Annotated in this window: 99 protein-coding genes and 3 pseudogenes (2 of these 102 running past the window's edge); 40 read left to right on the top strand and 62 right to left on the bottom strand. The window is 68.5% G+C overall.

The genetic code is table 11. The annotated features are described in order from the left end of the window. The 8 genes from I6H87_RS30200 to I6H87_RS30165 all read right to left on the bottom strand — a co-directional run. On the bottom strand, positions 1-196 hold the 5' portion of the coding sequence (locus I6H87_RS30200; RefSeq protein WP_010810866.1) for a carbonic anhydrase. The gene continues 512 nt to the left of window position 1, outside the view; the window shows 196 of its 708 coding nt (coding positions 1-196); the start codon lies at positions 194-196; its stop codon lies off the left edge, out of view. Between the two features lie 15 nt (positions 197-211). Next, a complete protein-coding gene (locus tag I6H87_RS30195; RefSeq protein ID WP_010810867.1) occupies positions 212-964 on the bottom strand; it encodes a peptidylprolyl isomerase in 753 nt (250 codons plus the stop codon). 28 nt (positions 965-992) lie between these two features. Beyond that, complete coding sequence (gene narI, locus I6H87_RS30190; protein ID WP_011617749.1) at positions 993-1676, bottom strand: respiratory nitrate reductase subunit gamma; 684 nt, start codon at positions 1674-1676, stop codon at positions 993-995. 112 nt (positions 1677-1788) lie between these two features. After that, the gene (gene narJ / locus I6H87_RS30185) at positions 1789-2463 is read right to left on the bottom strand and encodes a nitrate reductase molybdenum cofactor assembly chaperone (protein WP_041688550.1); all 675 of its coding nucleotides are present in this window, start codon (positions 2461-2463) and stop codon (positions 1789-1791) included. A 29-nt stretch (positions 2464-2492) separates the two neighbouring features. Further along, positions 2493-4043: a nitrate reductase subunit beta gene (gene narH, locus I6H87_RS30180; protein ID WP_010810870.1), complete on the bottom strand. Its 1551-nt coding sequence runs from the start codon at positions 4041-4043 to the stop codon at positions 2493-2495. Then, positions 4040-7777 (bottom strand): nitrate reductase subunit alpha, encoded by a 3738-nt coding sequence (locus I6H87_RS30175; protein ID WP_011617747.1) that lies wholly within the window; start codon positions 7775-7777, stop codon positions 4040-4042. The genes narH and I6H87_RS30175 overlap by 4 nt, the downstream gene beginning before the upstream one ends. Positions 7778-7974: 197 nt before the next feature. Beyond that, positions 7975-9360, bottom strand: a complete 1386-nt coding sequence (locus I6H87_RS30170) for a NarK family nitrate/nitrite MFS transporter (protein ID WP_011617746.1) — start codon at positions 9358-9360, stop codon at positions 7975-7977. A gap of 41 nt (positions 9361-9401) precedes the next feature. Further along, the gene (locus I6H87_RS30165; protein ID WP_010810873.1) at positions 9402-10682 is read right to left on the bottom strand and encodes an MFS transporter; all 1281 of its coding nucleotides are present in this window, start codon (positions 10680-10682) and stop codon (positions 9402-9404) included. A gap of 259 nt (positions 10683-10941) precedes the next feature. Between I6H87_RS30165 and I6H87_RS30160 the strand changes: the two genes are divergently transcribed. Then, positions 10942-12168, top strand: a complete 1227-nt coding sequence (locus I6H87_RS30160) for an NnrS family protein (RefSeq protein ID WP_011617745.1) — start codon at positions 10942-10944, stop codon at positions 12166-12168. A 70-nt stretch (positions 12169-12238) separates the two neighbouring features. Continuing rightward, the gene (locus tag I6H87_RS30155; protein WP_010810875.1) at positions 12239-12676 is read left to right on the top strand and encodes a DUF1016 N-terminal domain-containing protein; all 438 of its coding nucleotides are present in this window, start codon (positions 12239-12241) and stop codon (positions 12674-12676) included. 78 nt (positions 12677-12754) lie between these two features. Here I6H87_RS30155 and I6H87_RS30150 read toward each other — a convergent pair whose 3' ends face one another. Continuing rightward, positions 12755-13993, bottom strand: a complete 1239-nt coding sequence (locus I6H87_RS30150) for an MFS transporter (RefSeq protein WP_011617744.1) — start codon at positions 13991-13993, stop codon at positions 12755-12757. 108 nt (positions 13994-14101) lie between these two features. Here I6H87_RS30150 and I6H87_RS30145 point away from each other — a divergent pair, with 108 nt between their 5' ends. After that, positions 14102-15022, top strand: a complete 921-nt coding sequence (locus I6H87_RS30145) for a LysR family transcriptional regulator (protein WP_011617743.1) — start codon at positions 14102-14104, stop codon at positions 15020-15022. Positions 15023-15033: 11 nt separating this feature from the next. Here I6H87_RS30145 and I6H87_RS30140 read toward each other — a convergent pair whose 3' ends face one another. After that, positions 15034-16062, bottom strand: a complete 1029-nt coding sequence (locus tag I6H87_RS30140; protein ID WP_231881463.1) for an AraC family transcriptional regulator — start codon at positions 16060-16062, stop codon at positions 15034-15036. Positions 16063-16496: 434 nt separating this feature from the next. On the opposite strand from I6H87_RS30140, the gene I6H87_RS30135 reads away from it, so the two are divergent. After that, positions 16497-17111, top strand: a complete 615-nt coding sequence (locus tag I6H87_RS30135) for a hypothetical protein (RefSeq protein ID WP_231881462.1) — start codon at positions 16497-16499, stop codon at positions 17109-17111. A 75-nt stretch (positions 17112-17186) separates the two neighbouring features. On the opposite strand, the gene I6H87_RS30130 is transcribed toward I6H87_RS30135, so the two are convergent. Further along, positions 17187-17495 (bottom strand): H-NS histone family protein, encoded by a 309-nt coding sequence (locus I6H87_RS30130; RefSeq protein WP_010810880.1) that lies wholly within the window; start codon positions 17493-17495, stop codon positions 17187-17189. Between the two features lie 283 nt (positions 17496-17778). Between I6H87_RS30130 and I6H87_RS30125 the strand changes: the two genes are divergently transcribed. Next, entirely contained in the window at positions 17779-18189 is a 411-nt protein-coding gene (locus tag I6H87_RS30125; RefSeq protein ID WP_010810881.1) for a VOC family protein, read from the top strand. A gap of 180 nt (positions 18190-18369) precedes the next feature. Here the strand turns inward: I6H87_RS30125 and I6H87_RS30120 are convergent, their stop codons facing one another. Then, positions 18370-19764: an NCS2 family permease gene (locus tag I6H87_RS30120; protein WP_011617740.1), complete on the bottom strand. Its 1395-nt coding sequence runs from the start codon at positions 19762-19764 to the stop codon at positions 18370-18372. A gap of 466 nt (positions 19765-20230) precedes the next feature. On the opposite strand from I6H87_RS30120, the gene I6H87_RS30115 reads away from it, so the two are divergent. Continuing rightward, the gene (locus tag I6H87_RS30115) at positions 20231-20437 is read left to right on the top strand and encodes a hypothetical protein (RefSeq protein ID WP_010810883.1); all 207 of its coding nucleotides are present in this window, start codon (positions 20231-20233) and stop codon (positions 20435-20437) included. A 14-nt stretch (positions 20438-20451) separates the two neighbouring features. Here the strand turns inward: I6H87_RS30115 and I6H87_RS30110 are convergent, their stop codons facing one another. Together I6H87_RS30110 and I6H87_RS30105 are read right to left on the bottom strand one after the other, a co-directional pair. Continuing rightward, positions 20452-21075 carry a hypothetical protein gene (locus I6H87_RS30110; protein WP_011617739.1) on the bottom strand — a complete coding sequence of 208 codons (624 nt, stop codon included), beginning with the start codon at positions 21073-21075 and terminating at the stop codon, positions 20452-20454. A 167-nt stretch (positions 21076-21242) separates the two neighbouring features. After that, positions 21243-21428, bottom strand: a complete 186-nt coding sequence (locus I6H87_RS30105) for a glycosyl hydrolase (RefSeq protein ID WP_136227883.1) — start codon at positions 21426-21428, stop codon at positions 21243-21245. A 224-nt stretch (positions 21429-21652) separates the two neighbouring features. Between I6H87_RS30105 and I6H87_RS30100 the strand changes: the two genes are divergently transcribed. Next, on the top strand, positions 21653-22810 hold the full coding sequence (locus tag I6H87_RS30100) for a beta propeller repeat protein (protein ID WP_011617737.1): 1158 nt from the start codon (positions 21653-21655) through the stop codon (positions 22808-22810). Positions 22811-22837: 27 nt separating this feature from the next. Next, positions 22838-23098 (top strand): MoaD/ThiS family protein, encoded by a 261-nt coding sequence (locus I6H87_RS30095; protein ID WP_010810887.1) that lies wholly within the window; start codon positions 22838-22840, stop codon positions 23096-23098. A gap of 8 nt (positions 23099-23106) precedes the next feature. Here the strand turns inward: I6H87_RS30095 and I6H87_RS30090 are convergent, their stop codons facing one another. Genes I6H87_RS30090 through I6H87_RS30055 form a run of 8 tightly spaced genes read right to left on the bottom strand, consistent with a single transcriptional unit; the run spans position 23107 to position 30406 of the window. Then, complete coding sequence (locus I6H87_RS30090) at positions 23107-23382, bottom strand: gamma-butyrobetaine hydroxylase-like domain-containing protein (protein WP_010810888.1); 276 nt, start codon at positions 23380-23382, stop codon at positions 23107-23109. Continuing rightward, complete coding sequence (locus tag I6H87_RS30085; protein ID WP_010810889.1) at positions 23379-24377, bottom strand: HEAT repeat domain-containing protein; 999 nt, start codon at positions 24375-24377, stop codon at positions 23379-23381. The genes I6H87_RS30090 and I6H87_RS30085 overlap by 4 nt, the downstream gene beginning before the upstream one ends. A 24-nt stretch (positions 24378-24401) precedes the next feature. Next, positions 24402-25208, bottom strand: a complete 807-nt coding sequence (locus I6H87_RS30080; RefSeq protein WP_011617736.1) for an ABC transporter ATP-binding protein — start codon at positions 25206-25208, stop codon at positions 24402-24404. Further along, positions 25205-26050, bottom strand: coding sequence for an ABC transporter permease (locus I6H87_RS30075; protein ID WP_010810891.1), 846 nt, complete (start codon positions 26048-26050; stop codon positions 25205-25207). The genes I6H87_RS30080 and I6H87_RS30075 overlap by 4 nt, the downstream gene beginning before the upstream one ends. A 14-nt stretch (positions 26051-26064) precedes the next feature. After that, complete coding sequence (locus tag I6H87_RS30070) at positions 26065-27486, bottom strand: ABC transporter substrate-binding protein (RefSeq protein ID WP_010810892.1); 1422 nt, start codon at positions 27484-27486, stop codon at positions 26065-26067. Between the two features lie 40 nt (positions 27487-27526). Next, entirely contained in the window at positions 27527-27772 is a 246-nt protein-coding gene (locus I6H87_RS30065) for a 4Fe-4S dicluster domain-containing protein (RefSeq protein WP_010810893.1), read from the bottom strand. Positions 27773-27785: 13 nt separating this feature from the next. Next, positions 27786-29555 (bottom strand): fumarate reductase/succinate dehydrogenase flavoprotein subunit, encoded by a 1770-nt coding sequence (locus I6H87_RS30060; RefSeq protein WP_010810894.1) that lies wholly within the window; start codon positions 29553-29555, stop codon positions 27786-27788. Further along, positions 29552-30406 (bottom strand): GntR family transcriptional regulator, encoded by an 855-nt coding sequence (locus tag I6H87_RS30055; protein WP_371258364.1) that lies wholly within the window; start codon positions 30404-30406, stop codon positions 29552-29554. Before I6H87_RS30055 ends, I6H87_RS30060 begins: the two co-directional genes overlap by 4 nt. A gap of 241 nt (positions 30407-30647) precedes the next feature. Here I6H87_RS30055 and I6H87_RS30050 point away from each other — a divergent pair, with 241 nt between their 5' ends. Further along, positions 30648-31616, top strand: coding sequence for a chemotaxis protein (locus tag I6H87_RS30050; RefSeq protein WP_011617734.1), 969 nt, complete (start codon positions 30648-30650; stop codon positions 31614-31616). Between the two features lie 276 nt (positions 31617-31892). Here I6H87_RS30050 and I6H87_RS30045 read toward each other — a convergent pair whose 3' ends face one another. Beyond that, positions 31893-32549, bottom strand: coding sequence for a peroxiredoxin (locus I6H87_RS30045; protein WP_010810897.1), 657 nt, complete (start codon positions 32547-32549; stop codon positions 31893-31895). 92 nt (positions 32550-32641) lie between these two features. Beyond that, the gene (locus I6H87_RS30040) at positions 32642-33079 is read right to left on the bottom strand and encodes a universal stress protein (protein WP_011617733.1); all 438 of its coding nucleotides are present in this window, start codon (positions 33077-33079) and stop codon (positions 32642-32644) included. 211 nt (positions 33080-33290) lie between these two features. Between I6H87_RS30040 and I6H87_RS30035 the strand changes: the two genes are divergently transcribed. Continuing rightward, positions 33291-34976 (top strand): SulP family inorganic anion transporter, encoded by a 1686-nt coding sequence (locus I6H87_RS30035; protein ID WP_011617732.1) that lies wholly within the window; start codon positions 33291-33293, stop codon positions 34974-34976. A 1-nt stretch (position 34977) separates the two neighbouring features. Here I6H87_RS30035 and I6H87_RS30030 read toward each other — a convergent pair whose 3' ends face one another. The 5 genes from I6H87_RS30030 to I6H87_RS30010 all read right to left on the bottom strand — a co-directional run bounded on the left by I6H87_RS30030 (position 34978) and on the right by I6H87_RS30010 (position 39726). Then, the gene (locus tag I6H87_RS30030) at positions 34978-35172 is read right to left on the bottom strand and encodes a ribbon-helix-helix domain-containing protein (protein WP_010810900.1); all 195 of its coding nucleotides are present in this window, start codon (positions 35170-35172) and stop codon (positions 34978-34980) included. A 215-nt stretch (positions 35173-35387) separates the two neighbouring features. Then, entirely contained in the window at positions 35388-36506 is a 1119-nt protein-coding gene (locus I6H87_RS30025; RefSeq protein ID WP_011617731.1) for a dihydrolipoamide acetyltransferase family protein, read from the bottom strand. A 34-nt stretch (positions 36507-36540) separates the two neighbouring features. Next, complete coding sequence (locus tag I6H87_RS30020; protein WP_010810902.1) at positions 36541-37518, bottom strand: alpha-ketoacid dehydrogenase subunit beta; 978 nt, start codon at positions 37516-37518, stop codon at positions 36541-36543. Between the two features lie 45 nt (positions 37519-37563). After that, positions 37564-38649: a pyruvate dehydrogenase (acetyl-transferring) E1 component subunit alpha gene (pdhA, locus tag I6H87_RS30015; protein WP_010810903.1), complete on the bottom strand. Its 1086-nt coding sequence runs from the start codon at positions 38647-38649 to the stop codon at positions 37564-37566. Between the two features lie 255 nt (positions 38650-38904). Next, positions 38905-39726, bottom strand: coding sequence for a MetQ/NlpA family ABC transporter substrate-binding protein (locus I6H87_RS30010; protein ID WP_010810904.1), 822 nt, complete (start codon positions 39724-39726; stop codon positions 38905-38907). Between the two features lie 183 nt (positions 39727-39909). Here I6H87_RS30010 and I6H87_RS30005 point away from each other — a divergent pair, with 183 nt between their 5' ends. Continuing rightward, positions 39910-40266 (top strand): hypothetical protein, encoded by a 357-nt coding sequence (locus I6H87_RS30005; protein WP_041688546.1) that lies wholly within the window; start codon positions 39910-39912, stop codon positions 40264-40266. A gap of 282 nt (positions 40267-40548) precedes the next feature. Beyond that, positions 40549-41508, top strand: a complete 960-nt coding sequence (locus I6H87_RS30000; protein WP_010810906.1) for a lysylphosphatidylglycerol synthase domain-containing protein — start codon at positions 40549-40551, stop codon at positions 41506-41508. Positions 41509-41613: 105 nt separating this feature from the next. Here the strand turns inward: I6H87_RS30000 and I6H87_RS29995 are convergent, their stop codons facing one another. From I6H87_RS29995 to I6H87_RS29965, 7 genes and pseudogenes are all read right to left on the bottom strand, one after another. Further along, positions 41614-42888 carry an O-acetylhomoserine aminocarboxypropyltransferase/cysteine synthase family protein gene (locus I6H87_RS29995; RefSeq protein WP_010810907.1) on the bottom strand — a complete coding sequence of 425 codons (1275 nt, stop codon included), beginning with the start codon at positions 42886-42888 and terminating at the stop codon, positions 41614-41616. A gap of 230 nt (positions 42889-43118) precedes the next feature. Continuing rightward, complete coding sequence (locus I6H87_RS29990) at positions 43119-44492, bottom strand: LLM class flavin-dependent oxidoreductase (RefSeq protein WP_011617729.1); 1374 nt, start codon at positions 44490-44492, stop codon at positions 43119-43121. 31 nt (positions 44493-44523) lie between these two features. Continuing rightward, on the bottom strand, positions 44524-45486 hold the full coding sequence (locus tag I6H87_RS29985; protein ID WP_011617728.1) for a TauD/TfdA dioxygenase family protein: 963 nt from the start codon (positions 45484-45486) through the stop codon (positions 44524-44526). Positions 45487-45517: 31 nt separating this feature from the next. Next, a pseudogene (locus tag I6H87_RS29980) lies at positions 45518-46313 on the bottom strand (ABC transporter ATP-binding protein). Between the two features lie 33 nt (positions 46314-46346). Continuing rightward, positions 46347-47144, bottom strand: a complete 798-nt coding sequence (locus I6H87_RS29975; RefSeq protein WP_011617726.1) for an ABC transporter permease — start codon at positions 47142-47144, stop codon at positions 46347-46349. Positions 47145-47156: 12 nt separating this feature from the next. Continuing rightward, entirely contained in the window at positions 47157-47993 is an 837-nt protein-coding gene (locus I6H87_RS29970) for an ABC transporter permease (RefSeq protein WP_010810912.1), read from the bottom strand. Between the two features lie 4 nt (positions 47994-47997). Continuing rightward, positions 47998-49127: pseudogene (locus I6H87_RS29965) on the bottom strand (ABC transporter substrate-binding protein). 215 nt (positions 49128-49342) lie between these two features. On the opposite strand from I6H87_RS29965, the gene soxC reads away from it, so the two are divergent. The 7 genes from soxC (at position 49343) to I6H87_RS29930 (ending at position 55905) form a co-directional block, all read left to right on the top strand. Beyond that, positions 49343-50584, top strand: a complete 1242-nt coding sequence (soxC, locus tag I6H87_RS29960) for a sulfite dehydrogenase (RefSeq protein WP_011617724.1) — start codon at positions 49343-49345, stop codon at positions 50582-50584. Beyond that, on the top strand, positions 50571-51158 hold the full coding sequence (locus I6H87_RS29955) for a c-type cytochrome (protein WP_011617723.1): 588 nt from the start codon (positions 50571-50573) through the stop codon (positions 51156-51158). The genes soxC and I6H87_RS29955 overlap by 14 nt, the downstream gene beginning before the upstream one ends. Before the next feature lie 151 nt (positions 51159-51309). Next, a complete protein-coding gene (locus I6H87_RS29950; protein ID WP_010810916.1) occupies positions 51310-52239 on the top strand; it encodes a TauD/TfdA dioxygenase family protein in 930 nt (309 codons plus the stop codon). Positions 52240-52319: 80 nt separating this feature from the next. Beyond that, positions 52320-53330, top strand: coding sequence for an ABC transporter substrate-binding protein (locus I6H87_RS29945; protein ID WP_010810917.1), 1011 nt, complete (start codon positions 52320-52322; stop codon positions 53328-53330). A 2-nt stretch (positions 53331-53332) separates the two neighbouring features. Further along, the gene (locus I6H87_RS29940; RefSeq protein WP_010810918.1) at positions 53333-54169 is read left to right on the top strand and encodes an ABC transporter ATP-binding protein; all 837 of its coding nucleotides are present in this window, start codon (positions 53333-53335) and stop codon (positions 54167-54169) included. Positions 54170-54185: 16 nt separating this feature from the next. After that, positions 54186-55067 carry an ABC transporter permease gene (locus I6H87_RS29935; RefSeq protein ID WP_011617722.1) on the top strand — a complete coding sequence of 294 codons (882 nt, stop codon included), beginning with the start codon at positions 54186-54188 and terminating at the stop codon, positions 55065-55067. A gap of 67 nt (positions 55068-55134) precedes the next feature. Next, on the top strand, positions 55135-55905 hold the full coding sequence (locus I6H87_RS29930; RefSeq protein WP_011617721.1) for a class I SAM-dependent methyltransferase: 771 nt from the start codon (positions 55135-55137) through the stop codon (positions 55903-55905). Between the two features lie 2 nt (positions 55906-55907). Here I6H87_RS29930 and I6H87_RS29925 read toward each other — a convergent pair whose 3' ends face one another. Both I6H87_RS29925 and I6H87_RS29920 read right to left on the bottom strand, forming a co-directional pair. Further along, complete coding sequence (locus I6H87_RS29925; protein WP_010810921.1) at positions 55908-56276, bottom strand: helix-turn-helix domain-containing protein; 369 nt, start codon at positions 56274-56276, stop codon at positions 55908-55910. 160 nt (positions 56277-56436) lie between these two features. Next, positions 56437-56670 carry a hypothetical protein gene (locus I6H87_RS29920; protein WP_010810922.1) on the bottom strand — a complete coding sequence of 78 codons (234 nt, stop codon included), beginning with the start codon at positions 56668-56670 and terminating at the stop codon, positions 56437-56439. Positions 56671-57117: 447 nt separating this feature from the next. Here I6H87_RS29920 and I6H87_RS29915 point away from each other — a divergent pair, with 447 nt between their 5' ends. Both I6H87_RS29915 and I6H87_RS29910 read left to right on the top strand, forming a co-directional pair. Next, the gene (locus I6H87_RS29915; protein WP_011617719.1) at positions 57118-57867 is read left to right on the top strand and encodes an IclR family transcriptional regulator; all 750 of its coding nucleotides are present in this window, start codon (positions 57118-57120) and stop codon (positions 57865-57867) included. Between the two features lie 212 nt (positions 57868-58079). Beyond that, positions 58080-59333, top strand: a complete 1254-nt coding sequence (locus I6H87_RS29910; RefSeq protein WP_011617718.1) for a GGDEF domain-containing protein — start codon at positions 58080-58082, stop codon at positions 59331-59333. Between the two features lie 5 nt (positions 59334-59338). On the opposite strand, the gene I6H87_RS29905 is transcribed toward I6H87_RS29910, so the two are convergent. Both I6H87_RS29905 and I6H87_RS29900 read right to left on the bottom strand, forming a co-directional pair. Further along, positions 59339-60214, bottom strand: a complete 876-nt coding sequence (locus I6H87_RS29905) for a citryl-CoA lyase (protein WP_011617717.1) — start codon at positions 60212-60214, stop codon at positions 59339-59341. Beyond that, positions 60211-61410, bottom strand: coding sequence for a CaiB/BaiF CoA transferase family protein (locus tag I6H87_RS29900; protein ID WP_010810926.1), 1200 nt, complete (start codon positions 61408-61410; stop codon positions 60211-60213). Before I6H87_RS29900 ends, I6H87_RS29905 begins: the two co-directional genes overlap by 4 nt. Positions 61411-61582: 172 nt before the next feature. Between I6H87_RS29900 and I6H87_RS29895 the strand changes: the two genes are divergently transcribed. Beyond that, a complete protein-coding gene (locus I6H87_RS29895) occupies positions 61583-62839 on the top strand; it encodes an Hsp70 family protein (protein WP_011617715.1) in 1257 nt (418 codons plus the stop codon). A gap of 43 nt (positions 62840-62882) precedes the next feature. Here the strand turns inward: I6H87_RS29895 and I6H87_RS29890 are convergent, their stop codons facing one another. From I6H87_RS29890 to I6H87_RS29875, 4 genes are all read right to left on the bottom strand, one after another. Next, a complete protein-coding gene (locus tag I6H87_RS29890; protein ID WP_011617714.1) occupies positions 62883-63569 on the bottom strand; it encodes a phosphorylase in 687 nt (228 codons plus the stop codon). Then, positions 63566-65584, bottom strand: coding sequence for a squalene--hopene cyclase (shc, locus tag I6H87_RS29885; RefSeq protein WP_011617713.1), 2019 nt, complete (start codon positions 65582-65584; stop codon positions 63566-63568). The genes I6H87_RS29890 and shc overlap by 4 nt, the downstream gene beginning before the upstream one ends. Before the next feature lie 59 nt (positions 65585-65643). Continuing rightward, positions 65644-66513, bottom strand: a complete 870-nt coding sequence (hpnD, locus tag I6H87_RS29880; protein WP_041688204.1) for a presqualene diphosphate synthase HpnD — start codon at positions 66511-66513, stop codon at positions 65644-65646. A 228-nt stretch (positions 66514-66741) separates the two neighbouring features. After that, on the bottom strand, positions 66742-66945 hold the full coding sequence (locus I6H87_RS29875) for a cold-shock protein (protein WP_010810931.1): 204 nt from the start codon (positions 66943-66945) through the stop codon (positions 66742-66744). Positions 66946-67960: 1015 nt separating this feature from the next. Here I6H87_RS29875 and I6H87_RS29870 point away from each other — a divergent pair. The 10 genes from I6H87_RS29870 (at position 67961) to I6H87_RS29825 (ending at position 86124) form a co-directional block, all read left to right on the top strand. After that, the gene (locus tag I6H87_RS29870; RefSeq protein ID WP_011617711.1) at positions 67961-70867 is read left to right on the top strand and encodes a bifunctional glycoside hydrolase/polysaccharide deacetylase family protein; all 2907 of its coding nucleotides are present in this window, start codon (positions 67961-67963) and stop codon (positions 70865-70867) included. Then, positions 70830-74924: a tetratricopeptide repeat protein gene (locus I6H87_RS29865; RefSeq protein ID WP_011617710.1), complete on the top strand. Its 4095-nt coding sequence runs from the start codon at positions 70830-70832 to the stop codon at positions 74922-74924. The genes I6H87_RS29870 and I6H87_RS29865 overlap by 38 nt, the downstream gene beginning before the upstream one ends. 59 nt (positions 74925-74983) lie before the next feature. Next, positions 74984-75550, top strand: coding sequence for a transporter (locus I6H87_RS29860; RefSeq protein ID WP_041688544.1), 567 nt, complete (start codon positions 74984-74986; stop codon positions 75548-75550). A gap of 66 nt (positions 75551-75616) precedes the next feature. Continuing rightward, on the top strand, positions 75617-77056 hold the full coding sequence (locus I6H87_RS29855) for a PelD GGDEF domain-containing protein (protein WP_010810935.1): 1440 nt from the start codon (positions 75617-75619) through the stop codon (positions 77054-77056). Then, positions 77049-78035, top strand: a complete 987-nt coding sequence (locus tag I6H87_RS29850) for a tetratricopeptide repeat protein (RefSeq protein ID WP_010810936.1) — start codon at positions 77049-77051, stop codon at positions 78033-78035. The genes I6H87_RS29855 and I6H87_RS29850 overlap by 8 nt, the downstream gene beginning before the upstream one ends. Beyond that, a complete protein-coding gene (pelF, locus tag I6H87_RS29845) occupies positions 78032-79630 on the top strand; it encodes a GT4 family glycosyltransferase PelF (RefSeq protein WP_011617708.1) in 1599 nt (532 codons plus the stop codon). Before I6H87_RS29850 ends, pelF begins: the two co-directional genes overlap by 4 nt. Positions 79631-79632: 2 nt before the next feature. Further along, entirely contained in the window at positions 79633-81003 is a 1371-nt protein-coding gene (pelG, locus tag I6H87_RS29840; RefSeq protein ID WP_010810938.1) for an exopolysaccharide Pel transporter PelG, read from the top strand. A gap of 310 nt (positions 81004-81313) precedes the next feature. Next, a complete protein-coding gene (locus I6H87_RS29835; RefSeq protein WP_011617707.1) occupies positions 81314-82042 on the top strand; it encodes a response regulator transcription factor in 729 nt (242 codons plus the stop codon). Next, entirely contained in the window at positions 82035-83726 is a 1692-nt protein-coding gene (locus I6H87_RS29830) for a FecR family protein (protein ID WP_011617706.1), read from the top strand. Before I6H87_RS29835 ends, I6H87_RS29830 begins: the two co-directional genes overlap by 8 nt. Next, on the top strand, positions 83701-86124 hold the full coding sequence (locus I6H87_RS29825; protein ID WP_011617705.1) for a CHASE2 domain-containing protein: 2424 nt from the start codon (positions 83701-83703) through the stop codon (positions 86122-86124). Before I6H87_RS29830 ends, I6H87_RS29825 begins: the two co-directional genes overlap by 26 nt. Positions 86125-86305: 181 nt before the next feature. On the opposite strand, the gene I6H87_RS29820 is transcribed toward I6H87_RS29825, so the two are convergent. Genes I6H87_RS29820 through glnT form a run of 4 tightly spaced genes read right to left on the bottom strand, consistent with a single transcriptional unit; the run spans position 86306 to position 90661 of the window. Next, positions 86306-87661, bottom strand: coding sequence for an FMN-binding glutamate synthase family protein (locus I6H87_RS29820; protein ID WP_011617704.1), 1356 nt, complete (start codon positions 87659-87661; stop codon positions 86306-86308). 1 nt (position 87662) lies between these two features. Further along, positions 87663-88355 carry a GltB/FmdC/FwdC-like GXGXG domain-containing protein gene (locus I6H87_RS29815; RefSeq protein ID WP_011617703.1) on the bottom strand — a complete coding sequence of 231 codons (693 nt, stop codon included), beginning with the start codon at positions 88353-88355 and terminating at the stop codon, positions 87663-87665. Continuing rightward, positions 88343-89251 (bottom strand): class II glutamine amidotransferase domain-containing protein, encoded by a 909-nt coding sequence (locus I6H87_RS29810; protein WP_011617702.1) that lies wholly within the window; start codon positions 89249-89251, stop codon positions 88343-88345. Before I6H87_RS29810 ends, I6H87_RS29815 begins: the two co-directional genes overlap by 13 nt. Positions 89252-89266: 15 nt before the next feature. Then, entirely contained in the window at positions 89267-90661 is a 1395-nt protein-coding gene (gene glnT / locus I6H87_RS29805) for a type III glutamate--ammonia ligase (protein ID WP_010810945.1), read from the bottom strand. A gap of 150 nt (positions 90662-90811) precedes the next feature. Between glnT and I6H87_RS29800 the strand changes: the two genes are divergently transcribed. Then, entirely contained in the window at positions 90812-91426 is a 615-nt protein-coding gene (locus tag I6H87_RS29800; protein ID WP_011617701.1) for a helix-turn-helix domain-containing protein, read from the top strand. Between the two features lie 42 nt (positions 91427-91468). Here I6H87_RS29800 and I6H87_RS29795 read toward each other — a convergent pair whose 3' ends face one another. Further along, a complete protein-coding gene (locus I6H87_RS29795) occupies positions 91469-92653 on the bottom strand; it encodes an NAD(P)/FAD-dependent oxidoreductase (RefSeq protein ID WP_011617700.1) in 1185 nt (394 codons plus the stop codon). Positions 92654-92797: 144 nt separating this feature from the next. Here I6H87_RS29795 and I6H87_RS29790 point away from each other — a divergent pair, with 144 nt between their 5' ends. Beyond that, complete coding sequence (locus I6H87_RS29790; protein ID WP_011617699.1) at positions 92798-93844, top strand: LysR family transcriptional regulator; 1047 nt, start codon at positions 92798-92800, stop codon at positions 93842-93844. Here I6H87_RS29790 and I6H87_RS29785 read toward each other — a convergent pair. Both I6H87_RS29785 and I6H87_RS29780 read right to left on the bottom strand, forming a co-directional pair. Then, a complete protein-coding gene (locus tag I6H87_RS29785) occupies positions 93834-95213 on the bottom strand; it encodes a heavy metal sensor histidine kinase (protein ID WP_011617698.1) in 1380 nt (459 codons plus the stop codon). The two genes, I6H87_RS29790 and I6H87_RS29785, sit on opposite strands and share 11 nt — an antisense overlap. Continuing rightward, entirely contained in the window at positions 95210-95905 is a 696-nt protein-coding gene (locus I6H87_RS29780; protein ID WP_010810950.1) for a heavy metal response regulator transcription factor, read from the bottom strand. Before I6H87_RS29780 ends, I6H87_RS29785 begins: the two co-directional genes overlap by 4 nt. Positions 95906-96070: 165 nt before the next feature. On the opposite strand from I6H87_RS29780, the gene I6H87_RS29775 reads away from it, so the two are divergent. Genes I6H87_RS29775 through copD form a run of 4 tightly spaced genes read left to right on the top strand, consistent with a single transcriptional unit; the run spans position 96071 to position 100295 of the window. Beyond that, the gene (locus tag I6H87_RS29775) at positions 96071-97915 is read left to right on the top strand and encodes a copper resistance system multicopper oxidase (RefSeq protein ID WP_011617697.1); all 1845 of its coding nucleotides are present in this window, start codon (positions 96071-96073) and stop codon (positions 97913-97915) included. Between the two features lie 26 nt (positions 97916-97941). Then, positions 97942-98940 (top strand): copper resistance protein B, encoded by a 999-nt coding sequence (locus I6H87_RS29770; RefSeq protein ID WP_010810952.1) that lies wholly within the window; start codon positions 97942-97944, stop codon positions 98938-98940. A 35-nt stretch (positions 98941-98975) separates the two neighbouring features. After that, positions 98976-99362: a copper homeostasis periplasmic binding protein CopC gene (gene copC / locus I6H87_RS29765; RefSeq protein WP_010810953.1), complete on the top strand. Its 387-nt coding sequence runs from the start codon at positions 98976-98978 to the stop codon at positions 99360-99362. Continuing rightward, positions 99363-100295 carry a copper homeostasis membrane protein CopD gene (gene copD, locus I6H87_RS29760; protein ID WP_010810954.1) on the top strand — a complete coding sequence of 311 codons (933 nt, stop codon included), beginning with the start codon at positions 99363-99365 and terminating at the stop codon, positions 100293-100295. It begins immediately after the preceding gene. A 12-nt stretch (positions 100296-100307) separates the two neighbouring features. Here the strand turns inward: copD and I6H87_RS29755 are convergent, their stop codons facing one another. The 3 genes from I6H87_RS29755 to I6H87_RS29745 all read right to left on the bottom strand — a co-directional run bounded on the left by I6H87_RS29755 (position 100308) and on the right by I6H87_RS29745 (position 102597). Then, entirely contained in the window at positions 100308-100820 is a 513-nt protein-coding gene (locus tag I6H87_RS29755) for a DUF6644 family protein (protein WP_010810955.1), read from the bottom strand. 15 nt (positions 100821-100835) lie between these two features. After that, a complete protein-coding gene (locus I6H87_RS29750) occupies positions 100836-101207 on the bottom strand; it encodes a DUF6152 family protein (protein ID WP_011617694.1) in 372 nt (123 codons plus the stop codon). Positions 101208-101268: 61 nt separating this feature from the next. After that, on the bottom strand, positions 101269-102597 hold the full coding sequence (locus tag I6H87_RS29745; RefSeq protein WP_011617693.1) for a tetratricopeptide repeat protein: 1329 nt from the start codon (positions 102595-102597) through the stop codon (positions 101269-101271). Positions 102598-102814: 217 nt separating this feature from the next. On the opposite strand from I6H87_RS29745, the gene I6H87_RS29740 reads away from it, so the two are divergent. Further along, positions 102815-103249 (top strand): FKBP-type peptidyl-prolyl cis-trans isomerase, encoded by a 435-nt coding sequence (locus I6H87_RS29740; RefSeq protein WP_010810958.1) that lies wholly within the window; start codon positions 102815-102817, stop codon positions 103247-103249. 9 nt (positions 103250-103258) lie between these two features. Here I6H87_RS29740 and I6H87_RS29735 read toward each other — a convergent pair whose 3' ends face one another. After that, positions 103259-104053 carry an MlaA family lipoprotein gene (locus I6H87_RS29735; RefSeq protein WP_010810959.1) on the bottom strand — a complete coding sequence of 265 codons (795 nt, stop codon included), beginning with the start codon at positions 104051-104053 and terminating at the stop codon, positions 103259-103261. Between the two features lie 40 nt (positions 104054-104093). After that, positions 104094-106730, bottom strand: coding sequence for a hopanoid transporter HpnN (hpnN, locus tag I6H87_RS29730; protein WP_011617692.1), 2637 nt, complete (start codon positions 106728-106730; stop codon positions 104094-104096). 171 nt (positions 106731-106901) lie between these two features. Here hpnN and I6H87_RS29725 point away from each other — a divergent pair, with 171 nt between their 5' ends. Then, positions 106902-107546, top strand: coding sequence for an MlaC/ttg2D family ABC transporter substrate-binding protein (locus tag I6H87_RS29725; RefSeq protein ID WP_011617691.1), 645 nt, complete (start codon positions 106902-106904; stop codon positions 107544-107546). Positions 107547-107559: 13 nt separating this feature from the next. On the opposite strand, the gene I6H87_RS29720 is transcribed toward I6H87_RS29725, so the two are convergent. From I6H87_RS29720 to ispH, 6 genes and pseudogenes are all read right to left on the bottom strand, one after another. Beyond that, positions 107560-108564 carry a lysylphosphatidylglycerol synthase domain-containing protein gene (locus I6H87_RS29720; RefSeq protein ID WP_037024770.1) on the bottom strand — a complete coding sequence of 335 codons (1005 nt, stop codon included), beginning with the start codon at positions 108562-108564 and terminating at the stop codon, positions 107560-107562. A gap of 9 nt (positions 108565-108573) precedes the next feature. Beyond that, positions 108574-109377 carry a hopanoid biosynthesis-associated protein HpnK gene (gene hpnK, locus I6H87_RS29715; RefSeq protein WP_081225814.1) on the bottom strand — a complete coding sequence of 268 codons (804 nt, stop codon included), beginning with the start codon at positions 109375-109377 and terminating at the stop codon, positions 108574-108576. A gap of 38 nt (positions 109378-109415) precedes the next feature. Then, positions 109416-110840, bottom strand: coding sequence for a hopanoid biosynthesis associated radical SAM protein HpnJ (hpnJ, locus tag I6H87_RS29710; RefSeq protein WP_010810964.1), 1425 nt, complete (start codon positions 110838-110840; stop codon positions 109416-109418). 266 nt (positions 110841-111106) lie between these two features. Beyond that, positions 111107-112189, bottom strand: a pseudogene (gene hpnI / locus I6H87_RS29705) (bacteriohopanetetrol glucosamine biosynthesis glycosyltransferase HpnI); the annotation flags it as partial. An 11-nt stretch (positions 112190-112200) separates the two neighbouring features. Beyond that, entirely contained in the window at positions 112201-113370 is a 1170-nt protein-coding gene (hpnH, locus tag I6H87_RS29700) for an adenosyl-hopene transferase HpnH (protein ID WP_010810966.1), read from the bottom strand. A 21-nt stretch (positions 113371-113391) separates the two neighbouring features. Further along, positions 113392-113396, bottom strand: the end of a protein-coding gene (gene ispH / locus I6H87_RS29695; protein ID WP_010810967.1) for a 4-hydroxy-3-methylbut-2-enyl diphosphate reductase. It continues 1009 nt past the right edge of the window; 5 of the gene's 1014 nt are visible here — the last part of the coding sequence; the start codon falls outside the window, past its right edge; the stop codon is at positions 113392-113394.

Raw genomic sequence — 113396 nt, 5'->3', positions numbered from 1 at the left:
TATTGCGCACGGTAAAGAGCTCGCCCGGATCGCAGCCCAGCAGCAGGCCAGGATCGACGCGTGAATCGCTGCAGCCGATCAGCAGCGTGGGCGGGCGCTGGCCGGTGCGCAGCGTGTCGAACAGCCCGGGCTCGTCGTCGAAATAGCGTTGCTGGAAGCGTTCGAAACCTTTGAGCAGTTGTTCGATGTGATGCATGGCGGCATCCAGGCGCTACTGCACCAGCGGGCTGTCGGCGCCCTCCAGCTCGATGCCTTCGATGCGCGCGCGCCCGATCAGCAGGCTGGCGTACTGCTTCCAGGCTCGGTCGCGCGCGGCACTGGCCAGGGCGCGGGCAATGTCGCCGCGCACCGCATCGAAGGGCAGGCGCGTGCCGGGGCAGCGTTCCAGCACGCGCACGATATGCAGGCCATAACGGGTTTCAAGCAAATGCGGCAGCACGCCGTCCTGCTGCGCCGCGAACAGCGCGCGCTCGAATTCCGGCGCGGTCTCGCCGCGGAACACGCGGCCAAGGCGGCCGCCGTTGGCGCCGCTCGGGCAGTTGGACAGCGCGCGGGCGTGCTCGGGAAAGGTGGAAGGATCGCCGCGCACCAGTGCCAGCGTCTGCGCGGCGATCTCGCGCAGCGCGTCCAGCGGCACGCGCGGCGTGACCTGGAACAGGATATGGTCGGCCTCGACCCATTCGCCGTCGCGAAAGCGCTCGGGGCGGCTGTCGTAGTGGCGGCGGCAGCTGGCTTCGTCGGGCTCGGGGATGCCGGCCTCGCGTTCCAGCAGGGCCAGCGCCAGGGCGTCGTCGTCCAGTCCTTCGGCGGCAAGGCCGATGCGGTCGGCTTCGGTGCGCACCAGTTGGCGCAGGATGGCCGAGATGGTGGCCAGCCGCGCCGGGTTGGCGGCATCGTGATGGTGGTCCAGCTCGCGTTCGATATCGGCGTCGCGCAGTTCCACGCCGTTGACGGTGACAGGCATGCTGTTTCTCCTTGTCGGGTGGCGGCGCTCAGCGGCTGCGCACCAGTTGCCAGGCGCGGCCGAGATAGCCGACCGAGGCGAAGCCGCTCCACACATGCACCAGCCGCGTGAACGGGAAGATCGCGAACAGCGTGATGCCCATGAACAGGTGCGCCTTGAACAGCAGCGGCGCATCGGCGATATAGCTGGCGGCGTCGCCGCGCAGCGTGACGAGGTGCTGGGCCCAGGTCATCAGTTGCACCATCATGTGGCCGTCCATGTGGCTGGCGGATTCGAAGATCGTGGACAGGCCCAGCAGCAGCGTCACCAGCAGCCACAGCAGCAGCACCTTGTCGCCGGTGCGGGTCACGGCCGACACGCGGGCGTTGGTCAGGCGGCGGTGCAGCAGGATCAGCAGTCCGGCCAGGCACATGGTGCCCATCACGCCGCCCGCGGCCATTGCCACGGCCTGCTTGAAGCCGTGCGAGACACCCAGCGCATTCCACACTGCCACCGGCGTCAGCAGGCCGACCAGGTGGCCGAAGAACAGGCCGAGGATGCCGACGTGGAACAGGATGTTGCCGGTGCGCAGGTTGCCGCGGTACAGCACCTGCGAGCTGTCGGTCTTCCAGGTGTATTGCTCGCGCTCGAAGCGGGCCAGGCTGCCGAACAGGAAGATGGCGGCAGCGATGTACGGATAGATGCCATAGAGGAATTGGTGGAGGGTTGCCATGGTGTTTGCTCTGTAGCTGCCTTTGAGGCAGGTTCGGTCGTCTCAATTGCCAACTGTGTTCCCCTCTCCCGCAAGCGGGAGAGGGGAGAACACCGCGGGTCCGCGTGAGGAGTCAGCAGGCAGCCGGCATAGGCGCCCTGACACGCGGATCGCGCGGATAGAACTTCACCGCCTGCGGCCCGCCTTGCGGCGCCAGCAACGGCTCCACGCCATCAGCCCCCGGCCCGAAGGTCTCCAGCGCTTCATCCATATCCCGCACCGGCGGCTCCTGCTGCGGTTGCGGCTGCACGTCGGTCAGCGTGCGCAGCACCGCGAACACGCCGGCGTACGGGCTTTCGTTGCGCGCCAGGCGCTCGCCGATCGCGGCCAGCACGTGGATCGCGTCGCCCAGCAATTGCTCGGCGCGCGCTTCCTTGCCGTCGGCCACCAGCGCGCCGAGGAACTCCAGGAACAGCGGCACGTAGTCGGGCAGCTCGGACGCGGCGGGTTCAAAGCCTTCGCGCCGGTATTCGTCGATCAGGTCGACCATGGCCTGGCCGCGGTCGCGGCTTTCGCCGTGCACGTGCTCGAACAGGTGCAGCGAGTGCGCCGGGTTGCGGTCGAAGGTGGCGACGTAGTTCTCCTGCAGCGCGATCAGCGACTCGCCGCGCAGCAGCCCGGTCACGGGGGCCAGCAGCTCGCACGCCTGCGGCCATTCGGCCAGCGCGGCATCGATCTCGGGCAGGGCGTCGAGCAGTTCCTGCTCGGGATAGCCGAGCAGGGCGCTGAGGATGGGATAGAGGGGCATGTTGTTCTCCGTGCGGTTCGTGGCAGGCATCAGCTCATCACTGCCTTCTTGCGCGACTTGGGCATGTCGGCGAAGTGGACGCTGCCCTGTGGCTTCTTGCCGAACAGCGAGCCGTCCGAGGCGCCGCCCGAGCAGCCGTTGCCGAAGGTGAAGCCGCAGCTGGCCTTGTCGTTGAAGCTGTCCTCGACCATCTCCTTGTGCGAGGACGGGATCACGAAGCGGTCCTCGTAGTTGGCGATGGCCATGGTCTGGTACATGTCCTCGACCTGCGCGGGCGTCAGGCCCACCTGCTCCAGCACGCCCAGGTCCTGCACGCCGTCCACCACCTGCGAGCGCTTGTAGGCGCGCATCGCCAGCATGCGGTCCAGCGCGGACAGTACCGGCATCACGTCGCCCGCGGTCAGCAGGTTGGCCAGGTACTTCACCGGGATGCGCAGGCTCTTCACGTCCGGGATCACGCCGTTCATGCCCATGTGGCCGGCCTCGGCCGCGGACTGGATCGGCGACAGCGGCGGGACATACCAGACCATCGGCAGGGTGCGGTACTCCGGGTGCAGCGGGAAGGCGATCTTCCACTCGCATGCCATCTTGTAGACCGGCGACTTGCGCGCGGCATCGAGCCAGGTTTGCGGGATGCCCTGGCGCAGCGCCTCGGCCTGCACCGCCGGGTCGTGCGGATCGAGGAAGACGTCGAGCTGCGACTGGTACAGGTCGCGCTCATCGGCCACCGACGCCGCCTGCTCGATGCGGTCGGCGTCGTACAGCATCACGCCGAGGTAGCGGATGCGGCCGACGCAGGTCTCGGAGCAGACCGTGGGCTGGCCGGCCTCGATGCGCGGATAGCAGAACAGGCACTTCTCGGCCTTGCCGCTCTGCCAGTTGAAGTAGATCTTCTTGTACGGGCAGCCCGAGATGCACATGCGCCAGCCGCGGCACTTGTCCTGGTCGACCAGCACGATGCCGTCGTCCTCGCGCTTGTAGATCGAGCCCGACGGGCACGAGGCCACGCAGGCCGGGTTCAGGCAGTGCTCGCACAGGCGCGGCAGGTACATCATGAAGGTGTTCTCGAAGGTCGAGTACATCTCCTTCTGCACGTCGTCGAAGAGCTTGTCGCGACCGCGCGAGCTGAACTCGCCGCCGAGGTCGTCTTCCCAGTTCGGGCCCCACTCGATCTTCTCCATCTTGCGGCCCGTCAGCACCGAGACCGGGCGCGCGGTGGGCGGGGTCTGCACCAGCGGCGCCTTCTGCAGGTGCTCGTAGTCGTAGGTGAAGGGCTCGTAGTACTCGTCGATCTGCGGCAGGTTGGGGTTGGCGAACAGGTTCGCCAGGATCTTCAGCTTGCCGCCCTGGCGCGGCTCCAGCGTGCCGTCGGCGTTGCGCTTCCAGCCACCCTGCCACTTGTCCTGGTTCTCCCATTCCTTGGGGTAGCCGATGCCGGGCTTGGTCTCGACGTTGTTGAACCACGCGTACTCGACACCGTCGCGGCTGGTCCAGACGTTCTTGCAGGTCACGGAGCAGGTATGGCAGCCGATGCACTTGTCGAGGTTCAGCACCATGGCCACCTGGGCACGGATCTTCATTGCGAGGCTCCTTCCTTAGTCTTTTCCGCGAGCGGCCCTTCCAGCCAGTCGACCCTCTTCATCTTGCGCAGGATCACGAACTCGTCGCGGTTGCTGCCCACGGTGCCGTAGTAGTTGAAGCCGTAGGCCAGCTGCGCGTAGCCGCCGATCATGTGAGTGGGCTTGGTCACGGCGCGCGTGACCGAGTTATGGATGCCGCCGCGCATGCCGCTGGTCTCGGCGCCGGGCACGTTCACGATTTTTTCCTGGGCGTGGTACATCAGACACATGCCCTTGGGCACGCGCTGCGACACCACCACGCGGGCGGTCAGCGTGCCGTTGACGTTGAACACTTCCACCCAATCGTTGTCGCGGATGCCGTTTGCCTTGGCCTCGGTTTCCGAGATCCACACGTGCGGGCCGCCGCGCGACAGCGTCAGCATGCGCAGGTTGTCCGAGTAGGTGGAGTGGATGCCCCACTTCTGGTGCGGCGTGATCCAGTTCAGCACCAGCTCCGGGTTGCCGTTGGGCTTCTTGCCCAGCATCGGCGCCACCGTCTTGGTGTCGATGGCCGGCTTGTACACGCACGCGCCTTCGCCGAAGTCCAGCATCCAGCGGTGGTCCTGCCAGAACTGCTGGCGGCCGGTCAGCGTGCGCCAGGGGATCAGCTCGTGCACGTTGGTGTAGCCGGCGTTGTAGCTGACCTCTTCCGATTCCAGGCCCGACCAGGTCGGCGCGGAGATGATCTTGCGCGGCTGCGCCTGCACGTCGCGGAAGCGGATCTTGTCGTGCTCGCGGCCTTCGGCCAGGTGGGTGTGGTCGCGGCCGGTGATCTTCGACAGCGCCTCCCATGCCTTGACGGCGACATGGCCGTTGGTCTCGGGCGCGAAGGTCAGGATCATCTCGGCGGCATCGATCGCGCTCTCCAGCCGCGGGCGGCCCTGGCTGACGCCGGGCTCCTTGACGGTGTGGCTGAGCTGGCCGATCTCCTTGACTTCATGCTGGGTGTTCCAGTTGATGCCCTTGCCGCCATTGCCGAGCTTGTCCAGCAGCGGCCCGATCGAGGTGAATTTCTTGTAGATGTCGGCGTAGTTGCGTTCGACCACGGTCATCGACGGCGCGGTCTTGCCGGGGACCAGGTCGCACTCGCCGGCCTTCCAGTCCTTCGGTTCGAACGGCTGGCCGAGTTCGCCCGGGGTGTCGTGCAGCAGCGGCGTGCACACCAGGTCCTTGCGCGTGCCGAGATAGGGCCCGGCGATCTCGCTGAATTTCTTCGCGATGGCCTTGTAGATCTCCCAGTCGGTCTTGCTTTCCCACAGCGGCTGCACGGCTTCGGACAGCGGGTGGATGAACGGGTGCATGTCGGACGTGTTGAGGTCGTCCTTCTCGTACCAGGTAGCCGTCGGCAGCACGATGTCGCCGTAAAGGCAGGTGGTGCTCATGCGGAAATCCAGCACGGTCAGCAGGTCCAGCTTGCCTTCGGCGGCCGGGCGCACGTTGACTTCGCTTGGCTTGATCGCGTCGTTCTCGTCGCCGAACACGGCGTTCTGCGTGCCCAGCAGGTACTTCAGGAAGTACTCATGCCCCTTGCCCGAGCTGCCCAGGATGTTGGAGCGCCACACGAACATATTGCGCGGGAAGTTGGCCGGGTTGTCGGGATCGTCGCAGGCGAACTGCAGCTTGCCGGACTTCAGTTGCTCGACCGTGTAGGCGACCGGGTCCTGTCCGGCGCGCTCGGCCGCATCGACCACGTCGAGCGGATTGGTGCCCAGTTGCGGGGCCGACGGCAGCCAGCCCATCCGTTCGGACTTCGCGTTCAGGTCCAGCAGCGACAGGCCGTCATAGCGCTTGCGGTCGGCAGTCGGCGACAGGATCTCGTCGACGGCCAGCTTCTCGTGGCGCCACTGGCTGGTGTGGTTGTAGAAGAACGAAGTACCGTTCATCTGGCGCGGCGGGCGCGACCAGTCCAGGCCGAAGGCGAGCGGGGCCCAGCCGAACTGCGGGCGCAGCTTTTCCTGGCCGACGTAGTGGGCCCAGCCGCCGCCGCTCTTGCCGATGCAGCCGCACATCATCAGCAGGTTGATGATGCCGCGGTAGATCATGTCGTTGTGGTACCAGTGGTTGAGCGCGGCACCAACGATGACCATGCTCTTGCCTTGCGTGCGGTCGGCGTTGTCGGCGAATTCGCGCGCAACCTGCGTCACCAGGCGGGCCGGGACGGAGGTGTGCTTTTCCTGCCAGGCGGGGGTGTAGGGCACGTCATCGTCGTACGAGGCGGCGACGTTCGGCCCGCCGAGTCCCTGATCCACGCCGTAGTTGGCCATCTGCAGGTCATACACGGTCGCCACCAGCGCAGTGCTGCCATCGGCCAGCGTCAGCCGGCGTGCCGGCACGCGGCGGCGCAGCAGTTCATCGTGTTCGCCGCCGAAGTAGGGGAAGCCCACTTCCACCACCTCGTCTTCCTTGCCGAGCAGCGACAGGCGCGGCTCGACCGGGCGGCCGCTGCCGCCGTCCTTCATCTCCAGGTTCCAGCGGCCGATCTTCTCGCCGCCGTTGTGGGCGCCTTCGCCCCAGCGGAAGCCGATCGAGCCGTTGGGCGCGACGATCTCGCCGGTGGCGTCGTCGACCAGCAGGGTCTTCCACTCGGGATGGTTGGCTTCGCCGAGGTTATCGGCCAGGTGCGAGGCGCGCAGGAAGTGGTCGGGCACCAGCGTGCCCTGGTTGTCACGCAGCAGCACCAGCATCGGCATGTCGGTGTACTGCTTCACGTAATCGCGGAAGTAGGCGGACTTGCCGCTGGCGTGGAATTCCTTCAGCACGACGTGGCCCATGGCCATCGCCAGTGCGGCGTCGGTGCCTTGCTTCGGCGCCAGCCAGATGTCGCCGAACTTGACCATCTCGCCGAAGTCGGATGACACCGCCACGGTCTTGGTGCCCTTGTAGCGGACCTCGGTGTAGAAGTGCGCGTCGGGCGTGCGGGTCTGCGGCACGTTCGAGCCCCACACCATCAGGTAGGTGGAGTTGTACCAGTCGGCCGATTCCGGCACGTCGGTCTGCTCCCCCCACACTTGCGGGCTGGCCGGCGGCAGGTCGCAGTACCAGTCGTAGAACGACAGGCAGGCGCCGCCGAGCAGGCTCAGGTAGCGTGCGCCGGCGGCATACGACACCATCGACATGGCCGGGATCGGCGAGAAGCCGATCACGCGGTCCGGGCCGAATTTCTTCACGGTAAAGGCGTTGGCCGCGGCGATGATCTCGGTGGCGGTGTTCCAGTCGGCGCGCACGAAGCCGCCCTGGCCGCGCACGCTCTTGTAGCGCGCGGCCTTCTTCGGATCCTGGCTGATCGATTCCCACGCGGCGATCGGGTCCATGGTCTTGCGGGCCTCGCGCCACATCTCCATCAGGCGGCCGCGGATCATCGGGTACTTGACGCGCTGCGCGGAGTAGACGTACCAGCTGTACGAGGCCCCGCGCGGGCAGCCGCGCGGCTCATGGTTGGGCAGGTCCGGGCGCGTGCGCGGGTAGTCGGTCTGCTGGGTTTCCCACGTGATCAGGCCATTCTTCACGTAGACCTTCCACGAGCAGGAGCCGGTGCAGTTCACGCCGTGGGTCGAGCGCACGATCTTGTCGTGCTGCCAGCGGCTGCGATAGCCGTCTTCCCACTTGCGGTCTTCGTTCACCACCGCGCCGTGGCCATCCGCATAGGTGGACTTGACGCGCGACATGAACTTCAGTCGATCCAGGAAATGACTCATTGCTTTGTTCTCCGCGAGTGCTTTGCTGCGGGCGCTCCGGTGGTTTCAGGAGCTTTGCAGGGACACTCTCAGCTTATGGGGGAGGCGGGCGGCAGCCAATTCGCTGGTGGAACAGCCGCCGCATGGCGATCGGGCTAGGCGCCGGGCACGGGACTAGTTCGGAAGAACTAGCCCGGCCGGCGGGACTGGTGACAGGGTCAGCAGGGCATGGGCGCGTTGCGGCGCGCGTAGTGCCACCAAGTCACCAGCACGCAGCTGAGGTAGAAGGCGATAAAGCAATACAGCGCGGCGTCGGCGGCGCCGGTCAACTCCAGCGAGGTGCCGAAGCTCTTGGGGATAAAGAAGCCGCCGTAGGCGCCGATCGCACCGGAGAAGCCCAGCACCGCGGCGGATTCCTTGCCGGCGTCCTGCAATGCCTGCTTCTGTGCCGCGTCGCCCTTGCCCGCGGCAGCGCGCTGGCGCTCGGTCAGGAAGATCACCGGAATCATGCGGAAGGTCGAACCGTTGCCGATGCCGGTCAGCGCGAACAACGCGATAAAGGCGGCCAGGAAGAATGTGAAGTTGCCGCCGGCGCCGTCATGCGGCAGCGCCGCCAGCACCGCGAACACCGCGGCGATCATGCCGACGAAGGTCCACAGCGTGACCCGCGCGCCGCCCAGCTTGTCGGAGGTCCAGCCACCCACGGGACGCGTCAGCGCGCCTACCAGCGGCCCCAGGAAGGCATAAGCGGTGGGATTGACGCCGGGGAACTGCGACTTGGTCAGCAGCGCCAGCCCCGCCGAGAAGCCGATGAACGAACCGAAGGTGCCCACGTACAGCCAGCACATCAGCCAGTTGTGCTTGCGCTTGAAGATCACCGCCTGCTCGGCAAACGATGCCTTGGCATCCGCGATGTCATGCATGCCGAACCACGCCGCCAGTGCCGACACGATGATGAACGGCACCCAGACAAAGCCCGCGTTCTGCAGCCACAGGTCATGCGTGGCGCCGTTGGCCGTGTACTGCTGCGGCTCGCCGCCGAGCGCGCCGAACACTGCGATCGACACCACCAGCGGCGTGACGAACTGCACCACCGACACGCCGAGGTTGCCGATGCCCGCGTTCAGCCCGGTGGCCAGCCCCTTCTTCGCCTTGGGGAAGAAGAAGCTGATATTGGCCATTGAGGAGCTGAAGTTGGCGCCGCCCAGCCCGCACAGCAGCGCCAGCACCAGCAGCGTCGGATAGCCGGTGGACGGGTCGCGCAGCGCGAAGCCCATGCCCAGCGCCGGGATCAGCAGCAGTGCGGTGGAGATCGCGGTGAAGCGCCGCCCGCCGAACACCGGCACCAGGAACGAATAGAAGATGCGCAGCGTGGCGCCGGACAGCGCCGGCAGCGCGGTCAGCCAGAACAGCTGGTTCTTGGTGAACTGGAAGCCGGCGCGGTCGAGGTTGACCGCGACCACGCTCCACAGCATCCAGACCACGAAGGCCAGCATCAGCGCCGGGATCGAGATCCACAGGTTGCGGTAGGCGATGCGCTCGCCCTGGCTTTTCCAGAAGACCTTATTCTCGGGCTCCCAGCGGGTCAGTACGGAAGAGGACATGACAGTGTGCCTTGGTTGTTGTGCGTAACAGGGGCCGTCGCTCAGGCGGCCTGCGTGAGGCCGACGGCCTGTGCCTTGCGCTGGCGTTCAGCGCGCTGGCTGTAGTGCATCCACACCAGGCTCACGCACACGGTGCCGTACATCAGCATGAAGCAGCTGCTGCGCACGCCGGTCAGGTCGGCCAGCATGCCGAACAGCACCGGCAGCACGAAGCCGCCCAGCCCGCCAGCCAGGCCGACCACACCGGAAACCGCGCCGATGTTGTGCGTGAAGTCGTTGGAGATGAACTTGAATACCGAGGCCTTGCCGATGGCAAAGGCGATGCCGACCACGAACAGCAGGAAGGTGAAGACCGTGGGCGTCAGCGCGATGCGAAAACCCTGCGGGCCGCTGGTGGTCTGGACGATGAAATCGGTCTGCGGGTAGCTCAGCAGGAAGAAGCCGACCCAGCTCACCCACATCACCCACCAGGTGGTGCGGTGCGCGCCGTAGCGGTCGGAGATCCAGCCGCCGATGGCGCGCAGCACGCCGCCGGGCAGCGAGAAGCACGCGGCCAGGAAGGCGGCGGTCTTGATGTCGAAGCCGTATTCGCCGATGTAGTACTTGGTCATCCACAGCGACAGGCCGACATAGCCGCCGAACACCACCGAGTAGTACTGCGAGTAGCGCCACACGCGCGGGTCGCGCATCACGGCGAGCTGCTCGCGCCAGCCGACGCTGGACTTGACCAGGTGCGCCGGGTTGCTGCGCGAGAACACCCAGAACAGCAGCGCTGTGACCAGCATCGCCACCGAATACACGCGCGGCACCACGGTCCAGGTGCCGGCGGCCAGGATCATCGCCGGCGCGACGAACTTGGTCAGCGCCGCGCCCGAGTTGCCGGCGCCGAAGATGCCCATCGCCAGGCCCTGGCGCGAGCGCGGGAACCAGCGCGCCACATACGGCGTGCCGACCGAGAACGAGCCGCCCGCCAGGCCGACGAACAAGCCCAGCACCAGCAGCTGCCACAGCGTGTGCGCATACGAGATCAGCCAGATCGGGATCACGGTGGCCAGCATCAGCACGAAGAAGACGATGCGCCCGCCGTAGCGGTCGGTCCAGATGCCCAGCGGCACCCGGATCAGCGAGCCGCTGAGGACGGGCGTGGCGGCCAGCAGTCCGAATTCAGTGTCGCTCAGGCCAAGCTCCTGCTTGAGCGGGATGCCGAGGACCGCGAACAGCATCCAGACGGCAAAGCAGATGGTGAAGGCGAAAGTGCTGGACGCCAGCGTGATTGCGGCGCCGGGCGCAATGGGCTCCGGCGCGCGTGGGTGGGTGGCCATGGCCATGCTCCTGTGTCAACTTTGGCGGGGGTGATGCCAGAGTAGGGGCCGCCACTGGTGCTGCCTATTCGCCGGCCGTACAGCGCACGCGGGCGCGCAGCCTGCCTTTGGAGGTAGTTCTACCGGCGGAGGTCGCCGGCGCGGCGGCGGTGCTATCGTGCAGTCAGCGTGAATGGCATCCGTTTGCGCACCTGCGGCAGACCGTGCGCCGGATCAAGAAGCCGGCGCGCGCCGCACCACCCGATTCCCGTAGCCAGCCATGGACACCATTCCCATTCTTCCCGCGCGGCGCTCGCCACCGCCTGGCAAGGCGCCCGCCGGACCGCCGCCGCGCGGCTTTGCCTTGTTTGCACTGGGCTTCCGGCCGTTCTACCTGGGCGGGGCGGTGTTCGCCGCGCTGGCCATCGCGGCGTGGTCGGCGATGCTGGCGGGCGCCGCCGCAGTCGGCCCGGCGCCGGTGATGCCGGCGATGTTCTGGCACGCGCACGAGATGGTGTTCGGCTTTGCCGCGGCCATCGTGGTGGGTTTCCTGTTCACCGCGGGGCGGGCCTGGACCGGCCAGCCGACGCCCACTGGCGCCGCGCTTGCCGCGCTGTTCCTGCTGTGGCTGGCCGGGCGCGTGGGCATGTGGGTGGTGCCGGGAACGGCGGCCTTCGTGATCGAGGGCGCGTTCCTGCCGCTGGCCGCGCTGGCCTTCACGCGCACGCTGGCCCGCGCCGGCAACCGCCGCAACTATCCGCTGGCCCTGGCGCTGTGGCTGCTGGGCGCGGCCGATGTCGCCAGCCTGTGGCTGCAGGCGCGCGGCCATGACGCCGGTGCGATGCTGGCCTGCCGCGCGGGCGTGGCGCTGGTCACGCTGTTCGTGGTGGTGATCGGCGGGCGCGTCATCCCGATGTTCACGACCAACGCGATCCCGGGGTTCCGCCTGCGGCAATACCGGCAGGTGGAGCGCATGGTGGTGCCGGCCGCGGTGCTGGGACTGGCTGCGGGGGTGCTGCCCTTGCCGGTCTGGCTGGCGGCGGCGCTGTCATTGCTGGCCGCGGCGGTGCTGGCCGTGCGCGTGGCTGGCTGGCGCAGCCATGCGGTAGGCAACCGGCCGATCCTGTGGGTGCTGCACCTGGCCTATGCGTGGCTGCCGGTGGCGCTGCTGCTGCAGGCGCTGGGTGCGCTGGGGCTGGTGATGGCGGGGCTGGCGACGCATGCCTTCACTGTCGGCGTGCTTGGCGTGGCGATCATCGCCATGATCACGCGCACCGCACTGGGTCACACCGGCCGCATGCTGGTGGCCGGCCGCGCGGAAACCGCGGCGTACTGGCTGGTGGCCACGGCGGCGGTGTTGCGGGTGTTCGGGCCGATGGCCTGGCCGGGTGGCTACCTGCATTGGGTGTGGGGAGCCGGGGCGTGCTGGGTGACCGGGTTCGGCCTCTATGCGCTGGCGTATGCGCCGCGCCTGATTCGGCGGCGGGTCGATGGCAAGCCTGGCTGAGTGAGTGGAGTAGTCTGATTTCTGCGTCTTGCCCTACAGGCCGCTGTGGCGCCATGAAAGAATGGCCGCCATGTCGAAACGTCTCGCATCGCAGCGTAATGCCATGCCCGGCGCTGCCGAATATGCCGCTTGGCTGGGCCGTCTCAAGGAAGAAGTCCACCGTACTCGCCTTGCCGCGTCGCTTTCAGTAAACCGCGAACTGATCCTGCTCTACTGGAGGCTTGGGCGTTCGATTCTCCCGCAGCAGACAGCAGCAGGCTGGGGGACAAAGGTGATCGACAGGCTTGCGGGCGATTTGCGTCAATCGTTCCCCGAGATGGCTGGTTTTTCATCGCGAAGCCTGAAATACATTCGGACGTTCGCTGCAGCCTGGCCAGACGAGGCAATAGTGCAACAGGTTGTTGCACTATTGCCTCGACTACATTGTGCGAATGACGGAAACGCTGCCCGAAGATTTGCACGGGGCGCTGCCAACGTTAGAACAGCTGGAATCCTCGCCGGAGGATGAATGAGCATTACCGCGCGGGCGCCAACCAACGGGCCGATGACATGACGCTGAGACTTGTGGTCTAAGTTCCGCGAAACGTCAAATCGATTCCGGAATCGGCGCTACTTTCGCTGACCCCAGTTCCAGCCGCACACTGAATAGCGCCACCCCCAGCGCAGCCATCGGCGCCAGTGCCGCAACCCACGGCAATGCCGCCAGACCCGGTCCGTGATCGACCACCACGCCGCCCATCCACGCACCCAGGCCGTTGCCCAGGTTGAATGCCGCGATATTGAAGCTCGAGGCCAGGTTCTGTCCCGCGCCCTGGGCGTGGCGCAGCACGCGCAGCTGCAGCGGCGAGACCGTGGCAAAGGCCGCGATGCCCAGGATGCCGACGAAGGCCACCACCAGCACCTGGCTGTGGATGGCCAGCGTCATCGCCGCCAGCACCAGCGTCAGCGTGGTCAGCGTGGCCAGCACCGCGCGCGTCGGGGTGCGGTCGGCAAAGCGGCCGCCGAGCACGTTGCCAAGGATCATGCCGGCGCCGAACAGCAGCAGGATCGGTGACACCGCCGCCTCGCCAAAGCCGGACACGCGCGTCAGCAGCGGCTGCACGTAGGTGATCACGGCAAAGATGCCCATCGACTGCAGCACCGTCATCAACAGGCCCAGCAGCACCTGCGGGCGGCCGATGGTGGCCAGTTCGTCGCGCAGGGCCACGGGGGCGCCGTGGTCCTGGCTCTTCTGCACCAGCAGCGCGATCACCGCCAGCGACAGCAGCCCGATCACGGTCATCGCCCAGAAGGTCGAGCGCCAGCCCAGGTGCAGGCCCAGCCAGGCGCCGGCGGGCATGCCCAGCAGCGTGGCCAGCGTCAGGCCGGAGAACATCACCGAGATCGCGGAGGCGCGGCGGTCCTCCGGCACCAGCCCGGTGGCCACCACCGCGCCGACGCCGAAGAAGGTGCCATGCGTGAGCGAGGTCAGCACGCGCGCGATCATCAGCGTGGTGTAGTCGGGCGCCAGCGCGCAGGCGGCATTGCCGACGGTGTAGATCACCATCAGCGCCAGCAGCACGGCCTTGCGCGGCATGCGCCGCGTCAGCAGGGTCAGCACCGGCGCGCCGGCGAAGACGCCCAGCGCGTAGCCGGACACCAGCATGCCGGCGGCGGCGATGGTCACCCGCAGGTCGGCGGCAACCTGAAGCAGCAGGCCCATGATCACGAATTCGGCGCAGCCGATGCCGAAGGAACCGGCGGTGAGCGCGTAGAGCGCAACCGGCAGCCGGCCGCGGGCGGATGCAGCGCCGGGTGTGGAGTTGGTGGAGACTGGGGGGGCCATGTTCGGGGGATGCGTCGGCAAAAGGAAGGAAGCCCGCAGTCTGTGCCTTTCCGTCTTCAGTAAAAACCGGCATGATCCATAATCAGTTTCAATGGAATCTTGAAAATCATGGACCGGATCGGCGATATCGGCCTGTTCCTGCGCGTGCTCGACCTGGGTTCGATCAGCGCCGCGGCACGCAGCCTGGACCTGTCGGTGGCGGTGGCCAGCCAGCGGCTGCAGCGGCTGGAGCGTGAACTGGGCGTGCGCCTGCTGCATCGCACCACGCGGCGGCTGCACGCCACCCCGGAAGGCGTGGTGCTGGCCGAGCAGGGGCGTGCGCTGGTGGACGACCTAGAAGCGCTGGGCACCTCGTTGCGGCAGGCCGGCACCGGGGTATCGGGCACGCTGCGGGTGACCACGTCGTCCTCGTTCGGGCGGCTCTATATCTCGCCGCTGTTGCCGGAATTCCTGGCGCTGCATCCCGGCCTGACGCTCAGCGTCAACCTGACCGACAACGTGCTGGACCTGGTCAGCGCGGGTTTCGACCTGGCCATCCGCATCGGTGTGCTGGACGATTCGACGCTGGTCGCGCGGCGGCTGGCCAACAACCGGCGGCTGCTGTGTGCCGCGCCGGACTACCTGCGCCGGCGCGGCACGCCGCGCACCCCGCAGGACCTGGCGCGGCACGATTGCCTGGTGCTGGTGGGCAGCCAGGGCCGGCAGGATGTCTGGCGCCTGGGCGACGGCGCCGGCGGGGAGATTGCCGTGCGCGTGCGCGGCCGGATCGAGGCCAATACCGGCGAGCTGTTGTCCGATGCGGCGCTGGCGGGCTTTGGCATCGCCCTGCATTCCACCTGGCATGTCTGCGCCGACCTGCGCGCCGGGCGGCTGGTGCAGGTGCTGCCCGATTACCCGCTCGCCGACACCGGCATCTACGCCGTGATGCCGCAGCGGCGGCTGGTGCCCCCGCGCGTGCGCGCCTTTGTCGATTTCCTGGCCGGGCGCTTCGGCGACAACCCGCCGTGGGAGCAACCCCACGGCGGGTGAGCCGGCCTGCCCTACGCGGGTGGAGGCGCCGCCGCGCGCCGGTAGTCGCCCGGGGTCATGCCGGTCCAGCGGCGGAAGGCGCGGAAGAACGAGTTGGCATCGTCAAAGCCGAGCCGGAACGCGATTTCTCCGAGCGACATCGCGCCTCCGGCCAGGTAGCCGCCAGCCAGCTCGCGGCGCGCCTCTTCACACAGCGTGCGGAAACTCGTGCCCGCCGCCATCAGCCGGCGCTGCAGCGTGCGCTCGCTGATGTCCAGGTGGCGTGCCACCGCGGCCAGGCTGAGGGCGCGGTCGCCGGCCAGCGCCTGCAGGGCCGCGCGCACATCGTCCAGCGACGCGGACGCCGGCCGCGCTTCGCGCGCGGCATGGCCCGCGCCCGCGCCGGCCGGTCCGCTGCGCACGCGGGCAGCCAGGCGCAAGGCCAGGTCGCGGCGGCCGAACACGATGGCGTCTTCGGGCTCGCCAAAGCGCACCGGGCAGTCGAATGCTTCGGTATAGCGCAGGTGCCAGTCCGGCTGGCCGATGCGCAGCGACACCCGCAGCGGATGCAGCGGCTTGCGCGTGAACTGGCGCCCGAAGGCCAGCAGCGAGCACAGCTCCATGTCGATGCGCGGTCGGGTGTCGGGCGCCTCGGGATCGCTCGGGCGGATACAGACCCAGGCTTCGTCGCCCTGGCGGCGCAGTTCGATGCGGTCGCCGGCGAGCAGCTTCTGGTAGCGCGCGATGCGCCGCAGCGCGGTGCCCAGCGACGGCCCGGCCATGGCCGTCAGGCCCGCCAGCCCGAGCAGGTCGGTCTGCATCCGGCTGCCCAGCCACAGGCCGATGGTTGGATCGCCGGTGGCACGGTAGACCGCGCAGAGCACGTGGCAGGCCTGTTGCGGGCCGGCCGCCGGCATGGCGGGCCTGAGGTCGCTGGGGTCGGAGTCGGTGTCGGATTCCGGGGCAGGCGCGAGTCCCGATACGTCGTAGCCGCCGTCACGCAGTGCGTGCAGCAGGTCACGAGGCAACGGCCCGGCCTGGATAGGCTCTTGTTGTGTCATTGTCATTATCTGGCTGGCAAGTTGGCGCAAGTGCGCCAGTGCAGCCCCCGGTAACACTGAGATTACGCGGTGCCGGTGCCCCCTTCAAGGGAGTGCGGGGGGATGAAGTGTGGCCTGGGCAGCGCAACGGCGTGCTGGCGGCGGGGGTGCCGCACCGTTGCCGGGTTCCGGCGCGCCTGCAACCCGTTGCCTAAAATTTGGGCGCTCCGGTGGGTTGCCGCACAGACCGGGGCTTTCGGGGAATGTAGGGCCAGGATATCCACAGATTCTGTGGATATCACACGCAGGTTTTCAACATGGGTTTATGCGGCTGCCGCCAAGCGCCGGATGCAGGTATGCTGGTTGGTTTGAGGGCGCGGCGTGTTGCCTGGCCGCGCCGTCATCGTGTGGCATCCCTGCCGGATTTGCCGCCATCGTGCCGCCAACGTCCGCTGTTGGCCCAATCGTTCTACCTGCCCGCCGCCATGCGCCATGACCGGTCGTCCGCAGTCCTGCCTCGTCTTGCCTTGTTGCCGATGCTTGCCGCCGCCGTGGCGCTGTCCGGCTGCGTGGCGCAATACCGGGTGCCTGCCGGCGCCCCGGCCGCCAGCGTGCGGCTGCTGACCAGCACCGACGACAACACTTCGTTCACCGTGGTCGATCCGGCCAAATGCCCGGTGCCCGCGCGGCCGCTGGTGCTGGCGGGAACCGGCAGGCAGTTGTCTGCGATGGGTCGGGACCGGAGCCTGGACATGGCCGGGCGCTCGCCCGAGCCGCCGGCTCGCACGCGCGAGCGGCTGGTGGAGGCGGGCCGGCGCATCTACGTGGCGGTGACCTCGGCCGCGGCGCCGCCGCTGCCCGAGCTGCGTTGCGCGGCGGGCGTGTCATTCGTGCCGGTTGCCGGCGGCCAGTATGAGATCCGCTACCAGCGGGACGAAACCGCGAGCCAGTGCTCGGCGCAGGTATTGCGCATGCAGCCGCTGGCCGGTGGCGGCGCGCGCCTGACGGCGGAGCCGACCCAGCAGGGCTTCAGGGCGCTGCGCAAGGAGTATGTCTGCCAGGCGCAGTGACGCGCCCGGCAGGCCGATGGCACCATCGATTGAAGCGGGCGCGTGAGACGGGCGCGCGCTGGCCGCGCTGGCGGCTTACTGCTCGATCAGGAAACGCTCCGGGCGCTTGCCCAACCATGCCGGCGCGCGGCCGCGGCCCGACCAGGTCTTGCCGGTCTTGGGGTCCATGTACTTCGGCGGCAAGGCGGATGCGGGCTTCTTGGCACTCGAACCAGCCGGGCGGCCACGCTTGCGGCGCGGCAGGATGTCTTCGGCGGTCAGGCCGTATTCAGTCATCAGGTCCCGGATTTTGTCGATCACGCCGGCGACTTCCGTCGCACGCACTTCATTCAGCTTGGCTTCCAGCGCTTCCTTCTCAGCCAGGAGTTGCTTGTATGTCGCCATTTATATCCCCTTTCTGCAAATAGGCCGCTGCATGGTACTAGAAGTGTGGTGTCGGTTCACCTAAAAAAATTTTACAAAAAATAACGGAGATTGCACGGACTGATTGTTTGCTGGCCTGAATTGACGGTCGCACAGCCCACGATGCAGCCGGTATTGGGCTGGGCATCGCCCGTTTTGCCCGCATTTAAGGACAATGAAAATACGCACGCCCCCGGCCTTTAGCGCCTAGACTGCTTGTCTGCGCCCGGCGCAGCCCCCTCTGACACGACTACCGGAGCCCCTGATGAGCCAGCAGATTTTTGTCAATTTGCCCGTCCGCGACCTGCAAAAGTCGATTGCCTTCTTTACGCAGTTGGGTTTTTCCTTCAATCCGCAATTTACCGACGACACTGCCACCTGCATGATCGTCGGCGAAAACATTTTCGTGATGCTGCTGACCGAAGCCAAGTTCCGCAGCTTCTCGCCCAATGAAATCTGCGATGCACGGAAATCGACTGAGGTGCTGGTTTGCCTGTCGATGGAAACCCGCGCGCGCGTGGATGAAATGGTCAATGCCGCGGTCGCGGCGGGTGGCAATACCTACAAGCCGCCGATGGATTTGGGATTCATGTACGGGCATGGATTCCAGGATCCCGATGGCCATGTCTGGGAACTGGTGTACATGGATGTGGCGGCAATGCAGGCCGGGCAATGAAGGCGATTTAGCGAAACGCCATTCGCCAAGCGCGGGACCTTTCAGGCAAGCCACCAAAAAAACAGCCCGGGAAAGCAGGAAGCCCGGGCTTGAAATCCACCTGGATCACGGTGGAGGAGACATCTGGTTGTCAGCGTCCCGGGCGTGGCGCCCGGGACGCGGCAGTAGCTTTCGGCAGGATCAGATGGCCCAGCCCCCGGCATAGAACGCAGCCAGCACGACCGCGATGGCCACCGTGCCGACATTGAGCTTGCGCCATTCGCCAGCCACCACGCGGCCCACCACCAGGGTGCAGAAGCCCAGCATGATGCCGGTCACGATATTGCAGGTCAGCACGATGAACACGGCGCAGACCAGGCCAGCCATCGCGTCGACCAGGTCGTCCATGTGCAGGCGGCTCACGCTCGACAGCATCAGCAGGCCCACGTACATCAGCGCGGGCGCGGTGGCGTACGACGGCACCAGCCCGGCCAGCGGCGAGAAGAACATCACCGCAACGAACAGCAGGCCCACCACCACGGCGGTCAGGCCGGTCTTGGCGCCGGCCGCAACGCCGACGGTCGACTCGATGTAGGCTGCAGCCGGAGCGCCGCCGAACATCCCCGAGAAGATCGAGCTGACCGAATCCGCGGTCAGCGCGCGCCCGCCATTGTGGATATGGCCGGCAGCGTTGAGCTGGCCGGCTTGTCCGGCGACCGCGCGGATCGTGCCGGTGGCATCGAACACCGCGGTCATCACCAGGGCCAGCACGCTCGGCAGCACTGCTGCCGTCAGCGCGCCGCGCACGTCCATGGCGCCGATCAGCGATTCATGGCCGGGTGCGCTCAGCGACGGCAGCGCGAACACGCCGGTGAACTTCACCGCCGGGTCGAAGGCCAGGCCCAGCGCGGAGATCGCGATGATCACCAGCAGGATGCCGCCCGGCACCTTGCGGCGCTCCAGGCCGAAGATCGCGGCCAGGCCCAGCACCGACATCACCACCGGGAACGAGGTGATCTTGCCCAGTGACACCGGCAGGCCGGGGTGAGCGTTCTTGACCACCAGGCCGACTTCATTCGAGGCGATCAACAGCAGGAACAGGCCGATGCCGATGCCGGTGCCGTGCGCCACGCCGGCGGGCAGGTTGCGCAGGATCCAGGAGCGCACGCCGGTGACGGAGATCGCGGTGAAGATCACGCCCATCAGGAACACGGCGCCGAGCGCGACCGCCGGCGACAGGCCCTGCCCCAGCACCAGCCCAAAGGCCATGAATGCGGTCAGCGAGATGGCGCAGCCGATGGCGATCGGCAGCTTGGCCCACAGGCCCATCAGCAGGGAGCCGAAGGCGGTGGTCAGGCACACCGCGACAAAGACCGCGCTGGTGTCGAAGCCGGCCTTGCCCAGCATGCCGGGAACGACAAAGACGGCGTAGACCATCGCCATGAAGGTGGTCACCCCGGCGACCACTTCCTTGCGCTGGGTGCTGCCGCGCGCGGTGATCTCGAAAAACGCGTCGATCCGGCTCCGGACTTCGGGGACTTGGGGGCGTGCAGCATCGGCTTCCGTCGCGGACGACGGATAGGGCTGTTCGATCATGATGAGCTGTCTCCTTGCGGGCGCTGCAACGTCCGTCGTACGGACTGTCGTCAGGCGTGTCTCACGTGGTTCTGGTCTGGGCTGGAGGCGCAAACCTGGCCAACCCGCTGTTATCGGTGTGCCGCTTGTCGGTGCCTCTGCGGGCGCGATCCGGGCAAGGCTGAAGGCTAGGTGACCACGCGCCATGCATCATCACCGGCAGGCAATGCGCGGCATGTGCATCGAGGAATATCGAATGTGACGATTGGGCACCTTGGATTGGCGGATTGGCATCAGGTGGCGCGTGCGGCAGGCGGCCATTATCACGCACCCCATATACGGCCTATAGGTACAGACCCGGATGATTCAGGCGCAACTTCTCTATACTAGGGATAACCCTGAACTGCCTCCCGATCCGGGCCGAACCACGGCTGGATGTGCCTCGTGAGGCGCACCAACTTCCATCCAACCGGAAAGGATATTCGCCATGCAAGTACTCGCCGACACCCTCTATCGCCAGCCCGCCCAAGCCAAGGCATCGAAGCCCGCCGCCCAGCCGGCACGCGATGTTGCCTACTACGCCCGCGTGGGCGGCGGCCAATCGCTGGCCGCGCGGGTGCGCGCCTACTTTGCCCAGGGCTGGACCCTGTACGTAGCCAACGCACGCGAGGCCGCGCCGATCCGCTGGCTGTAAGCGGGCGCGCTGCCTCAGTACATGCCGGTGCGGGCCATGAACGCGTCCAGGGTCCAGCCGCGCCCGAGCAGCAGCATGCGCGTATGCAGGCCCTCACGCACTGGCGCGTCGACGGCCTGGCCCAGCCAGGTCAGCGTCTTGTGGCGCAAGTCCACATAGCCCATCGGGTAATCGGCGGCCAGCGCCTGCCATAGGGCGTTGGCGCCGGCCGACTGGCGCGCCCCGCTCAGCAGGCACAGCCCGCCATCCAGCGCCCAGCGGTACAGCGCCCGAGCCAGGCCGCGGCGCTGGTAAGCGGGCGCAAACTTTGTGTGCGGCGCCCGTACCCATGGGTCGGCCCGGCGGCCGACCTCGATCAGCCGGTTGAAGACGGTATAACCGGCCAGCCGGCGCTGCATCACATCTTCCACATACACGTAGTACTCGCCGTCGGCCTCGCGATAGCGCAGGCGCAGGCCTGGCGCGCCCGCGGGCAGCGCCGGCATCGCATGCAGGCAGTCGCCGGGTTGGCCGATGCGGTCGTGCAGGGCACCCAGCTCGCGCTCGATATCGCCCGGCGCGAGCTCAACGTCGATGCGCAGTTCGAGCGCGCGCGGCAGGGCCGGCGCCGGCAGGCGCAGGGCATGGAAATTCACCATGGCAAGACTCCACTGGGGCTCAGGGATTGAGGATCAGGTAGAGGGCGGCAAGCGCCACCATGGCGCAGAAGGTATGGCGGTAGAGCGGGGACATGTCTGGCTTTCTCCTGGCTGCATGATCAAGCGGGTGCCGGATGGCATCCGCGACATGGGCCGTGCGGGAAAGCTCAGGACTGGAGGGTGGCGCCCCGAGCTGCCCGCACGGCCAGGAAAAGCACGGCGCGGCGGACCTGGGCGTACGCGTGGAAGCGGTCGGCCAGGTCGATGGCGGCGCCCGGGCGCTGCGTGGCGCGCACGCCTGCCGCCGGCAGGGCCGGGCGGTTCAGGGTGGCGAAGCGGACAGTGCGAAGCATGGGTGTCGGGGCGCGAAAGCATCGGGGGAACATTGCTTATGCCACACTTCGCGCGCAATGTCCAGGCAAGTTGCGGGCTTCCGCTTTTAACTCCGTGCTACTTCGTAATCATGGTGGCTGTGGCCGGCCTGCCGGCCACAGCTCTGCCATCTTTAATTGTGAACACTGTCTACATGTACTAGACTCAGAAAGCATCGTTCACCGGCCTTCTTGCAGGAGCCAAGATGACGACTTCCCCCACACCCGAAACCGACACCGGCCCCGTCAGGCTGCTGGTGGCCACCACCAAGGGCGCCTGGTTCCTGACCAGCGACGCCGCGCGCCGCAGCTGGCAGATCGAGGGCCCGACGTTCCTCGGCCATACCATCCACCATATCGTGCAGGACCCGCGTGAACCGTCGCGCATGCTGATGGCGGCGCGCACCGGCCACCTGGGCCCGACCGTGTTCCGCTCCACCGACGGCGGCCGCAACTGGACCGAAGCCGCGCGCCCGCCCGCCTTCGACAAGGCCCCGGAGGGCGAGACCGGCCGCGTCGTCGACCACGTGTTCTGGCTCACGCCCGGCCATGCCAGCGAGCCCGGCACCTGGTATGCCGGCACCTCGCCGCAGGGCCTGTTCCGCAGCGCCGACCACGGCGTGACCTGGGAGCCGGTATCAGGCTTCAACGACCACCCGAACTGGCGCACCTGGACCGGCGGCGAGCAGGACGGCACGCCCGACGGCCCCAAGATGCATTCCGTGCTGGTCGATCCGCGCGACGCGCGCCACCTGTATATCGGCATGTCCAGCGGCGGCGTGTTCGAGAGCACCGACGGCGGCGCGGACTGGAAGCCGCTGAACCGCGGCAGCCTCGCCACCTTCCTGCCCGATCCCAATCCCGAGTACGGCCAGGATCCGCACTGCATGCTGCAGCATCCCGCCGACCCGGACATCCTGTACCAGCAGAACCATTGCGGCATCTACCGCATGGACCGCCGCGAAGGCGTGTGGAAACGCATCGGCGAAGCCATGCCGGCGGAAGTGGGCGATATCGGCTTCCCCATCGTCGCCCACTGCCGCGATCCGCGCACGGTCTGGGTGTTCCCGATGGATGGCAGCGACGTCTGGCCGCGCGTCAGCCCGGGCGGCCGCCCGGCAGCGTATGTCACGCGCGATGCCGGCGAAACCTGGCAGCGCCAGGACCGCGGCCTGCCCGCCGAACAAGGCTGGTTCACGGTCAAGCGCCAGGCCATGGCCACCGACGGCCACGCGCCGGTGGGCGTGTACTTCGGCACCACCGGCGGCGAGATCTGGGCCAGTGCCGATGAAGGCGAGGGCTGGCAATGCATCGCCCGCAACCTGCCGCAGGTCTACGCGGTTACCGTGGCGCGCCCTGCCTGAATGCCATCAGCCGACCGGAGAACTTCCATGCAGGTCCGTATCGCGACGCCGCTCTTCTCCTATACCGGACAGCGCGAATACGTCGAGGCCCGTGGCGCCAGCATCGCCGAGCTGCTCGACGACCTTGACCGCCAGTTCCCCGGCATGCGCTTTCGCATCGTCGATGAGCAGGGCAAGCTGCGGCCGTATATCCGCGTCTTCGTCAACCGCACGCAGCTGATGCGGCTGGACGCGCCATTGAAGGAAACCGACGAGGTGCATATCCTGCAGGCGCTGGCGGGCGGGTAAGCGCCCGGCTACAGCGCCTGCAGGTACGGCCACGGGTAGATGCCGCGGTCGTGCCCGTCGCTGAACACGATCTGCACACCATAGCCCATTTCGCCGAGGGCGACGATTTGCGTGTCGCCCGGCCCGGCCTCCGAGGGCTTGCCGCGGCAGGCGGCGCAACGGCAGGCTGCGCGCAAGCGGCCCGGGTCCAGCGACTGGCACTGGCCGTCTGGCCAGTAGACGCGCAGCGCGCCGTTGGCGCGGGAGAGCTCCAGGCGCGTGGGTACGACCATGCCGCCGCTCATGCATGAGCCTCCGGCGCGCCGATCTGCGCCAGCGCAATGCGTACGGCCTTGCGTACCTCCGGATCGGCATCGTCGGCGGCCGAGGCAAGGGCCGGCACGGCTGCCGCATCCCGCAGGCTCCCCAGCGACAGCGCGGCCTCCTTGCGCAGGTTGCTGATGGCGTGGGCCAGCTGCATCGTCAGCGGCACCAGCGCCGCGCGGTCGCGCAGCTTGCCGAGAGCCCTGGCGGCCTGCAGGCGGACCTGCCAGTAGCGGTCCTCCAGCGCGTCGATCAACGGGCCCACGGCTTCAGGGAATTTCAGTTTTCCCAGCGTCTGCGCGGCTTCTTCCCGCACCTGCCAGGCGCCGTCGCGCAGGGCCGCCAGCAACGCATCGCGCGCCGACGGGTCGGCAGCCAGGCCGAGCGCGCCGGCGGCGGCGCGCCTGACGTCGGTATCGGCATCGCTGGTCGCAGCTTGTGCCAGCGCGGGCAGGGCTTCGCTGCGCCTGAGCCAGCCCAGCACGGCCACGGCTTCGCGGCGCACCGGGGCGGCCGCGTCGGACAGCGCCGCCATGGCCGCATCGAAGCCGGCCGCATAGCGCAGCTCGCGCAGGCCGCGCCACGCGGCCGCCCGGACAAAGGGATCGCCGTGCGTGACCCACGGCAGCAGGGCGGCACCGGAGGCGGGCGCCTTCAGTTCCGACAGTCCCTGTGCTGCCGCTTCGGCCACTTCGCGGCTGGGGTCGGCCAGTGCCGCGGCCAGCGCCGGGACGACCGCTTCCTGTTCCCAGCTGGCCAGCGTGCGCGCGGCTTCCGCGCGCACGGATTCGGCAGGGTCCGATTGCAGGCGCTGCAGCAGCAGCGGCACGCCGTCTTCATCCTCCAGGTCGGCAAGTTGCAGCACGGCCACGCGTCGCACCGCAGGGTCGGGGTCGGCCAGGCGCAGCGTCAGCGCGCCGATGGAGGGATCGAGATCAAACAGGGATTCGTCAGGCAGGGTGGAAGCTTGCGGCATGGATGGCAGTCAGGTCGATAGCGGTCAGGCGGCGGTCGCGAGCGCGCTGGCCTGGGTGTGGTCGTGCAGCAGGTCGCGGCAGCGGCGCTTGAGCCGGATGAAATCGTCATCGGTCATCAACTCGGCGCGGCGGGGCCGCTCGAAGGGGATAGCGATATCTTCAAGGATGCGTCCGGGCCGTGGCGACATCACCAGCACGCGGTCGGCCAGGAACAGCGCCTCGTCGATGTCATGGGTGACGAAGACCACGGTGGTGCGCATCCGCGCCCAGACCTCGAGCAGCAGGGCTTGCATATGGGCGCGGGTCTGCGCGTCGAGCGCACCGAAGGGCTCGTCCATCAGCAGCACGCGCGGCCGGTTGATCAGCACGCGCGCAATCTCCGCGCGCTGCTGCATGCCGCCGGAAAGCTGGGCGGGGTAGCGCTGCGCGAAGCCGCCCAGGCCGACCAGGTCCAGCAGGGCCTGCGCCTCGCGCTTGCGCTCGGCGGTGGGCACGCCCTGCATCTTCAGGCCGAAGGCGACGTTGTCGAGCACGCGCTTCCACGGGAACAGCGAGTGCTGCTGGAACACCAGCCCGCGCTCCGGCGCGGGGCCGCGCACCGGCGCCCCGTCGAGCAGGATCTCGCCCGCCGCCGCCGGCAGGTGTCCGGCGATGGCGCCCAGCAGCGTGGACTTGCCGCAGCCCGACGGCCCCAGGATGCAGACGAACTGCCCGGCGGGAATGTCGATGGATAGCTGGTGCACGGCGGTGAAGGCGGCATCGCCCTGGCCCAGCGCCACATCCAGGCCGCGCACCTGCAGGTGGCCCGCGCGGATCGGTTGGCTCGTCATGCGCGCACCTGCTGCAGGCGGGTCCACGGCATCAGCCACGCGCCGAGGCGCTTGATCAGCGCGCTGCTGCCCATGCCGAAGGCACCGATCAGGAGCATGCCGACGACGATGTCTGCATAGTTCTGCAGGTTGTAGGCCTCCCACGTGTAGTAGCCGATGCCGTACTGGCCGGCGATCATCTCGGCGGTGACCAGGCAGAACCAGGACGTGCCCATGCCGATCGCCAGCCCGGTGACGATACTCGGCAGCGCCGCGGGCAGCAGCACCTCGGGGAAGACGGTCCAGCGGCGCGCGCCCAGGCTGCGCGCCGTGGCGACCAGGCGCGGGTCGGTGCGCTCCACGCCGTGGATGGTGTTGAGCAGGATCGGGAACAGCGCCCCGATGAAGGTGATGAAGATCATGCTCAGCTCCGAAGACGGGAACATCAGGATTGCCAGCGGAATCCACGCCACGCCGGGGATCGGGCGCAGCACCTCCAGCGGTGGCAGCAGCAGGTCTTCCAGCCAGCGCGAGCGGCCGATCGCCATGCCGAGCACGATGCCAGCCACGGCCGCCGCGCCAAAGCCGGCAAACACGCGGTACAGGCTGTTGCTCAGGTGCAGCACCAGCTTGGGTGACTGCAGCAGTTGCCAGGCCGCCGGAACCACGTCGCTGGGCGCGGGCACGTTGGCGAAGGTGACGAGGCCGAGGTGGGCCCGGTGGGACGAGGCCAGCTGCCACAGCACGATGCAGCTGGCCAGCGCGGCCAGGCGCACCAGCCAGCGTGCCAGCCGCACGCGTGCCGCGCCCGGCGCGGCCGGTGCCACCGGGGGCGCCCCCGCTTCAAGGCTGATCGAGGTCATGGGCGCGCTCCGCGTCAGTTGCTGGCCACGGCGACCGCGGCGCCGCTGACTGCGGCAAAGTCCCGCACATTGCCACCATTGGCCTTTGCCCAGCCATCCGCTGAGCCCTTGAGCAGGAAGGCGCTCGCCTGCCCCTTGCCGTCCTGCACGTACCACGCCTTGCTGGCCAGCAGCTTCAGGCCGGTATTGCGGTCATGCACATACAGCACGCGCGCCTGCTTGCCCTCTTTTGCAGCCTGCCTGAGCGCGGCGAATGCTGCAGCCGGCGAGGCATAGGCGCGCACCCTGGACTCGCCCCGCAGCCACAGCTGCGCGGCCAGCTTCGGCTCGGCGATGGGTTTGCCGCTGCCCGCGTCCTTCGCCGCGAGGGGCTGTTTGTCGTAGGACTTCAGGCGCGCTTCATAGTCCAGCCCCTCCAGCCTGAAGGCTTCGCGGATGTAGCGCTCGTCGATCACGGTGTCGGCGCTGAGGTCGGCATCGGTGCGCTTGAGCAGCTTCAGCGTCTCGATCGAGGTCTGCAGCGCCTGGCGGTACTCCGGCTTCCAGGTGTAGTCGCGGTTCTGCAGGCCGAGCGGGCCATGGAACAGGTAGTCCACCTCGGCGTCGATGCCGGTCACCCGGGCAATCAGCTCGCTGTATTTCTCGGGCTCCGCCGCCATCAGGCGGTCGGCCTCGATCGCGGCGCGCAGGTAGGCCACCACGATCTCCGGGTACTTCTGCGCGTATTCCGCGTTCACCAGCGCGCCGTGGAAGGTGGGGGCCTCGGCCTGGGCGCCGTCATAGATCTTGCGGGCAAAGCCGCGGAAGACAAAGAGCTCGGGGAAGGGCACGAAGTTGGCATGGCCGTCCACCTTGTGTGCCTGCAGCGCCGAGCCGCCGACCTCGGGCGACTGCGACACCAGGGTCACGTCCTTGTCCGGGTCCCAGCCCTGGCGCTTGATCGCGCGCAGCAGCATGCCGTGCGCGGTGGAGCCGAACGGCACCGAGATGGTCTTGCCCCTGAGCTCCGCCAGCGACTGGACCGGCGAATCCGCCGGCACCACGATGCCGTTGCCGGTGCCGATCGCGTTGCCCGACAGCGGCGCGATGAACAGGCTCTTCTTGCCGGCCTTCTGGAAGGCAGCGGCATTGAGCGAGCCGGGGAAATCCGCCATGGCGCCGATATCCAGCTTGTCGGCCACCATCTCGTTGGTCAGCGGCGGGCCGGAGGTGAAGTTCTTCCATTGCACGTCGTAGGTGACGTCCTTGTACTTGCCGGTGCGGGGCAGGTACTTGTCGAGCAGCTTCAGTTCGCGGATCAGCAGGCCGCCGGTGGCGCAGTTGATGGTGGTGTCCTGCGTGCCGATGGCAACGCGGATGGTTTCGGCACTGGCCGTGCCGGCCAGGCTGGCGGCGGCCAGTGCCAGCAGCAGGTGGATGCTGGTGGAGGCTTTCATGGGGTTATCTCTGTGGTGCTGTTGTCATGAAGCGGGGCAATCAACGCAGCAGGTACGGGATCTCGACCCTGACCGCGCCCGTCGGGCAATCCTTCTCGCAGGGCATGCAGTACCAGCACTCGTCGAACTGCATGAATGCCTTGCCTTTGGTCAGGTCGATGGCCAGCAGGTCCATCGGGCAGACATCGACGCAGACCGTGCAGCCCTTGTCGGCAATGCACTTGTCTTCATCGATGGTGACCGGCGCGCTGCTGCGCTGGGCGATCTCATGCGGGGTGTAGGCCATGGCGTGGGTTCCTTCAGGCGGCAGCCAGGGTGGCGGGTTCGGCAGTGGCGGCCGTGGCGGCGGCCTGGCCGCGGCTGACGCGCAGCCGCTGGTAGGCGGTGGCGTCGTCGCCTGCCACCGGGACGATGTACGGCTCGATCGCGCGCTTGTGGCTGACCATGCGCCCGGCTTCATCCTTGCTCAGGTGCGTATGGCAGAACCAGTCCGCATCATTGCGCTGCGGATAGTCGACGCGATGGTGGTAGAGACCCCAGCGGCTCTCGGTGCGGAACAGGGAGGCGCGTGCCGCCATCTCGGCGCAGTCGCGGATCGCCATCACCTCGACCGCGCGCATCAGCTCGTGCGGATTGGCGGCGCGGATCTGGCCGATGTCCTCGGCGATGGCGTCAAAACGCTGCAGGCCGATTTCCATCTTGCGCGTGACCTTGGGCGGCTGCAGGTAGTCGTTGACCATGCGGCGCAGCTTGTATTCCACCTGGGCGGGCGGCAGCCCACTCTCGCGCGCCAGCGGTGCGAACACGCGCGCGCGCTCCGCCTCGACCTGGGCCGCATCGGCTTCAGGCAGGCCGCGGCCGGCGACGTAGTCGGCCGCGTTGTGCCCGGCAAACCAGCCATAGGTGAAGGCGCCCAGCATGTAGTTGTGCGGCACGGCGGCCATGTCTCCGGCCGCGTACAGGCCCGGCACGGTAGTCTCGGCGCGCTCGTTCACATGCACGCCGGAAGCGCTGTGGCCGCTGCAGAAGCCGATCTCCGAGATATGCATCTCCACCATCTGCCTGCGGTAGTCGGTGCCGCGCCCGGCGTGGAACTGGCCGCGGCTGGGCCGTTCGTTGGTGTGCAGGATCGTCTCGATGGTCTGGATGGTTTCTTCCGCCAGGTGGTCAAGCTTCAGGAACACCGGGCCGTTGCCGCCCTGGAGCTCCTGGTAGAACTCCCACATCATCTGGCCGCTCCAGTAGTCGCATTCGATAAAGCGCTCGCCCTTGCCGTTGGCGGTATAGCCGCCCAGCGGGCCGGTCACGTAGGCGCAGGCCGGGCCGTTGTAGTCCTTGATCAGCGGATTGATCTGGAAGCACTCCAGGTTGGCCAGCGCGGCGCCGGCGTGATAGGCCATGGCATAGCCGTCGCCGGCATTGGTCGGGTTCTCGTAGGTGCCCATCAGGTAGCCGGAAGCGGGCAGGCCCAGGCGGCCGGCCGCGCCGCAGCACAGGATCACGGCGCGCGCGCGGATCACGTGGAAGTCCGCGCTGCGGCAGTCGAAGCCCATCACGCCGCCGGCGGCGCCGCTGGCGTCGGTCAGCACGCGCGTGGCGACGATGCGGTTGGTGATCTCTACCCGCGCGCGCTTGAGCTGGCGGTACAGCACCTTCTTGACGTTGTGTCCTTCCGGCATCGGCAGCACATAGGAGCCCATGTGATGGACCTTCTTCACTGCGTAGTCGCCGGTCTCGTCCTTCTCGAACCTGACGCCCCAGCGATCCAGCTGCTCGATGGTGGCAAAGCTGTGGCGCGCGTAGGCATAAACGGTGGACTGGTCGACGATGCCGTCGTTGGCCACGGTGATCTCGCGGGTGTACTGCTCGGGCGTGGCGTGGCCGGGGATCACGGCATTGTTCAGCCCGTCCATGCCCATCGAGATGGCGCCGCTGCGCTTGACGTGCGCCTTGTCGAGCAGCAGCACGCGCAGCGCGGGGTTGCGTTCCTTGGCCTTGATCGCGGCCATCGGGCCGGCGGTGCCGCCGCCGACGACAACGATGTCGTATTCGTGAGTCAGGGTATTCATGCGGAGGGCTTCCCCTTGCTGGCTGGTTTGCGGGGCCGTGCATGGCCGGCTGGGCTGGTGACGCTGGCGGCTGGCGCGGTCTTGTGCCGGTCTGCGCGCAGCCGGTACTGGAACGCGTCGCCGCGGAAGTAGAGGAACTCGTAATCGATAGGCGTGCCTTGCGCGTCATGGGTCAGGCGTTCGATGCGCAGCACCGGCGCGCCTTCCTCGATGCGCAGGGCCTGGGTCAGCTCGTCGTCGGCGAGGATGGCGTCGACACTCAGGTCGGCATGGCCGAGCTTCACGCCACAGTCGTTTTCCAGGATCAGGAAGATGTCGCGCGTGGCCAGGTCGGCAGTGAGCAGGCGGCGGCCGACGGCCTCGGACACCCAGGTCAGCTCCAGCGACACCGGCTCGCGGTTGAGCAGGCGCACGCGCCGGATCTCCACCACCGGATCGCCTTCGCGCAGCCGCAGTTGCGTGGCAACGTGACGGCTGGCAGGTACGCATTTGCAGTTGCGTATCTGGTTCAGGATCTCGTAGCCCATGCTCGACATGGCCTCGGCAAAGCCTTGCAGCGAAGTCACGTTCTGGAAGGCGCGGGGCTTGGAGACGAAGGTGCCCTTGCCATGGATCTTGAAGATCAGCCCCTCCTTCTGCAGGTCGCCCAGCGCCTGGCGCACGGTGATGCGGCTGGCGCGAAAGCGCTCGCCCAGCTCGCTTTCCGACGGCATCTGGTGGTGCGGCGGATAGGTGCCGTCCAGGATGCTGGCGCGCAAGGCGTCCTTGATTTGCGTATAGAGCGGCAGCGGGATCGGTGCCGGCATGGCTGCGGCGGCGGGGACGGGTACCACGTTGGTCCGGGTCGTCATGGGGATCGACATAGCGTGTTATGACAAGTTGGGAACCACTATATGGACGACGCTGCGCCGGAGGAACGAAGCAATCCGGATATGCAAGGATGAAATCCGAACACGCGCTGCGTGCGCCTCTCAACTCCCGTTGCCCCGCGCCGATATCCAGTCATGAACCCTGCCGTCCGCCATCCGCCGCGGCCGCAGGCTGATGACAACGACGGCGGTAAAAACCACACGCACGGCACGGGAGCGCAGCATGAGCAGTTCCATGAGGGACATCGACGAACGGACCAACCTGACCAACAACAACCAGTTCGAGCTGCTGCTGTTCCGGCTTGGCGAAGCCGAGCATTCCGGCCAGACGGAGCTGTTCGGGATCAATGTCTTCAAGGTGCGCGAGATCCTGGTGATGCCGCACGTGACGACCGTGGTGGGGGCCGACCCGTCGATCCTGGGCATGGCGGATATCCGCGGCCAGGTGATCCCGGTGATCGACCTGCCCCGGCTGGTGGGCTGCAAGCCGCGCAGCGGCCTGGGCATCCTGCTGGTGACGGAATATGCACGTTCGACGCAGGGCTTCGCGGTAGAGGCAGTGGAGGAAATTGTGCGCCTGGAGTGGAACCAGGTGCATTCGGCCGAGGCCAGCGTGCGGACCGGCCACGTCACCAGCATCGCCAAGCTGGACGGGGACACCGCCGGGGGCGCGGACCCGTCGCGGCTGGTGCAGGTGCTGGACGTCGAGCAGATCCTGCGCGATGTGCTGCCGACGCGGCAGCCGGACGTGGACCCGGGCACGGTCGGCCCGCAGTTGAGCCTGCGCCCCGGCGCCAAGGTCATTGCCGCCGACGATTCGGCACTGGCGCGCGGCCTGATCGAGCAGGGGCTGAAGGCGCTGGGCGCGCCGGTGGTGATGACCAAGTCCGGCAAGGAGGCGTGGGAGCTGCTCGACCGCATCGCCGCCGAGGCGGCCAGCCATGGCAGGTCAGTGCAGGACGAGGTGGCGCTGGTGCTGACCGACCTGGAGATGCCGGAGATGGACGGTTTCACCCTGACCCGCAAGATCAAGGCGGACAGCCGGCTGAAGTCGCTGCCGGTGGTGATTCACTCGTCACTGTCGGGAGAGGCCAGCGAGGAGCATGTGCGCAAGGTGGGCGCGGACGCTTATGTAGCGAAATTCGTGGCCAAGGAACTGGCCGACACCATCCGCGAGGTGCTGACGCGCTGAGCGCCCGGTGGCGGAAGAATCGCAACAGGCACAAAATTCGAACGCCCGCAACCATTCCCGTAGCCCGGAGGGTTGCCTATAAAACGGGCACTCCAGTGAATTCCAGCACCGGCGCGCCCTTTGCGGTTGTCAAGAGGGGGGATATCCACTGAAGCTGTGGATAGTTCCTGTGGACAAGTCGGGCCTCCCGGCCGTGACTGCCCGGGAGGCCCGGCGGCGGCCGGCGTGACCCCCACGCCCGGCCGCACTCCCTGGTGCTGGCGCTTCTCGCTCCCCTTACTTGGGCTGCTCCACCGTGCGCAGGTAGGGCTTCAGGGTCTTAAAGCCCTGCGGGTACTTCTTCTTGGCCTCCTCGTCCGAGACCGATGTCGGGATGATGACGTCCTCGCCCGGCTTCCAGTTCACCGGCGTGGCCACGGTGTGCTTGGCATTGAGCTGCAGCGAATCCAGCAGGCGCAGCACCTCGTCGAAATTGCGCCCGGCGCTCATCGGGTACACCAGCATGGCCTTGACCTTCTTGTCCGGGCCGATGATGAACACCGAGCGGATGGTGGCGTTGTCTACCGCCGTGCGCGGGCCGCTGCCACTGGCCTCGGGGTGGATCATGTCGTAGAGCTTGGCCACCTTCAGGTCTGCGTCGCCGATCATCGGATAGTTGATGGTGCAGTTCTGCGTTTCCTCGATGTCCTTGACCCAGCGCTGGTGGTCGCCGACCGGGTCGATGCTCAGGCCGATGATCTTGGTGTTGCGCTTGTCGAATTCGGGCTTGAGCCGGGCCATATAGCCCAGTTCGGTGGTGCACACCGGCGTGAAGTCCTTGGGATGCGAGAACAGGATGGCCCAGTTGTCGCCGATCCATTCATGGAAGCTGATCTTGCCTTCCGTGGTGTCGGCGGTGAAATCAGGGGCTTGCTCGCCCAGTCGAATCGCCATGGTTGCGCTCCTTGCAGTTGGCGTGGTTTGGAAACGCGCGTCGCCGCGCACTGTTGCCCGCTATCGCGCTGTCTCGTTGTTCGCCCGGCCGCCTAGCGGAAGACCAGCACCGGGATCGTGCTGTGGGTCAGGACCTTGTGGGTTTCGCTGCCGATCAGCAGCGCCTGCAGCCCGCGCTTGCCATGCGACGACATCACGATCAGGTCGCAGTCGCGCTGCTGCGCGCACTGGATGATGGCCTGCCAGGGATGGTCGTCGGTGGCCGTAACGGTCTCGCAGGCCACGCCGGCCTGCGCCGCGGTGTGGCTGAGCGCGGCCAGGAAGGTATCCGCGTGGCGCGCTGCTTCTGCGGCAAAGGTGTCCTTGGTGTCCTGCAGGCTGGTCAGCCGGTAGGTCAGTACGTGGTACTCGGGAATCACATGCAGCCCGGTCACGCGGGCGCCGATGCGGCTGGCAAAGGCCATGGCGCGGGCCGCCATCGCGTCGGCGCGTGCGGAGCCGTCGGTAGGCACAAGGAGGTGCTTGAACATGATGGGCCTCCGATTGCAGAAGATTGCCGCGTCCGCCCTGGCCCATACCCCGTACGCCCGGGCGAGCCAATCCAGTATAGGAATTGAGTGGCATAAGCGACAGTGCAGGCGTGGCGAATATCACGGCGCGAGCCGCAAGCCGGCGGGCATTAACATGCTGTTATTATCCAATGCACCATCATCATCCTGCTCGAACCCGAGGGATTGACGCATGATCGCGCTGCGCGAAGCTTGGCTGGCCGGATTGTTCCGACGCGGCAACTGGCTGCCGAACATCGTGTCGGGCGTGATCGTCGGGGTGGTGGCGCTGCCGCTGGCCATGGCGTTTGCGATCGCGTCAGGCGCCAAGCCGGAGCAGGGCCTGTACACGGCCATCGTCGCCGGGCTGGCGGTGTCGCTGTTCGGCGGCAGCCGGCTGCAGATCGCGGGGCCCACCGGCGCGTTTATCGTGGTGCTGTCCGCCGTGACCGCGCGCCATGGCATCGACGGCTTGCAGATCGCCACCCTGATGGCGGGGCTGATCCTGCTGGCGATGGGGCTGACGCGGCTGGGCAGCGTGATCCGGTTCGTTCCCGCGCCGGTGATCGTCGGCTTCACGGCTGGCATCGGCGTGATCATCTTTGTCGGCCAGTGGCGCGATTTCTTCGGTCTGCCGCCGGTCGCCGGCGAGCATTTCCACGAAAAACTCTGGCACCTGCTGCAGGCGCTGCCGCAATGGCACCCGGCCACCACCGCGCTGGCGCTGGGCAGCCTGGCGCTGGTAGTGGGCGCGCCGCGCGTGCGCTGGCTGCGGCGCATCCCCGGGCCGCTGGTGGCGCTGCTGGTTGCCACCGCGGTGCAGGCGCTGTTCCGCTTTGACGGCGTCGCCACCATCGGCACCGCCTTTGGCGGCCTGCCGCGCGGGCTGCCCGTGCCCGCGCTGCCGGACATCACGCTGGCACGCGTGCTGGAGCTGGCCGGGCCGGCCTTCACCATCGCCATGCTGGGCGCGATCGAGTCATTGCTGTCCGCGGTGGTGGCCGACGGCATGGCGGGCACGCGGCACGATTCCAACCAGGAGCTGGTCGGCCAGGGCATCGCCAATATCCTGGCGCCGCTGTTCGGCGGGTTTGCCGCCACCGGCGCCATCGCCCGCACCGCCACCAATATCCGCAATGGCGGCAACAGCCCGCTGGCCGGCGTGGTGCATGCGCTCACGCTGGTAATGGTGCTGCTGTTCCTGGCGCCGCTCGCGGCCAGTGTGCCGCTGGCGACGCTGGCCGCGATCCTGTTCGTGGTGGCCTACAACATGAGCGAGGGGCGCCAGTTCGCGCGCATGGTCCGCCGCGCGCCGCGCGCCGACGTGGCCATCCTGCTGATCACCTTCACCCTGACCGTGCTGACCGACCTGGTGGTGGCGGTCAATATCGGGGTGATCCTGGCCATGCTGCAGTTCCTGCGGCGCATGTCGGCGTCAGTGGAGGTGGCGCGCCAGGATGTCGTGGACGTAGAGCGCGAACTGGGCGATACCGGCGCCGGCCTGCCCGCGCGGATGCCGCCGGGCGTGCTGGTCTATGCCATCGACGGACCGTTCTTCTTCGGTGCCGTGGAAGCGTGCGAGCGCGCACTGGTGCAGACCCATACCGAGCCGCGCGTGCTGCTGATCCGCCTGGGCCGCGTGCCCTTCATGGACATGACCGGACTGCAGACGCTGGAGGCCGTGATCGTGACGCTGCAGAAGCGCGGCGTGCCGGTGGTGCTGGCCGAAGCCAACGAGCGGGTCAGGGAAAAGCTGGCGCGCGCAGGCGTGCTGGCGGCGCTGGGGGAGGGCAACTACGTGGATTCGCTGGCGCAGGTGGTGCAGCGCTGCGGCGAGCTGGCAAGCGAAGATGCAGGCGAGGGCGACGCCCCGCGCTGAGTCACTTCTTCTGCCGGGTGCTGCCCGCAGGCTTGGGCTTGGTGGCGTATTCCACGCCATGCTGGGCCAGGTATTCGCGGATCAGCTGGCGCACGACCTGCGACGGTGTCAGGTCCTGTGAGGCGCACAGGGTTTCAAAGGCCTTTTTCTTGACCGGATCGATCAGGATGGTAAGGCGGGCGGTCTTGGATTCCATGAGGGGGGTCCGGCTGTCCGGATAGGTCCGGCTTGACGGCAGCGGCGATCGGAAACGCATTATATACAGGGCCACCGCAGCGCCCGATTCCCGATCGGTGCCAGCACACCGGCGGTTTGCTCCCCTCTTCCGCTTGCGGGAGAGGGGAGCGTACACGAGGGGCGGCAGTATTCTCCGAGGCTATTTGCTCGTCGGCTCCCTGTTGTCTTCGACCGCTACACCGCCATCTCCAGATCCGCAATCACCGCCGCCAGAAACCGCGCCGCCTCCCCACCCGTCACCACGCGATGGTCAAAGGTCAGGCTCAGCGGCATCACCCGGTGCACCGCCGGCACGCCGCCGGCTGCTACCACTTCCTCGCGCACGCGCCCCGCACCCAGGATTGCCACGGTCGGCGGCACCACGATTGGCGCGGCATAGCGCCCCGCGATCATGCCGAAGTTGGACAGCGTGATGGTGTTGCCGCGCATCTCCTCCGGCGCGATGGTGCGCGCGCGGATGTCGGCGCGCATGCGGTCCAGGCCGTGGCGCAGGTCTGCGGCATCGCGGTTGCCGACGTCGCGCAGCACCGGCACGAACAGGCCTTCGGGCAGGTCGGCCGCGATGCCGACGTCGATCTTCTTCAGTACGTGGCGGCGGGCGGTCTGGCCTTCGTACCAGGCATTGAGGCCGGGTTCGGCGCGGCAGCCGGCCACCAGGGCGCGCACCAGCCGGATGGTGACATCGGCGCCGGGCTGCCAGGCGTGGATGTCGGCGTCGTCCATCACGGTGGCGGCGGCCACTTCGGCTTGTGCACGCGCCATGTTCTGCGCCATCGCCCGGCGCACGCCGCGCAGCTGTTCCGGCGTGCCCAGTTCGGCCAGCGTGCTGGCTACCCGCTCCACGTCGGCGGCGGTGACGACGCCCTCGGGGCCCGATGCCGTGGCCATTGCCAGGTCCACCCCGAGCCGGCGCGCCAGCGCGCGCACCGCCGGCGTGGCCTTGACGCGGGCGGCCATGGCCGCGGCGGGTGCCGCGGAGCCCGCGGGCGCGGCTTCATTGACCACGTGCGTGCCGACCTGGACCGAGCCCACCACGGTGCCGGCGTCGGCATCCTCGCCCGCACCCTCGACGCCGACCAGCGGCGCGCCCAGGTGGACGATATCGCCGGGCTGCGCAAACAGCTTGGCGATGGTGCCTGCATAGGGCGACGGGATTTCCACGATGGCCTTGGCCGTCTCCACCGACAGCAGCGGCTGGTCAGCGGCCACGGTGTCGCCGGTCTTGACGTGCCAGGTCACGATCTCGGCCTCCTGCAGGCCTTCGCCCAGGTCGGGCAGCTTGAAGATTCTCATCGGCACTCCTTGCCTATCGTCGGCAACTCTCGCATTACGCTGCCATCGCCTTGCGCGCCGCGTCGACGATGCGGGCGACGCCAGGCAGGTAGGTGTATTCCAGCCGCGCCAGCGGCACCACGGTGTCGAAGCCGGTCACGCGCTGCACCGGCGCGGCCAGTGAGTAGAGGCCCGCGTCGGCCAGCTGCGCCGCGATCTCGGCGCCGAAGCCGGCGGTGCGCGGGGCCTCGTGCACGATCACGCAGCGGCCCGTGCGCGTCACCGATTCCAGGATGGTCTGCATGTCCAGCGGCTTGAGCGTGGCCACGTCGATGACCGTGGCCGTCACGCCTTCGCCTGCCAGTGCGTCCGCGGCGGCGAGCGTCTCCTGCACCATCGCGCCCCAGCTCACCAGCGTGATGTCGCTGCCTTCGCGCAGCGTGAAGCAGGTGTCCAGCGGCAGCGCGGCGCCGTCGTCGGCCACTTCCTGGCGGAACAGGCGGTACAGCCGCGTGGGTTCGAGGAAGATGACCGGGTCCGGATCGGCGATGGCCGCCAGCAGCAGCCCGTACGCGCGCGCGGGCGATGAAGGCACCACCACGCGGATGCCGGGCATATGCGCGAACATCGCCTCCGGGCTTTCGGAATGATGCTCGGGTGCATGGATGCCGGCACCGCACGGCGAGCGCACCACCATCGGACATGACAAGCGCCCGCGCGTGCGATGCCGCATGCGTGCGGCGTGGTTGATGATGTGGTCGACCGCGGGGTAGATAAAGCCGGTGAACTGGATCTCGGCCACCGGCTTGAGCCCCATTGCCGCCATGCCGATCGCCGCGCCGACGATGCCGCCTTCGGCCAGCGGCGTATCCATGACGCGCGCCGCGCCAAAGCGCGCCTGCAGGCCCGCGGTGGCGCGGAACACGCCGCCATTGACGCCGATATCCTCGCCCAGCAGCAGCACATCGGGATCGTGCTCGAGCGCATGGGCCAGCGCCAGGTTGACTGCTTCGACCAGATTGATTTCCGCCATGGTTCGCTCGCTGTGGTCGCCAGGTGAAGGCGCAGGGTTTGCTGGTTATCCGTGCGGCGCCAGGAAGCGCCGGGCAATCTCCAGCTGCGCCTGCAATTCGGCCGGCATGGTTGCGTACAGGCAGTCGAACATCGCGGCCGGGTCCGGCTGCGGCACGGCCAGGTAAGTCTCCACGGCCTGCGCCACCTGCTGTGAGCAGGCCTTGACCAGCGCTTCCTCGCGCGCCGCGTCCCACGCGTGCAGCGCCAGCAGGTGCGTGCGCAGCCGCAGCAGCGGCTCTTCCTGCCAGTGCGCCTTGACGCTGGCCTCGTCGCGGTAGCGCGAGGCGTCGTCGGCGGTGGTGTGGTCGCCCAGGCGATAGGTGATGGCCTCGATCAGCGCCGGGCCGCCGCCGTCGCGCGCGCGCGCGATGGCCTCGCCGACGCGGTGCCGCACCGCGACCACGTCGTTGCCGTCGACCTGCTCACCGGGGATGCCGGCGGCAATGGCCTTCTGCGCCAGCGTCTGCGCCGCGGTCTGGCCGCTGCGCGGCATCGAGATTGCCCACTGGTTGTTGTTGATCACGATCACCAGCGGCGCGTGCCACGCGCCGGCCATGTTCATGCCCTCATAGAAATCGCCCTTGGAGGTGCCGCCGTCGCCCAGCAGGCAGACCGCCACGCGCGGCTCGCCGCGCAGCTGGAACGCATAGGCGGCGCCGGCCGCGTGGCAGACCTGGGTGCCGATCGGCACGCAGTTGGCAAAGTCATGCGGCGCCGCCGCAAAGCCGCTGCCGCGTTCGTCGCCGCCCCAGTAGAGCAGGCTCTCGGCCATCGTGACGCCCCGCACAAACTGCGCCGCGTGGTCGCGGTACGAGGGCACCAGCACGTCTTCGGGCCGCATCGCAAAGGCCACGCCCACGCCGATGGCTTCCTGGCCGAGGGCCGAGGCAAAGGTGCCGATCTTGCCGGTGCGCTGCAGCGCAATCGCTTTCAGGTCGAACTGGCGCGTCAGCACCATCGCCTGGTACAGCGGCAGCAGCGCGTCGGGGTTGCTGGCAAGGGGTGGGGGAGGAGAAGTGGGGGAGGAGGTGTCGCCCGGCGGGGCAAGGTAGCGGGTGTAGCCGATCTCAAAGCGCGCAACCGTGGACATGGCAGGTCTCTCGATGCGGTTGTCTCGACAGGATCCGCTGGGACGGCCGCGAGGATCTTCGCAGCTATCCGCAGCAATGATCGCGTTGTGATCCCTGCCGTGCTTTTTGGGCGCGGGGGACTTGAGCTTGAGTGTAGGGCATTTGCGCGGCGCGCGCGGCGCAAAATTGTCTTGCTGCGCACAATGCGCGCGACAGCTGTCCCAAATGCAAGAAAGCGCCTGGCGGCGCTTTCTTGCTGGCGAGAGCGCGGTGGCTCAGCGCTGGTACGGCGGCTGCACGAAGCCCGCAAAGCGCTGCTGCGTCACGGCCTTGAACTCCGCCGACTCGTAGGCCTCTCGGATGTCCTTGACGAAGGGCTTGTTCAGGTCCGCCGTCTTCACCGCGACCAGGTTCATGTAATAGTCGGGAATCTTCTCCAGCGCCAGCGCCGAGGTCAGCTTCAGGCCGGAGGCCAGCGCATAGTTGCCGTTGACGAAGGCATAGTCCACGTCGTCGAGCGAGCGCGGCAGCTGGGCGGCTTCCAGCTGGATCAGCTTGAGCTTGTGCGGGTTGGCGTCGATGTCGCGCTCGCTGGCGCGGATCGGGTCGGTGCCCGGCTTGAGCGTGACCCAGCCGATCTGCTGCAGGATGGCGATGGCGCGCGCCAGGTTGGTGGGATCGTTCGGCAGCGACACGGTATTGCCGGGCTTCACCTCGGCCAGGCCCTTGTGCTTGCGGCTGTAGATGCCGATCGGCGCGGTCGGCACCTGGATCACGTCGGTCAGCGCCAGCTTGCGGTCGGCCGAGAACTTCTTCAGGTAGGCCACGTGCTGGAACGCATTGGCGTCGATGGCGCCGTCGGCCAGCGCCAGGTTGGGCTGCACGTAGTCGCTGAACTCAATGATGGTGACCTTGTAGCCGCGCTTTTCCAGCACCGGCTTCACGCCATAGCGGATCTGGTCGGCGTAGGGGCCGGCGGTGGCGCCGAAGCGGATTTCCTTCTTGTCCGGATCGGCCGCGCCCGCACCCTGCATCACGCCCAGTGCCAGCACCGCTGCCGCCAGCCGTGCGACGAAGCCGAATTTCCCGTATTGCATCTGATGCTCCCCGTTATGTTGTTGGAGGCCGGCAGCGTCCCGCCGCGGCGTCGCCTCATTGTATGGAAAGGCAGGCAATAGGCGAACGAGTTATTACGCATGGTCATATGCCGCTGGTGAATAAGGGCGCCGGCGCCTGGCTGCACTACGCTGAAGGACAGCGTCACCCGTATGGAGGCCGCCATGCCCGAACAACTTACCCGGCATCCCGAAGTCACGATCCAGGTCTTGCGCAGCGCCGGGGCCAGCTGCGGCGAGGGCGCCCCGCAGGCCATCCTCAAGGCCTGCCCGCGCGAGCGCTTCTGCAAGCTGCCGGGCGGGGAGATCTGCGTGTATGGCCTGGACGGGGCGCAGGCGATGACGCAGTTCACGGCTGCCGACTGGCAGTCGCTCGCGCCCCTTGCGCGGGGCCGTGCAGATGTTGCGGCCGCGGCGGGCTGGGAGGGGACCACTGCCGCGGTGTTCATTGCCGGGCTTGCCGCTGGTGCGCTGGCGGCCGCAGCCCTGGCGCGCTGGCGGCGCAGCCGTGGCCGTGGTTGACGTGCCCGTGCTGGCACGGTGTTTGCGGCTTTCTCAGGTCATGACACCGATGCAGTCCGCCTCCAATCGTTTCCGCCGGCCAGGGCACGGCGCAGAGCGGCGCCTGTCGTGCGGGGCCGGCGCCATCCCGTGCGCGCGCGAAAGCGCACTGCCGGAAACTTTTATCCTGTTTGAAGCCGAGGCAGGCCAGAAATTGCATGCCGGGCTGGCGCGCGCAGGCTTGCATTCCTGCACATTCCTGACGCCGGTTTTGCGGTGCGCGGCGACGAGGGGAGGCGCGCAATGATGGGCGCGACGACCTTCTCGGCCATCCGCCAGCACGCGCACTGGCCCGCGTGGCGCCGTGCCATCGGCATCCTGTTCATTGCCGCGGTGCTGGCGCTGATCGCGCGCAAGCTGGGCACCATCGACTGGGACGCGGTGCTGGCCGCGCTGCGCGGCTTCAACGCCCGCACGCTGGCGCCGGCGGCGGCCTTCGTTGCGCTGAGCGGCTTGTTGTACAGCCAGTTCGACCGCCTCGGCTGCCACTATGCCGGACACCCGTTGCCGGCGCGGCGGGTGATGGCGATCTCTTATGTCAGCTACACGCTCAGCCTCAACCTCGGGGCCACGCTGGGCGGCGCGGGCGTGCGCTATCGCCTGTACACGCGCGCCGGGCTGACCCTGCCGCAGATCTGGAGCCTGTTCGTGGTGGTGGTGAGCAGCAACTGGCTCGGCTATGCCTTGCTGGCGGGGGGCATCCTGGTGGCGCAGCTGGTGGTGCTGCCGCCCGAGTGGGGCGTTCCCGCCGCGCTGACACGGGTGCTGGGCGCGCTGATGCTGGCGGTGCCGGCTGCCTACCTGGCTGCCTGTGCCACCTGGCACGGCCGGCACCGGACCGTGCGCGACCACGATATCTACGTTCCGTCGGTCGGCTTCGCGGCGCTGCAAATCCTCTTGTCGGCGGCGCACTGGATGGCAATGGCGGCGATCCTGTTTTCGCTGCTGCATACGCATGCGGGGTACTTCACGGTGCTTGGGGTATTGCTCGCGTCGGGGCTGGCGGGCGTGGTGGTGCGGATCCCCGGGGGCCTCGGCGTGATCGAGACCGTGTTCCTGACGATGCTGGGCGGCCAGGTGCCGCACGGGCTGCTGCTGGCGGCGCTGATTGCGTATCGCGCGATGTATTACCTGATTCCGCTGATGATCGGGGCGATCGGCTACTTTGTGCTGGAGGCGCACGGCAAGCGTGGTGGGGGGTAGGTTGTGCTGGCGGTATGCGACCGCCTGCCCTCACCCCCTGCCCCTCTCCCGCGAGCGGGAGAGGGGAGCAAACCAGCGGGTCGCTCTGACGTCGGTAGCCTGCGGTCAGGCCGCCGCCAGCGCGCGATCCAGGTCCTCGATCAGGTCATCGATATGCTCGATGCCGACCGACAGCCGCACCATGTCCTCACTGACGCCCGCTGCCTTCAGTTCCTCCGCATTGAGTTGCCGATGCGTGGTCGACGCCGGATGCGTGGCCAGCGACTTGGCATCGCCGATGTTGACCAGCCGCGTGAACAGCTGCAGCGCGTCCAGGAAGCGCGCGCCGCCTTCACGGCCGCCTTGCTTCAGGCCGAACGACAGAATGCCGGGACCGCGCCCACCCAGGTACTTCTGCACCAGCGCGTGGTCGGCATGGTCGGGCAGGCCGGCAAAGTTGACCCAGTCCACCTTGGCATGCTGCTGCAGGTGGCGGGCAATCGCCAGCGCGTTCTCGGTGATGCGGTCCAGCCGCAGCGCCAGGGTTTCGATGCCTTGCAGGATCAGGAAGGCATTGAACGGCGACAGCGCCGCGCCGGTATTGCGCAGCGGCACCACGCGCGCGCGGCCGATATAGGCGGCAGGGCCCAGCGCCTCGGTGTAGACCACGCCGTGATAGGAGACGTCGGGCTCGTTCAGGCGCTTGAAGCGTTCCTTGTGCTGGGCCCAGGGGAACTTGCCGCTGTCGATGATGGCGCCGCCGACGCTGTTGCCGTGGCCGCCCAGGTACTTGGTCAGCGAATGCACCACGATATCCGCGCCATGCTCGAACGGACGGCACAGGTAGGGCGACGGCACCGTGTTGTCGACGATCAGCGGCACGCCGTGGTTGTGCGCCACGCGCGCGATGGCTTCGATATCGACCACGTTGCCGAGCGGGTTGCCCACCGACTCCACGAAGATCGCCTTGGTGCGCGCGTCGATCAGGTCGCCGAAGCTGGCCGGGTTGCGGCCATCGGCAAAGCGGGTCTCGATGCCGGACTGCGGCAGCGTGTGCGCCAGCAGGTTGTAGGTGCCGCCATAGAGCTGGCTCGACGAGACGATGTTGTCGCCGGCCTCGGCAATGGTCTGGATCGCATACGTGATTGCCGCCATGCCGGACGCCAGCGCCAGTGCGCCCACGCCGCCCTCGAGCGCGGCCAGGCGCTGCTCGAGCACGTCGTTGGTCGGGTTCATGATGCGGCTGTAGATATTGCCGGCCACCTTCAGGTCGAACAGGTCGGCGCCGTGCTGGGCGCTGTCGAAGGCGTAGGCCACCGTCTGGTAGATGGGCACGGCCACCGCGCGCGTGGTGGGATCGGGCGAATAGCCGCCATGGACGGCCAGGGTTTCGAGTCTCATCTTCTTCTCTCTTCGTCTCGCTGTTGGGTGCCGGACCGGCGCGACGGGGCAGTGCCTGCCATGGCGCCGGGCATGCCGAGCGGTGCGCCGCGCGGGCGCACCAGGCCGTGCGATGGTACCAGCCGGCCCGCGCACGCCCCTGCGGCGTGGCCGCTATGGTTGCCGACGGCGCTCGCGCGAGGCAAGGAAGCTTATTGCATTTGGATATGCGCGGCGCCGCAGCGCAGCGGTCATGCCCCGACCGCGAGCGGTGGTTCGACCTGCCGCCAGCGCAGGTTCTCGGGCCGGCGCAGCCCCAGGTGCTCGCGCAGCGTGGTGCCCGTATAGCGCTCGCGAAAGAGCCCGCGCCGGCGCAGTTCCGGCAGCACCAGTTCGATGAAGTCATCGAGCCCGCCCGGCAGCCAGGGCGGCATCACGTTGAAGCCGTCGGCGGCCTCACCCTCGAACCACGCCTGCAGCTGGTCGGCGATGGACTGCGGCGTGCCGTGGATCGACCAATGGCCGCGCGCGGTGGCCACGCGCAGGCACAGCTGGCGGATGGTGAGCCCGTCGCGACGGGCCAGGCCGGTAACCAGCTGGAAGCGGCTCTTGGCGCCGTTCGGTTCGGCCAGGTTGTCGGGCAGCGGGCCGTCCAGCGGATAGCCGCTCAGGTCGATCCCGCCCAGGTGCTGCGACAGCAGGGCCAGCCCCACCGATGGATGGATCAGGCTTTGCAGCGCTTCGAACCTCTCCTGCGCCTCGGCCTCGCTGCGGCCCACCACCGGGAACACGCCAGGCAGGATCTTGAGTTGATCAAACGTGCGGCCATAGCGCGCGAGCCGCGCTTTCAGGCCACGATAGAAGGCCTGCGCATCGGCCAGCGACTGCTGCGCGGTGAAGATGACCTCGGCGGTGCGGGCCGCCAGTTCCTGCCCGGCCTCCGACGAGCCAGCCTGCACGATCACCGGATGGCCCTGCGGCGGGCGCGCGACGTTGAGCGGTCCGTGCACCTGGAAGTGCGCGCCGCGATGGTCGAGCGTGTGCAGCTTGTCCGCATCGAAATGCCGGCCGCTGTCCTTGTCATACAGGAAGGCATCGTCCTCCCAGGTGTCCCACAGCCCGGTGACCACGTCGACAAACTCTTCGGCGCGGGCGTAGCGATCCGCGTGCGCGGGATGACGTTCGAGGCTGAAGTTGCGCGCTTCGGCATCCGACCACGACGTCACCACGTTCCAGCCCGCGCGGCCGCCGCTGAGGTGGTCGAGCGAGGCGAACTTTCGCGCCACATGAAAGGGCTCGTTGTAGGTGGTGGAGACGGTCGCAACCAGGCCGATGCGCTGCGTCACTGCCGCCAGTGCCGACAGCAGTGTCAGCGGCTCGAAGGTGGCGGCGCGCGCGGTGCGCGGCAGGGTGGCATCATCCATGCCGCGGATGGCAACGCCGTCCGCCAGGAACAGCGCATCGAACCCCGCGGCCTCGGCGCGCTGCGCCAGCGCGATGTAGTGCGCCAGGTTGCGCCCGGCATCGGCCTGCGCGCCCGGATGGCGCCACCCGGCGACATGGTGCCCGGTGGCCTGGAGAAAGGCGCCCAGATGCAGCTGGCGCGCCGGCTTTTGCTGTGACATGGATCGTGCTCCCCGGAAGCAACTGGCCAAATCAGGCCGCTTGCCGTTGCGCGGCACCGGCGGACTGGTTGGCCGGCGCCGCGCCTTCGTTGCGCACGCCCGCCTTCACCGCCTTGCTGCGGCGGCCATCCACGCCGACCGGGATGTCGCCGGCCACGGTGGCCCGGCGTACCACGCGGTGCGCGTCGCCATAGTCGTTGATGGCGTAGTGCTGGGTGGCGCGGTTGTCCCAGATGGCGACGTCGCCCGCGCGCCAGCGCCAGCGCACGGTGTTCTCCAGCCGGTGCACATGGCCCTGCAGCACGGCAATCAGGTGCGCCGAATCGGCCGACGAGTAGTCCAGCAGCTTCTTGACGAAGTGGCCCAGCACCAGCGTGCGTTCACCGGTTTCCGGATGCACGCGCACCACCGGGTGCTCGGTCTCGTAGAGCGCCGAGGTAAATAGCTCGCGGTAGCGCTTCAACCCTTCGTCGCTCGGATTGACGCGCGTGGCCGCGTAGTCGTAGTCGTTGGTGTGCAGTGCCCACAGCTTGTCGGCCAGTTCGCGCAGCGGCTCGGGCAGGTCCTGGTACGCGGCAGCGGTGTTGGCCCACACCGTGTCGCCGCCGGCGGCGGGAACGGTCACGGCGCGCAGCACCGAGACCGCGGGGTAGGCCAGGTCGAAGGTCACGTCGGTATGCCAGGAATTGGCGCGGCCGCCGTGCTGCGAGTCGAGCTCAAGCAGTTGCGTGCCGTCGCGCGAGGGCACGGTCGGGTGCGGCACGGTGTCGCCGAACAGGCGCGCAAAGCCCTGCTGCGCGGCATCGTCCAGATGGACCTGGTCGCGGAAGAACAGCACCTTGTGCCTGAGCAAGGCTGCGCGGATGGCGGCGAAGGTGGCGGGCGGCAGGTCGCCGTGCAGCGCGACGCCGCGGATCTCGGCGCCGATGCGGCCGGCAACCGGGTGGATGTCGAGCTGGACGGTCTGGTCTTGCGTGGCGTTGGCTTGGGTCATCGCGAAGCTCCGGGGATGTAAGAGGGTTGGGTCAGGCGAGTTCAGGTTCGGGGGTCCGCTGCACGACAGGCTCCGGCCCGGCGAATTCGCGCAGCACGGCATCGCGCACGCGCGCGAAGGGAAGTCCGGCGCGTTCGCGCGGATGCGGCAGGTCCACCGGCAGGATGCGGCGGATGCGGCCGGGCCGGGGTTCCATCACCACCACGCGGTCGCCCAGGAAGACGGCTTCCTCGACATCGTGGGTGACCAGGATCATGGTGATGCCCTCGGCCTGCCAGATGCGCTGCAGTTCCTGCTGCAGGTAGGCCCGCGTCATCGCGTCGAGCGCGCCGAAGGGCTCGTCGAGCAGCAGGATCTCGGGGCGCGTCACCAGTGCCCGCGCAATCGCCACGCGCTGCGACATGCCGCCAGAGAGCTGGTGCGGATAGGCCTGCTCGAAGCCGCGCAGGCCAACCAGCGCGATATGCTCGGCAACGTTGCGGTCTTTCTCCGCGTCGCTGCCCGGCGTGTTGAGCAGCGCCAGCCGGATGTTCTGTTCCACCGACAGCCATGGGAAACAGGCGATGCTCCTGGAACACGATGCCGCGCTGCAGGCTGGTGCCCGATACGCGCTTGCCGTCCAGCAGGATCTTGCCGCGGTAGTCCTCTTCCAGGCCCACCACCAGCCGCAGCAGGGTGGACTTGCCGCAGCCGCTGGCGCCGACGATGCTGACGAACTCTCCCGGGGCGATGGTCAGGGTGATGTCCTCGAGCACGGGCAGCGCCCGGCCCTCGACTTCGTACTGCTTGTGCAGGTGCGCGATGCTTAGCGTGCCGGCATGTGGCATTTGCAGTCTCCGTTCAATAAGGTGCAGCGTGGCTCAGCCCGCTGCCACCGAGCGCCCGCGCCAGGCGAGCAGGCGCGATTCGATGCGGCTGGCAATCCAGTTCAGCGTGAAGCCGACCAGGCCGACCACGATCACGCCGAAGATCACCAGGTCCATCCAGAAGTTCTCGCGGCCGTCGGTCATGGTGTTGCCGATGCCCTTGCCGGATACCAGCAGGTACTCGGCGCCGAGCGTGGCCAGCCACGCATAGATCAGCCCCAGGTGGATGCCGGCGAAGATCGACGGCGCCGCCGACGGCAGCACCACGCGCCACAGCACCTGGGTGCGGCTGAATCGCAGGACGCGCGCAACCTCGAGCAGGTCCGCCGGCACGGCGCGGATGCCTTCGAAGGTGTTCAGCACCACCGGGAAGAATGCGGCCAGCGACAGGAACACCACCTTGGCGGCATCGCCCAGCCCGAACCAGACCGAGATCAGCGGGATCCATGCAAACAGCGAGATCTGCTTGACCGTGTGAAAGCTCGGACCGACCATGCGTTCGAACAGGCGCGACAGGCCCAGCGCCGTGCCGAACACCAGCCCGGCGCTGGCGCCGATGGCAAAGCCGGCCAGGTCGCGCCACAGGCTGGCGGCCAATGCCGTGGCCAGCGCGCCGCTCTGCAGCTGGCGCACCGCGGTGTCCCAGACGCTGGATACCGGCACCAGCAGCGGCGAAGTGGTCCAGCCAAAGCGCACGGCGGCCCACCACAGCGCGAGCAGCGCGAGCGGCAGCACCCAGCCGCGCAAGGCGCGGTGCAGGCGAATACGGGGGCGGATAGCGGACGTGGTCATCGCGGCCTCGCCTCAGAAGCCCGGCTTGCGCCAGCGCAGCACCGCGCCTTCGGCCAGCGCCAGCGTCTTGTCCAGCGCAAAGCCCACCACGCCCACCACCACCACGGCGGCCAGCACCATGTCGAGCTGGAACAGCTGGCGCCCGTAGACGATCATGTAGCCCAGCCCCTCGGACGAGGCCAGCAGCTCCACCACCACCAGCGCCAGCCATGCGTGCGTAAGGCCGTAGCGCACGCCGTTCCACACCGGCGCGGCCGCGGCGGGCAGCACCACGCGCGACAGCGTCTGCCAGCGCGTGAGCTGCAGCACCCGCGCCACTTCCAGGTAGCGGGTCGGCACGCTGCCGATGCCCTTGTACGTGTTCAGCGCCACCGGCACGAAGGCGGCCTTGGCGATCAGGATCACCTTGAGCGCTTCGTCGATGCCGACCAGCAGCATCAGCAGCGGCAGCCAGCCCAGCACCGGCACCTGGCTGAACGCCTTGAAGGTCGGGTAGACGTAGTCGCGCAACGTCGGCGACAGGCCCATGGCCGCGCCCAGCGCCAGGCCGCCGGCCAGCCCCACGGCGAAGCCGCCGGCCACGCGCAGCGCGCTGATGGCCAGGTTGGCCTGCAGTTCCCCGCTTTGCCAGAGGTCGGCCAGCGTGCGTGCGACGTCTTCGGGTGCGGGCAGCACCTGCGGCGGAATCCAGGCATTGCGGGCGGCCACGTACCAAACCAGCAGCAGCGCCAGCGGCACCGGCCAGGCCAGCAGCCAGCGTGTGGCATCCTGCCAGCGCAGTGGCTTGCGTGAGGAAGGCGCGCGCGGTGCTGCTGCGGCGGGCAGTGAAAGCGATTCGGCGACGGACATGGTGTCAGGCTCCCAGGATCTTGCCGTTGGGCTGGTAGACGGGCCAGTAGCTCTGCAGGCTCAGGTCGTTGAGTGCGGCCTTCAGGAAGCGCTGGTCGATCCACTGGTCCACGTCAAAGCGCGTACGGCTCAGTTTGAAGCGATAGGCCTGCTCGACCGCATCCTTGGGCGGCTGACCAGGAAGGGATCGAAATTCGGGTTCAGCCGCACCCGCAGCGGCTCGCCGTCGAAGTCCTCCTTCCAGTGGTCATAAGGCGTACCCGCGCGCGCCCAGGTGCGCAGCACCTCCTCGCGATGGCTCTCGTCCGAGGCCCACCGCGCCGCCTCGACCGCGGCCTTCACCAGGTGCTGCGTGGCTTCCGGATAGCGCCCGGCGAAATCGTCGCTCACCAGTACGTGGCTTTGCCGTGTGTAGATCGGCGACTGGTTCTTGCTGGAGTACAGGATGCGCACCGCGCCCTTGTCGCGCAGGCGCAGGATGTCCATGGCGCCGATGGCGGCGTCGATGTCGCGCGTGGACAGCGCCGCCAGGTAGCCGGCCGTGTCCAGGTTGAGCAGGCGCAGGTCCTTGTCCGACAGCCCGTTCGCTTCCAGCAGGCGCAGCGCCGGCAGATGCATGTTGGTGCCCTTGAACAGCGACACGCGCTTGCCGCGCAGGTCGCTGACCGTCTTCAGCGGCGAATCGGGCGGCACCCCCACGTAGATGTTGGCGCGCACTCCAGTGGCCAGCACCAGCCGCGTCTTCAGGCCCGCGGAGCGCGCCACGATGGACGGCAGGTCGCCCTGCAGCGCGAAGTCGAGCTGGCGGTTGGCCAGCGCCTCGTTGACGGCGGGGCCGGCGCCCTTGAAGAAAAACCACTCCACGCGCGTGCCGGTCGGCTTGAACGATTCCTCGAGCCAGCCGCGCGCATGGGCAATCGCCAGCGAACTGCCGGCAAAGCCGGGCGGGGTGCCGGTGGCGGGCTGGGCCACGCCGACGCGGATCACGTCGGGCCGCGCGGCCGGGCTGGCGCTGAACGCGGACAGCGGCGACAGCGACGCGGCCATGCCCAGCCCGGACCAGGCCGCGCAGCGCAGCAGCTCGCGGCGGGTCAGCGTGGGTGCAGCGGTGGCATCTGGGCGCGGGGTCGTCATCGTGCAGACCTTCTTGAAGTGGAGGACGGCTCCACGATAAGCGGCGCGGCGCGCGGACCTGAACGAATGATTCCGGCTTTGGTTATCGGCCCCGCGCATATGGCGCGCAGCGCGGCGTTGGCATATCGGCATGCATTCTTCTTCGTTGGCCGAGTGCCGGTGCTGTCCTACAGTCTGCGCATTTTGATCGCTACCAGACTGACCACGCCCTAACGATGAGCAATGACCTGACTTCCGGCCGCCGGCGCTTCCTGCAGCGCGGGGCGGTGCTGGGCGCCGCCGCGGCCGGCGCCGCCACTGCGGCGCGCGCTGAGCCCCTGACGGTTGCGCCGTGGACGCGCACGCCGGGCGAGCCCGTGCTGTGGCATGCCTACGGCCAGCCGTCCCCGTTCGAGAAAGACGTGGTGCGGCGCAGCCGCAGCGCGGCGCCGCTTCCCGGCGCCAACTCGTCGATGACGCCGCTGCAGGACCTGCGCGGCATCATCACGCCGACCGGGCTGGTGTTCGAGCGCCATCACGCCGGCATCCCGCTGATCGACCCGGCGCAGCACCGGCTGGCGGTGCACGGGCTGGTGGCGCGCCCGCGCATCTTCACCATGGACGACCTGGTGCGCCTGCCGTCGGTATCGCGCATCCATTTCCTGGAGTGCTCGGGCAACACCGGACGCGAGTGGAAGGCGCCCGGTGCCAAGTCCGTGCAGATCAGCCACGGCCTGCTGTCTTGCTGTGAGTGGACCGGCGTGCCGTTGTCCGTGGTGCTCGATGAAGTCGGCGTGGCGCCGGATGCGGCCTGGGTGCTGGCCGAAGGCGCCGATGGCGCAGCCATGACGCGCAGCGTGCCGCTGGCCAAGGCGCTGGAAGATGCAATGCTGGTCTATGCGCAGAACGGCGAGATGCTGCGGCCCGAGCATGGCTATCCGCTGCGGCTGTTCCTGCCGGGCTATGAGGGCAACATGTCCATCAAGTGGCTGCGGCGCCTGAAGCTGGGGCGCGCGCCGTTCATGTCGCGCGAAGAGACGTCGAAGTACACGGACTCCTTGCCCGACGGCAGCGCGCGGCAGTTCACCTTCCTGATGGACGTGAAGTCCGTGATTACCTTCCCCGCGCCGGATCACAGACTGCGTGAGCGCGGGTTCTATGAGATCTCGGGCCTGGCGTGGTCGGGCCATGGGCGCATCCGCCGCGTCGAGGTGTCGGTCGACGGTGGCCGCAGCTGGCGCGAGGCGCAGTTGCAGGAGCCGGTGCTGGACCGCGCGCTGGTGCGCTTCCGCCTGCCGTGGCGCTGGGATGGCGGGCCAGCTTCGCTGGAGAGCCGCGCCATCGACGAAGCCGGCAACGTCCAGCCCACGCCGGACCAGCTGGTGGCCGCGCGCGGCGTGGCTTCCACCTATCACTACAACGCGATCCAGCGCTGGCGCGTGGCCGCGGACGGGAGTATTGCCAATGCGCGCGCTTGAACGAATCAGTGGCGCCGCCGCCGTGCTGGCGCTGGCTTGCGCGGCCCAAACGGTCCTTGCGCAGGCCTACGGCATAGGCCGCCCCGCCAGCGAGCTCGACCTTGCCGCGTGGAATATCGACGTGACCCCGGACGGCACGGGCCTGCCGCCGGGCAGCGGCACGGTCGCGCGTGGCCAGCAGGTCTATGCGCAGCACTGTGCCGCATGTCACGGCGTCAATGGCGAAGGCAAGCCGGCCGATGCGCTGGTGGGCGGGCAGGGCACGCTGAAGGACGCCGCCAGGGGCAAGGACCCGGTCAAGACCATCGGCAGCTTCTGGCCTTATGCGACCACGGTATTCGACTTCATCAACCGTGCCATGCCCTACAACGCGCCGCAGAGCCTGGCACCGGACGAGGTCTATGCCGTCACCGCGTGGCTGCTGCACAAGAACGGCATCCTGCCCGCGGATGCGGTGCTGGACGCGCGCACGCTGCCGCAGGTGAAGATGCCGAACCGCGATGGCTTTGTCGCCGACGCGCGCCCGGATACGGCCAACGTGCCGTGCCGCAGCGCTTGCCCCGGCAAGCCCTGATGGCTGGCAAATGTCGAGACATGGATATGCGATAAGCGGATAAGGGCCAGCAATATGATTCGTTGACGGTGCAATGGCCGGCTCTCTACAGTGCAAGCTTGTACGCGGCATCCCGGATGCCGCATCGGTTTCCCCCGTGCCAGAGCTTGCCATGACGACCGCAACCGCCCACGCTAGTGTTTCGCGCCAGCAGAGCGCGCCGCTTTCCACCGCATTGTCAGCAGACGCGGGCAACTTCGAGATCCGTCCGCTGGACGCGCCGCTGGGCGCGGAAGTGATCGGGCTCGACTTGTCGCAGCCGCTGTCCGACGCGGATGTTGTCCGCATCCATCGCGCCCACCTCGACTACCACGTGGTGGTGTTCCGCGACCAGCAGATCACGCCCGCGCAGCAGATCGATTTCAGCCGCCGCTTCGGGCCGTTGCAGATCCACGTGCTGCACCAGTTCCAGCTGCCGGGCCATGCGGAAGTGCTGGTGGTGTCCAACGTGGTCGAGAACGGCAAGCCGATCGGGCTCGGCGATGCCGGCCACTTCTGGCATTCGGACCTGTCGTACAAGGAAAAGCCCAGCCTCGGTTCGCTGCTGCATGCGCGCGAGCTGCCCGCCGAAGGCGGCGACACGCTGTTCGCCAACATGCATCTGGCCTGGGACACGCTGCCGTCGGCGCTGCAACGCGCCGTCGATGGCCTGCACGCCGAGCACACCTACCTGGCGCGCTATGCCGAGCTGCAGCAGCGCAGCCCGTGGCGGCCCGACCTGACGCCGGAGCAGATCGCGCAGGTCAGGCCGGTGCTGCAGCCGGTGGTGCGCACCCATCCGGAGACAGGGCGCAAGGCGCTCTTTGTCAGCGAGCACTTCACCACCCGCATCGTCGGCCTGCCCGAGCAGGAAAGCCGCGACCTGCTGGACCAGTTGTTCGCGCACAGCGTCAAGCCCGCCCACATCTACCGCCACCAGTGGCAGCCACATGACCTGGTGTTCTGGGACAACCGCTCGCTGCTGCATCTTGCCGCGGGCTGTCCGCCGGAACAGCGGCGCGTGATGTACCGCACCACCATCGAAGGCGACGTGCCGCGCTGAAGGCGGAAACGGTGTCGCAAGTCATCCCAGGGCGCTCGCAGCGGCGAGCGCCAATCCACTGTATTCCCCGGAGTTCTGTCATGTTTTCTCGTTTTTCCCGCAAGCTCGGCCTGCTGGCGCTGAGCGCCGGCCTGGCCATCACCGGCAACGCGCACGCCGAAGGCAAGCTGCGCATCGCCGAGCAGTTTGGCGTGGTCTACCTGCTGCTCAACGTGGCGCGCGACCAGCAGCTGATTGAAAAGCACGGCAAGCAGCAGGGTGTCGACATCAAGGTCGAATGGACGCAACTGTCGGGCGGCGCCGCGGTCAATGACGCGCTGCTGTCCGGTGCCATCGATATCGCCGGCGCCGGCGTGGGCCCGCTGCTGACGCTGTGGGACCGCACCCACGGCAAGCAGAACGTGCGGGGCGTGGCATCGCTGGGCAACTTCCCGTACTACCTGGTCAGCAACAACCCCAAGGTGAAGTCGATTGCCGACTTCACCGAGAAGGACCGCATCGCGCTGCCGGCGGTGGGCGTTTCGGTCCAGTCGCGCGTGCTGCAACTGGCTGCGGCCAGGCAATGGGGCGACAAGGAATACAACCGCCTCGACAAGTGGACCGTGGCGGTGCCGCACCCGGATGCCGCCGCGGCGATCATTTCCGGCGGCACCGAGATCACCGGCCACTTCGGCAATCCGCCGTTCCAGGAGCAGGAACTGGCGGGCAACCCCAACGCGCGTATCGTGCTGAATTCGTATGACGTGCTGGGCGGTCCGAGTTCTTCCACGGTGCTGTACGCGACCGAGAAGTTCCGCAGCGACAACCCCAAGACCTATCGCGCCTTCGTCGATGCGCTGGCCGAGGCCGCGGCCTTTGCCACCGCCAATCCGGAAGCGGCCGCCGACATCTACCTGCGGCAGAGCAAGGCCAAAACCGACCGCGCGCTGCTGCTGCGCGTGCTGAAGAATCCGCAGGTGCAGTTCCGCGTGGCGCCGCAGAACACCTTTGCGCTGGCCGCTTTCATGCACCGCGTTGGCGCGATCCGCAACCAGCCCAAGTCCTGGCAGGACTACTTCTTCCAGGACCCGGTCACCGCGCAGGGGAGCTGAGCATGGCCATCCATAACCTGCGCGTGGTGTCGGAGCGCGCCACGCCGTTGCTGCAGGTCGATGGCGTGTCGCTGGAATACCGGACGCCCGAGCGCATCGTGCGCGCCACCCATCGTGTCAGCTTCGACGTGCATGCCGGCGACCGCTTCGTGCTGCTGGGCCCGTCCGGCTGCGGCAAGTCCACGCTGCTGAAGGCGGTTGCCGGGTTCGTTCCGCCCAGCGAGGGCGAGATCCGGCTTGAAGGCCGGCGTGTGCTGCAGCCCGGCCCGGACCGCATCGTGGTGTTCCAGGAGTTCGACCAGCTGCCGCCGTGGCAGACGGTGGCGCAGAACGTGATGTTCCCGCTGCGGCAGGCGCGCAAGCTGTCGCGGGCGGAGGCGCGCGAGCTGGCGCTGGACAGCCTGCACAAGGTCGGGCTGGCCGGTTTTGCCGATGCCTATCCGCATACGCTGTCGGGCGGCATGAAGCAGCGCGTGGCGATCGCGCGCGCGCTGGCGATGCGCCCCAAGGTGCTGCTGATGGACGAGCCCTTTGCCGCGCTGGACGCGCTCACGCGCCGGCGCATGCAGGAAGAGCTGCTGGCGCTGTGGGACGACGCGGCCTTCACGCTGCTGTTTGTCACGCATTCGATCGAAGAGGCGCTGGTGGTGGGCAGCCGCATCCTGCTGCTGTCGCCGCACCCGGGCCGCGTGCGCGCGGAACTCAACAGCCACCAGTTCAGCCTGGCCAGCCAGGGCGGCGCCGAATTCCAGGCCGCCGCGCAACGCATCCATACCTTGCTGTTCGACGAACCCGCCGCCGAGGCCGCGCCGCGTGCGCGCAGCGCGGCGGGCCGCTGAACCGGGACATCGCATCATGACGCAACCGACACTGACATTGGCCGACACGCTTCGGCCCGAATACGAACGCGAGTCTGAACCCTTCACCGAAGCGCCGCTTGCGCGCGCGCTGCCGTGGCACCAGCGCCTGTGGCAACACGGCTGGCTGCGCAAGGCGGTGATCCTGCTGGCGCTGGGGCTGATCTGGGAGCTGGTGGCGCGCGTGCAGGACAACGACCTGCTGCTGCCGTCATGCCTGGCCACGATGCGCGCCTTCGGCGACGCGGTGGCCAGCGGCGAGCTGCCGGGCAAGGCGGCGATTTCGCTGTCGGTGCTGCTGCGCGGCTATGCGGCCGGGATCGTGCTGGCGTTCGTGCTGACCTCGCTGGCGGTGTCCACGCGCTTCGGGCGCGATGTGCTGGACACGCTCACCGCCATGTTCAATCCGCTGCCGGCGATCGCGCTGTTGCCGCTGGCGCTGCTGTGGTTCGGGCTGGGCACCAAAAGCTTGGTCTTCGTGCTGGTCCATTCGGTGCTGTGGCCGCTGGCGCTGAACATGTACGCGGGCTTCCGGGCGGTGCCGCCGACGCTGCGCATGGCGGGCCGCAACTACGGCCTGCGCGGGCTGCGCTATGTCGCGCTGGTGCTGGTGCCGGCGGCGCTGCCGGCGATCCTGTCGGGCCTGAAGATCGGCTGGGCCTTTGCGTGGCGCACGCTGATCGCGGCCGAGCTGGTGTTCGGCGCGTCGTCGGGGCAGGGCGGGCTGGGCTGGTTTATCTTCCAGAACCGCAATGAGCTCTACACCGACCGCGTTTTTGCAGGGCTGGCCGCGGTGATCCTGATCGGGCTGCTGGTGGAGGGACTGGTGTTCACCACGCTGGAACGGCTGACGGTGCGCCGCTGGGGCATGCAGCACTAGCCGCCCGCTTGCCCCGTGCCGGCATGGGGCGTAGGCTACGCCTCCGGTAGGCAACCGGAGCTCGCCCATGACCGCCATCCACCAGGCCGCCGCACAGGGATTCGCCAGCCAGGCCGATACCTACGCGCGCGGACGCCCCGAATATCCCGCTGAAATCGACGCCTGGCTGCGCGGCACGCTGGGCCTGCGCGCCGGCCGCACCGTGCTGGACCTGGGCGCTGGCACCGGCAAGTTCACGCGCCGGCTGGCGGAGACCGGCACGACGGTGATCGCAGTCGAACCGGTGGCGCAGATGCGCGCTCAGCTGGCCGTGGCGCTGCCGTCGGTACAGGCGCTGGAAGGCAGTGCCGAGGCCATTCCGCTGGCCGATGCCAGCGTCGATGCCGTGGTCTGCGCGCAGGCCTTCCACTGGTTTGCCAATGCGGGCGCGATGGCGGAAATCGGCCGCGTGCTGCGCCCTGGCGGCCGGCTCGGGTTGGTATGGAACGTGCGCGATGAAAGCGTGGACTGGGTGGCGCAGCTGACAGCCATCATGATGCCGTATGAAGGCGACGCGCCGCGTTTCTACAGGGGTGACTGGAAGCGGGTCTTTCCCGCCGAGGGCTTTGGGCCGCTGGCGCTGCAGTGCCAGCCCTACACGCATGTGGGGGCGCCGCAGCAGGTGATCGTGGACCGGGTGATGTCGGTGAGCTTCATTGCCGCGCTGCCGGCAGCGGAGCAGGCCCGCGTGCGCGCACGGCTGCAGGCGGTCATCGACGGGCATCCCGCGCTGGCGGGCCGTGCCGAGGTTGCCTTCCCTTATCGCACCGAGGCCTATTGCTGCGAACGGCTGGCCTGACGCTACATCGTCGCCTGCCGCACCCAGAATGCGGCGCCGTAGCGCGCAATGGCGCCGGGCTCGGCTTCCCGGGCCGCCGCGGCAGGCTGGCTGGCACGGATGCCCGCCTCGATCTGATCCCAGATGGCCAGCATGGCGACGACCTTGGGCAGTGCGGTCACGCCCGTGGATGTCGGCAGCCAGTCCGGGCTGCAAGTGCTGAACAGCGGCTTGCCGAGCGCGGCCTCGAGGCCGCGGATGTGGTAGTACAGCCTTTGCGGATGGATGCGCAGCGCTTGCGCGGCGCGGACGGCATCACGGTGCTGCATCACTGCGACATAGGCGCGCAACGACAGGAAGCTGACGCGCCGGTTGCTGGATGGGTAAGCCATGGCTGGGCCGTGGCGGGGCATGCTTGGCAGTTGACTGAAAGCACGGTGCCCGGCGAATCGAAAGGAAATCGATCGTAGCGGGACGCAGGCAGGCTGGAGGGTGCGGTTTTCCGAAATGATCCGGGGAAATTTCTGCAATGTGGGGTGGCGTGCGCCGGGCTCAGTGCATTGGCAAATGGCCGATCGCGGTCAGTGCCTGCACCACCTCGGGCGACAGGCGGCGTTCCCTGCATGGCACGCCCGCGGTCTCGAGCGTGGTCCACAGGTCTGCGTCGCCGGTGACGATACGCTGCCGCAGGTGGGCCAGGTATGTGTACTCCGCGGAAGTCAGCGGGCGCGGGGCACTACGCAGGTCATCCAGGATGGCGCCAAGCGAGAGAGCGGGAACGGTCATACCAGGGTCGGGAAAAGCACGGCGGTGAGACATTGCAGCGAGGGTACGGAAAGCAGCGCAGGGATTGCGCGAAGGTCAGCAACACATGATTTTATCCACCCCGTGCAGCGGCTGCTGAATCAAAAGCAGGTAACTTTCCCTCTAATTCCGCTTGCAAAGCCGGGAGTGGCGAGTACGCGCAAGCAATGTGGCGCATGCGGTAGCCGAGGGGGCGGCGAAGGCGCTTTGGCAGCGGCCCGGGCGGCGGCAGAGGCCGGCCGCGGTGTTGCAGAAAAACGCCAGCGCGCCGGGCGGATACGTGGACGCATGCGGCATCTGTTGCGCGAGCTCGCCGCACGTGTGCCGGGTCATTGACACGGAGCAGGGCGGATTGACAAGCCGGGGTGCGTTCTATACGTTGGCGCATCGTTCCGTCATCCGGTCCAGCCAGGATCGCCGCCGTCCGCCATGCCACGCAAAGCCGCACAGGTTTCAGAAGCCGACAAGCACGCCGCCGCGGGCGGCGCCATCGCCGTGGACCGGGCGCTGTTCGTGCTGTCGGTGTTCCGTCTCGGCGATACCGCGCTGGGGCTGGCCGAGCTGGCGCAACGCAGCGGCCTGTACAAGAGCACGCTGCTGCGCTTGCTGGCCTCGCTTGAGCACGCCGGGCTGGTGCGGCGCCAGTCCGACGGGCGCTATGGCCTGGGGCCCGAGGTGGCGCGGCTCAATGCCGTCTACGCCGCGTCGTTCTCATTGGAGGCGGTGGTGATGCCGGCGCTGCGCGAGCTGGTGCGCATCACGCGTGAAAGCGCGGCCTTCCATGTCGAGCAGGGCGAGCACCGGCTGTGCCTGTACCGCGTCGATTCGCCGCAGCCGGTGCGCGACCATGTCCGCGCCGGCGAACTGCTGCCGCGCGACCGGGGCGCCGGCGCGCGCGTGCTGCGCGCCTTTGCCGGCGAGTCCGGCACGCTCTACGAGCGCATCCGGCACGAGGGCGTGGCGGCACTGGTGGGCGACCGCAGCCCCGATCTTGCCGGGGTGTCGGCGCCGGTATTCGGTCCCGGTGATGTGCTGTGCGGCGCGCTGACGCTGACCTGCCCGGCCTCGCGCTACCGTGAAGACTTCCGCGTCGATGTGCTGCATGCGGCGCGCGCGCTGACCCAGGCGCTGGGCGGCACCTTTCCGGACAGCATTGCGGACAATGCCTCCGCGGGCTGAGCCGCCGGGCTTGCGTGTGCAGCCGGCCCGACCCGGCTTGTCGGGGGTGCCACGCGCCTGCATGCGCGGGCTATCATGCGGCTGGCATTGAAGACAACGCATGTCACATTTTGTGAAAACAAGTGCGAGAGATGCCTGCGTCGCGCCCCTGTGGCCTGATGCCCGCCGCTCGATATGACGGCGCGGCAGACGGCATCCTTGAGGAAATCCCCGTGCACCTGGACCAGCAGACCATTGCGGTGGTGATGATGGTGTTTTTTTGCAGCACGCTGATTATTGCGGCGGGGCTGGTGTTCGCGCTGCGCGCGAGCGAGGCGGGGCGGCTGTGGGCGTTCGGGCACGTACTGGTGTCGGCCGCGGGCCTGGCGCTGGCCATCAGCGCGGCCAGCGGCACCGGCCAGCTGGGCACGCTGGGAGCGTTGGCGTTCGTGGCTGGCTGGTTGCTGATCTACCGCGGCGTGCGGGTCTATTACGGCGTGCCGGCCCATCCCGCGGCGCTGGCCGCCGCGGGCGTGATCGGGCTTGGCCTGACCGCGGCCACCAGCGGCATGCCCGACGGGCAGCAGGTGGTGCTGCGCATCGTCTACGGCCTGCTGGCGCTGGTCTCGCTGGGCACCTTTGCCACGCTGGCGCGTGCCGGGCGCGGGCGCCGCAGCATCGGCGCGCCGCTGGTGCTGGTGGCCAGCCTGGTGCATCTGGCCACGCAGCTGGCCGGCTTCAGCCATGCCATGAACCTGCCCGTGGCGGGCGGTGCGGGCGCCGCGCCGCTGACGCTGTTCTTTGCCGGCCCGGTCGGCTCGGCCTGGCTGCTGGCGCCGCTGATGGCCACGCTGCTGGGCCTGTTCGGCTTCACCGTGATGGCGATGGAGCAGATCGTCGCGCACAACGAAAGCGGCGCGCGCGTGGATGCCCTGACCGGGCTGCTCAACCGCGGGGCGCTGGAGATGTCGGCACTGTCGCTGGTGGCGCGCTGGCAGCGCGACGGGCAGGCGCTGTCCTGCCTGGTGATCGACATCGATTATTTCAAGCAGGTCAACGATACCTTCGGCCATCACGCTGGCGACGCCGTGCTGCGCGAAGTCGCGCATGCGCTGGACAACTCGCGCCGCGCCTCGGACGTGGCCGGGCGCTACGGTGGCGAAGAGTTCTGCATCCTGTGCCCGCATACCGACGAGCAGCAGGCCTCGGCGCTGGCCAACCGTATCCTGCGCAAGGTGCGCGCGATTGAACTGCCCGCCGGGCGCGGCCATGCCAGCGTCAGCATTGGCGTGGCGCAGCTGCGCGGCGGCCCGGGCAGCAAGGAAGCGCTGTGGCGCCTGTTGTTTGCCGATGCCGACCGCGCCCTCTACCACGCCAAGGAACATGGGCGCGACCGCTATGTGCTGGCCTCGTCCATGGCGGCGCCGGCGGCCGCGAGCGCATCGCCCGCGCCGCTGCTGGAGCCAGAGCCCGACCTGGCCGGCTGACCCGGTTATGCCTGCCGGCCAGGCTCCGGCACGTCGCGCTGCGGCGTACCGTCATAGGTCCACAGGAACTGGCGCGGCATCGGGCCCTTGTTGCGCCCGCCCTCGCAGGTCTGCTCCCAGGCATGCGCCAGGATGCCGACCGAGCGCGACAGGCAGAACAGCCCCCGCGCCAGCGGTGCGGCAAAGCCCAGCTCGGCATAGATCACCGCGGTGGCGCCATCGATATTCATCGGGATGGGCTTGCCGCGGCCGGCACCCAGCGCCGCCTCGACCGCGCGCGCGATCCCCGCGTAGCGCCCGCTGACCACGCCATCGGCCGCGGCCTGGTCGACCAGCGCCAGCAGCCGTGGCGCACGCGGGTCGACCGGGTGGAAACGGTGGCCAAAGCCGGCAATGAACTTGCCGTGCAGGTCGCGGTAGTGCCGCAGCGCGGCGGTGACGGCGTCGTCCATGGCGCCGCCCGCATCCAGCCGCTGCGCCACGTCCTGGTACAGCGCCACCGCCTGTTCGCCGGCGCCGCCATGCACGTCGCCCAGCACGTTGACGGCGGAAGCCATGGCGTTGTTCAGCCCCACGCCGCAGGTGGCCGCCATGCGCGCGATGGCAATGCTGGGCGCCTGCGGGCCGTGGTCGACCGCGGCCATCAGCGCCGCGTCCAGCAGCTCGCCCTCCCCGGGGCCGGGCAACTCGCCGCGCAGCATCAGCCAGATCATCTGCGCAAACGAGACCCGGCCGATCAGTTGTTCGATCGGGTAGCCGCGGTAGCGGATCTCGCCCGGGCGCATGTCGATGATGCCGGTGCGCCACCAGTCCTGCGACAGGCGCTGGCCCGGGTCCATGGCGTCATCCCGGGGCTGGCCGCTGGTTTCGATGCCGCTCATATCGCGCGCTCCTCGCTCAGTTGGTCGATGTCCGCATCGCTGTAGCCCAGGCTGGCCAGCACCTGCCGCGTATGCTGGCCCAGCTCCGGCGGCGGCGTGTCCACGGCCGGGGCCTCGCGGTTGAGCTTGAAGCCGGTGCGCACCACGCGGATATCGCGGCCCACGCCGGGCGCATCGGCAAATTCGCCGATCATGCCGCGCTCGCGCACCTGCGGATGCGCCAGCGTCTGTGGCACGTCCAGCACCGGGCCGGCGGGCACGCCGGCCTCGGTCAGCAGCGGCCACCATTCGGTGGCCGGCTTCTTCGCCAGCTCTGCTTCCAGCGCCTGTGTCAGTTCGCCCCGGTTGGCCAGCCGCGCCTGGCGCTGCGCGAAGCGCGGATCGGCGGCCAGCTCGGGGCGGCCCAGCACGCGGCACACGGCTTCAAACTGTTCCTGCTTGTTGGCGGCGATATTGAGCAGCCCGTCCGCGGTGCGGAAAGTGCCGGAAGGGCTGGCGGTCATGTTCTCGTTGCCCATCGGCGCCGGCACCTTGCCGGCGATCAGGTGGTTGGATACCACCCAGCCCATGGTGGCCAGCGTGGCTTCCAGCATCGATACGTCGACGAAATAGCCTTCGGTGCGCTGGTGGTCCGCCAGCGCCGCCGATACCGCCAGCGCCGCGGTCAGCCCGCCGATGGTGTCCGAGACCGGATAGCCGACCCGCAACGGTGCGCTCTGCGCATCGCCGGTAATGCTCATCACGCCGGCCATGCCCTGGATGATCTGGTCATAGGCCGGCAGCCCGGCCAGCGGCCCGTCCTGGCCAAAGCCCGAGATCGCGCAGTAGATCAGGCGCGGGTTGTCCTGCTTCAGGGTCTCGTAGCCCAGCCCGAGCCGGTCCATCACGCCGGGGCGGAAGTTCTCCACCAGCACGTCGGCGCTTTGCACCAGCTTGCGGAACACCTCCTTGCCGCGCGCGTGCTTCAGGTTGAGCGTGACCGACTGCTTGCCTGGGTTCTGGGCCAGGAACGACACGCCCATCAGGCGCTGGTTCAGCTCGGCATCGGCGCCCAGCTGCCGGGCCAGGTCGCCGGTGCCGGGGGTTTCCACCTTGATGACTTCGGCGCCCAGGTGGGCAAGCTGGTGGCAGCAGAACGGCCCGGCCAGCACATTGGTCAGGTCGAGCACGCGGATATGGCGCAGTGGCTTTTTCATGTTCTGTACAACAGAATGACGATCTTTAACAGAGAACATGCGGAGGATAGGAGCCGCGTTTGGGCGTGTCAAGCCGGGCGCCTGGCCGGCACCTGCCATACAATGGCGCCCCGTCCGCGCGGCCCGCTGGCGCGCGGGCTTTTTTAGTGGTGTCTTGCAGGAAACGGAATCAATGATGTCAAACGCATGCGGCCTGGACTTCGGCACGTCCAACTCAACGGTCGGCTGGAGCCATCCGGCGCGGCCGGCGGCGCTGCTGCCGCTGGAGGACGGCAAGGTGACGTTGCCCTCGGTGATCTTCTTCCACGCGGAGGATCCGCTGGTCAGCTATGGCCGCGCCGCGCTGGGCGATTACCTGGCCGGCTATGAAGGCCGGCTGATGCGTTCGCTCAAGAGCCTGCTGGGCACCTCGATGATGGACGACAGCACCGAGGTGATGGGCCAGGCGATGCCGTTCCGCAAGCTGCTGGCGCACTTCATCCGCGAGCTGAAGACGCGTGCCGAGCAGGCCGCCGGCGCGGAATTCTCGCGTGCGGTGCTGGGCCGCCCGGTGTTCTTCATCGACGAGAACCCGGCCGCCGACCAGATCGCCGAAGACACCCTGGCCGAGATCGCGCGCGACGCGGGTTTCGGCGAGATCGCGTTCCAGTACGAGCCGATCGCCGCGGCCTTCGACTATGAGGCCCGGATCACGCGTGAGGAACTGGTGCTGGTGGCCGACATCGGCGGCGGCACCTCGGACTTCTCGCTGGTGCGCCTGTCGCCCGAGCGCGCCGCGCGCAGCGACCGGCGCGACGACATCCTGGCCAATGGCGGCGTGCATATCGGCGGCACTGATTTCGACCGCGCGCTCAGCCTGGCGCGCGCAATGCCGCTGCTGGGCCTGGGCAGCGCGCTGCGCAACGGCAAGGCGATGCCGTCCAGCCAGTATTTCGACCTGGCCAGCTGGCACACCATCAATCTGGTCTATACGCGCAAGGCGTGGTCGATGGTGATGGACAACTACCGCGACGCGGCCGATACGGTGAAGCTCGACCGCCTGGTGCGGCTGATCCGCGAGCGCGCCGGGCACTGGCTGGCGATCCAGGTGGAAGCCGCCAAGATCGCCTTGTCCGACGCCGGCAGCACCGACGTGGACCTGCACCGGCTGGAGCAGTGGCTGACGCTGACCATCACGCGCGACGAGTTCGATGCGTCGATCGACAAGCTGGTGGTGAAGACCGAGCAGACCGTGCAGAAGCTGCTGGTGGATGCTAGCGTCGATGGCGCCGCGGTCGATACCATCTTTTTCACCGGCGGCTCCAGCAGCGTGCCGCTGCTGCGGCAGCGGCTGGCGGCGCTGTTGCCGCAAGCGCGTTGCGTGGAAGGGGACCGGTTCGGCAGCATCGGCAGCGGGCTGGCGCTGGATGCGGTGAGGAAGTTTGGGTGAGGGGCAGGCTGGCGTCTGAGCAGCCCAGCGGCCAGCTCAGACGTCAGCCGGCCTGCGTCCGCATATCGCGCAAGCCGTATTCATCCCCCAGCGCCAGCCGTGCCGCCCGCAGCGCGCCGCGCGCGGCCGCCGCATCGCCCGCCAGCCGCATCAGCGCCGGCAGTTCCCACGGCGCGCGCAAGAGCCCGCCCAGCACCGCGCCGACATCCGTCTTGCCGTCTTCACCCATGCCTGCCGCCGCGGCAGCCGGAACCGCGCGGCTGGCCGGGTCGATCACCACGCGGCAGGCCGCGAACGGCAGCCGGCAAGCCGCCGCCATGCGCGCGGCGAGGTGCGATTCCATGTCGACGCAGAGCGCCCCCGTGGCCCGGTGCAGCATCTGCTTGGCGGCAACCGAAAGCACCGGCTGGTCCGCGCCGGCAAGTATCCCGACCCTGGCATGCGGCAGCGCCGCGTGCATCGCCCGGGTCCAGGTCATGTCGGTGTCGTAGCGTTCGCCGGCCGCGCATACCGAGTCCGCCAGCACGAGGGCGCCCGGCGCCAGCGCGGGATCCAGCCCGCCCGCCACGCCAAAGCTGAGGATGCCCATGCAGTGCCGGCTTGCCATCGCGGAAACGCCTTGTTCCAGTGCAAGTCCGCGCAGGCCGTGCACCACGCGGCAATGCGGACCGGCGGCGGTGCGCGCCTCGAACGCCATGCCGGTGACGACCAGCACGAACGGTGCCGTCACAGCCCCCACGGCACCTGGTGCGCGCCGCCGCGCTGCAGGTTGCGGTAGCGCGCCAGCGCCCACAGCGGGAAGTAGCGTGCATAGCCGTGATAGCGCAGGTAGAACACGCGCGGAAAGCCCACGGCGGTGAAGCGCGGCTCATGCCACAGGCCGCCGGATTGCTGCGTGCGCAGCAGGTAGTCGATGCCGCGCGCCACCGCGGCATGCTGCGCGGCGCCGGCTGCCATCAGCGCCAGCAGCGCCCACGCGGTCTGCGAGGCCACGCTCGGCGCGGGCTCGTAGCCGCGGTAGTCGAGCCGGTAGCTGCTGCCGTCCTCGCCCCAGCCGCCGTCGGCGTTCTGGATCTGCTCGAGCCACGCCACGGCGCGGCGCATCTCGGGGGCTTCCGGTGCCAGGCCCGTTGCGTTCAGCGCGCACAGCGCGCTCCAGGTGCCATAGATATAGTTGGTGCCCCAGCGGCCAAACCAGCTGCCGTCGGGCATCTGCTCGGCCAGCAGGTAGCGCAGGGCGCGCGCGGCGGGTTCGCTCTTGCCCGGCGTGGCGCCGATCTGGCACAGCATCGACAGGCAGCGCGCGGATACGTCCGCGGTGGGCGGGTCCAGCAGCGCGCCATGGTCGGCAAAGGGGATGTTGTTCAGGTAGAGATGCGTGTTCTCGGGCTCGAACGCGCCCCAGCCGCCGTCGCCGCCCTGCATGCCGACGATCCACTCGGCGGCGCGCGCCACGGCTTCGTCATAGCGGCCCGGCACATCGTGCGCGCGCATGTAGCGGTTCATCGCGGCGGCCACCACGGCGGTGTCGTCCACGTCCGGGTAATAGGCATTGGCGTACTGGAAGGCCCAGCCGCCGGGGCGCACCAGGGGGCGGCGCACGGCCCAGTCGCCGCGCACGTCCAGCACTTGCAGCGGCCTGAGCCAGTCCAGGCCGCGCCCGGCCGCGGCCGTCGCGCGTGCCTCGCCGGTTTCCAGCAGCGCGTGCGCGGCCAGCGCGGTATCCCACACCGGCGACAGGCAGGGCTGGCAATAGGCTTCGTCGCCGTGCTCGACCAGCAGCCGCTCGACGGATTGCCGCGCCAGCGCGCGTGCCGGATCGTCGGGCGGCACGCCCAGCACGTCGAACATCATCACGCTGTTGGCCATTGCCGGGAAGATGGCGCCCAGGCCGTCCTCGCCGTTGAGCCGCTCGCGCACGAAGGCCTGCGCCGCGGCAATGGCGCGCCGGCGCAGCGTGCGCGGGACGAGCGGCTCGGCCACGCGCAGCAGCGCGTCCAGGCCGCGGAACACCGTGTACCAGCCGGCGTGCTGGTGCGCCGCGCGCGGCGGCAGCCCCACCGTATGGCAGTTGCCGACGAACAGCTCATTGATGCCGACCCCGCGCGGGTTGCGCGCCTGCGGGCGCAGGCTGTTCAGCACCAGCAGCGGCACGATCACCGTGCGCGCCCAGTACGAGACCTTGGACAGGTGGAACGGAAACCACTGCGGCAGCAGCATGATCTCGACCGGCATCATCGGCACCGCCAACCATGGCATCACGCCGTACAGGGCCAGCAGCGTGCGCGTGAATACATTGCTGGCCTCGGCGCCGCCCAGCGCGTGGACGGCCCGGCGCGCGCGCTGCATATGCGCGGCCTGGGGGTCGTCGCCGGCCATCTTCAGCGCGAAATAGGCCTTTACGCTGGCGCTGACGTCGGAGCGGCCTTCATGGAACAGCGGCCAGCCGCCATCGGGATTCTGGATGCGGCGCAGGTAGCGGGCCAGGCGGGCTTCAAGCTCCAGGTCCGGGGCTTCGCCGAGGTAGTGCACCATCAGCACGTATTCGGCGGGAATGGTGGCGTCGGCTTCCAGTTCGTAGACCCAGTGGCCGTCGGGGCGCTGCTGGTGCAGCAGCGCGTCGATCGCGCGGCCGATGCCCTGGTCCAATGCCTGCGCGGCGTCGCGCGGCGCGGGGCTGTCCCCCGCGCTGGCCGGCGCAATCCGTGGCACTGCCGTGGCAAAGGCGGTCTCGTTCATCGACATGCAGACTCCTTGTGCCGGCGCACGGCGCGGCCGCGCCCGGCATGCATCGGGGGCAGCGCTCAGCCAATGGCGTGGCGCAGCAAGATCCAGAGCAATTGGGCGCGCGGCAGGCGCACGCGCTGGCGCGGCGCGCGCCAGCCCTGCGTGCGCAGCCGCGCCAGGATGCGGTGGTAGACCTCGGCCATGATGCGCGGCGAGCGCACCTGCCGCGACGGGCAGCGCGCCATGATGGCGTAGGCCTGGTCGTAGTGCGCCTGGGCCTCGCGCGCCACGGCCGCGCAGGCCTGGCCGACGGCGGGGTGGGCCACCACGGCCTGGGGCGTGTCCGCGCCGATGCCGGCCGCGGCCAGCGCTTCCGCCGGCAGGTAGAGCCGGCCGATGGCAGCGTCTTCGTCGATATCGCGCAGGATATTGGTCAGCTGCAGTGCGCGGCCCAGGTGGTGCGCGAGCGCGATGCCGCACGCTTCTTCCAGGCCGAACACGCGCACCGCCAGCCGGCCGACAGCGCTGGCGACGCGATCGCAATACAGGTCGAGGGTGGCCGCGTCGGGGGCGCGGATGTCCTGCACCACGTCCATGGTCATGCCGTCGATCACGGCGAGGAAATCCTGCTGCTGCAGGTCGAAGGCGCGGATCTGCGCGCTCAGCGGCTGCAGGGCGCGAGGCGGATTGCCGGTGTAGCAGGCGGCGATGTCGTGGCGCCAGGCATCGAGTGCGGCAAGGCGCTCGGCGCGCGGTGCGTTGCCGTCGGCGATGTCGTCGACCGCGCGGCAGAACGCATAGATCTCGAACATGGCCTGGCGCTGCGCTGGCGGCAGGATGCGCAGCGCGGCATGGAAGGAACTGCCGGCCGAGGCCGCCGGGCCCGCCTGGCTGCCATGGTCGGCGGCGACAGGGGTGTCTTGCGTTGCGATTTGAGTACCGGCCACGTAACTCCTCGACACGCTGCATACCGTCCCGCACTGATCGCGCAGCATCCGTGCGCGCCCACTGGCGGGAGGGCGGTTGTGGGTCGGCAGATTATAGCAATTTCACTCGTCGCAAGACTGCCGCAGCGGCGGCCCCGGTGCCGGCGCGCCAATAAAAAAAGCCCCGCGCCGAAGCTGCGGGGCTTTCCTTCCGGCCGGTCCGCTGGACCGGCCCGGAATCCACCGGTATCAGAGGGCCTGAATCTTGGTGGCTTGCTCGCCCTTCTGGCCCATGGCCTTGACGTAGCGTACCTTCTGGCCTTCCTTCAACGACTTGAAGCCATTGCCTTCGATTGCGGAGAAGTGCGCGAACAGATCGTTGCCGCCTTCATCCGGCGTGATGAAGCCGAAGCCCTTGGCGTCGTTGAACCACTTAACGGTACCGGTTTCCATATCTATCTCAACCTTGAATTTCAAAATGAGCGAAAACGCTCGTTATACACCGTGTGCAACGCACCCAGCGGATCCTTTTTATGTTCCCCGCCAGCGCATTCCATATGACTTCGATATGTCGCTGTCGTGACAACCGAAAACGTCACGGAACGACAACACCAAAAGACACACCGCATGGGCGCTGCACAAGTGGGAATCATTCTGCCGAATTTTCCCGGCGTGTCAATCAGGCTAAGCGCCTAATCATGATGAGAGGTTCCGATAGGAGATATTAGCGTTTTCTACTTCAGCTTCAGTTCAGTGAATTCCCTGATTTTTTTATCGCGGGTTTGGTTGTGCGTGCACCGCCAGCGAGCGCGATGCCACACCGCCGTGCATAATGGCGGTCGTCCGGTGCATGGGCGTGCCATCTTTTTTACAAATTCTTACGGCACCCAATCCCTACCGCGTTCGGGGGAAGCCGGCGCGGCCCGGATATATCATTATGCTGACAATAAAGGCCAGGCCGGTGGCCGCGCTCGCGTCGTGCACAGACATACATGAGCGCGCCCACTGTATGCGGGCCCATACATAAAAGCTCGGAACGGGGAATCCATCATGGCGTTTCAAACCTAGCTGTCCGGAATTTCGGTTGCGGACAGCCCCACCACCCGTCGCGCACGGGACCTGGACTGTTTTCGTTGTTTGCATTTGAGCCGAGCCGAGCCGAGCCGCGCCCGCCGTACCGCAAGCGCGGCTGACGTGCGCCCGCAGCACGGTGGCGCGCGTTAACGCGCGAGCCGGCTCAATGTCTCAGTGTTGGGACAATTGTTGACAATGTGATCCATGCGTCTGTCCTAGCATTCGTTTCCGGATACCATCAGATTTTTCCGATTCTGAGATCCACAGTCGGACACAAGGCGGCAGCGACCGCCTCAGGGAATGTCGTGCGTGAGGCACTTGCCGGCGTGCGCAGACAAGAGGAAGTAAGCCTGTGAAGCAGCTGGAGGAAGCACAAGGGAACCGGGGCGGCCGCATGCCGTTCCGATCGGGGTGGGTAGGGATGCGCATGGCGCAGCGGGTGCAAGGCATCGCGCTGGCGCTGGCCCTCGGGGCGGCGACGGCTGCGGCCGCGCCGGCGCCCGCGGCGCAGGCGCCATCCATGCCGTCGATCGCCTTGCACTACGGCGCCAAGCCGCCGGTTGACGCTCTGCAAGCCTTCGACATCGCCGTGGTCGAGCCCGACAGCGGCTTCGACCCGCGCCAGGCGGCGACGCCGGCCACGGCCTGGTTTGCCTATGTCAGCGTGGGCGAGGTGCTGGAGAGCCGCGCCTACTTCAAGGACATCCCCAAGGCCTGGTTCGTCGGGCGCAATGACGCCTGGAACGCGCCGGTCATCGACCAGGCAGCCGACGGCTGGCCCGCCTTCTATGTCGACAAGGTGATCGCGCCGCTGTGGCAGCGCGGCTTCCGTGGCTTTTTCCTCGATACCCTCGATTCCTACCAGCTTGCCGCCAGGACCGACGCCGAGCGCGCACGGCAGGAAGCGGGGCTGGTGCGCGTGATCCGCGCGATCAAGGCGCGCTACCCCGAGGCGCGCCTGGTCTTCAACCGCGGCTTCGAGATCCTGCCGCAGGTGCATGACCTGGCCTATGCCGTTGCCTTCGAGTCGCTGTTCCGCGGCTGGAACCAGGCCCAGGGCCGCTATGTCGACGTTGCGCAGGCTGACCGCGACTGGCTGCTGGCGCAGGCGCGCACCATCCGCGAGCAATACCGCCTGCCGGTGATCTCGATCGATTATTGTCCGCCGGCGGACCGCCGCTGCGCACGCGAAACCGCGCAGCGCATCCGCGCGCTGGGGATCACGCCCTATGTGGCCGATCCCGGGCTGCAGACGGTCGGCATCGGCAAGGTCGAGGTGCTGCCCCGGCGCGTGCTGGTAGTGCAGGAGCGCCGCCCCGGGGTGTCGATCGATGATTCCGAGGGTGTGCGCTTTGTCTCGATGCCGCTCAACTACCTTGGCTATCGCGTGGATTTCGCCGAGACCAGCGAGGACCTGCCCGAGATCGGGCCGGACCGCTACGCCGGCGTGGTGGTGTACCTGTCAGGCAATGTCACGGCGCAGCCGGGACGCTTCCATGCCTGGGTGCAGGCGCGCATGGCGCAGGGCATGCCGGTGGTGTTCCTCAACGACTTCGGCACCAGCGTGAGCGGCACGGTGGCGCGCAGCTTCGGGCTGAAGGCAGTCAAGGGCCGCGTGTCGGGCCCGGTCGAGGTGCTGGCCAAGGACCGGATGATGGGCTTCGAGATGCCGGTGGCCCCCGACCGCACCCAGGCCGAAGCGATCCAGGTGCCGGACGGCGCCGGCTACCGTTCGCTGCTGCGCCTGCGTTCGGGCACGCTGACCTATGACGCCGCCGCGATCACGCCGTGGGGCGGCTATGTGCTGGGGCCGTATGCGGTGCGCCAGAGCGGCAACGGCAACGGCCAGAGCCGCTGGGTGGTGCAGCCGCTGGACTTCCTGCGCGCGGCGCTGCGCCTGCCCGCCATGCCCGTGCCCGATGTCACCACCGAGAACGGCCGGCGCCTGCTGACCATCCATATCGACGGCGACGGCTTTGCCTCGCGCGCCGAGATTCCCGGCGGCGGCTTCTCCGGCGAGGTGCTGTTCCGCGAGATCTTCGACCGCTACCGGCTGCCGATGACGATGTCGGTGATCCAGGGCGAAGTCAGCAAGGACGGCATGTACCCCAGGCTCAGCGCCGAGCTTGAGCCGATCGCGCGCAAGATCTTCGCGCAGCCCTATGTCGAGGTGGCCAGCCATACCTTCTCGCATCCGTTCGAGTGGTCGCGCACCGTGCCGGCCCAGCCAGGGCAGCCAACGCAATCCAGCGGCGCCGCGGTGGTCGAGGGCGACGAGGCCTTCCACCTGAGCATCCCCGGCTACAGCATGGACCTGAACCGCGAGATCGGCGGCTCCATCGACTACATCAACCGCACGCTGGCGCCGGCCGGCAAGCCGGTCAGCATGCTGCTGTGGTCGGGCGACTGCCAGCCGCCGGCCGAGGCGCTGCGGCTCACCGAGAAGGCGCGCGTGCTCAACATGAACGGCGGCGATACGCTGATCACGCGCAGCAACCCGAGCTGGATCGCGATCGCGCCGCTAGGCATCAACAAGCCCGGCGGCACCTTCCAGGTGTTTGCGCCCAACCAGAACGAGAACGTCTACACCAACCTCTGGCACGGCCCGTTCTACGGCTTCGAGCGCGTGATCGAGACCTACGAGCTGACCGACAAGCCTTATCGCTTCAAGCCGGTCAATATCTACTACCACAGCTATTCGGGCACCAAGGCCGCGTCGCTGAAGGCGCTGCGCAAGGTCTATGACTATGTGCTGGCGCAGCCGCTGCTGCCGCTGCACTCCACCGACTACGTGCGCAAGGTGCTCGACTGGCAGGACATGGCCGTGGCGCGGGATGTGGGCGACGGCCAGCCGGGCGGCACCGGTGCTGAATGGATCGTGCGCGGCGACGGCAACCTGCGCAACCTGCGCTGGAGCGGCGCGGGCATGCCCGACGTGGGCGCGGCGCACGGCGTGACCGGCACCTCGCCGGCACCGGGCGGCGGCGTCTACCTGCACCTGGATGGCGGCGATGCGCGCTTCGCCGTGCGCGACACAGTCACCGCCCCGGCCGCGCCGCAGCTGGCCGAAGCCAACGGCATCGTACGCGAATGGTCGCAGCGCGATGGCGTCACGCGCTTCGCCTTCAGCGGCTACTTCAAGCCATTCTTCCGTCTTGCCAACGCCGGCAACTGCCGTGTGAGCGTCGATGGCAAGCCCGTACAGGCCGTCCGCGAGCGCAACACGCTGCGCGTGGATACCGCACCCGTCACCGATCCGAACCATGCCAGGCAACAAGTCGAAGTCCGCTGCGCCGGTTGAGCGCGAGCGGCTGCTGCCGCCGGCGCTGGTGCTGACTTTCACTGCGATGGTGGGGATCGGCCTGGCGCTGATGTTCCCGCGCGAGACTCTGCGCGAGCGCCTGCTGGGCCAGGGCCGCACCATCGACGGGCTGACCATGGCCTACCTGGAAGCCTGGTGGAAGGTCACGCCCGACGACCCCGGTTTCATGGGCGTGCTGGCCGAACAATACGCGCGCACCGGCCGGCTGGAAGAGGCGCAGGCCATGCTGGCGCGCATGCAGGCGGTGCAGGGCACCGACCTGTCGGGCCAGATCCTGCGCACGCGCATCGAGATCGCGCAGCAGCGCGCCTGGGCCGCGCTGCCGGATACGCCTGAGCGCGAACAGAACCTGGTGCAGCTGCGCAGCCTGCTGGACCAGGCTGCCGGGCGCAGCTGGGGGCTGGCCGACCTGCAAACGCTGGCCACGCAGTCGCGCCAGGCCGGCGCCCAGGACGCGATGCGCAAGTTCTATGCGGCGCTGGCCAGCCAGGACCGCAACAACGCGGCCTTCTGGAACCGCCAGCTGGCCGACATGGCGATCGCGGGCGGCGACTATCGCAACGCCGCCAACGCCTTGTTCGCGCAGCAGGCGGCCGCCACCACGCTGGCCGAGCGGCGCGCGCTGTTCCTGAAGGCGGTGCAGACGCTGCAGTCAGGCAACCTGCTGGACGAAGCGCTGGCGCAGGCCGAGCGCCACGGCGGCAAGCTGCTGGACGATCCGGAGGTGCTGCGCTACCTGACGAAGCTGGCGCTGGCGGCCAACAAGCCGGAGCAGGCCAGCCGCTATGTCGAGCGGCTGCTGAAGGTTTCGGCGCGCACGCGCGATGCCGGCCCGGCGGCGCTGGCCGCACGCCAGGCCGAGGCGCGGCGTATCGCCGCCAGCCAGCCGTGGGCCGAGCGCGGCCTGGTCTTCCTCGACGGGCCGCGCGGCCTGGCCTTGCGTGAAGCGCTGGCCGCCTCCGGCCAGCTGGGTACGCGCAAGATTGCGGCGCAAGCTGCTGCGCCCGCGCAGGCGCCGGCGGAGCCAGCCGACAAGCCGTTCAACGCCGACGACTACGAACTCGCCTATCGCGTGTTCCTGTCAGCCGGCAAGCTCGACCAGGCGCAGCGCGTGGCCGAGACCGCGGTGCGCCGGCTGCCGGGCGAGGCGATCTGGCGCGAACGGCTGGCGCAGGTGGCCGAATGGAACCGCCAGCCGGCCGTGGCCCTGAAGAGCTGGCTCGACTATGCCCGCGCCACCAACGACGAGCGCGCGTGGGATGCAGTGATGCGGCTCGCCCCGGGCCTGTCCGACGATCGCGCCTACCTGGCCGCGCTGCGCCACCGCGCGGGCGGCTCGGACCTGAAGACCGTGGACGAGGTGGTGGCTGCCTACGAACGCCTGGGCGAGCCGGAAGAGGCCATGCGCTTCCTCGAAGGCCTGAGCCACGGCCCCAGGGCTCGCGACATCATGGAACGCCACGCCGCGCTGGCCGAGCGCGCCGGCAAGGACGAGCGCGCGTTCCAGATCTATACGCAGATGCAGCAGCGCTTCGGCCCGCGCCCCGCCTATGCGCTGAAGCTCGCCAACCTGCTCTATGTGCGCGGCAAGCTGGCGCAGGCGCTGGACGCCATGCTGCCGGCGCGTGCCACGGCCGGGAAGGATGACATCCTCTACTGGCGCACCTTTACCGAGCTGGCGCGGCTGAACCAGCGCGACGACCTGCTCAAGGACGGCTATCGCCAGCTGATGCTGGCGGCGGCGCAGACGCAGGACGAGCACTGCATGGAGAGGCCGGCGGGCCCGGCGCGCAACGACTGCCTGGACGAGGTCCGCGACACGCAGGAGGCGGATTTCTCCAACCTGATCGCCTACTACGACAAGACCCCGATCGACGCCGGGCGCATCGCCGAGGCCGACTGGCGCCGCGGCGGCAAGCCGGAATCGCTGGAACTGGCGCTGTACTACTACACGCGTGCCCACGCCTACCGGCGTATCGGGCGCCTGTTGCAGGACATGACGCCCGAGCAGCGCCAGGCGGCAGCGCAGTCGAGCCGCTTCCTGATGCGGCGCGCGGAGTACTACCGCGTGACCGGCCAGCGCGACCACGCCCTGGCCGACCTGCGCCGCGCCGCGGGCCTGCGCGATGCCGACAGCGAAACGCTGGCGGCGCTGCTGTGGACGCTGGTCGACCAGGGCAGCGATACCGAAGTGCGCGCGGTGATGCGCCGCGTCAAGGACGACGCGGAAGACAACCCCGACCTGTGGGGCGCCTTCGCCGCGGGCCATATGCGTTTCCAGGACGGGCGCGCGGCCATGCACTACCTGCGCAAGCTCAACGACGGCAAGAGCGCCGATCCGCTCTGGCTCAGCCTGATGGCCGATGCTTATGAAGCCATCGGCCAGACCGACATGGCCTGGCGCGTGCGCCGCCAGGCCTGGATCGACCTGCACCATGGCTGGTCCCAGGGCGGGGTGCGCTATGCCCGGCTGCGGCCCGACAACACCGACGGCGACGAAGAGTACGAGAACGAGTCCGGCGCGCCTTCGCGCGCGGACCTGCGCCGCCAGACCGTGGCGCTGGGGCAGATCTTTGCCTCGGGCGATGTCTCGCGCGCGCTGGTGATCCAGATGCTGCGCGCGGACCGCGCTTCCACGGCGGCGCGCGAACTGGTGCCGCCGATGGCGGGCGCGCCGTCGCAGCTGGGCGAGGTGGCCGGGCTGCCGCCGCTTCATGAGGCGGCAACCGCGCCCGCGTCCGCGGAGGTCGCGCGCAATGCGGCCCGCCGCGATGCCGCGCTGTCCGCTGCCGGGCGCGATGCCGCGCTGGCATGGGCGATGTCCGCGGAATCCAACGAACTGGCGCGAAGCTGGCTGGCCCGCCAGTACGTCAACCGGCTGCAGCGACCGGCCTATGCCGAGGTGGCGATCGCGCTGGACCGGCAGGACATGAACAGCCTTGACCGTATCCTGGAGCGCCAGGCCGGCCGCGTGCCGGTGGCCAACCAGATCGAGGCCAACCAGCAACTGAACCGCATCAGCGCCGCGCAGACGCTGGCCTTCGAAACCCAGGAGCGGGCCCGTTCCGATGACACGCTGCAGGACTCCTTGCAGGAGACGCTGCTCTACAACGCCCAGGCGATCGAGCCGCGCGTGAGCTTCATGCACCAGAAGCCGCTGGAATATACCGAAGGCAGCCTCGCGGGTGGCGTGCGCCTGTGGGACGGGTATGACCTGAACCTGCGCGGCACCTGGCGCGACCAGCGCAGCACCGATCCGCAGCAGCTGGTGAACGTGCCGTCGTCCGACCGGCGCGCCGACCTGTCGCTGGGTTATCGCGACAACAGCAAGCGCTGGCGTGCCACGGCAGGCTACCGCGAGGGGCTGGACACAATGGCGACCGCGCGCTTCTTCGGCGAGTGGAACCAGCAGGGCCGGCTGCAGTTCAGCACGCTGGCCGGGCTGAACCAGCCGGCCGACGAATCGGCGCCGCTGCGCGTGGGCGGGGCCAAGGACGTCGTGGGGCTGGGCGCAACCTGGCGCTTCAGCCTGCGCGAGTTCGTCGGCGCGCGCATCGAGTACAGCAGCTTCCGCGGGCAGGACCGCAGCGCGCTCGGGCATGGCATGGTCTATGACGTCGAGGCCGGCTACAGGATCCGCACCTCGTATCCGGACTACACCGTGCGCGTGGTCGGCACGCATGCCAACTACAGTGCCAACGGCGGCGGCCTGACGCCGCGCATGGCGTCGCTGGTGCCGGTCGGCGACGAAGCCACGCCGGCGTTCTACATGCCGCAGGGCTTCACGCAGGCCGGCGTGCTGTTCGGCTTCGGCACTGAGCTGCTGGACGAATACACACGCAAGTGGCGGCCGTTCGGTGAAGTGGGGCTGCTGCGCGACACGCGCGCACGGCAGAACTTCCGCGTGCAGGGCGGGGTGGCCGGATCGGTATTCGGCAACGACCACCTGGCGCTGTATATCTCGCATGAGACCGCGGCGCGCAACGGTGGCAGGCCGCTGACGGAACTGGGAATGCGCTATCGCTGGCTGTACTGAGCCGGCGGCAGCGGATGGCAGGGATCGGGTAACAACAGGACATGGAAAAGGGGATGAAGATGAACAAGCAAACCACGGCAATGACGGGCAAGACAGTGGCCAGGCGGCTGGCGGCATGGTGCGGCGCGCTGGGCGCGGCACTGTGGCTGGCAGGCTGTGCGGTGACGGATGTCGGCCGCGCGCCGGCGCTGGCCCGCGGCGAGATCATCGCGGTGCTGCCGATCGTGAACTACACCGAGACGCCGCAGGCCGGCCTGCGCGCCGAGGCGATTGCCGAGAGCCTGCTGAAGACCGGCGGCGTGGCCAGCCTGAAGCGTTATCCGGCCAGCCTGAACCCGGAAACGCTGTTCGAGCCGGCCGAGCGCGAAGCCGTGGGCAAGGCGCTGGAATGGGCGCGTGCCGAGAAGGCCCGTTACGCGCTGACCGGCGCGGTGCAGGAATGGCGCTACAAGGTGGGCGTGGACGGCGAGCCTGCGGTCGGCATCTCGCTGCAGCTGCTGGACGTGAACAGCGGTGAAGTGGTGTGGTCGGCCACCGGCAGCGACAGCGGCTGGAGCCGCGCCTCGCTGTCGGGCACCGCGCAGAAGCTGCTGCGTCGCCTGCTGGCGCCGCTGATGCAAGGCTGAGGCGGCGGCAAGCCACCAGGAAGAGGCTGCACACCGATGCGGCGATGCAATGGTTGAAGCAAGGGGATGAGCGTGGCCAATACGGCTGACAAGACATATCGCGCGCGGCAAGGACAGGGCATCGGCCTGGGTGGGCGCTATGCGCGCCTGCTGGCGCCGGCGGTCAGCGGGCGCGCGGCCGTGGTGGAACTGGTGGTGGCCATGCTGGCCGCAATGGGGCTGGCGTGGCTGGTGCTGCCGCAGAATCCGCTGCTGCTCGGCATGGGCTTTCCGTGGGCCTGGCTGCTGCCGGTGATCCTGGCGCTGCGCTATGGCACGCTGATCGGCGTGGGCAGCGTGCTGATGCTGCTGGGCGGCTGGTACTTCTACCAGCAGACCGGCGTGATGGCAGGGCCCTTCCCGCGCCTGTTCTTCCTCGGCGGGCTGCTGCTGGTGCTGGTGGCCGGACAGTTCGGCGATATCTGGGGCACGCGCCTGGCGCGCGCCCGCGCCGTGAACCGCTACCTGGACGAACGCCTGGCGGCGCTGACCAAGAACCACTACCTGCTGCGCATCTCGCATGAGCGGCTGGAAAACGACCTGCTGGCGCGGCCCACCACGCTGCGCGACACGCTGTCGCAGCTGCGCAGCGTGGCGCTGGACGAGGCCGCGCGCACCGGCCAGGTGCTGGCCGGTGCGCAGCCGATGCTGCAGGTGGTGGCGCAGGCCTGCCAGCTTGAGGCAGCCGCGCTCCATGCCTGCGATGGCGAGCACGTGGATGGCGTCCCGGTCGCCAGCATCGGCCCGGAATTCACGCTCGACACCACCGACCCGTTGGTGCGCCACTGCCTGGACACGCGCCAGCTGGCGCACCTGAGCGCCGACGGCCTGCAGCATGGCGCGCAGACGCGCTACGTGGCGGTGGCGCCGGTGCTGGCCGGCTCCGACCACCTGATCGGCCTGCTGGTGGTCGAGCGCATGCCGTTCCTGTCGCTGACCTACGAGAACCTGCAGATGCTGATGGTGCTGCTGGGCTACTACGCCGACGGCGTGGAGCACGCCGGCGCCACCCGCACCATCCAGGCGGCGCTGCCGGCCTGCCCATACCCGTTTGCGCTGGACTATGCGCGGCTGTCGCGGCTGCGGCGCGAGACCGGCATCGAAAGCTCGGTTGTGGCGCTGGTGTTCGACGCGGATCCGGAGCGCGATGCGCTGTTCGAGCAGGTGGTGCGCAGCCGGCGCGCGCTGGATGTGGCGTGGCCGGTGGTCAACGCCCATCACCGCGCGATGCTGACGCTGATGCCGCTGTCCGATGCGCAGGCGGTGGCGGCCTACCTGGTGCGCATCGAAGACATGCTGCGCGCGCAGTTCGGCACCGACTTCACCAGTGCGGGCATCGGCGTCTATACGCTGGCGGTGCCCGGCGCCGGCTCGGAAGACGCGCTGGTCAAGCTGCTGCGCCGGGCCCAGGTGGATGGCGCGATCGCGCCGGCCACGCTGCCGGCCGGGGAAGCGCCCCATGTTTAAGCTCGGCGCCAGCGGGCTCGTCGCCCAGATCGCCGCGCTGGCGCTGCTGGCGCGCGCCGGCAACAGCACCGCGCTGCTGCTGGCCTTCTTCGGCATGCAGGCGGTGGCCGCCGCGCTGACGGCGCTGCTGCTGTGGCGCCTGCTGCCGCGGCGCTTTCGCGTGCCGTTCGGATGGAGCTATGGCTTTCTCGCGCTGTTCTGCTTCTTCGTGCCGCTGGGCGGCGCGCTGGTGTGCCTGGGCAGCTACCTGTTCTCGAAGCTGTTCCCGCGGCGCGTGGACACCAGCGGCATCGGCACCGTGGGCTTGCCCGAGTTCGTCACGCACCTGATGTCGCGCGTCACCCACGGCGGCGGCGCGCGCCTGCGTGCGCAGCTGGGCAATGCGCGCGCGCCCCTGCCCGAGCGCATGACCGCGCTGGTGGCGATGCAGTCGATGCCGGCGCGCACCGCCAGCCCGGTGCTGCGCGAACTGCTGGCCGACAGCGTCGACGACGTGCGGCTGCTGGCCTACGGCATGCTGGACGGCGCCGAGAAGCAGCTGACCCAGCAGATCCTGGCCGAGCTGCCGCGGCTGGAGAGCGCCAACAGCGCCAGCGAGCGCGCCGAGATCAGCAAGCGGCTGGCAGACCTGTACTGGGAACTGATCTACCAGAACCTGGTGCAGGGCGACGTCTACCGCTACACCGCCAGCCAGGTCGAGCGCTACGCCAGCGCGGCGCTGCAGTACGACGACAGCAATGCCTCGCTGTGGTACATGCGCGGACGCCTGGCGCTGGCGCGCAATGCCCCGCGCGAGGCGCGTGAATGGCTGCAGCGCGCCGAATCCCTCGGCTTCGCGCGCGAACGCGTGCTGCCGCACCTGGCCGAGGCCGCCTACCTGGAACGCGACTATGCCGCGGTGCGCCAGCTGATGGCATCGTTTGACAGCCCCTCGCCGCTCCCGCTGGTGCGGCCCCTGCTGCGGTACTGGCAATCATGAGCAAGATCCTGGTAAAAGCGACGTCGGCCGACGTCATGTTGCTGCTCGAAGGCACCTTCCCGTATGTGAGCGGAGGGGTGTCGAGCTGGGTCAACCAGATGATCCGCGCGTTCCCGGACCTGCGCTTCGGCATCGTCTTTATCGGCAGCCGGCGCGAGGACTATGGCGACATGGCCTACCAGCTGCCGCCCAACGTGGTGCACCTGGAAACGCACTACCTGTACGACTTCCCGCCGCCGCCGCTGGTCCAGGGCAGCACCGGCGATGCCAAGGCGTTCGACGCCTCGGACCGCCTGCACGAGCTGCTGCGCGACCCGGGCCGTGAGGCCGAGGCCGGCGCCATGATGCGCGAGCTGATGCCGGCGCTGCGCGAGGGTGGGGCGCTGGGCGAGGACGCCTTCCTGTACAGCCGCCGCGCCTGGCAGACCATCACCGAGCAATACCGGCGCTTCTGCACGGACCCGTCGTTCACGGACTATTTCTGGACCGTGCGCATCATGCACAAGCCGCTGTGGCAGCTGGTGCGCATTGCCGACAACCTGATCCCGGCGCGCGTCTACCACACGGTTTCCACCGGCTATGCGGGCTTTCTCGGGGCGCTGCTGCGCCACCGCAACCAGCGCCCGCTGCTGGTGTCGGAGCACGGCATCTACACCAAGGAACGCAAGATCGACCTGTTCCAGAGCCAGTGGATCCGCGACAACCGCAATGTGTTCGAGCGCGACATCTCCCAGATCAGCTACTTCCGCGAACTGTGGGTGCGCTTCTTCGAGACCATCGGCCGGGTCTGCTACGACGCCGGCGACGACATCGTCGCGCTGTATGAGGGCAATCGCCGCCGCCAGGTGCAGGACGGCGCGCCTGAGGTGCGCACGCGCAGCATCCCCAATGGCATCGACCTGCCGCGCCTGGCGCCGCTGCGCGCCCGCCGCAAGCCGGGCGTGCCGCCGGTGCTGTGCCTGATTGGCCGGGTGGTGCCGATCAAGGACGTCAAGACCTTTATCCGCGCCATGCTGACGGTGGTGCGCGAGTACCCCGACGCCGAAGGCTGGATCGCCGGCCCCGAGGACGAGGATCCCGACTACGCGCGTGAATGCCGCAGCCTGGCCGAGAGCCTGGGCTTGGGCCAGAAGGTCAAGTTCCTGGGCTTCCAGCGCATCGACGCGCTGCTGCCGCAGGTGGGCGTGCTGGTGCTGAGCTCGATCAGCGAGGCGCTGCCGCTGGTGGTGCTGGAAGGCTTTGCCGCCGGCGTGCCGTGCGTGACCACCGACGTGGGCTCGTGCCGCGAGCTGCTGTTCGGCCTGCCCGGCGACGACGCCGCGCTGGGCTCGGCCGGCGAGGTGGTGCGCATTGCCGACCCCGCGGCCCTGGCCGCGGCGGCGCTCGGGCTGCTGCGGGACCCGGCGCGCTGGCAGGCGGCCCAGGCCGCCGGCGTGGCGCGCGTGGAGCGCTACTACACCCAGGACCGCATGGTGGGCAGCTACCGCGAACTGTATCAACGGCTGATGGCGCAGGCAGACGGCGCCGGGCATGGCGAACCTGAGCGGCAGGGCGGCGGCAACCCCGCGCGCTGCCCGGTCCACGGAGGGGCCTGAGCATGGCTGGCATTGGATTCGAGCTGCGCAAGATGCTGCGGCGGGACAACCTGTCGGGCATGCTGAGCGCCTACGCGTATGCCGGCATCATCAGCTCCGGGCCATGGATCCTGTCCATCGTCGGCATCCTGCTGATCGGCATGCTGAGCCTGCCCTTCGTGGTGCCGGGCTCGCTGATCACGCAGTTCCAGGTGTCGGTGACCTACCTGATCGCCGGCAGCCTGATCCTGACCGGGCCGATGCAGCTGGCGTTCACGCGCTTCACCTCGGACCGGTTGTTCGAGAAGCGCGACCACCTGGTCCTGAGCAACTACCACGCGGTGGCGCTGCTGGCGACGGTGCTGTCGGGCGGCATCGGCGTGGCGTGCGCGGTATTCAGCTTCGGCGAGCAGTCGGTGCTGTACCGGCTGCTGATGGTGGCGGGCTTCGTGGTGCTGAGCAATATCTGGATTGCTGCGATCTTCCTGTCGAGCATGAAGCAGTACAAGGCCATCGTGTGGACCTTCCTGCTGGGCTACGCGATCTCGGTCGGCGCCGCGCTGGTGCTGCGCGGCCACGGGCTGGAAGGGCTGCTGGGCGGTTTCGCCGCCGGCCAGCTGTGCCTGCTGACCGGCATGGTGACGCTGATCTACCGCAACTACACCAGCCGCCAGTTCATGTCGTTCGAGGTGTTCCAGCGCCGCCATGCCTACCCCAGCCTGGTCGCGATCGGCCTGCTCTACAACCTGGGTATCTGGATCGACAAGTTCATGTTCTGGTACGCGCCCTCCACCGGGCAGCAGGTGATCGGGCCGCTGCATGCGTCGATCATCTACGACATCCCGGTGTTCCTGGCCTACCTGGCAATCATCCCGGGCATGGCGGTGTTCCTGGTGCGCATCGAGACCGATTTCGTCGAGTACTACGACGCGTTCTACAACGCGGTGCGCGGCGGCAGCTCGCTCGAGCATATCGAGGACATGCGCAACACCATGGTCCAGACCATCCGGCTGGGTTTGTACGAGATCGTCAAGGTGCAGGCCATCGCCGCGCTGCTGCTGTTCGCGGTGGGCGTGTGGGTGCTGCGGCTGCTGGGCATTTCCGAGCTGTACCTGCCGCTGCTGTACGTGGACGTGATCGGCGCCAGCCTGCAGGTGGTGCTGCTGGGGGTGCTCAACATCTACTTCTACCTGGACCGCCGCCGCGAGGTGCTGCTGCTGACCGCGACCTTCGTGGTGCTGAACTTCGCGCTGACGCTGCTGACGCTGCACCTGGGGCCGGCCTGGTACGGCTACGGCTTTGCGGTGTCGCTGCTGGTGGTGGTGGCGCTGGCGCTGTACCTGCTGGACCGCAAGCTGGACCGGCTGGAGTACGAGACCTACATGCTGCAATAGGCCCTGCCGGGGCCGCGCCGGCCGGCTCCCCGGGCGGCGCGATGGCGGCAAGGATGATGCAGATCGAAAGACGATCGCGGAGGGATCGGCGCAGTTGCCGCCACCACCCCTCGTCGGGGCATCTCGACGGAAGGGCCTGCGATTGGGTAACATGGCGGCAGCCGGCGGGCTTCGGCCTGGCCCGTCGGATCAGATCGACGGCCGCGCCCCCCTGGGGGTGAATATGAGGAATGACTTGCCGGCCGAGCCGTCGACATGCCGTGGCAGAGACCGCAGTTGCAGTCGGAAGCTGGCAGAAGGATGTAGAGGTATGCGAATTGCCTCCGTGGAGGATGATCCGGATCAGGCCGAACTGATCCGGCAGATATTGAGCGAAGCCGGCTTCGAGTGCGAGTCCTTCGCCAACGGTGCGGACTTTCTGCGCGCGCTGCGCGAGCGCGCCTATGACCTGTTGCTGGTCGACTGGCAGTTGCCGGGCACCAGCGGCTATGAGCTGGTCAGCTGGGTGCGGCAGAAGTCCGGCAATATGCCGCCGATCCTGTTCGTCACCAGCCGCACCGCCGAATCCGACATCGTCGACGGCCTCACCGTGGGCGCCGACGACTACATGCTCAAGCCCATCCGCGCCGGCGAGCTGATCGCCCGCGTGCGTTCGCTGCTGCGCCGCGCCTACCCCGAGGCGGCGCAGGAAGTGGAGCTGATCCGGCGCGGCAACTACATCGTCGATACCCACGCGCGCACCATCACCGTCGGCGGCGAGCCGGCGCTGCTGTCCCCGCGAGAATATGAGCTGGCCCTGTTCCTGTTCCGCAATACCGGGCGCCTGCTGGCGCGCGAGGTGATGGAGCAGGCCGTCTGGGGCCGCGCCATGGGCGCGGGCTCGCGCACGCTGGATACGCATATCTCGCGGCTGCGCCTCAAGCTGGCGCTGCGCCCCGAGAACGGCGTGCGGCTGACCTCCGTGTACTCGCACGGCTATCGCTTTGAAGAGGCTTCCGCGGCAGATGTGGAGGCGGATGAGGCCGGGGCGGATGCGTAAGGTGATCGGTGGTGCCGCGCTGGCCCTGCTGGCCGGCATGGCGGTTCCGGCGCACGCCGGGCCCGCGGGCGCGGAAGGCGCCGATTTTATCTACCTGGTGGAGCCGGGCGATACGCTGATCGGCCTGGCCTCGCGCTACATGGCGTCCGAGCAGGGGTGGCGCACGCTGCAGCGCCTGAACGGCGTGGCCGATCCGTACCGGCTGGTGCCCGGCTCGCGCCTGCGCATCCCGCTCAGCCAGATTCCCGAGCAGGCCGCGTCGGCGCGTGTGGTCCATGTGGCCGGTGCGGTCCGCGCCAATGGCCGGCCGGTGCAGGCCGGCATGACGCTGGACGAAACCACGCGCATCGAGACCCCCGCGGGCGGCTCGGTCACGCTGGAGTTGCCGGACCGCAGCCGCGTCACGGTGCCGCCGGCCACCACGCTCTCGGTCAGCCGGCTGCGCATGTTCGCGCGCAGCGGCCTGACCGACACCGTGATCCGCATCGAGAAGGGTGCCGCCGATACGCGCGTGGCACCGCAGGGCGGCGGCGTCGGGCGCTTCGAGCTGCATACGCCGATGATGGTGACCGGCGTGCGCGGCACCCGCTACCGGGTCTCGGCCGACACGGCAGGAAGCCGCAGCGAGGTGCTGGAAGGGCGCGTCGGCGTCAGTGCGGCGCGGGGTGCCCGCGCCAGGCCGGCAGCAGAGCGTGCCATGACCGCGGCGGCTTCGGTCGGTGCCGGCTATGGCATCGGCGTGTCGGCCGGCGGCAAGCTGTCGCAGCCGGTGGCGCTGCTGCCGGCGCCGGCCCTGCTGCCCCCGGCCGATACCGTGCTGGGCCCGTCCTTCGAAGCCGTCTGGCAGCCGGTGCCGGGCGCCACCGCCTACCGCGTGCTGGTGGCGCGCGATGCGGCGCTGAGCGAACTGGTCTGGACCGGCACCGCCAGTGGCGCCACTGCCACGACCGCGCGCGTCGACGGCCTGCCCGAGGGCACGCTGTACCTGAGCGTCAGTGCCATCGACAAGCACCAGCTGACCGGCCATGACGCCCAGGCACCGGTGTCGGTGCGGCTGAACCCGCCGGCGCCGTTCACGCAGCAGCCTGCCGCCGATGCGGTGCGCTATGCCGAAGCCGTCGCCTTCGAATGGGCCACCGTGCCGAGCGCGGCGCGCTACGAACTGGCGCTGGCCGCCGATTCGGCCTTTACGCGCGATGCCGTGGTGCAGGCGGCCTCCGAGCCCGCCGCCACGCAAGCGCTGGTGCCGGGCCGCTGGTGGTGGCGCGTGCGCAGCGTCGATGCGGCGGGCCGGCCGGGCCCGTGGTCGGACGCGGTCCCGTTCAGCGTCGAACCCAAGCCGCCCGTGCCGACCCTGCAGGACGACGGCGGCGCGCTGCATATCGGCTGGCCCGAGGGCAGCGGCGCCGGCGCGGGCTACCGGGTCCAGGTGTCGGCCGATGCCGGCTTTGCCACACTGCTGGCCGACGAGCACACCACCACCAATGCCATTGACCTGCCGCGCCCCGCGCCCGGCGTCTATTTCATCCGCGTGGCACGTGCGGCGCCGGGGGTGACACCTGACCCGGCGGCGTTCTCCGCGCCGCAGCGCATTGAAGTCAATGCCCTCCTGCGCGACTCGCAGGGCGGCGCAATCGGGTCGGGCGACCGGCCGGACGGTGGTGGCCGCATCCGGCTCAACTGACGCGCCAGGCCCGGCGCCGGCCGCGCCCGGGCACGCTTTCGGGCAGCGCACGCTGATCGAATGGTGCCTGCTGCTTGCTGCCGTGCTGGCCCTGGTGGTGCTGGCCGCGCGCCAGGGCTGGGCCGAGCGCGCCGACCTGGCCGCCTACGACATCGCCATCAGCGCCCAGCACCATCCGGCCCGCGACGACATCGTCATCGTCGGCATCGATGACGCCAGCATCACCGCCATCGGCCGCTGGCCGTGGCGCCGCGCGGTGCTGGCGCAGCTGGTCGAGCGCATCGCCGCCGGCGGGCCGCGCGTGATCGGCGTGGACGTGATCCTGTCCGAGCGCGACACCCGCTATCCGCAAGACGACGCCGTGCTGGCCCGCAGCCTGGCCCGGGCCGGCAACGTGGTGCTGCCGGTGGTGGCCGAATCCGGCCCCGCCGGCATGCTGGTGCGCTACCCGCTGGCCGGGCTGGGCACCGCGGTGGGCCATATCAACATGGTGGTCGATACCGATGGCGTGGCGCGCCAGGTCTATCTGAGCGAAGGGCCCCATCCGGTGGCCGCCGCCGGCGTGCCGCACCTGGCCGCGGTGATGGCGGCGTTCGGTCGCGCCGCCGAGCCGCCCGGCATCGCGCGCCAGGAGCCGGCCCGGATCACCGAAGCCAACGGCTGGGAGCGCAGCGGCCGCCTGCGTATCCCGTATGCCGGCCCGCCCGGCACCTTTGCCCGCGTGTCAGCGCGCGACGTGCTGGATGGCCGCGCCAACCCCGCCATCTTTGCCGGCAAGGCCGTGCTGATCGGCGCGCTCGCCACCGGCATGGGCGACGTGCTGCCGACGCCGGTGTCGCGCGATGGCCGCGGCATGAGCGGGGTGGAGATCCTGGCCAATACCGTGCAGGCGCTGACCGACGGCGATGCGATTGTGGCGGTGCCGCGCGCGTGGCAGGTCGGCGGCACGCTGCTGGCGGTGCTGCTGGCCGCACTGGCCGCGCTGCGCCTGCCCCCGCGCGGCGCGCTGGTGGCCACCGGGCTGCTGCTGGCGGCCCTGCTGGGAGGCTCGCTGTTGCTGCTGGCGCTGGCGCGGCTATGGTTTGCACCCGCCGCCGCGGCGCTGGGCTGCGTGCTGTTCTACCCGCTGTGGAGCTGGTTGCGCCAGGAGGCGGCCTTGCGCTTCCTTACCGACGAACTGGCGCGGCTGGAACGCGAACCCGGCCTGATTGCCGCGCCGCACCATACCGGCGCCACGCTCGACAGCCGCATGCGCGCCGTCTACAGCATGAGCGCGCAACTGCGCGGCACGCGCCGCTTCCTGTCCGATGGCCTGGAAAGCCTGCCCGATGCCACCGCGATCTGCGACCTGGATGGCGGCGTGATGCTGGCCAACCGGCGCTGCGTGGCGCTGGCGCCCGCGGTGCTGGACGGCGAGCCCGCTCATGCGCCGGGCGCGGCCGGGCCGCCGCGGGCCGCCATCCGCGCGCTGATCGAGGCAATCTTTCCCGCGCCGGCACCGGCCCTGGCGTACTGGCAGTCGCTGCACGACCGCCACGCCGGCGCCCGCATCGCTCCGGTCCCGGTTCCCGACGGCGGCATCGAGGTGGCCGGGCGCGGCGACCGCCGCTACCTGCTGCATGGCGCGCCGCTGCACGCCGAGGCCGGCGCCGTGGCCGGCCTGATCGTCAGCGTGATCGACATCACCGCGATCCGCATTGCCGAGCGCCAGCGCGAGCAGATGCTGCGCTTCCTGTCGCACGACATGCGCTCGCCGCAGGCATCGATCCTGGCCTTGATCGAGCTGCATGAGCGCCGCGCGCGGCGCGATGGGGCAGCCGCCGGCGACGTCGCCACGGACAGCGGCGTGCTGGCACGCATCGCCGCCCATGCACGCCGCACGATGACGCTGGCCGACGACTTCATCAGCGTGGCGCGCGCGGAGTCGAAGACCCTGGCGTTCATGGAAGTGGAATTGGGTGGCCTGGTGCTGGATGCGACGGACCAGCTCTGGGCGCTGGCCAATGCCCGCGACGTGACGCTGCAGATCGACCTGCCTGACGAGCCCGCGGTGCTGCAGGGTGAACCGACACTGCTGGCGCGCGCCATCGCCAACCTGGTCAGCAATGCGATCAAGTTCAGCCCGCAAGCGGGGACCGTGACGGTCTCGCTCACGCGTGAGCCGGGCAGCTTTGTCGTTGCCGTGCAGGACCATGGGCCGGGGATTGCCGAGGCCGACCAGGCACGATTGTTCGAACCGTTCGCGCGCTTGCATGAGGGGCAGCAGGGCGCGCCGGAAGGCACGGGTCTGGGGCTGGTGCTGGTGCGGGCCGTGGCCGAGCGGCATGGCGGCAAGGCCAGCGTGCGCAGTGCGGCTGGGGCGGGGGCGGAGTTCCGTATCGAATTGCCGGTGGCCTGAGCGGCACAGCATCGGCCGCAAGCCATGCTACGGCCGCCGACACAATTGTTGGCAGTCGCCACAGGCGGATTTGCGTAGCATCGTATTGCCGCTGGAGCCGCATCCGGTGGTCTTCGCGCCCACGCCAGCTCCCCCAATGGCCGTAACTGGCGTGGGCGGCTTTTTTGGGTGCCACTTGAACTCAGTACCCACCTTGCCCGGGCACCCACGCGGTCCCGGCAAGCGGCACCTGTGTCATCGCCGCCGCCTCGATGGTCAGTGCAACGAGGTCTTCGGGCTCCAGGTTATGCAGGTGCGACTTGCCGCAGGCACGCGCGATGATCTGCGCTTCCATCGTCATGACCGACAAGTAGTTTGCCAGGCGCCGCCCGGCCTGTACCGGATCCAGGCGAGAAGCCAGTTCCGGATCCTGCGTGGTAATGCCTGCGGGATCCTTGCCCTCATGCCAGTCGTCGTAAGCCCCCGGAACGGTCCCGAGCTTGTGGTACTCGCCGGCATGGCGCGGGTCGTTGTCCCCCAGCGCGACCAGTGCAGCCGTGCCGATGGCAACGGCATCTGCTCCAAGGGCGAGGGCCTTGGCGACGTCCGCGCCGTTGCGAATGCCGCCCGAGACGATCAGCTGAACCTTGCGATGCATGCCCAGGTCCTGAAGCGCCTTCACCGCGGGCCGGATGGCCGCGAGGATGGGGATACCCACGTGCTCAATGAACACTTCCTGCGTCGCGGCGGTGCCACCCTGCATGCCATCGAGCACCACCACATCGGCGCCGGCTTTGACCGCCAGGGCCACGTCATAGTAGGGGCGGGTGGCGCCAACCTTGACGTAGATGGGTTTCTCCCAGTCGGTAATTTCCCGCAGTTCGAGGATCTTGATCTCGAGGTCGTCGGGGCCGGTCCAGTCCGGATGCCGGCATGCCGAGCGTTGATCGATGCCTTCGGGAAGGCATCGCATCCTTGCCACGCGCGCGCTGATCTTCTGTCCCAGCAGCATGCCGCCGCCACCGGGTTTCGCGCCCTGTCCGATCACTACTTCGATGGCGTCAGCCTTGCGCAGGTCGTCGGGGTTCATGCCGTAGCGTGAGGGCAGGTACTGGTACACCAGCGTCTGCGACTGGCCGCGCTCCTCCGGTGTCATGCCTCCGTCGCCCGTGGTCGTGCTCGTGCCGGCGATGGTGGCGCCGCGTCCCAGTGCCTCCTTGGCCTGGGCGGACAGCGCGCCGAAGCTCATGCCGGCAATGGTGACCGGCGTCTTCAGGTGAATCGGCTTTTTGGCGTAGCGCGTTCCCAGGACGACGTCGGTTCCGCACTTCTCCCGGTAGCCTTCCAGCGGATAGCGGCTGACCGAGGCGCCCAGGAACAGCAAGTCATCGAAATGCGGCAGCTTGCGCTTGGCGCCGCCGCCACGGATATCGTAGATGCCGGTGGCCGCGGCGCGCCGGATTTCGGCCAGGGCAGCCGGGTCGAACGTCGCGGAATAGCGCGGTGGAGTCTGGGTGGAACTTGATGCCAGGTCCTGCAGTTGGGTCGGGGCATTCATATCAATAGGCTCCTGCGTTATCGACATGGAAGTTGTAGAGCGTGCGGGCAGACCCGTACAGCTTGAACGACGACGGGTCGATATCCACATGGCCGGCGCGGTGGAGCAGGCCGGCCAGCACCACGCGTTCGCGCGGGCCCATGGTCTTCTCTTCGCAATCGGCGCCCAGGCTCTTCACCTTGCCACGCACATAGATGGCGGCTTCGTAGAGCGAGTCGCCCAGCGCTTCGCCGGCGTCGCCGAGCACCACCAGGTTGCCCGCTTGCGCCATGAACGCCGAGAAGCTTCCGACGGAACCGCCGACGACGATATCGGCGCCCTTCAGCGAAATCGCGCAACGCAGGCCGGCATCGCCGTCGATCACCAGCAGCCCGCCGTGGGCAGTGGCGCCTGCGGCGTTGGAGGCGAAGCCCTTGACGTGGACCTTGCCGCTCATCATGTTCTCGGCGACGCCGGTTCCGGCGCTGCCGTTGATGGTCACGGTGGCGCCTTGATTCATCCCGGCGGCGTAGTAGCCGGCATGGCCTTCGATGACCACGTCGACAGGCGCATTCAATCCGGCGGCGATCGCGTGCGCGCCGTTCGGGTTGTCGATCTGCACGCGCAAGCCGCCTTGCGCAGGCACGTCCTTGTGCAGGTACTGGTTGACTTCGCGCAGCGGCGTGACCGCGAGGTCAAACTTCACGCTTTCCATACGTACATCTCCTCGGGTGCTGGTTCGAAAATATGGGCGTGCCTGACGCCGGGCAGGTGGGCCAGCGAGCGGAATTCCGACGCGATGGCGACGTAGTCGTCGCTTTCGGCCACTACCGCGGGCTTGCAGGCGAAGGGGTCGCGGATCAGCGCCAGTTCCGTGGGCGTTCCCATCAGGAAGGTGTAGAAGCCATCCAGGACATCAAAGCCTGCCTGCAGCGCCTGCTCTAGCGTGTCGCCTTCGCGCAGCCGCCATTCCAGGAAACGCGTTGCCGCCTCGGTGTCGTTGTCGGTGTCGAAGTGGATGCCATGGGGCGCCAGCATGCGCCGGATGCCGTTGGGATTCGACAGGGAGCCGTTATGCACCAGGCAAAAGTCCTCGCCGGCGGTGAACGGGTGTGCGCGATCGGGCGTGACGGCAGATTCGGTGGCCATGCGGGTATGGCCGACGAGGTGGCTGCCCTGGAGTTCGGCGAAGCGGTAACGGGCTGCCACTTCAGCCGGGGTGCCGATGTCCTTGTAGAGGTCGATGCTGCGGCCCGTCGAGAACACATGCAGCTTGGGGTCGTTCGCGGCGATCCAGTCCTTGACGCGCTCTGGCTCGCCGCGGAAGGTCACGATGCCATGGTTTCCCTGTGCCTGCACGGTTGCGTGCACGTCGAGGGCCGCATTCAATGCGTCGGCCAGGCGATTCCAGTCATAGCGTTCGCCGTCATCGGTGTAGCCGGCATAGACGCTGATCTTCCTGTGGCGTTCTTCCACAGGCGCCGAGAACACCGCCAATCCCGCTGAATCCGGGCCACGCTCGGTCATGCCGATCAGCATGGGCACCATCAGCTCGCCAAGCTTTTCCCGCAGCGAAGATGTCTTGACTAACAATGCAACAATTCCGCACATAGCGTGATTCCTTCTTCAAAAGAATTCCAGGTACTGCTTCACTTCCCAGTCCGAGACATGCCGTTGATATTCGAGCCACTCCATGCGCTTGAGCTTCAGGAACTCTTGCGCAACGGGTCCCAGTGCCTCGGTTATCAGCGCATCGGCTTCGAGGGCATCCAGCGCGCTGCCAAGGTTCTGGGGTAGCAGGCCGATGCCGGCTTCGGCCAGCTGCGCCTCGCTCCACTCATAGAGATTGGTGTTGCGCGGTGCGCCGGGATCGAGCTTCCGGTCGATGCCGTCAAGCCCCGCCGCAATCACGGCCGCTGTGGCGAGATACGGGTTGGCGGCGCCATCGGGCAGCCGCAGTTCCAGCCGGCCCTTGGGGATGCGGATCATGCTCGAGCGATTGTTGTCGCCATAGCTGATATACGCGGGAGCCCAGGTGGCGCCGGTGAGGGAACGGCCCACCACGAGCCGCTTGTAGGAATTGACGGTGGGCGCGCAAAGCGCCGTGAGCGCCGGCGCATGGGCCAGCAGCCCGCCAAGGAAGTGATAGGCCAGCTGGGACAGGTCCAGCCCGCGCGGGTCGCTCTTGTCAGCAAACAGGTTGCGCTGGCCATCGCCGATCGACATGTGCATATGCATGCCGTTGCCGGGGCGGTTTGCAAACGGCTTCGGCATGAAGGAGCACACCAGGCCCAGCTCGTTGGCGATTTCCGATGCCGCCATCTTGAAGAAGATGAAATGGTCGCAAGACGTCAGGCAGTCGGTGAAGGTGTAATTCAGTTCGAATTGCCCGTTGGCGTCTTCATGGTCGATCTGGTAGACATCGATTCCCGCGGCGCGCAGTCCGTTGGACAGACGCTCCAGGAAAGTACGCGTGCGCGACAGCCCCTTGTAGTCGTAGCAAGGCTTGGCCAGCGTATCGCTCGGGTCGCACGGACCGATGCCGCCTTTGTCGTCACGGCGCAGCAGCGAAAACTCAGGCTCGAGGCCGGTATAAAGCGTGTAGCCACCTTGCGAGAGCCTGGCGATCTGCCGCTTCAGGACGACCCGGCTGTCGTACTGCCATGGCGCACCATCGACATGCCCTTCGCATACGATCCGGGCCAGGCCCGGCTGCCATGGCACCAGCCCGATGGTATCGAGATCCCCGCGAGCCATGAAGTCCGGGCCATGCGGTTCAATGCCGACGCCCCAGATGGCAAAGCCGGCAAAGCCCGCACCCTCTGCCAGGACCGAGCCAAGATGCGCCACTGGCACCGATTTGGCCTTGGCGACGCCGTGGATATCGACGAACTGCGCGAGGACGTAGCTGACGCCGCGCGCCAGCAGATAGTCTTGAGCGTCTTCGACGGTGTTGAACCGCGGAGCCGGGGTCAGCGCCCCGGCTGGCGCCGCAAGATGCGCACTCAACTCTGACTTCATGGATCGGCTCCTTCCGACTTTGGAATGCGCCTCGCAGCGCCAGGCGCATGACTTGCTCACTGGGACGCAAATCTGCGATGATTCCTGTGGAGCAACAAATGTGCCCATCATGAATCATCCTCCTGGTGCGTCAATGACTGAGAGACCCACATGAAGACCCATGCCGAGCCCCCTTTTGAAGCCCAAGTGCCCCACATTGAGGAATCGGTGGGCATGGTCATTCGCGAACTGCGGCTGCGGGAAAGGCTGACGATTGCCCAGGTCGCGGAACAGGCAGGCCTGAGCCGCGGGATGCTGTCGAAGATCGAGACCGGCAGCACCATGGCCGGCATGGATACGCTTGCCCGTATCGCCCGCGCGCTGGGCGTGCCAATGGCGGTGCTGTTCAGCAAGTACGATGGCGCGTCGGCTGCCGCGCAGCATGTCAGGCATGGAGCGGGGATGGAGGTGGTGCGGCGCGGCACCAGGAGCGGTCATACCTATCATCTGCTGGCCTATGACCAGGGCCCCGTGAAAGCCTTTGAGCCGTTCCTGATCACGATCGAGGACGACACCGAGCGCTACCCGACCTTCCAGCACCCCGGCACCGAATTCCTGTACATGCTGGAGGGCGTGGTCGAGTATCGCTGCGGACAGCAAACCTATACGCTCGAACCCGGCGATTCCCTGACCTTCGCCGGCGAGATACCGCATGGCCCGGTAGGTCTGACCAGGTGTCCGATCAGGTTCCTGTCCATCACCATCTATCCGCGACAAGGGGAGTGATGGTGCCCTGCGACCCGGATCGGCAGCACTGCAAACGCGGGCTCAGGACACCGCGCCGAGACCGTACTTGCCAGTCAGCAGCGCACCATTGCGGAAGCGCTCCAGGGAATAGGGGGCGATGTCAATCTCGGTCTCGATGCCCAGCGCTGCCTGGGCCAGCACGCGTCCGACCGCGGGAGCCAGCTTGAAGCCGTGGCCCGAGAAGCCGTAACCCACCACGAGACCCGGTACCTCGGGCAGACACCCGAGCACCGGGTTCCAGTCGGGCGTCACGTCGTAGACGCCGGTCCAGGACGAAGCAATCCCGGCGTCCGCATAGGTGGGGAAGCGCTCGGCGACTTGCGCGCCGACTTCGACCATGTAATTCATGCTGATGTCGCCTTGCTCGTTGTCCGGCGACGACAGCGTCTCACCGACGGTGCCCTCGCTGACCAGCATCTGCCTGCCGCCGTAACTGCGGCAATACAGCATGCCGGGAGAGCCGAGGTCCTTGTACACCGGCATCTGGAACGTATAGGGCGATGCCGCTTCCAGTGCCAGCACGGCATGGCGCTCGGGGACGACCGGGCTGGCGATGCCGGTCCAGCGCTCGATTTCGGTCGCCCAGATATTCTGGGTGCTGATGACGGTGCCGGCGAGGAAGGTTCCTCGCGAGGTTTCAACGCCGGCGACTTTGCCGCCGTCGAGCAACAACCGTTCGACTCCGACGCCTTCGAGGATCCTGACCCCGAGGCGGCGTGCCGCCCGCGCAAAGCCGGTGGCGACCAGGTAAGCGTCGGCAAAGCCGGCTTCCGGCTCGTAGCCGATCAGCGCAGCGTCGTCGAAGCGGGCAATCGGAAGCAGGCTTTGCGCTTCCTTTGCATCGAGCAGCCGCACTTCGATCCCCTGTGCCTGCTGGGCTTCCAGCGAGGCACGCAGCGGGGACAGCCTGGGACCATCCGGCGCGGCGATCAGGTAGCCGCACTTGACCATGCCCGCGGAGGCCTCTTCGTCGCCCAGGTAAGCGGCAAAGTCGTTGAACACCTGCCACGACGCTTGCGCCAGCCGGACGTTCTCGATGACCGAGTAGTGCGTCCGCAGAATGCCGCTGGATTGGGAGGTGGTTCCTGTACCGATCTGCATGCGCTCGAGCACGAGCACGTTAGTGCAGCCCTGGCGGGCGAGATGGCAGGCGACGGAACTGCCGATCACGCCGGCTCCGATAACGATCGCGTCGTAGCTTTGCATGGAGATTTCCTGGTGGGATCAGAACTGGATGCAAGCCTAGGAGCGACGGCAGCCCCGGAGCCTTAGTTGAAGAGATATTTATAGAAAAATTTAGATTTGCTTAAGTTATAGTGGCCGACACCGCTCCCTGTTGCAGGCAAGCCCATGGCCAAGTCCGCTCCCATGCCCTCCGCGATTTCCCCGACTCGGCGCCGCGCGCGCGTGCCCGACCTGCACGCGCTACAGGTCTTTATGGCTGTCTGTGAATCCGGTTCCATGGCCCTTGCCGCACAAGGGCTCGGCGTCAGCCAAAGCGCGGTCAGCCAGATGATCCGCTCACTCGAAGTCGAATACGGGATCCAGCTGTTCGACAGGGAAGTGCGGCCTGCCAGGCCCACGCGCGCAGGGAACATCCTGCTGGAGATGGCGGACCGCCTGCTGGCCGAGGCCCGGCATGTGGATGAGGAGTTGCGCAAGCGCGTGCGGCTGGACCACGCCCAGATACGGCTCGGTTGTGTGGACTCCTTTGCAGCGACGTTGGGGCCGGCGTTGATTCGCGGGCTGTCAGGGTCTGCCAGGCAAATGCAGCTATGGTCTGGCCTGACCCCGGGCCTGAATGCCCAGCTGCTGGGCCGGGAGCTGGACCTGGCGATCTGCACCGAAGTGCCGGTAGCCGAAGCACGCATTGCCCAGCGACTTCTGTTTTCCGAAAGCTGGGTGGCCGTATTTCCCAAAGGCAGCCATGTACTGCCGTTGTCCAAGGCGCAAGACCTCGCCGACCGTGTCGGCGATCTGCCGCTGATCCGGTACACGCAGCGCTCGGTCATCGGCCAGCAAGTCGAGCGATACCTGCGCCACATCGGCGTGGAAGCGGCACGTCGATTCGAGTTCGATGCGACCGATCCGCTGCTGAGCCTGGTGGCTGCGGGACTTGGGTGGGCCGTCAGCACGCCCCTTTGCCTCTGGCAATCGCGGGTGTGGCTGGATCAGGTCGAGCTGGTGCCGATCCCGTCATCGCGGCTGGGCCAGCGCGATTTTTACCTGCTTTGCCGAATGGCGGAATGGTCCGACCTTGCCGAAGACATTGCCCGGATCACGCGGACGGTGCTCACGCGGGAGCTCGTCCCCGCGATACGCGCCATGCTGCCTGGGTTGCCGGCGGATGCGATCAGCGCTGGCACGGCGCAGTCTCCCTCACTCCCTACGCCCTGAACGTCAGGACAAAGCGCGTCCGCCCCCCCTCCGACTCCACTCCAATGCCCCCGCCATGCGCAGCCACAATCGCCTGCGTGATCGCCAGCCCCAGCCCCAGCCCCGCACCATCGGACTCGGGCCGCGCCCGCGACTTGTCCGCGCGGAAGAACCGGTCAAACAGCGAGGGCAGCAGTTCAGGCCGGATGGTCTCGCCTTCGTTCTCGACGACCACCGTCACCCCTTCGGCAGCGGGCAAGATCTCCACCACAATGCCCTTGCCCGCCGGCGTATGCCGCAGCGCATTCGACAGCAGGTTGCTCAGCGCCCGCCGCAGCATCAGCCGGTCTCCGGTGATGCGGCCACTGCCGCGCACGGCCATGCGCACACCCTTGTCCTCAGCCAACGCATCGTAGAAATCGAACAGCGCAGCGACCTCATCAGCGACCTCGATCGGCTCGGCGTTCGGCAGGGTGATGCCGTGCTCCATCTTCGCCAGGTAGAGCATGTCCGACACCATGCGCGACAGCCGCTGCAGCTCTTCCACGTTGGACGCCAGCACGTCGCGGTACTTGTCCGCATCGCGCGGCTGCGACAGCACCACCTGGGTTTGCGTCATCAGGTTGGTGATCGGCGTGCGCAGCTCGTGCGCCAGGTCCGATGAGAACTCCGACAGGCGCGCGAAATCGCGCTGCAGGCGTTCCAGCATGGCGTTGAGCGTCGCGGCCAGGTCGGCCATTTCCACCGGCACGGCATCGACCGGCATGCGCTCGTCGAGCTTGTGCGCGGTGACAGTGCGCGCGCGCGAGGCCATGGTGCGCAATGGCGAGAGCCCGCGGCGCGCGGCCCACCAGCCCAGCAGCCCGCTCGCCAGCGCGGCCAGCGCGGCGTAGAAGGCCAGCGACTGGCGGAAGGCGTGCATGAAGTGGGCATGCAGTGCCGTGTCCATGCCGACCACGACCTGCAGCGGCCCCGGCTGTCCGGGCGGCACCTGCGCCAGCGCACGCATGCCGCGGTAGGTCTGGCCACCCTGTTCCCAGGTGAAGGCATGCCGCTGCGCCGGCAGTTGCGCGGCGGCGGCCAGGGCCATGCCGAAGTCGAAGTCCTGCGTGGCATACAGGCGCTTGCCGTCCGCGGCGCGCACTTCGGCCAGGAATCCGGCATGGTGTTCCAGCACCGGGCCCAGTCGTTGCGCCAGCGACGCCGCCGGGCCTTCGCCCGCGATCTTCTGGATCAGCCGCACGTTGTCGCCCAGCACGGCGTAGTCCTCGTCGGCGAAATGATTGTCGATCGCCAGCCAGATCAGCACGCCCAGCCCCAGCAGCACCGCGGCCGACGACAGCGAGAACAGGATGGTGAGCCGTGCCGTCAGCGACATCCGGACCTTCATTCAGCGTTCTCCGCTGCCTCGGGGGCTTCCAGCACATAGCCCATGCCGCGCACGGTCTGGATCAGCTTGGGCTCGAACTCATCGTCGATCTTCGCGCGCAGGCGCCGGATGGCGACGTCGATGACATTGCTGTCGCTGTCGAAGTTCATGTCCCACACCTGCGAGGCGATCAAGGAGCGCGGCAGCACTTCGCCGCGGCGGCGCGCCAGCAGTTCCAGCAAGGCGAACTCCTTGCTGGTCAGCGTGATGCGGCGCCCGGCGCGCGTGGCCCGGCGGCGGCCCAGGTCCAGCACCAGGTCGGCCACCTGGATGCGGTCCAGCGCCATCTGCGCCGTGCCCCGGCGCAGCAGCGTGCGCACCCGCGCGAGCAGCTCGGAAAAGGCGAAGGGCTTGACCAGGTAGTCGTCCGCACCCAGCTCCAGCCCCTTGACGCGGTCGGCCACGCTGTCGCGCGCGGTCAGGAACAGCACCGGCACGGCGATCTCCGCCGCGCGCAGCGCCTGCACGATGCGCCAGCCATCTACGTCCGGCAGCATCACGTCCAGGATGACCAGGTCATAGGGCTCGGTCATCGCCAGATGCTGGCCGTCCAGCCCGTTGGCCACCAGGTCGACGACAAAGCCCGCCTCGGTCAGCCCCTGGCGCAGGTATTCGCCGGTCTTGGACTCGTCCTCCACCACTAGCAGTTTCACAGCACTTTCCTTGATCGATCGGCCCTTTGGGCAGGGTCCGGCAACTCTACGCCGGCAACGCGGGCGCCAACATGACCGGAAGATTACCGCAATGTCATGTTCCGGTCAGACGTGCGTAGGGTGGCCTTGGCTACGCTTGGCATGCTTTCTACCAGGACTGATGACATGCGACGCCACCCCAGTACCCGCCTTGTGCTGCCCGATTTACCCCGCCGCCGCTTCGTGCAAGGGCTGGTTGCCGGCGGCGTGGTGGCCAGCCTTGCTGGCGTCGGCGGCAGCGCGTGGGCGCAGCATGTGGGCCAGCGCGCCGGGCAGGCTGCCCCGGCCGGCTCCGGCTCGGCGCCGGTCCTGCGCGGCACCGAGTTCGACCTGGTGATCGGCGAGTCGCTGGTCAACTTTACCGGCAAGCCGGCCATTGCCACCACCATCAACGGCATGCTGCCCGGCCCGACGCTGCGCTGGCGCGAGGGCGACACGGTCACCATCCGCGTGACCAACCGCCTGCGCGAGGCCACTTCGATCCACTGGCACGGCATCATCCTGCCGTTTGAGATGGACGGCGTGCCGGGCATCAGCTTTGCCGGCATCCCGCCCGGCCAGACCTTCACCTACCGCTTCAAGGTCGCGCAGACCGGCAGCTACTGGTACCACTCGCATTCGGGCTTCCAGGAAATGACCGGTGTGTACGGCGGCATCGTCATCGATCCGGCCACGGGCCAGGAAAGTGTGCGGGCCGACCGCGACCACACCGTGCTGCTGTCGGACTGGACCGACGAAGATCCGATGCGGGTGCTGACCAAGCTCAAGGTCCAGGGCGACTACTACAACTACAACCAGCCGACCGTGGTCGACTTCTTCCGCGACGTCTCGCGCGACGGGCTGAAGCAGGCGCTGGACAAGCGCAGCATGTGGAACCAGATGCGGATGAGCCCGACCGACCTGGCCGACCTGTCCAGCGCCACGCTCACGCACCTGGCCAACGGCGTCACGCCGGCCGGCAACTGGACTGGGCTGTTCCGGCGTGGCGAGACCGTGCGCCTGCGCTTTATCAACGGCTCGGGCAACACCTTCTATGACGTGCGCATCCCCGGGCTGAAGCTGCGGGTGGTGCAGGTCGACGGCCAGGATATCGAACCGGTCACGGTCGATGAATTCCGCTTCGGCCCCGGCGAGACCTGCGATGCGATTGTCGAACCGCGCGACGACGCTTACACGCTGTTCGCGCAATCGATGGACCGTACCGGCTATGCGCGCGGCACGCTGGCGGTCAGGGAAGGGCTGGCGGCGCCGGTGCCCGCGCTAGACCGGGCCGAATGGCTGACCATGACCGACATGATGGGCGCGATGACGGGCAACGGCGGGCATGGCGGTCATGCGGGACACGGCGGCATGCAGCACGGCGCCACGCCGATGCAGGGCATGGACCACGCCGGCATGGACCACAGCCAGCACGCCATGGCCGCCGCCGACCCGCTCAAGGTCCCCAGCAAGACCGCCCGCCACGCCCGCACCGAATACGGTCCGGGCACCGACATGCGCGTCGACATGGCCCGCACCTACCTGGACGATCCCGGCATCGGCCTGCGCAACAACGGCAGGCGCGTGCTGACCCTGGCCGACCAGCACACCATCGGCGGCGCCATGGATGCGCGCGGCCCCGGGCGCGAGGTCGAGCTGCACCTGACCGGCAATATGGAGCGCTACACCTGGTCCTTCGACGGCGTCGAGTTCGGCAAGTCGACGCCGATCCACTTCAAGCACGGCGAACGGCTGCGCGTGATCCTGCACAACGACACCATGATGACCCACCCCATGCACCTGCATGGCATGTGGAGCGAGCTGGAAACGCCGGACGGCAGCTTCCAGGCGCGGCGCCACACCATCCCGGTGCAGCCGGCGCAGCGCATCAGCTTCCTGGTCACCGCCGATGCGCTGGGACGCTGGGCCTGGCATTGCCACCTGATGCTGCATATGGATGCGGGCATGTTCCGCGAAGTGGTGGTGGCGTGATGGTTCAACCTGAATTCGCAATCTCCATGCACAGGCACAAGAAGACGATACTGGCCGTGGCGCTGGCCTTGACCGCAATCGGCGCAGCCCAGGCGCAGGACCCGCATGCCGGCCATGCGCACCAGCACGATGCCCCGGCCGCCATGCAGGGCATGGACCATGGGCAGATGCAGGGCATGGAGCAGGACGGGATCCAGACCATGGACGGTGGCGGTGCGCCGACGCCGGACACGCAGGGCATGGCCGCCCCTGCCATGGACCACGGCGACATGAAGATGCAGGGCGGCAGCGCGCCGCCCGACGCCCGCGATCCGCATGCCTATTCCGGCGGCTACCAGCTGGGCGTCGGCAAGTACGCGCTGGGCGACAAACGCCAGCTGGTGATGGCCGACGAGCACCTGTTCGCCTCGGTGCTGGTCGACCGCCTGGAGTGGGCCCACGCCAATGGCAGCAATGCCGCCGCCTATGAAGCGCAGGCGTGGTTCGGCAACAGCTACGACAAGCTGGTGCTCAAGGCCGAGGGCGAAGCGTCGAAGGGCAAGCTGCACGAGGCCCGCACCGAGCTGCTGTGGGGACACGCCGTGGCCAGCTACTGGGATACGCAACTGGGCCTGCGCAACGACACCGGCAGCGGGCGCCCGGCGCGCAACTGGCTGGCGTTCGGGGTGCAGGGGCTGGCGCCGTACTGGTTCGAGGTCGATGCCACTGCCTATGTCGGCACCAGCGGCCGCACCGCGCTGCGGCTGTCCGCCGAATACGAATTGCTGCTGACGCAGCGCCTGATCCTGCAACCACGCATCGAAGCCAACCTCTATGGCAAGAACGACCCGGAGGTGGGCATCGGCAGCGGCTTGTCCAACGGCACCGTGGGGCTGCGGCTGCGCTATGAGTTCAGCCGGCAGTTCGCGCCGTATATCGGCGTGGAGCGCTACCAGACCTTCGGCAATACCGCCGACATGATCCGGACCTCTGGCGGCAAGGCGGGCGAAACGCGTTTCGTCGCCGGTGTCCGGGTCTGGTTCTGACACCACAACTTCATCATCCCCAAGCGGAGACAACCATGCATGCCAATCGCCCCCTGATCCAGACCCTGCTTGCCGCAACCGCCGCGCTGGCCAGCAGCATCGCCTTCGCGCACCCGAAGCTGGTGTCGTCCACGCCGGCGGACAAGGCCGAGGTGGCCGCGCCGCAGAAGATCGAACTGCAGTTCTCCGAGAGCCTGGTCACCCAGTTTTCCGGCGCCAACCTGGTGATGACCGGCATGCCGGGCATGGCTGACCATGCGCCGATGAAAATGGCCGTGAAAGTCTCCGGCAGCGACGACCCCAAGACCATGGTGATCACGCCCACGCAGCCGCTGCCGCCGGGCAGCTATCGGGTGGACTGGCGGGCGGTGTCGTCCGATACCCATCCCGTCAACGGCAAGATTGCCTTCACGGTGAAGTGATTGCAGCAGCCGGACTGGGTGGCCGCCGGGCTGCGCCTGGCGCTCTATTTCGACCTGGCCTTGCTGTTCGGGCTGCCGCTGTTCTGCACCTATGCGCTGCATCGGGGGGAACGGGCCTCACGCTTTGCAAAGCGTTGCCAGGCGCTTGCGCTGGGCTGCGCCATCGCCGGCATCGGGCTTTCGCTGGCTGCCCTTGTGGTGATGGCGCTGGCCATGACAGGGGAGTCCGACTACGCCGCGTTGCAGGCCCACGTCTTCGCCATGATCGTCACAGGGACGGATTTCGGGCTGGCGTGGTCGGTGCGCCTGGCGGCCCTGCTGCTGTTCGTGCTGGCCTGCGTGTCCTGGCGCAGGCGGCCGGGCGCGCGCTTCACTGCGCTGGCCGGGTTCGGCGGGATTGCGCTGGCGACGCTGGCCTGGGGCGGCCACGGCGCGATGCATGAGGGCGCCTTGCGCTATCTCCACCTGAGCGCCGACGTGGCGCACCTGCTGGCCGCCGGCGCCTGGGTCGGCGCGTTGGCCGCGTTCGTGCTGCTGTCGCTGGCGCGGCCGGTATCGGACCGGGCGGCGGTGGTGCTGCTGAGCCGCACCTCGAACGGGTTTGCCCGTATCGGCACCATCATTGTTGCCACGCTGCTGCTGACCGGCGCGCTCAACTACTGGTTCATCGTGGGCCCGGCGCTGCCGGATCTTGCGCCGATGTCCTATGGCGGGCTGCTTGTCGCAAAACTCGCGCTGTTCGTGGCGATGCTTGGCCTGGCTGCCGCGAACCGCTTCCGCCTGAGCCCGCGGCTGGCGTTGGCGGTGCAGGCCGGGGAGCATCGGGCGGCGACGCTGGCGTTGCGGCGCAGCCTGCTGCTGGAGGCGTGCGCCGCCGCGCTGGTGATGGCCCTGGTAGCCATGCTGGGGATGCTGTCTCCGGCGCCGCCGTGAGTCCCGCGGCCATCAGACATAAGCAATCAGACGCCCGGCGCAGATCACCAGCGACCACGTCACCATCGAGACAATGGCGCTGACGCGCGCGCCGGCCGGCGGCGCGACGCCGCTGTCCCAGCCCGGTTGCCCGGCATGCAGGCTGCGATAGGGACCGAAGTGGAACCACAGCACATTGGCCAGCGCCAGTGCAATCAGGCACAGCTTGGCCAGGAACGCGGGATTGGCGGCCAGCTCATCGGCATGGGCCAGGAACAGCAGCACGCCGCTGGCCGCGACCGCAATGAAGGCGCCGACGGTGAAGGGCAGCGCATGGCGCAACAGCAGGCTCACCGGCAGCCGCCGGCCGAGCCCGGCCAGGCGCATGTCGACCACGAAGATGGAGCCGAACAGCAGCGCCATGCCGGCCAGGTGGACGATCTCTACCGCGGGATAGGCCCAGGCCGAACTGCGCAGGGCCATCGGGAACGGCAGCCGCGCCAGCGCGCCGGCCCACTCCGTCCATTGCGCGAACAGCACCGACATGCGGCGCGCGCCCGCTCAGCGCAACTCGACGGTCTTGCCGTCCACGGTGATGCGCTCGGCGCGCAGCTCGTCGGCCTTTTCCTTGCTGGCGTAGCCGACCAGCGTGACCTCGCGCCCCACGGCCACCTTGTCGCCGGTGGCGCCGCGCGCCTCCATCCGCGACACGGGTGCCAGCACGGCCAGCCAGCGCTTGCCGCCGGCATCGATGCGGATATGCGCGTGGGGGTTCTCGTAGTGGCTCTCGACGATCTTGCCGGTCAGCGTCAGCGGCTTGGTCTCGTCGTAGGTGGACCAGCCGTGATGGGCAATGGCCGGCACGGCCGCCAGCGCCAGCGCGGCGCTGGCGGCAAAGAGGGCGGGGCGGAACAGGGCGCGGAAGCTGGGCATGGGTGGTCTCCGGTCAGGACAGGTGCAGTATAGGCGCCGATCCCGGCCGCGGCAGGGAGACTTATGCGCGGCACGAGTCGGCGCGCTGCACCAGCCGGTGCAGGCTAGGACTCATGGGCTTGAGCGCGGCGCGTTCGGCCGTGAGCGCGATCGCCAGGTTGCTGCGGCGGCCGCGCAGCGCCGCCTCGAGCAGGGTCAGGCTGACGATGTCGCGCTGTGCATGGCTGCCGCCGAAGCGGTGGGCGATCAGGCGCACCGGCATCAACAGGTCGATGGCGGTGCTGTAATCGCCCTGGTCGAACGCGATCAGGGCATCGGCCACCGGCAGCCCCACATCGCGCGACATCATGGCATTGGTGCCGTTGCCCAGGGCGGCGCGCTCCAGCGCGGCGCGGACCTGGTCGGCGGCAGCGGGCCGGTGCGCGCCCAGGCTGGCCATCACGGCATGGACATCGTTGAAGGCGTAGTAGCCGGCCGCGCCGCGGCCGAGCCAGTCGTCCGCCACCGGCTGCCAGCGCCGGCCCACGTCCACGCCGCGCAGGTGCAGCCGCCACAGCAGCGCGGAGGCATCCACCAGGTCCAGCGCGATCGCCGGCGCGGGGCGCTTGATATAGCGGTCGTACAGCGCCAGCACCTCGTCGGTCCTGCCCGCTTCCAGCTGGAACAATGCCAGGTGCCACCAGTTGTGCACGGCCAGCATATTGTCGTCGGACCAGTCGTCGCGGCGCCCGTCCAGCCAGGCGATACCGTCGTCCAGCCGGCCCTGCATCTCCATCACGTGCGCCACCGCGTGCACGGCCCACGGGTCGCGCGGATTGAGCTCGAGCGCGCGCCGGCCGCTTTCCTCGGCGCGCTCGTAGAGCTGGGTTTCTTCCAGGCCGAAGGCATGCATGCCGAGCAGGTAGCCGTAGCCCGGCATGCCGGCATCCCAGTGCGGCAGCGCCTGCGCCACGCGGTCGCGCAGCATCGATGACTGCCCCAGCAGGAAGTCGCCGAGATGCGCGGTCTGGATCGCCAGCAGGTCGCGTGGATAGTCGATCACGATATCGCCGTAGAGCCGGACCGAGCGCTCGAACTCGCCGTCCAGCCAGGCCCGTGCCGCGGCGATGTGGCGGCGCTCGCGGTCGTTGGCGCGGGCGTGCCGGGCTTCGCCGGCTTCGACGCTCTGGCGCAGCATGGGCTCGGCCATGCCGTCGCCAGAGGTGACCATCAGCGCGGCGCGCAGCGCGTGGCCCATGGCGAAGTCGGGGTCGGCGGCCAGCGCCGTGTCGATGGCGGCGAGCGGGTCGCCGTAGTAGCCGTTCAGCAGTTGCAGGGCGGTCTCATACTGCTCGACCGAGCGGGCGTTCTGGGTCGAGACCGGAAGGTCCCGTGAATCCGTGAGTGCCATGGCAATCTCCGTGCGCCCGCGGCAGCGGGGCTGTCACGAACCATCGTAGACGGCAAAACGCCCCGTGTAACGGATGCGGCGGGGTGCGCCGCACCATGCCTGCCGCAAGGCGCACGGCCGGGGTGCGTTGTGCGCTATATGCCGCTGCCGCCATATCGTTGCCGTGTGTCGGTTAAACTGCCGCATCCCCAATCACGACCTCACGACCAGGTTTCCCATGAAAACACTTGCGCTTTTCCTCGGCACCCTGACCTTGGCCTGCGCCGCCTCCGCTGCCGCCCCGGCCGCCTCGGCCCCGGCCGCACCCGCTGCGGCGCCGCAGACGCTGGCGTCGGGCATGACCATCCAGCACCTGATCAAGGGCAATGGCGCCTCGCCCAAGGCCACCGACTCGGTGCAGGTCCACTACCGCGGCACGCTGGCCGACGGCACCGAGTTTGACAGCTCGTACAAGCGCGGCCAGCCGATCTCGTTCCCGCTCAACCGCGTGATCCCGTGCTGGACCGAAGGGGTGCAGGCGATGCAGGTGGGCGGCAAGGCCAAGCTGACCTGCCCGCCGGCCACGGCCTACGGCGCGCGCGGCGTGCCGGGCACGATTCCGCCGAACGCCACGCTTACCTTCGAGGTGGTGCTGCTGGGGATCGGCGGCTAAGACCCCGCGTCAGCGCGGCGCCTGCGGCTGCGCGGGCGCAGGCGTGCCCGCCGGCGCCTCCGCGGCGGGTGCTGCGGCCGTGCCGCCGTCGTCGTCTTCGTCGTAGTCCGGCAGCGACGTGTTCTCTCCCAGCAGGTAGCGGCGCCGCTGCAGGTAGGCATCGCGCACAAAGGCGTACTTGTCCAGCGCCGCCAGCTTCAGCAGGTCGGTGGCGCCCAGCAGGTTGGTGCGCACGTCCACCACGTTCATCCCGAACAGCGAATTGCGCACCGCCGGCTCGGCATAGGTGGTCGGGTCGAACTGGAAATTCACATACAGGCCCACGCCGTCGCGGAATGAGCTGGGGCCGAACAGCGGCAGCACCAGGTAGGGTCCCGACGGCACGCCCCACGTGCCCAGCGTCAGGCCGAAATCCTGCGAATGCTTCTGCAGCCCGGCGGGCGTGGCGATGTCGATCAGTCCGCCGATACCCAGCACGGAATTGATCGCGACCCGCATGAAGCTCTCCGCTGCCTCAACGCCCTTGCCCTGCAGCAGGTTGTTGGCAAAGTTGCCGATGTCCGCGATGTTCGAATAGAAATTGGTGACCGCGGTGCGCACCGGCTCCGGCGTGACCGCCTTGTAGCCCTTGGCCACCGGCACGGCCACGTACTGGTCGAGCTTGTCGTTGACGGTGAAGACCGCGCGGTTCATCGGCTCGAGCGGATCGTCGGGACTGGCTTGCGGGCCGGTGGCGCAGCCGGCGAGCAGGGCGGCGGCAATGGCGGTGGTGGCAACGGATGTAGCGCGCTGGCGTAAAGGCATTGTACGAAGGGGGTCGGGGTCGGCCGCATCGGGTTTGTGATTATGACCGGGCGGCCTTGTCATGTTTGTGATGGGCGCCTTCGCGCGGGCGGCCCATCAGGATCGGCTGGAAGAACACCGCGCCGACCAGCGTGCACGCCAGTGCCAGCGCCAGCAGCTTGCCCATGCTGGCGGTGCCGGGATGCTGCGACAGCCACAGGCTGCCGAAAGCGGTGGCGGTGGTGGCCGCGCTGTACAGCACGGCGTGCGTCAGGCTGGACTGCAGCAGCTGGGTCTTGCCGTGCCGCCAGGCAATCACGTAGTAGATCTTGAACGCGACGCCCACGCCCAGCAGCAGCGGCAGCGCGATCACGTTGGCAAAGTTCAGCGCAATGCCGAACAGCACGCACAATTCCAGCGTGACGATGGCCGAAACCAGCAGCGGTATCAGCGTGCGCAGCACATCGCCGAAGCGGCGCAGCGTGATCCATAGCAGGATGGTGATTGACACCACCGCCCAGATGCCGGCCTGCGCAAAGGCGGCCATGATGGTATCGGCCGAGCCGCGGATCGCGATCGGCCCGCCGGTGGCGGTCGGCTCCACGCGCTGCACCGCGGTGATGAAGCGGTCCAGCGCGGCCTCGCGCTGTGCGCTGGCGGGCGGCGGCAGCTTCGGGCTGACGTTGACCAGCGCGCGCCCGTCCGGCGTGATCCAGTCGCGCACCAGTTCGGGCGGCAGCGTCTGCTCGCTGACGGGTTGCGGGCCCAGCGCCAGCTTCAGCCGTGCCAGCGCCAGCTGCAGCGGCACGGCGATGGCGCGCTCGGCGCGGTCGCGCGTGGCGGCGTCGGCGGCCGCCAGCTGCTTCAGCGTGGCGGACAGGTGCGCGGCTTCGGCCGCGCCCGGACCGGGATGCTCGTCGGCGGCGATGGCCAGCTGCCGCGCGGCATTGCGCAGCGCACTGACGCGCGCGCTGTCGGTGGCGGGCGTGGCGGTGGGCTGCGTCAGCGCCGGCATCAGCGCGGCCGAGGCCTGGCCGATGGCCTGCAGCTTGGGCGGCTGGTCTGCGGGGATGAAAGTCTGCAGCGTGACCGCGCGCGCCACCTCGGGCAGCGCCGCCAGCTTGCCGGCCAGATCGCGCGCGGCCGGCAGCGAAGGCGCCAGCACGCTGACATCGTCGGTGCCGGCCTGCGGCGCGTCCTTGAGCGCCAGCAGCGTGGCCATCGATTCGGACCTGGGGTCCTTCAGGTGCAGCGGGTCGAAGTCAAAGCGCAGGTGCGGCAGCAGCGGCGCGCCTGCCAGGATCGCGAGCAGGGTGACCAGCAGCACCGGCTTGCGATAGCGGTCGAAGAACCGGTCCGCGGGCGCCAGCCACGCGAAGCCCGGCGCCTCGGGCTCGCCGCCGGGCTTGAGCACGCAGATCAGCGCCGGCAGCAGCGTGAAGGTGGTGGCGAATGCCACCATCATGCCCACGCCGGCGATCAGCCCCAGCTCGGCCACGCCGCGGTAGTCGGTGGGCAGGAAGCAGAAGAACGCCGCCGCCGTGGCCGCGGCCGCCAGCGCCAGCGGAGCGCCCACCGCGCGCGCGGCCAGCCCCAGCGCTTCGACGATATGGTCGCGGTCATGGCGCTCGGCGCGGTAGCGCACGCCGAACTGGATGCCGAAGTCCACCCCCAGCCCGACGAACAGCACCGCGAACGCCACCGAGATCATGTTCAGCGCGCCAACCATGGCCAGCCCCAGCGCGGCGGTGATGAGCAGCCCGGCAAACAGGCTGGCCAGCACCGCAACGATCAGCCGCGCCGAGCGCAAGGCCAGCCACAGGATCAGCACCACCACCAGCACCGTCAGCACGCCGTTGAGCACGGCGCCGTCGCTGACCGAGGCGAATTCATCGTCGGCCAGCGCCTGCGGGCCGGTCAGCCGCACCGTGGCCTGGTAGCGCTGCGCCAGCTGCAGCTCGGCCGCCGCCTGCCGGATCGCGCGCGAGGCGGCGGCCCCGGCCTGCAGGTCGCTGTAGTCCAGCACGGGGCTGAGCGCGATGTAGCTGTAGACCTGGCCATCGGGCCCGGGCTTGAGGCTGTCGTCGAGCAGCCCTGCCCAGGACAGCGCGACGGGCTTGCCGGCCAGCACCTGGTCTAGTGTCCGTGCACTGCTGCCCAGCAGCCTGGCCATGTCGCCCAGCTTTACCTGCCCCATCTGCAGCGGCAGCGCCAGCGTGGTGGCGAGGAGATCGGACAGGCCGCGCAGGGTCGGGTCATGCGCGAGCGCGTTGACGAGCGGGCGCGCCTGCATCAGCTGTTGCGTGAGCTGGCGCACTTCATCGGTGCTGGCGAACAGCAATCCGTTGCGCGCGAAGAACGCACCGCCGCCGGGCTGGCTGACCGCGGTGAAGCGTGCCGGCTGGCGGCGCAGCGCCTCGGCCAGCGCGTCGGCGGCGGCATCGGCCAGCTCGGTCGCGGGCGCCTGCACCACCGCCAGGATCAACTGGTTGCGCTGGGGAAAGGCGTCGCCGATGGCGGCATCGCGCACCGCCCAGGGGGCGTCGGATTCCAGCAGGCGGCCGATGTCGGTGTTGATCGCAAAGTTGCGGGCCACGTAGACGCCGCTGACGGCGGTCAGCAATGCCGCCAGGATGATGACGCGCCACGGCCAGGCAGTGGCAAGCCGGACAATGCGTGTCAGCAGCGAAGTCAGCATGGGCGGATCCGGAAGGAGCACGAACCGCGAGTATATCGGCTGGCAGCGTGGCGCATGCGGCATGCGCGGCCCGGGCATCCGCGATTCAGGCCGATCCGCTATAAACTGTCAGCCTGGCATCGGCGCTGCAGCGCCGGCGCCGCTTCACCGTCCTTCCTGGTTCTCATATCGATGACGATTCACGGTTTGCTTCCCCTGGCGCCGCTTGCGGCGGTGGCCATGGTTTCCGTAGCGCACGCCCAGGCAGTCCAGCCCGGCGACCTGCGCGCCAGCCCCGAGCGGCTGGTGCAGGCCGCGGTGGAGGGCGTGATCGGCACCATCCAGTCCAATCCCGACACCCGCGCCGGCGACCTCGCCAAGATTACCGCGGTGGTGCAGAAGCAGTTCCTGCCCTACACGGATTTCCAGCGCACCACGCGGCTGGCGCTGGGCAGTGCCTGGCGCACGGCCACGCCGGAGCAGCAGCAACAGCTCCATGAGCAGTTCCAGATGCTGCTCGTGCGCAGCTATGCGGTGTCGCTGGCGCAACTGCGCGAGCAGAGCGTCAAGTTCCGCTACCAGCCGGTCAAGTCCGGCAGCGGCGCCACCGATGTGGTGGTGCAGACGCGTGTGATCAACAATGCCGACGAGATGCAGATCGATTACCGGCTGCAGCGCACAGCCAACGGCTGGAAGATCTATGACATCAATATGATGGGGGCGTGGCTGATCGAGGTGTATCGCAAGCAGTTTGCGGACATCGTCGCGCGCAGCGGGGTCGACGGGCTGGTGAAGTACCTGACCACCCATAACGCGCGCCAGGCGTCTGACGCCTGAGCGCCGCACGCCATCAGGGCGAGGCGTGGCCCGTGTGCCGGCTGCGCCGCCAGTGGCGCAGCTCCACCCATTGCCATGACAGCAGCGCGGGCACGCCGAACAGGATCTCGCGCGCGCGCTTGACCAGCGCCAGCGCCAGCGAGACCTGCGCATCCATCCCCAGCACCTGCCCCAGCAGCATCACCACCGCTTCCTGCACGCCCAGCCCGGCCGGCACGAAGAAGGCCACGTGGCGCGCGGCCTGGGTCAGCGATTCGATCGCCAGCGCCTGCCAGACCGGCACCGGATGGCCCAGCAGCATCAGCGCCAGCCAGATCTCCAGCGTGCCGCTGACCAGCCCTGCCAGTTGCCAGCCCAGTGCCGCCAGCAGCTCGCGCCGGCGCCGGTTGAGCGCGCGGATATGGGCATCGAGCCGCGCACCGTCGATCAAGGCGACGATGCGGTGATCTTCGCCAAACAGCTTGCGCGCCGCGCCTTCCAGTTTCTCGAAGATCGCGGTGTGCCGCAGCGACAGCGCGAACAGCACCGGCACCGGCAATGACAGCAGCAGCCCGGCCAGGATGATCCAGGCCCCGCCGCTGTCCTGCAGCGCGGCCACCAGCAGCAGCACCCCCATGGCCGAGAACAGGTACTGCGAGAACAGTGTCAGCATCACTTCAACCACGATGCTGGCGGTGACGGCGGTGGTGTCGCGGATGCGCAGCCGCGTCAGGCGGATGCCGACCAGTTCACCGCCGACCCCCACCGTCGGCAGCAGGCGGTTGACCGCTTCGCGCACCGTGGCGACCCACCACAGGAAACCGAGCCCCGCCTTCTCCTCGGGGTCGGCCGAGGTCAGCAGGACGCGCCAGCCTTGCGCATCGAGCAGCAGCGGCAGTGCATGCAGGGGCACCAGCAACAGCAGCAGCCAGCCGCCCTGCGCCACGATGGCGGCGATGTCGCTGGCGCCTTGGTGGATCACCAGTGCGGTGAGCGCCAGCAGCCCGATCAGGCCGGTCAGGTAAGCAATGCGTTTCATCTTGAACAATCAGGGCACCAGCACGTCGGCAAAGCCGCCGCGCCGGTTGGCCGCGCGCTCCAGCGCGGCGCGCACGCGCGGCGACAGCAGCGCGGCCAGCTCGTCGGCGTGGCGGTAGCCGCGCATCGATGCGGTAATGGCCTCGCCAGAGATCACGGCCGGATGCAGGTAGATCTCGCCCACGCCCGCGGGCAACTGCGCCAGCGCCTGCAGCAGGGCTGCCTCGTCCATCTGCCCGCTGCGCGCGATGCCGACCACGTAGTCATTGTGCGCGATGCCGGCGCGGTCCAGGCGCCGGCGCAGCAGCGCCAGCCAGGGGCGCAGCGGCAACGGCGCGCCCTGCTCGCGCGGCAGGCGCATCGCGCGCAGGCCGTAGTCGCGCCCGATCGACAGGATCAGCGACAGCACCGTGGGGTGCAGGTGGAAATGCTTGTGCGTGTTGACGTGGTCAAGCGGCAGGCCGGTGGCGGCAAAGGCTTCGAACTGCGCGCGGATCTCCGCCGCCAGCTGGCGGCGCACGCGCGGCAGGAAGAAGAAGCGGCAGCCGTCCAGGGCCATGGCCGAGCCGAAGCGGGCTTCGGCGTCGACCAGGTCGGGGATCCGCGCGCGCGGCAGCGTGGCCGGGCCGTCGGCCAGCACCACGTGCAGCCCCACGCGCAACGACGGCAGCCGGCGCGCGCGCTCGACCGCATCCGCCACGGCGGGCGCGCCCACCATCAGGCTGGCGGCATTGAGCACGCCGTCGCGGTGGGCCAGCTCCACCGCCTCATTGACGGCGGGGTGCAGGCCGAAGTCGTCGGCGGTGACGATCAGCGCGCGTTGCGAGGCACAGGAAAGCGCGTGGGCCAGGATCAGGCCTCGTGCGAGCGCAGGAAGCGGAAGAACTCCACGCCTTCGCGCAGGCGCCGCTTCATCATGTCCCAGCTGCCCAGCATCTCGCGCACGATTTCCCAGATCTTGCCGGGGCGGAAGTAGAAGCGCTTATAGAAGGTCTCCACGCCGTGGTAGATGTCTTCCCTGGACAGGTGCGGATAGCTGATCGCGGCCAGCTGCACGCCCTGGTCGTTGACCAGGTTGATGACCTTGTTTTCCTCGAGCCAGCCGTTCTCCACCGCCTGCCGGTACAGCGTGGTCCCGGGGTAGGGCGCGGCCAGCGACACCTGGATGGTGTGCGGGTTGATTTCCTTGGCGTACTCGATGGTCTTCTCGATGGTCTCGCGCGTCTCGCCCGGCAGGCCCAGGATAAAGGTGCCGTGGATCTGGATGCCCAGCTTGCGGCAGTCCTCGGTGAAGCGGCGCGCGATGTCCGTGCGCAGGCCCTTCTTGATGTTCAGCAGGATCTGGTCGTCGCCGGACTCATAGCCCACCAGCAGCAGGCGCAGGCCGTTCTCCTTCATGATCTTGAGCGTGCTGTACGGCACGTTGGCCTTGGCATTGCAGGACCACGTGACCCCCAGCTGGCCCAGCCCGCGCGCGATCTCTTCCACGCGCGGCTTGAAGTCGGTGAAGGTGTCGTCGTCGAACATGATCTCCTTGACCTCGGGCATGTTCTCCTTGATCCATTTGACCTCGGCGATCACGCTCTCGGCCGAGCGCGTGCGGTAGCGGTGCCCGCCCACGGTCTGCGGCCACAGGCAGAAGGTGCAGCGCGAACGGCAGCCGCGGCCGGTGTAGATCGACACATAGGGGTGCTTCAGGTAGCCGATGAAGTAGTTGTCGATCTTCAGGTCGCGCTGGTAGACCGGCGCCACGAAGGGCAGCTCGTCCATGTTCTCGATCATCGGGCGCTGCCCGTTGTGTTCGAGCGAGCCGTCCGGCAAGCGATAGGACAGGCCCAGGATGTCCTGGAGCGGCTTGCCCGCGGCCACGTCCTGGCAGGTGTAGTCGAACTCCTCGCGGCAGACGAAGTCGATGGCCTCGCTGGCACCCAGCGTGCCGCCCGGATCGACTGCGGGCTTGGCGCCGACCATGCCGATCATCACGTCCGGCTTGCGCTGCTTCAGTTCCTCGGCGAACTTGGCGTCGGTGGGGAACGAGGGCGTGCTGGTGTGGATGATGACCAGTTCATAGTCCGCGGCGATATCCAGCGTCTGCTGCACGGTCAGGCCGTCGGCCGGTGCGTCGAGCACGCGGCTGCCCGGCACCAGTGCGGCGGGCTGCGCCAGCCAGGTCGGGTACCAGAACGACTTGATCTCGCGCTTGGCCTGGTAGCGCGAGCCCGCGCCGCCGTCGAAGCCGTCGAAGGAAGGGGCCTGGAGGAACAGGGTTTTTTTCATTGCGGCCTCTGGGGATGGATGCCGGTGAAGGGTGGGGTTGGGGGTGGGGACTTCGTGGATACGCCGGCCCTCTCCCCCGGCCCCTCTCCCGCAGGCGGGAGAGGGGAGCGAACCGCCGCTGCGTTCAACGTCGTCACATCAACGGACGCTGCCGCAGGACGGCGTGCGGAATAACGCGATGGCGGCTCCCTGTCCGCCTGTTTTCTCCCCTCGCCCGCTTGCGGGAGAGGGGCGGGGGAGAGGGCAGGCGCTCGCCCGGAGTGCTGCCCATCATGTACCGGCAGCACCTGCTCGCGCCACCGCACGCGCTTGCCCGTCAGCGCAACGGCCCAGCCGGCCAGCAGCATCGCATCGCGCAACGGCGCGCGCAACGCAGCGGCCACGCTGCCCGCCATCATGCTGCGCGCGATCACGCCGAGGGTCGCCAGGGCAAGAACAGCAGGGAGCGGCGCCAGCAATACGCCCAGCACCAGCATCGGCCAGGTGAAGGTAATAAAGGTGAAGGCAAAACCCAGCGGATTGAGCGACCTTATCGTGCGCAGCCAGCGCACCTCATGCCGCCAAAGGTCGGCAAAGTGTTCCTCGGTGACATCGGTGCTGACCACCACGTCTGACAGCACCGTGCGCAACCCTTGTCGCCGCGTCAGCTCGCCCAGCCAGAAGTCATCCGCCAGCCGGTCCGCCAATACCTCGAACCCGCCGACCGAAACCAGCGCATCCCGCCGCAGCGCAATCGTCGCGCCAAAGGCAAAGCGTTGCGAGCCGCCCGCGTGGGCGATGCGCACCGACGGCGCGAACCAGTCGTTGATGAACTGCGCGCCGATGCGCGACCACCGCCCGCCAGTCGGATTGCCGCGGTAGAGGCAGGTGACCACGCCCACGCCGGCGTCGGCCAGCGGCGCGGTCACGCGCGCCAGGTAGTCGGGCGGCACGGCGATATCGCTGTCGGCGATCACCAGCACATCGTGCTTCGCTTGTGCGAACAGGTTGACCAGGTTGCTGACTTTCAGGTTGGTGCCGTGCACTTGCGGATCGACCACCAGCGCGATGTCGCACGCCGGGAAGTCGCGGCGCAGCCGTTCGACCACGGCGATGGCGGGATCGTCCGCGGCATGCACGCCGAATACCAGCTGGAACGACGGATGCCGCTGCCGGCACAGCGTGGCCAGGTTCTCGTACAGCCGGGGCTCGGCGCCGCACAGCGGCTTGAGCACGCTGACCGGCGTCGTCGCGGTGCCGCCGCTTGCCGCCGGCGCGCGATGCGACAGCCAGGCCGCGGCCAGCGCATAGGCCGCCGACACGCAGGTCAGCGCAGCGCCTGGGAGGGTGGCGGCAAGTTCCGCGGCCATCGGTAGTGCGGTCAGTGCGTGGCCGCGGCGTTGGCCTCGGCCGGCCGCGGCCGGTTGGCGCGCGGTTTCGCGCGCTGGATTTCCTCGAGCTTGATCTCGACGTGGCGCGAGAACACGTATTCCGCCGGCCGCTGCCGGTCCAGCGCAATATCGGGCGCCATCGGCCCGCTGGTGCGCACGCCGCGCAGGCTCACGCCCAGCGCCTTGAGCGGATGGGCAAAGGTGTCGGCCACGGCGGTGGCCTCATAGCCGCTGTGGACCATGCAGTCGGCGCACTTCTCGTAGTTGCCGGTGCCGTAGGCGTCCCAGTCGGTTTCTTCCATCAGCTCGCGGAAGGTGGCGGCATAGCCCTCGCCCACCAGGTAGCACGGACGCTGCCAGCCGAATACGGTGCGCGCCGGGTTGCCCCACGGGGTGCAGTGGTAGGTCTGGTTGCCGGCCAGGAAGTCCAGGAACAGCGTCGACTGGCTGAAGGCCCAGTTCTTGCCGGCGCGGCCGCGGCTGAGGATGTCGCGAAACAGCTGGCGGGTCTTGCCGCGGTTCAGGAAGTGCTGCTGGTCCGGCGCGCGTTCATAGGCATAGCCAGGCGACACGGTGATGCCGTCCACGCCCAGCGCCTTGACCGAGTCGAAGAACTTCGCCACGCGCTCGGGCTGGGCATCGTTGAACAGCGTGCAGTTGATATTGACGCGGAAACCCCGTTGCTTGGCCAGCCGGATTGCCTCGACGCAGCGGTCGTACACGCCTTCCTGGCACACCGAGCGGTCATGCATCTCGCGGTCGCCGTCCAGGTGCACCGACCAGATGAAATACGGGCTGGGCTGGTACTGGTCCAGCTTCTTTTCCATCAGCAGCGCATTGGTGCACAGGTAGACGAACTTGCGCCGCGCGATGATGCCTTGCACGATCTGCGGCATGTCCTTGTGCAGCAGCGGCTCGCCGCCGGCGATGGACACCACCGGGGCACCGCATTCATCCACCGCCTCCAGGCATTCCTGCACCGACAGGCGCTGGTTCAGGATGGGATCCGGATAATCGATCTTGCCGCAGCCTGAGCACGCCAGGTTGCAGCGGAACAGCGGTTCCAGCATCAGGGCAAGCGGATAGCGCTTCTGTCGCGACAGATGCTTGCCGACGATGTAGGCGCCCACGCGGGCGACCTGCAGTAGCGGAATAGCCAAGGCAGCTTCCTCTGGTTGGGTTCAGC

Origin of the sequence: Cupriavidus necator (assembly GCF_016127575.1) — a bacterium.
In the GTDB taxonomy this organism is placed as follows: domain Bacteria; phylum Pseudomonadota; class Gammaproteobacteria; order Burkholderiales; family Burkholderiaceae; genus Cupriavidus; species Cupriavidus necator_D.
Note: the sequence above shows the minus strand (reverse complement) of the source record. Positions and strands in the feature narration are given on the sequence as shown.

Coding starts and splice junctions, on each gene's coding strand:
- I6H87_RS30155 (WP_010810875.1), top strand. CDS start 12,239: ATGTCGAAACGTCTCGCATCGCAGCGTAATGCCATGCCCGGCGCTGCC.
- shc (WP_011617713.1), bottom strand. CDS start 65,584: ATGTCGATGAACGAGACCGCCTTTGCCACGGCAGTGCCACGGATTGCG.
- I6H87_RS30110 (WP_011617739.1), bottom strand. CDS start 21,075: ATGGTGAATTTCCATGCCCTGCGCCTGCCGGCGCCGGCCCTGCCGCGC.
- I6H87_RS30060 (WP_010810894.1), bottom strand. CDS start 29,555: ATGAATACCCTGACTCACGAATACGACATCGTTGTCGTCGGCGGCGGC.
- I6H87_RS29950 (WP_010810916.1), top strand. CDS start 51,310: ATGACGACCGCAACCGCCCACGCTAGTGTTTCGCGCCAGCAGAGCGCG.
- I6H87_RS30175 (WP_011617747.1), bottom strand. CDS start 7,777: ATGAGTCATTTCCTGGATCGACTGAAGTTCATGTCGCGCGTCAAGTCC.
- I6H87_RS30115 (WP_010810883.1), top strand. CDS start 20,231: ATGCAAGTACTCGCCGACACCCTCTATCGCCAGCCCGCCCAAGCCAAG.
- I6H87_RS30195 (WP_010810867.1), bottom strand. CDS start 964: ATGCCTGTCACCGTCAACGGCGTGGAACTGCGCGACGCCGATATCGAA.
- I6H87_RS30075 (WP_010810891.1), bottom strand. CDS start 26,050: ATGACCTCGATCAGCCTTGAAGCGGGGGCGCCCCCGGTGGCACCGGCC.
- I6H87_RS30010 (WP_010810904.1), bottom strand. CDS start 39,726: ATGCAATACGGGAAATTCGGCTTCGTCGCACGGCTGGCGGCAGCGGTG.
- I6H87_RS29990 (WP_011617729.1), bottom strand. CDS start 44,492: ATGTCACAGCAAAAGCCGGCGCGCCAGCTGCATCTGGGCGCCTTTCTC.
- I6H87_RS29790 (WP_011617699.1), top strand. CDS start 92,798: ATGGCCAAGTCCGCTCCCATGCCCTCCGCGATTTCCCCGACTCGGCGC.
- I6H87_RS30025 (WP_011617731.1), bottom strand. CDS start 36,506: ATGAGAATCTTCAAGCTGCCCGACCTGGGCGAAGGCCTGCAGGAGGCC.
- pdhA (WP_010810903.1), bottom strand. CDS start 38,649: ATGTCCACGGTTGCGCGCTTTGAGATCGGCTACACCCGCTACCTTGCC.
- I6H87_RS30065 (WP_010810893.1), bottom strand. CDS start 27,772: ATGGCCTACACCCCGCATGAGATCGCCCAGCGCAGCAGCGCGCCGGTC.
- I6H87_RS29820 (WP_011617704.1), bottom strand. CDS start 87,661: ATGAATGCCCCGACCCAACTGCAGGACCTGGCATCAAGTTCCACCCAG.
- I6H87_RS30120 (WP_011617740.1), bottom strand. CDS start 19,764: ATGATCGAACAGCCCTATCCGTCGTCCGCGACGGAAGCCGATGCTGCA.
- I6H87_RS29915 (WP_011617719.1), top strand. CDS start 57,118: ATGCCACGCAAAGCCGCACAGGTTTCAGAAGCCGACAAGCACGCCGCC.
- I6H87_RS30140 (WP_231881463.1), bottom strand. CDS start 16,062: ATGACACAACAAGAGCCTATCCAGGCCGGGCCGTTGCCTCGTGACCTG.
- soxC (WP_011617724.1), top strand. CDS start 49,343: ATGAGCAATGACCTGACTTCCGGCCGCCGGCGCTTCCTGCAGCGCGGG.
- I6H87_RS30150 (WP_011617744.1), bottom strand. CDS start 13,993: ATGGCCCCCCCAGTCTCCACCAACTCCACACCCGGCGCTGCATCCGCC.
- I6H87_RS29860 (WP_041688544.1), top strand. CDS start 74,984: ATGAACAAGCAAACCACGGCAATGACGGGCAAGACAGTGGCCAGGCGG.
- I6H87_RS29875 (WP_010810931.1), bottom strand. CDS start 66,945: ATGGAAACCGGTACCGTTAAGTGGTTCAACGACGCCAAGGGCTTCGGC.
- I6H87_RS29895 (WP_011617715.1), top strand. CDS start 61,583: ATGATGTCAAACGCATGCGGCCTGGACTTCGGCACGTCCAACTCAACG.
- I6H87_RS30005 (WP_041688546.1), top strand. CDS start 39,910: ATGCCCGAACAACTTACCCGGCATCCCGAAGTCACGATCCAGGTCTTG.
- I6H87_RS29865 (WP_011617710.1), top strand. CDS start 70,830: ATGCCAGGCAACAAGTCGAAGTCCGCTGCGCCGGTTGAGCGCGAGCGG.
- I6H87_RS29770 (WP_010810952.1), top strand. CDS start 97,942: ATGCACAGGCACAAGAAGACGATACTGGCCGTGGCGCTGGCCTTGACC.
- I6H87_RS29720 (WP_037024770.1), bottom strand. CDS start 108,564: ATGAAACGCATTGCTTACCTGACCGGCCTGATCGGGCTGCTGGCGCTC.
- I6H87_RS29850 (WP_010810936.1), top strand. CDS start 77,049: ATGTTTAAGCTCGGCGCCAGCGGGCTCGTCGCCCAGATCGCCGCGCTG.
- I6H87_RS30145 (WP_011617743.1), top strand. CDS start 14,102: ATGGACCGGATCGGCGATATCGGCCTGTTCCTGCGCGTGCTCGACCTG.
- copC (WP_010810953.1), top strand. CDS start 98,976: ATGCATGCCAATCGCCCCCTGATCCAGACCCTGCTTGCCGCAACCGCC.
- I6H87_RS30090 (WP_010810888.1), bottom strand. CDS start 23,382: ATGAGCGGCGGCATGGTCGTACCCACGCGCCTGGAGCTCTCCCGCGCC.
- narJ (WP_041688550.1), bottom strand. CDS start 2,463: ATGCCCCTCTATCCCATCCTCAGCGCCCTGCTCGGCTATCCCGAGCAG.
- I6H87_RS29870 (WP_011617711.1), top strand. CDS start 67,961: ATGCCGTTCCGATCGGGGTGGGTAGGGATGCGCATGGCGCAGCGGGTG.
- I6H87_RS30040 (WP_011617733.1), bottom strand. CDS start 33,079: ATGTTCAAGCACCTCCTTGTGCCTACCGACGGCTCCGCACGCGCCGAC.
- I6H87_RS29905 (WP_011617717.1), bottom strand. CDS start 60,214: ATGAGCGGCATCGAAACCAGCGGCCAGCCCCGGGATGACGCCATGGAC.
- I6H87_RS29785 (WP_011617698.1), bottom strand. CDS start 95,213: ATGAAGGTCCGGATGTCGCTGACGGCACGGCTCACCATCCTGTTCTCG.
- I6H87_RS29855 (WP_010810935.1), top strand. CDS start 75,617: ATGAGCGTGGCCAATACGGCTGACAAGACATATCGCGCGCGGCAAGGA.
- I6H87_RS29830 (WP_011617706.1), top strand. CDS start 82,035: ATGCGTAAGGTGATCGGTGGTGCCGCGCTGGCCCTGCTGGCCGGCATG.
- I6H87_RS29935 (WP_011617722.1), top strand. CDS start 54,186: ATGACGCAACCGACACTGACATTGGCCGACACGCTTCGGCCCGAATAC.
- I6H87_RS30095 (WP_010810887.1), top strand. CDS start 22,838: ATGCAGGTCCGTATCGCGACGCCGCTCTTCTCCTATACCGGACAGCGC.
- I6H87_RS30105 (WP_136227883.1), bottom strand. CDS start 21,428: ATGCTTCGCACTGTCCGCTTCGCCACCCTGAACCGCCCGGCCCTGCCG.
- I6H87_RS30035 (WP_011617732.1), top strand. CDS start 33,291: ATGATCGCGCTGCGCGAAGCTTGGCTGGCCGGATTGTTCCGACGCGGC.
- I6H87_RS30170 (WP_011617746.1), bottom strand. CDS start 9,360: ATGTCCTCTTCCGTACTGACCCGCTGGGAGCCCGAGAATAAGGTCTTC.
- I6H87_RS30100 (WP_011617737.1), top strand. CDS start 21,653: ATGACGACTTCCCCCACACCCGAAACCGACACCGGCCCCGTCAGGCTG.
- I6H87_RS29930 (WP_011617721.1), top strand. CDS start 55,135: ATGACCGCCATCCACCAGGCCGCCGCACAGGGATTCGCCAGCCAGGCC.
- I6H87_RS30085 (WP_010810889.1), bottom strand. CDS start 24,377: ATGCCGCAAGCTTCCACCCTGCCTGACGAATCCCTGTTTGATCTCGAT.
- I6H87_RS29900 (WP_010810926.1), bottom strand. CDS start 61,410: ATGAAAAAGCCACTGCGCCATATCCGCGTGCTCGACCTGACCAATGTG.
- I6H87_RS30030 (WP_010810900.1), bottom strand. CDS start 35,172: ATGGAATCCAAGACCGCCCGCCTTACCATCCTGATCGATCCGGTCAAG.
- I6H87_RS29970 (WP_010810912.1), bottom strand. CDS start 47,993: ATGTCCGTCGCCGAATCGCTTTCACTGCCCGCCGCAGCAGCACCGCGC.
- I6H87_RS29810 (WP_011617702.1), bottom strand. CDS start 89,251: ATGTGCGGAATTGTTGCATTGTTAGTCAAGACATCTTCGCTGCGGGAA.
- I6H87_RS30045 (WP_010810897.1), bottom strand. CDS start 32,549: ATGGCGATTCGACTGGGCGAGCAAGCCCCTGATTTCACCGCCGACACC.
- hpnN (WP_011617692.1), bottom strand. CDS start 106,730: ATGCTGACTTCGCTGCTGACACGCATTGTCCGGCTTGCCACTGCCTGG.
- I6H87_RS29940 (WP_010810918.1), top strand. CDS start 53,333: ATGGCCATCCATAACCTGCGCGTGGTGTCGGAGCGCGCCACGCCGTTG.
- I6H87_RS29925 (WP_010810921.1), bottom strand. CDS start 56,276: ATGGCTTACCCATCCAGCAACCGGCGCGTCAGCTTCCTGTCGTTGCGC.
- I6H87_RS30130 (WP_010810880.1), bottom strand. CDS start 17,495: ATGGCGACATACAAGCAACTCCTGGCTGAGAAGGAAGCGCTGGAAGCC.
- I6H87_RS29740 (WP_010810958.1), top strand. CDS start 102,815: ATGAAAACACTTGCGCTTTTCCTCGGCACCCTGACCTTGGCCTGCGCC.
- I6H87_RS29835 (WP_011617707.1), top strand. CDS start 81,314: ATGCGAATTGCCTCCGTGGAGGATGATCCGGATCAGGCCGAACTGATC.
- I6H87_RS29755 (WP_010810955.1), bottom strand. CDS start 100,820: ATGTCGGTGCTGTTCGCGCAATGGACGGAGTGGGCCGGCGCGCTGGCG.
- I6H87_RS30080 (WP_011617736.1), bottom strand. CDS start 25,208: ATGACGAGCCAACCGATCCGCGCGGGCCACCTGCAGGTGCGCGGCCTG.
- I6H87_RS30050 (WP_011617734.1), top strand. CDS start 30,648: ATGAGCAGTTCCATGAGGGACATCGACGAACGGACCAACCTGACCAAC.
- I6H87_RS30125 (WP_010810881.1), top strand. CDS start 17,779: ATGAGCCAGCAGATTTTTGTCAATTTGCCCGTCCGCGACCTGCAAAAG.
- narI (WP_011617749.1), bottom strand. CDS start 1,676: ATGGCAACCCTCCACCAATTCCTCTATGGCATCTATCCGTACATCGCT.
- glnT (WP_010810945.1), bottom strand. CDS start 90,661: ATGAAGTCAGAGTTGAGTGCGCATCTTGCGGCGCCAGCCGGGGCGCTG.
- I6H87_RS29955 (WP_011617723.1), top strand. CDS start 50,571: ATGCGCGCGCTTGAACGAATCAGTGGCGCCGCCGCCGTGCTGGCGCTG.
- I6H87_RS29920 (WP_010810922.1), bottom strand. CDS start 56,670: ATGACCGTTCCCGCTCTCTCGCTTGGCGCCATCCTGGATGACCTGCGT.
- I6H87_RS30160 (WP_011617745.1), top strand. CDS start 10,942: ATGGACACCATTCCCATTCTTCCCGCGCGGCGCTCGCCACCGCCTGGC.
- narH (WP_010810870.1), bottom strand. CDS start 4,043: ATGAAGATCCGTGCCCAGGTGGCCATGGTGCTGAACCTCGACAAGTGC.
- pelG (WP_010810938.1), top strand. CDS start 79,633: ATGGCTGGCATTGGATTCGAGCTGCGCAAGATGCTGCGGCGGGACAAC.
- I6H87_RS30020 (WP_010810902.1), bottom strand. CDS start 37,518: ATGGCGGAAATCAATCTGGTCGAAGCAGTCAACCTGGCGCTGGCCCAT.
- I6H87_RS29750 (WP_011617694.1), bottom strand. CDS start 101,207: ATGCCCAGCTTCCGCGCCCTGTTCCGCCCCGCCCTCTTTGCCGCCAGC.
- I6H87_RS30055 (WP_371258364.1), bottom strand. CDS start 30,406: ATGACGACCCGGACCAACGTGGTACCCGTCCCCGCCGCCGCAGCCATG.
- I6H87_RS29800 (WP_011617701.1), top strand. CDS start 90,812: ATGAAGACCCATGCCGAGCCCCCTTTTGAAGCCCAAGTGCCCCACATT.
- I6H87_RS29995 (WP_010810907.1), bottom strand. CDS start 42,888: ATGAGACTCGAAACCCTGGCCGTCCATGGCGGCTATTCGCCCGATCCC.
- I6H87_RS29775 (WP_011617697.1), top strand. CDS start 96,071: ATGCGACGCCACCCCAGTACCCGCCTTGTGCTGCCCGATTTACCCCGC.
- pelF (WP_011617708.1), top strand. CDS start 78,032: ATGAGCAAGATCCTGGTAAAAGCGACGTCGGCCGACGTCATGTTGCTG.
- I6H87_RS29975 (WP_011617726.1), bottom strand. CDS start 47,144: ATGACCACGTCCGCTATCCGCCCCCGTATTCGCCTGCACCGCGCCTTG.
- I6H87_RS29795 (WP_011617700.1), bottom strand. CDS start 92,653: ATGCAAAGCTACGACGCGATCGTTATCGGAGCCGGCGTGATCGGCAGT.
- I6H87_RS30070 (WP_010810892.1), bottom strand. CDS start 27,486: ATGAAAGCCTCCACCAGCATCCACCTGCTGCTGGCACTGGCCGCCGCC.
- I6H87_RS30000 (WP_010810906.1), top strand. CDS start 40,549: ATGATGGGCGCGACGACCTTCTCGGCCATCCGCCAGCACGCGCACTGG.
- I6H87_RS29725 (WP_011617691.1), top strand. CDS start 106,902: ATGACGATTCACGGTTTGCTTCCCCTGGCGCCGCTTGCGGCGGTGGCC.
- I6H87_RS29985 (WP_011617728.1), bottom strand. CDS start 45,486: ATGACCCAAGCCAACGCCACGCAAGACCAGACCGTCCAGCTCGACATC.
- I6H87_RS29945 (WP_010810917.1), top strand. CDS start 52,320: ATGTTTTCTCGTTTTTCCCGCAAGCTCGGCCTGCTGGCGCTGAGCGCC.
- I6H87_RS29745 (WP_011617693.1), bottom strand. CDS start 102,597: ATGGCACTCACGGATTCACGGGACCTTCCGGTCTCGACCCAGAACGCC.
- I6H87_RS30165 (WP_010810873.1), bottom strand. CDS start 10,682: ATGGCCACCCACCCACGCGCGCCGGAGCCCATTGCGCCCGGCGCCGCA.
- I6H87_RS29815 (WP_011617703.1), bottom strand. CDS start 88,355: ATGGAAAGCGTGAAGTTTGACCTCGCGGTCACGCCGCTGCGCGAAGTC.
- hpnJ (WP_010810964.1), bottom strand. CDS start 110,840: ATGAAAAAAACCCTGTTCCTCCAGGCCCCTTCCTTCGACGGCTTCGAC.
- I6H87_RS29735 (WP_010810959.1), bottom strand. CDS start 104,053: ATGCCTTTACGCCAGCGCGCTACATCCGTTGCCACCACCGCCATTGCC.